At 72.8% G+C, this 114,464-nt stretch carries 104 protein-coding genes and 1 pseudogene (2 of these 105 only partly in view); 58 read left to right on the top strand and 47 right to left on the bottom strand.

Annotated features, from left to right (window positions below; all coding sequences use genetic code 11):
- The 8 genes from DEI99_RS13860 to DEI99_RS13825 all read right to left on the bottom strand — a co-directional run.
- Window positions 1-363: the 5' end (the start) of an Asp23/Gls24 family envelope stress response protein gene (locus DEI99_RS13860; protein WP_284180850.1), read on the bottom strand. Its footprint begins 705 nt before the window's first position; 363 of the gene's 1,068 nt are visible here — the first part of the coding sequence; the start codon lies at window positions 361-363; its stop codon lies beyond the left edge, outside the window.
- Window positions 364-439: 76 nt separating this feature from the next.
- Window positions 440-613, bottom strand: coding sequence for a CsbD family protein (locus DEI99_RS13855; RefSeq protein ID WP_071262688.1), 174 nt, complete (start codon window positions 611-613; stop codon window positions 440-442).
- Between the two features lie 90 nt (window positions 614-703).
- Window positions 704-1,267 carry a hypothetical protein gene (locus DEI99_RS13850; RefSeq protein ID WP_284180849.1) on the bottom strand — a complete coding sequence of 188 codons (564 nt, stop codon included), beginning with the start codon at window positions 1,265-1,267 and terminating at the stop codon, window positions 704-706.
- A complete protein-coding gene (locus tag DEI99_RS13845) occupies window positions 1,264-1,839 on the bottom strand; it encodes a DUF6286 domain-containing protein (RefSeq protein ID WP_284180848.1) in 576 nt (191 codons plus the stop codon). The genes DEI99_RS13850 and DEI99_RS13845 overlap by 4 nt, the downstream gene beginning before the upstream one ends.
- 9 nt (window positions 1,840-1,848) lie before the next feature.
- Window positions 1,849-2,163 carry an Asp23/Gls24 family envelope stress response protein gene (locus DEI99_RS13840; RefSeq protein WP_284180847.1) on the bottom strand — a complete coding sequence of 105 codons (315 nt, stop codon included), beginning with the start codon at window positions 2,161-2,163 and terminating at the stop codon, window positions 1,849-1,851.
- Complete coding sequence (locus tag DEI99_RS13835) at window positions 2,160-2,351, bottom strand: DUF2273 domain-containing protein (RefSeq protein ID WP_071262684.1); 192 nt, start codon at window positions 2,349-2,351, stop codon at window positions 2,160-2,162. Before DEI99_RS13835 ends, DEI99_RS13840 begins: the two co-directional genes overlap by 4 nt.
- Window positions 2,348-2,815 (bottom strand): Asp23/Gls24 family envelope stress response protein, encoded by a 468-nt coding sequence (locus tag DEI99_RS13830; RefSeq protein WP_284180846.1) that lies wholly within the window; start codon window positions 2,813-2,815, stop codon window positions 2,348-2,350. The genes DEI99_RS13835 and DEI99_RS13830 overlap by 4 nt, the downstream gene beginning before the upstream one ends.
- Before the next feature lie 161 nt (window positions 2,816-2,976).
- Window positions 2,977-4,191 (bottom strand): AraC family transcriptional regulator, encoded by a 1,215-nt coding sequence (locus DEI99_RS13825; protein ID WP_284180845.1) that lies wholly within the window; start codon window positions 4,189-4,191, stop codon window positions 2,977-2,979.
- Window positions 4,192-4,288: 97 nt separating this feature from the next.
- Here DEI99_RS13825 and DEI99_RS13820 point away from each other — a divergent pair, with 97 nt between their 5' ends.
- From DEI99_RS13820 to pgi, 4 genes are all read left to right on the top strand, one after another.
- Window positions 4,289-4,579 (top strand): metal-sensitive transcriptional regulator, encoded by a 291-nt coding sequence (locus DEI99_RS13820; protein ID WP_284180844.1) that lies wholly within the window; start codon window positions 4,289-4,291, stop codon window positions 4,577-4,579.
- A 26-nt stretch (window positions 4,580-4,605) separates the two neighbouring features.
- Window positions 4,606-4,824 carry a heavy-metal-associated domain-containing protein gene (locus DEI99_RS13815; protein ID WP_284180843.1) on the top strand — a complete coding sequence of 73 codons (219 nt, stop codon included), beginning with the start codon at window positions 4,606-4,608 and terminating at the stop codon, window positions 4,822-4,824.
- Complete coding sequence (locus DEI99_RS13810; RefSeq protein ID WP_284180842.1) at window positions 4,821-7,067, top strand: heavy metal translocating P-type ATPase; 2,247 nt, start codon at window positions 4,821-4,823, stop codon at window positions 7,065-7,067. Before DEI99_RS13815 ends, DEI99_RS13810 begins: the two co-directional genes overlap by 4 nt.
- 164 nt (window positions 7,068-7,231) lie before the next feature.
- Window positions 7,232-8,938, top strand: coding sequence for a glucose-6-phosphate isomerase (pgi, locus tag DEI99_RS13805; protein WP_284180841.1), 1,707 nt, complete (start codon window positions 7,232-7,234; stop codon window positions 8,936-8,938).
- Between the two features lie 113 nt (window positions 8,939-9,051).
- Here pgi and DEI99_RS13800 read toward each other — a convergent pair whose 3' ends face one another.
- Entirely contained in the window at window positions 9,052-9,960 is a 909-nt protein-coding gene (locus DEI99_RS13800; RefSeq protein WP_284180840.1) for a LysM peptidoglycan-binding domain-containing protein, read from the bottom strand.
- A 121-nt stretch (window positions 9,961-10,081) separates the two neighbouring features.
- Here DEI99_RS13800 and DEI99_RS13795 point away from each other — a divergent pair, with 121 nt between their 5' ends.
- From DEI99_RS13795 to DEI99_RS13785, 3 genes are all read left to right on the top strand, one after another.
- A complete protein-coding gene (locus DEI99_RS13795) occupies window positions 10,082-10,585 on the top strand; it encodes a hypothetical protein (protein ID WP_284180839.1) in 504 nt (167 codons plus the stop codon).
- A gap of 250 nt (window positions 10,586-10,835) precedes the next feature.
- Window positions 10,836-12,317: a sugar porter family MFS transporter gene (locus DEI99_RS13790; protein ID WP_284180838.1), complete on the top strand. Its 1,482-nt coding sequence runs from the start codon at window positions 10,836-10,838 to the stop codon at window positions 12,315-12,317.
- Window positions 12,318-12,432: 115 nt separating this feature from the next.
- Window positions 12,433-13,173 carry a ZIP family metal transporter gene (locus tag DEI99_RS13785; protein ID WP_284180837.1) on the top strand — a complete coding sequence of 247 codons (741 nt, stop codon included), beginning with the start codon at window positions 12,433-12,435 and terminating at the stop codon, window positions 13,171-13,173.
- A gap of 79 nt (window positions 13,174-13,252) precedes the next feature.
- On the opposite strand, the gene DEI99_RS13780 is transcribed toward DEI99_RS13785, so the two are convergent.
- The 3 genes from DEI99_RS13780 to DEI99_RS13770 form a co-directional block, all read right to left on the bottom strand.
- Entirely contained in the window at window positions 13,253-14,227 is a 975-nt protein-coding gene (locus tag DEI99_RS13780) for a zinc-binding dehydrogenase (RefSeq protein WP_284181000.1), read from the bottom strand.
- A 26-nt stretch (window positions 14,228-14,253) separates the two neighbouring features.
- On the bottom strand, window positions 14,254-14,676 hold the full coding sequence (locus tag DEI99_RS13775; protein ID WP_284180836.1) for an organic hydroperoxide resistance protein: 423 nt from the start codon (window positions 14,674-14,676) through the stop codon (window positions 14,254-14,256).
- A 109-nt stretch (window positions 14,677-14,785) separates the two neighbouring features.
- On the bottom strand, window positions 14,786-15,226 hold the full coding sequence (locus tag DEI99_RS13770) for a MarR family winged helix-turn-helix transcriptional regulator (RefSeq protein WP_284180999.1): 441 nt from the start codon (window positions 15,224-15,226) through the stop codon (window positions 14,786-14,788).
- 164 nt (window positions 15,227-15,390) lie between these two features.
- Between DEI99_RS13770 and mvk the strand changes: the two genes are divergently transcribed.
- From mvk to DEI99_RS13730, 8 genes are all read left to right on the top strand, one after another.
- Window positions 15,391-16,371, top strand: coding sequence for a mevalonate kinase (gene mvk, locus DEI99_RS13765; protein ID WP_083404895.1), 981 nt, complete (start codon window positions 15,391-15,393; stop codon window positions 16,369-16,371).
- Window positions 16,371-17,381 carry a diphosphomevalonate decarboxylase gene (gene mvaD, locus DEI99_RS13760; protein WP_284180835.1) on the top strand — a complete coding sequence of 337 codons (1,011 nt, stop codon included), beginning with the start codon at window positions 16,371-16,373 and terminating at the stop codon, window positions 17,379-17,381. Before mvk ends, mvaD begins: the two co-directional genes overlap by 1 nt.
- Window positions 17,378-18,460: a phosphomevalonate kinase gene (locus tag DEI99_RS13755; protein ID WP_284180834.1), complete on the top strand. Its 1,083-nt coding sequence runs from the start codon at window positions 17,378-17,380 to the stop codon at window positions 18,458-18,460. The genes mvaD and DEI99_RS13755 overlap by 4 nt, the downstream gene beginning before the upstream one ends.
- Window positions 18,453-19,517 (top strand): hydroxymethylglutaryl-coenzyme A reductase family protein, encoded by a 1,065-nt coding sequence (locus DEI99_RS13750; RefSeq protein ID WP_284180833.1) that lies wholly within the window; start codon window positions 18,453-18,455, stop codon window positions 19,515-19,517. The genes DEI99_RS13755 and DEI99_RS13750 overlap by 8 nt, the downstream gene beginning before the upstream one ends.
- Window positions 19,514-20,704 carry a hydroxymethylglutaryl-CoA synthase gene (locus DEI99_RS13745; RefSeq protein ID WP_284180832.1) on the top strand — a complete coding sequence of 397 codons (1,191 nt, stop codon included), beginning with the start codon at window positions 19,514-19,516 and terminating at the stop codon, window positions 20,702-20,704. The genes DEI99_RS13750 and DEI99_RS13745 overlap by 4 nt, the downstream gene beginning before the upstream one ends.
- Window positions 20,705-20,781: 77 nt before the next feature.
- Window positions 20,782-21,249 (top strand): hypothetical protein, encoded by a 468-nt coding sequence (locus tag DEI99_RS13740; RefSeq protein WP_284180831.1) that lies wholly within the window; start codon window positions 20,782-20,784, stop codon window positions 21,247-21,249.
- The gene (locus DEI99_RS13735; protein WP_071262667.1) at window positions 21,249-22,154 is read left to right on the top strand and encodes a hypothetical protein; all 906 of its coding nucleotides are present in this window, start codon (window positions 21,249-21,251) and stop codon (window positions 22,152-22,154) included. The genes DEI99_RS13740 and DEI99_RS13735 overlap by 1 nt, the downstream gene beginning before the upstream one ends.
- Window positions 22,155-22,255: 101 nt before the next feature.
- Entirely contained in the window at window positions 22,256-22,651 is a 396-nt protein-coding gene (locus tag DEI99_RS13730; protein ID WP_284180830.1) for a DUF7882 family protein, read from the top strand.
- A 389-nt stretch (window positions 22,652-23,040) separates the two neighbouring features.
- On the opposite strand, the gene DEI99_RS13725 is transcribed toward DEI99_RS13730, so the two are convergent.
- The 3 genes and pseudogenes from DEI99_RS13725 to DEI99_RS13715 all read right to left on the bottom strand — a co-directional run bounded on the left by DEI99_RS13725 (window position 23,041) and on the right by DEI99_RS13715 (window position 30,468).
- Window positions 23,041-24,114 (bottom strand): diflavin oxidoreductase, encoded by a 1,074-nt coding sequence (locus tag DEI99_RS13725; protein WP_284180829.1) that lies wholly within the window; start codon window positions 24,112-24,114, stop codon window positions 23,041-23,043.
- A gap of 256 nt (window positions 24,115-24,370) precedes the next feature.
- Window positions 24,371-24,682, bottom strand: a pseudogene (locus DEI99_RS13720) (flavodoxin domain-containing protein); the annotation flags it as partial.
- Between the two features lie 143 nt (window positions 24,683-24,825).
- A complete protein-coding gene (locus DEI99_RS13715) occupies window positions 24,826-30,468 on the bottom strand; it encodes a glutamate synthase-related protein (protein WP_111043164.1) in 5,643 nt (1,880 codons plus the stop codon).
- 310 nt (window positions 30,469-30,778) lie between these two features.
- Here DEI99_RS13715 and DEI99_RS13710 point away from each other — a divergent pair, with 310 nt between their 5' ends.
- On the top strand, window positions 30,779-31,597 hold the full coding sequence (locus DEI99_RS13710) for a helix-turn-helix transcriptional regulator (protein ID WP_111042544.1): 819 nt from the start codon (window positions 30,779-30,781) through the stop codon (window positions 31,595-31,597).
- Window positions 31,598-31,635: 38 nt separating this feature from the next.
- On the opposite strand, the gene DEI99_RS13705 is transcribed toward DEI99_RS13710, so the two are convergent.
- The 6 genes from DEI99_RS13705 to DEI99_RS13680 form a co-directional block, all read right to left on the bottom strand.
- Window positions 31,636-32,133, bottom strand: a complete 498-nt coding sequence (locus DEI99_RS13705) for a hypothetical protein (protein WP_071297838.1) — start codon at window positions 32,131-32,133, stop codon at window positions 31,636-31,638.
- A gap of 339 nt (window positions 32,134-32,472) precedes the next feature.
- The gene (locus tag DEI99_RS13700) at window positions 32,473-32,742 is read right to left on the bottom strand and encodes a hypothetical protein (RefSeq protein WP_111042545.1); all 270 of its coding nucleotides are present in this window, start codon (window positions 32,740-32,742) and stop codon (window positions 32,473-32,475) included.
- A 79-nt stretch (window positions 32,743-32,821) separates the two neighbouring features.
- On the bottom strand, window positions 32,822-33,634 hold the full coding sequence (locus DEI99_RS13695) for a fructosamine kinase family protein (RefSeq protein ID WP_284180828.1): 813 nt from the start codon (window positions 33,632-33,634) through the stop codon (window positions 32,822-32,824).
- Between the two features lie 45 nt (window positions 33,635-33,679).
- Window positions 33,680-34,375: a response regulator transcription factor gene (locus DEI99_RS13690; RefSeq protein WP_111042547.1), complete on the bottom strand. Its 696-nt coding sequence runs from the start codon at window positions 34,373-34,375 to the stop codon at window positions 33,680-33,682.
- Window positions 34,363-35,574: a sensor histidine kinase gene (locus tag DEI99_RS13685; RefSeq protein ID WP_258369530.1), complete on the bottom strand. Its 1,212-nt coding sequence runs from the start codon at window positions 35,572-35,574 to the stop codon at window positions 34,363-34,365. The genes DEI99_RS13690 and DEI99_RS13685 overlap by 13 nt, the downstream gene beginning before the upstream one ends.
- 55 nt (window positions 35,575-35,629) lie before the next feature.
- Entirely contained in the window at window positions 35,630-36,478 is an 849-nt protein-coding gene (locus DEI99_RS13680) for a LysR family transcriptional regulator (protein WP_284180827.1), read from the bottom strand.
- A 52-nt stretch (window positions 36,479-36,530) separates the two neighbouring features.
- Between DEI99_RS13680 and DEI99_RS13675 the strand changes: the two genes are divergently transcribed.
- A complete protein-coding gene (locus DEI99_RS13675) occupies window positions 36,531-37,454 on the top strand; it encodes a DMT family transporter (protein WP_258369532.1) in 924 nt (307 codons plus the stop codon).
- Between the two features lie 55 nt (window positions 37,455-37,509).
- Here the strand turns inward: DEI99_RS13675 and DEI99_RS13670 are convergent, their stop codons facing one another.
- Window positions 37,510-38,157, bottom strand: coding sequence for a TetR/AcrR family transcriptional regulator (locus DEI99_RS13670; RefSeq protein WP_111042550.1), 648 nt, complete (start codon window positions 38,155-38,157; stop codon window positions 37,510-37,512).
- 141 nt (window positions 38,158-38,298) lie between these two features.
- Between DEI99_RS13670 and DEI99_RS13665 the strand changes: the two genes are divergently transcribed.
- The 7 genes from DEI99_RS13665 (at window position 38,299) to DEI99_RS13635 (ending at window position 47,038) form a co-directional block, all read left to right on the top strand.
- Window positions 38,299-39,975, top strand: a complete 1,677-nt coding sequence (locus DEI99_RS13665) for an ABC transporter substrate-binding protein (protein WP_111042551.1) — start codon at window positions 38,299-38,301, stop codon at window positions 39,973-39,975.
- 85 nt (window positions 39,976-40,060) lie between these two features.
- Window positions 40,061-40,885, top strand: coding sequence for an ABC transporter ATP-binding protein (locus tag DEI99_RS13660; protein ID WP_111042552.1), 825 nt, complete (start codon window positions 40,061-40,063; stop codon window positions 40,883-40,885).
- Window positions 40,882-41,694, top strand: a complete 813-nt coding sequence (locus DEI99_RS13655) for an ABC transporter ATP-binding protein (RefSeq protein ID WP_071260470.1) — start codon at window positions 40,882-40,884, stop codon at window positions 41,692-41,694. The genes DEI99_RS13660 and DEI99_RS13655 overlap by 4 nt, the downstream gene beginning before the upstream one ends.
- Window positions 41,691-42,761, top strand: a complete 1,071-nt coding sequence (locus DEI99_RS13650; protein ID WP_111042553.1) for an ABC transporter permease — start codon at window positions 41,691-41,693, stop codon at window positions 42,759-42,761. Before DEI99_RS13655 ends, DEI99_RS13650 begins: the two co-directional genes overlap by 4 nt.
- Window positions 42,762-42,763: 2 nt before the next feature.
- A complete protein-coding gene (locus DEI99_RS13645) occupies window positions 42,764-43,852 on the top strand; it encodes an ABC transporter permease (protein ID WP_111042554.1) in 1,089 nt (362 codons plus the stop codon).
- Window positions 43,849-46,122, top strand: a complete 2,274-nt coding sequence (locus DEI99_RS13640) for an exo-beta-d-1,3/1,6-glucosidase (RefSeq protein ID WP_111042555.1) — start codon at window positions 43,849-43,851, stop codon at window positions 46,120-46,122. Before DEI99_RS13645 ends, DEI99_RS13640 begins: the two co-directional genes overlap by 4 nt.
- Window positions 46,123-46,168: 46 nt before the next feature.
- The gene (locus DEI99_RS13635) at window positions 46,169-47,038 is read left to right on the top strand and encodes a UbiA family prenyltransferase (protein ID WP_111042556.1); all 870 of its coding nucleotides are present in this window, start codon (window positions 46,169-46,171) and stop codon (window positions 47,036-47,038) included.
- A 146-nt stretch (window positions 47,039-47,184) separates the two neighbouring features.
- On the opposite strand, the gene DEI99_RS13630 is transcribed toward DEI99_RS13635, so the two are convergent.
- From DEI99_RS13630 to DEI99_RS13620, 3 genes are all read right to left on the bottom strand, one after another.
- Window positions 47,185-48,375 (bottom strand): FAD-dependent oxidoreductase, encoded by a 1,191-nt coding sequence (locus DEI99_RS13630; RefSeq protein ID WP_111042557.1) that lies wholly within the window; start codon window positions 48,373-48,375, stop codon window positions 47,185-47,187.
- 9 nt (window positions 48,376-48,384) lie between these two features.
- Window positions 48,385-49,599 (bottom strand): acyltransferase family protein, encoded by a 1,215-nt coding sequence (locus DEI99_RS13625; RefSeq protein ID WP_181434501.1) that lies wholly within the window; start codon window positions 49,597-49,599, stop codon window positions 48,385-48,387.
- Window positions 49,600-50,025: 426 nt separating this feature from the next.
- Window positions 50,026-50,598, bottom strand: a complete 573-nt coding sequence (locus tag DEI99_RS13620; protein ID WP_111042559.1) for a TetR/AcrR family transcriptional regulator — start codon at window positions 50,596-50,598, stop codon at window positions 50,026-50,028.
- Between the two features lie 96 nt (window positions 50,599-50,694).
- Between DEI99_RS13620 and DEI99_RS13615 the strand changes: the two genes are divergently transcribed.
- The gene (locus DEI99_RS13615) at window positions 50,695-51,600 is read left to right on the top strand and encodes an NAD-dependent epimerase/dehydratase family protein (RefSeq protein WP_111042560.1); all 906 of its coding nucleotides are present in this window, start codon (window positions 50,695-50,697) and stop codon (window positions 51,598-51,600) included.
- Between the two features lie 163 nt (window positions 51,601-51,763).
- On the opposite strand, the gene DEI99_RS13610 is transcribed toward DEI99_RS13615, so the two are convergent.
- Both DEI99_RS13610 and DEI99_RS13605 read right to left on the bottom strand, forming a co-directional pair.
- On the bottom strand, window positions 51,764-53,062 hold the full coding sequence (locus DEI99_RS13610; protein ID WP_111042561.1) for an NAD(P)/FAD-dependent oxidoreductase: 1,299 nt from the start codon (window positions 53,060-53,062) through the stop codon (window positions 51,764-51,766).
- A 100-nt stretch (window positions 53,063-53,162) separates the two neighbouring features.
- Window positions 53,163-53,711, bottom strand: coding sequence for a dihydrofolate reductase family protein (locus DEI99_RS13605; protein WP_111042562.1), 549 nt, complete (start codon window positions 53,709-53,711; stop codon window positions 53,163-53,165).
- Window positions 53,712-53,799: 88 nt separating this feature from the next.
- Between DEI99_RS13605 and DEI99_RS13600 the strand changes: the two genes are divergently transcribed.
- The gene (locus DEI99_RS13600; RefSeq protein WP_111042563.1) at window positions 53,800-54,573 is read left to right on the top strand and encodes an alpha/beta fold hydrolase; all 774 of its coding nucleotides are present in this window, start codon (window positions 53,800-53,802) and stop codon (window positions 54,571-54,573) included.
- Window positions 54,570-55,295, top strand: coding sequence for an esterase/lipase family protein (locus DEI99_RS13595; RefSeq protein WP_258369536.1), 726 nt, complete (start codon window positions 54,570-54,572; stop codon window positions 55,293-55,295). The genes DEI99_RS13600 and DEI99_RS13595 overlap by 4 nt, the downstream gene beginning before the upstream one ends.
- Before the next feature lie 81 nt (window positions 55,296-55,376).
- On the opposite strand, the gene DEI99_RS13590 is transcribed toward DEI99_RS13595, so the two are convergent.
- Window positions 55,377-55,763 (bottom strand): VOC family protein, encoded by a 387-nt coding sequence (locus DEI99_RS13590; protein WP_258369537.1) that lies wholly within the window; start codon window positions 55,761-55,763, stop codon window positions 55,377-55,379.
- A 36-nt stretch (window positions 55,764-55,799) separates the two neighbouring features.
- Window positions 55,800-56,807 carry a LacI family DNA-binding transcriptional regulator gene (locus tag DEI99_RS13585; RefSeq protein WP_071260501.1) on the bottom strand — a complete coding sequence of 336 codons (1,008 nt, stop codon included), beginning with the start codon at window positions 56,805-56,807 and terminating at the stop codon, window positions 55,800-55,802.
- A 268-nt stretch (window positions 56,808-57,075) separates the two neighbouring features.
- On the opposite strand from DEI99_RS13585, the gene DEI99_RS13580 reads away from it, so the two are divergent.
- From DEI99_RS13580 to DEI99_RS13570, 3 genes are read left to right on the top strand one after another with little or no spacing between them, the layout of a single operon-like run.
- Window positions 57,076-58,065, top strand: coding sequence for an ABC transporter permease (locus DEI99_RS13580; protein ID WP_258369538.1), 990 nt, complete (start codon window positions 57,076-57,078; stop codon window positions 58,063-58,065).
- Window positions 58,062-58,988: a carbohydrate ABC transporter permease gene (locus DEI99_RS13575; RefSeq protein ID WP_111042564.1), complete on the top strand. Its 927-nt coding sequence runs from the start codon at window positions 58,062-58,064 to the stop codon at window positions 58,986-58,988. Before DEI99_RS13580 ends, DEI99_RS13575 begins: the two co-directional genes overlap by 4 nt.
- Before the next feature lie 5 nt (window positions 58,989-58,993).
- Entirely contained in the window at window positions 58,994-60,616 is a 1,623-nt protein-coding gene (locus DEI99_RS13570) for a type 2 periplasmic-binding domain-containing protein (RefSeq protein ID WP_111042565.1), read from the top strand.
- 246 nt (window positions 60,617-60,862) lie between these two features.
- On the opposite strand, the gene DEI99_RS13565 is transcribed toward DEI99_RS13570, so the two are convergent.
- The 10 genes from DEI99_RS13565 to DEI99_RS13520 all read right to left on the bottom strand — a co-directional run bounded on the left by DEI99_RS13565 (window position 60,863) and on the right by DEI99_RS13520 (window position 73,613).
- Complete coding sequence (locus tag DEI99_RS13565; protein ID WP_146247127.1) at window positions 60,863-62,140, bottom strand: 3-keto-alpha-glucoside-1,2-lyase-like domain-containing protein; 1,278 nt, start codon at window positions 62,138-62,140, stop codon at window positions 60,863-60,865.
- Window positions 62,141-62,193: 53 nt separating this feature from the next.
- Window positions 62,194-63,132, bottom strand: a complete 939-nt coding sequence (locus tag DEI99_RS13560; RefSeq protein WP_146247128.1) for a S24/S26 family peptidase — start codon at window positions 63,130-63,132, stop codon at window positions 62,194-62,196.
- Between the two features lie 42 nt (window positions 63,133-63,174).
- The gene (locus DEI99_RS13555) at window positions 63,175-63,795 is read right to left on the bottom strand and encodes a hypothetical protein (protein ID WP_111042081.1); all 621 of its coding nucleotides are present in this window, start codon (window positions 63,793-63,795) and stop codon (window positions 63,175-63,177) included.
- Window positions 63,796-64,025: 230 nt separating this feature from the next.
- Window positions 64,026-64,694: a CatA-like O-acetyltransferase gene (locus DEI99_RS13550; RefSeq protein ID WP_111042082.1), complete on the bottom strand. Its 669-nt coding sequence runs from the start codon at window positions 64,692-64,694 to the stop codon at window positions 64,026-64,028.
- A gap of 33 nt (window positions 64,695-64,727) precedes the next feature.
- Complete coding sequence (locus tag DEI99_RS13545; protein ID WP_083420952.1) at window positions 64,728-65,096, bottom strand: VOC family protein; 369 nt, start codon at window positions 65,094-65,096, stop codon at window positions 64,728-64,730.
- A gap of 19 nt (window positions 65,097-65,115) precedes the next feature.
- Window positions 65,116-68,997: an ATP-dependent RNA helicase HrpA gene (hrpA, locus tag DEI99_RS13540; RefSeq protein WP_111042106.1), complete on the bottom strand. Its 3,882-nt coding sequence runs from the start codon at window positions 68,995-68,997 to the stop codon at window positions 65,116-65,118.
- A gap of 18 nt (window positions 68,998-69,015) precedes the next feature.
- A complete protein-coding gene (locus DEI99_RS13535) occupies window positions 69,016-70,848 on the bottom strand; it encodes a thioredoxin domain-containing protein (RefSeq protein ID WP_111042083.1) in 1,833 nt (610 codons plus the stop codon).
- A 90-nt stretch (window positions 70,849-70,938) separates the two neighbouring features.
- A complete protein-coding gene (locus tag DEI99_RS13530; RefSeq protein ID WP_111042084.1) occupies window positions 70,939-71,484 on the bottom strand; it encodes a nucleoside/nucleotide kinase family protein in 546 nt (181 codons plus the stop codon).
- A 2-nt stretch (window positions 71,485-71,486) separates the two neighbouring features.
- Window positions 71,487-72,554 (bottom strand): NAD-dependent epimerase/dehydratase family protein, encoded by a 1,068-nt coding sequence (locus DEI99_RS13525; RefSeq protein ID WP_111042085.1) that lies wholly within the window; start codon window positions 72,552-72,554, stop codon window positions 71,487-71,489.
- Between the two features lie 192 nt (window positions 72,555-72,746).
- On the bottom strand, window positions 72,747-73,613 hold the full coding sequence (locus DEI99_RS13520) for a sulfurtransferase (protein ID WP_181434474.1): 867 nt from the start codon (window positions 73,611-73,613) through the stop codon (window positions 72,747-72,749).
- Window positions 73,614-73,792: 179 nt separating this feature from the next.
- On the opposite strand from DEI99_RS13520, the gene DEI99_RS13515 reads away from it, so the two are divergent.
- From DEI99_RS13515 to DEI99_RS13495, 5 genes are all read left to right on the top strand, one after another.
- On the top strand, window positions 73,793-74,848 hold the full coding sequence (locus DEI99_RS13515) for a serine/threonine-protein kinase (RefSeq protein ID WP_146247130.1): 1,056 nt from the start codon (window positions 73,793-73,795) through the stop codon (window positions 74,846-74,848).
- Between the two features lie 81 nt (window positions 74,849-74,929).
- Window positions 74,930-75,106, top strand: coding sequence for a hypothetical protein (locus DEI99_RS13510; protein WP_181434475.1), 177 nt, complete (start codon window positions 74,930-74,932; stop codon window positions 75,104-75,106).
- 26 nt (window positions 75,107-75,132) lie between these two features.
- Window positions 75,133-76,536, top strand: coding sequence for a nuclease-related domain-containing protein (locus DEI99_RS13505; RefSeq protein WP_111042088.1), 1,404 nt, complete (start codon window positions 75,133-75,135; stop codon window positions 76,534-76,536).
- Window positions 76,533-77,243 (top strand): hypothetical protein, encoded by a 711-nt coding sequence (locus tag DEI99_RS13500; protein WP_146247131.1) that lies wholly within the window; start codon window positions 76,533-76,535, stop codon window positions 77,241-77,243. Before DEI99_RS13505 ends, DEI99_RS13500 begins: the two co-directional genes overlap by 4 nt.
- Window positions 77,240-80,770 (top strand): AAA family ATPase, encoded by a 3,531-nt coding sequence (locus DEI99_RS13495; RefSeq protein ID WP_111042090.1) that lies wholly within the window; start codon window positions 77,240-77,242, stop codon window positions 80,768-80,770. Before DEI99_RS13500 ends, DEI99_RS13495 begins: the two co-directional genes overlap by 4 nt.
- Window positions 80,771-81,095: 325 nt before the next feature.
- Here the strand turns inward: DEI99_RS13495 and DEI99_RS13490 are convergent, their stop codons facing one another.
- A complete protein-coding gene (locus DEI99_RS13490) occupies window positions 81,096-82,637 on the bottom strand; it encodes an MFS transporter (RefSeq protein ID WP_071261900.1) in 1,542 nt (513 codons plus the stop codon).
- 168 nt (window positions 82,638-82,805) lie between these two features.
- On the opposite strand from DEI99_RS13490, the gene DEI99_RS13485 reads away from it, so the two are divergent.
- A complete protein-coding gene (locus DEI99_RS13485; RefSeq protein ID WP_071260539.1) occupies window positions 82,806-83,474 on the top strand; it encodes a TetR/AcrR family transcriptional regulator in 669 nt (222 codons plus the stop codon).
- Window positions 83,475-83,733: 259 nt separating this feature from the next.
- Here the strand turns inward: DEI99_RS13485 and DEI99_RS13480 are convergent, their stop codons facing one another.
- Entirely contained in the window at window positions 83,734-85,365 is a 1,632-nt protein-coding gene (locus DEI99_RS13480) for a dolichyl-phosphate-mannose--protein mannosyltransferase (RefSeq protein WP_111042092.1), read from the bottom strand.
- Window positions 85,366-85,430: 65 nt separating this feature from the next.
- On the opposite strand from DEI99_RS13480, the gene rsmI reads away from it, so the two are divergent.
- The 5 genes from rsmI (at window position 85,431) to DEI99_RS13455 (ending at window position 90,626) form a co-directional block, all read left to right on the top strand.
- On the top strand, window positions 85,431-86,252 hold the full coding sequence (gene rsmI, locus DEI99_RS13475; RefSeq protein WP_071260544.1) for a 16S rRNA (cytidine(1402)-2'-O)-methyltransferase: 822 nt from the start codon (window positions 85,431-85,433) through the stop codon (window positions 86,250-86,252).
- A gap of 122 nt (window positions 86,253-86,374) precedes the next feature.
- Window positions 86,375-87,943: a methionine--tRNA ligase gene (gene metG / locus DEI99_RS13470; protein WP_111042107.1), complete on the top strand. Its 1,569-nt coding sequence runs from the start codon at window positions 86,375-86,377 to the stop codon at window positions 87,941-87,943.
- Window positions 87,940-88,872, top strand: coding sequence for a TatD family hydrolase (locus DEI99_RS13465; RefSeq protein ID WP_111042093.1), 933 nt, complete (start codon window positions 87,940-87,942; stop codon window positions 88,870-88,872). Before metG ends, DEI99_RS13465 begins: the two co-directional genes overlap by 4 nt.
- A 2-nt stretch (window positions 88,873-88,874) precedes the next feature.
- A complete protein-coding gene (gene rsmA, locus DEI99_RS13460) occupies window positions 88,875-89,726 on the top strand; it encodes a 16S rRNA (adenine(1518)-N(6)/adenine(1519)-N(6))-dimethyltransferase RsmA (RefSeq protein ID WP_111042094.1) in 852 nt (283 codons plus the stop codon).
- Window positions 89,727-90,281: 555 nt separating this feature from the next.
- Window positions 90,282-90,626, top strand: a complete 345-nt coding sequence (locus DEI99_RS13455) for a hypothetical protein (protein ID WP_111042095.1) — start codon at window positions 90,282-90,284, stop codon at window positions 90,624-90,626.
- A 147-nt stretch (window positions 90,627-90,773) separates the two neighbouring features.
- On the opposite strand, the gene DEI99_RS13450 is transcribed toward DEI99_RS13455, so the two are convergent.
- Complete coding sequence (locus DEI99_RS13450) at window positions 90,774-91,514, bottom strand: SDR family oxidoreductase (RefSeq protein ID WP_071261917.1); 741 nt, start codon at window positions 91,512-91,514, stop codon at window positions 90,774-90,776.
- 101 nt (window positions 91,515-91,615) lie between these two features.
- Between DEI99_RS13450 and DEI99_RS13445 the strand changes: the two genes are divergently transcribed.
- The 5 genes from DEI99_RS13445 (at window position 91,616) to DEI99_RS13425 (ending at window position 97,083) form a co-directional block, all read left to right on the top strand.
- Window positions 91,616-92,458: a helix-turn-helix transcriptional regulator gene (locus DEI99_RS13445; RefSeq protein WP_071260554.1), complete on the top strand. Its 843-nt coding sequence runs from the start codon at window positions 91,616-91,618 to the stop codon at window positions 92,456-92,458.
- A 258-nt stretch (window positions 92,459-92,716) separates the two neighbouring features.
- Window positions 92,717-93,715, top strand: coding sequence for an ATP-grasp domain-containing protein (locus tag DEI99_RS13440; protein WP_111042096.1), 999 nt, complete (start codon window positions 92,717-92,719; stop codon window positions 93,713-93,715).
- A gap of 84 nt (window positions 93,716-93,799) precedes the next feature.
- Window positions 93,800-94,840: an LLM class flavin-dependent oxidoreductase gene (locus DEI99_RS13435; RefSeq protein WP_111042097.1), complete on the top strand. Its 1,041-nt coding sequence runs from the start codon at window positions 93,800-93,802 to the stop codon at window positions 94,838-94,840.
- Window positions 94,837-96,141, top strand: a complete 1,305-nt coding sequence (locus tag DEI99_RS13430; protein WP_111042098.1) for an O-acetylhomoserine aminocarboxypropyltransferase/cysteine synthase family protein — start codon at window positions 94,837-94,839, stop codon at window positions 96,139-96,141. The genes DEI99_RS13435 and DEI99_RS13430 overlap by 4 nt, the downstream gene beginning before the upstream one ends.
- Before the next feature lie 9 nt (window positions 96,142-96,150).
- On the top strand, window positions 96,151-97,083 hold the full coding sequence (locus DEI99_RS13425; RefSeq protein WP_111042099.1) for a 4-(cytidine 5'-diphospho)-2-C-methyl-D-erythritol kinase: 933 nt from the start codon (window positions 96,151-96,153) through the stop codon (window positions 97,081-97,083).
- Window positions 97,084-97,098: 15 nt separating this feature from the next.
- Here the strand turns inward: DEI99_RS13425 and DEI99_RS13420 are convergent, their stop codons facing one another.
- Window positions 97,099-98,751, bottom strand: a complete 1,653-nt coding sequence (locus DEI99_RS13420; protein WP_111042100.1) for a glycosyltransferase family 39 protein — start codon at window positions 98,749-98,751, stop codon at window positions 97,099-97,101.
- A gap of 94 nt (window positions 98,752-98,845) precedes the next feature.
- Between DEI99_RS13420 and DEI99_RS13415 the strand changes: the two genes are divergently transcribed.
- The 6 genes from DEI99_RS13415 (at window position 98,846) to DEI99_RS13390 (ending at window position 104,121) form a co-directional block, all read left to right on the top strand.
- Entirely contained in the window at window positions 98,846-99,901 is a 1,056-nt protein-coding gene (locus DEI99_RS13415) for a HesA/MoeB/ThiF family protein (RefSeq protein ID WP_181434476.1), read from the top strand.
- 61 nt (window positions 99,902-99,962) lie between these two features.
- Complete coding sequence (locus DEI99_RS13410; protein WP_111042102.1) at window positions 99,963-100,379, top strand: TOBE domain-containing protein; 417 nt, start codon at window positions 99,963-99,965, stop codon at window positions 100,377-100,379.
- Window positions 100,376-101,182, top strand: coding sequence for a molybdate ABC transporter substrate-binding protein (modA, locus tag DEI99_RS13405; RefSeq protein WP_111042103.1), 807 nt, complete (start codon window positions 100,376-100,378; stop codon window positions 101,180-101,182). Before DEI99_RS13410 ends, modA begins: the two co-directional genes overlap by 4 nt.
- A gap of 3 nt (window positions 101,183-101,185) precedes the next feature.
- Complete coding sequence (locus DEI99_RS13400) at window positions 101,186-101,986, top strand: ABC transporter permease (RefSeq protein ID WP_111042104.1); 801 nt, start codon at window positions 101,186-101,188, stop codon at window positions 101,984-101,986.
- Entirely contained in the window at window positions 101,983-103,008 is a 1,026-nt protein-coding gene (locus DEI99_RS13395) for an ABC transporter ATP-binding protein (RefSeq protein ID WP_258369452.1), read from the top strand. The genes DEI99_RS13400 and DEI99_RS13395 overlap by 4 nt, the downstream gene beginning before the upstream one ends.
- Before the next feature lie 12 nt (window positions 103,009-103,020).
- Window positions 103,021-104,121: a calcium:cation antiporter gene (locus tag DEI99_RS13390; RefSeq protein WP_111042105.1), complete on the top strand. Its 1,101-nt coding sequence runs from the start codon at window positions 103,021-103,023 to the stop codon at window positions 104,119-104,121.
- A 764-nt stretch (window positions 104,122-104,885) separates the two neighbouring features.
- Here the strand turns inward: DEI99_RS13390 and DEI99_RS13385 are convergent.
- Genes DEI99_RS13385 through DEI99_RS13375 form a run of 3 tightly spaced genes read right to left on the bottom strand, consistent with a single transcriptional unit; the run spans window position 104,886 to window position 107,677 of the window.
- A complete protein-coding gene (locus DEI99_RS13385) occupies window positions 104,886-105,200 on the bottom strand; it encodes a MoaD/ThiS family protein (RefSeq protein WP_220037156.1) in 315 nt (104 codons plus the stop codon).
- A 3-nt stretch (window positions 105,201-105,203) separates the two neighbouring features.
- Window positions 105,204-106,232 carry a GTP 3',8-cyclase MoaA gene (moaA, locus tag DEI99_RS13380; protein WP_111041908.1) on the bottom strand — a complete coding sequence of 343 codons (1,029 nt, stop codon included), beginning with the start codon at window positions 106,230-106,232 and terminating at the stop codon, window positions 105,204-105,206.
- Window positions 106,233-106,237: 5 nt separating this feature from the next.
- Window positions 106,238-107,677, bottom strand: coding sequence for a glycosyltransferase 87 family protein (locus DEI99_RS13375; RefSeq protein ID WP_111041909.1), 1,440 nt, complete (start codon window positions 107,675-107,677; stop codon window positions 106,238-106,240).
- A 54-nt stretch (window positions 107,678-107,731) separates the two neighbouring features.
- Between DEI99_RS13375 and DEI99_RS13370 the strand changes: the two genes are divergently transcribed.
- From DEI99_RS13370 to pheA, 4 genes are all read left to right on the top strand, one after another.
- On the top strand, window positions 107,732-109,147 hold the full coding sequence (locus DEI99_RS13370) for a molybdopterin-dependent oxidoreductase (protein WP_181434452.1): 1,416 nt from the start codon (window positions 107,732-107,734) through the stop codon (window positions 109,145-109,147).
- Window positions 109,144-109,587 carry a hypothetical protein gene (locus tag DEI99_RS13365; protein ID WP_111041910.1) on the top strand — a complete coding sequence of 148 codons (444 nt, stop codon included), beginning with the start codon at window positions 109,144-109,146 and terminating at the stop codon, window positions 109,585-109,587. Before DEI99_RS13370 ends, DEI99_RS13365 begins: the two co-directional genes overlap by 4 nt.
- Window positions 109,588-109,615: 28 nt before the next feature.
- A complete protein-coding gene (locus DEI99_RS13360) occupies window positions 109,616-110,161 on the top strand; it encodes a MarR family winged helix-turn-helix transcriptional regulator (protein ID WP_111041911.1) in 546 nt (181 codons plus the stop codon).
- Between the two features lie 313 nt (window positions 110,162-110,474).
- Window positions 110,475-111,431, top strand: coding sequence for a prephenate dehydratase (gene pheA / locus DEI99_RS13355; RefSeq protein WP_111041912.1), 957 nt, complete (start codon window positions 110,475-110,477; stop codon window positions 111,429-111,431).
- Window positions 111,432-111,485: 54 nt separating this feature from the next.
- Here the strand turns inward: pheA and DEI99_RS13350 are convergent, their stop codons facing one another.
- Complete coding sequence (locus DEI99_RS13350) at window positions 111,486-112,556, bottom strand: diacylglycerol/lipid kinase family protein (protein WP_083404794.1); 1,071 nt, start codon at window positions 112,554-112,556, stop codon at window positions 111,486-111,488.
- 86 nt (window positions 112,557-112,642) lie between these two features.
- Between DEI99_RS13350 and serS the strand changes: the two genes are divergently transcribed.
- Together serS and DEI99_RS13340 are read left to right on the top strand one after the other, a co-directional pair.
- On the top strand, window positions 112,643-113,911 hold the full coding sequence (serS, locus tag DEI99_RS13345) for a serine--tRNA ligase (protein ID WP_071260594.1): 1,269 nt from the start codon (window positions 112,643-112,645) through the stop codon (window positions 113,909-113,911).
- Window positions 113,908-114,464 carry the 5' portion of an HAD family hydrolase gene (locus DEI99_RS13340; RefSeq protein ID WP_111041913.1) on the top strand. The gene runs 307 nt beyond the window's last position, so only the first 557 of its 864 coding nucleotides appear in the window; its start codon is at window positions 113,908-113,910; its stop codon lies beyond the right edge, outside the window. Before serS ends, DEI99_RS13340 begins: the two co-directional genes overlap by 4 nt.

The following is a 114,464-nucleotide window of genomic DNA, read 5'->3' as shown; positions in this document are numbered from 1 at the left end:
GGTCGGCAGCGTCGAGAGCTGTCGCACCGCGGCCGTGACCTGCCGACGGACCTCGTCGGCCACGGTCAGGACGGGCTGCGGGTAGCGGACGATGACGGAGACCTGCACGGCGAGTGCGTCGTCCTGTTCGTCGACCTGCACCCCGGCCGTCCCCGCGGAGCGGCCGAGCCGCTTGCGGAACTCGTCGGCGGCCCGGGACGCGATCCCGCCGAGGTGGTGCACGCCGGGCACGGCCAGCGCCGTCTCCGCCGCGGTGCGTGCGACGAGGGCCACGGTGCCCGCGTCGTCGGGCAGCGGCTCCGTGAGCTCTGCGGGCAGGGGCACCGTGGTGACCTGCGTGTGCGCGTCGGTGTCGTGCTGCATGGTTCCTCCTCGTTCGGGTCTGCGGGAACGCCACGGGGCACCCGTCTGCGCGGGTGCCCCGTGGTGGTCGTGCGACTCAGTGCTTGAAGACGTCCTTGACGTCTTCACCGGTCTGCTTCGCGCTCGCAGCCGTCTGGTCCTTCTTGCCCTCGGCGACCTTCGAGTCGTCGTTCGTCGCGTTCCCGAGGGCCTCCTTCGCCTTGCCGGCGAGGTCCTGGGCGGCGTTCTTGATCTTGTCGTCGAGTCCCATGAGGGTTCCTTCCTTCGGTCGGGCGCATGGCCCGGAGTGGTGGGTGGTGCTGGTGGGCCGGGAGGCCCGTGGTGCGTCGTCCGGTCGGCGTCAGTGGACGCGGGTCGGCTTCGCGAGCGCGGAGCGGGTCCCGCCGGTCAGGTGCACCAGGACGGGCACCTCGCGACCGAGGGTGCGGTCGAGCTCCGCGACGGCCCGGTCGACGGCGTCGAGCACCGTGACGGCGTCGCCGCCGCGTCGGACCGCGACCCGGATCCGTGCGGCGCGCTGCCGGCGGACGAGGTAGGTGTCGACGCGGGAGCCGACGACGTCGCGGACGCCGGACAGCTCGTGCTCGACGACGTCGCGGACGAGGGCGACGTTGACCGTGACGGCGTCGTCGCCCGAACGTTCGCGGACGGCGACGGCGGTGCCGCCCCCGCCGCGGGTGAACGCGTAGAGGAGTGCGAGCACGATCACGACGGCGCACACGGCAGCGACGATCCAGAGCGACGACGCGGGGACCGTCAGGCTGCTCGGCAGGTCGACGTACGGCGAGATCGCGTCCTGCACAGCCGGCAGCACGCCGGCGCCCATCGCCAGCCCGACGACCACGGCGACCAGGCCGAGGACGAACAGGATGATGCGGTTGAGGGTGCGGTTGCTCTTGGTCATGCGAGTGTGCCCTTCTCCTCGACGCGGACGCGGACGTTGCGGCCGAAGCGCTCGTCCAGACCCGACAGGCGGTCCCGGACGGCGTCGTGCACGGCCTGCTCGTCGACCGGGATGCCGGTGACGGGCACGATCCGGACGTCGGTGCGACGGCCGCGGGCGGTGGCGGAGGCATTGCCCTCCGGTACGCCCGCCGCGGTCCCGGCGGCGTTGGCCGCGGTCGAGGCCACGATGCGGGTGTCGATGACGACGGCGCCGCGGTCGTGCTCGACGATCGAGCGGTGCTGACGACCGGGCTTGAGGGCCAGGACGATCAGCACGATGCCGAGGACCACGAGCACCACGGCGACGACCTCGATGATCGTGACGAAGGTCGCGTCGGGCTGCAGCGCGGTGTCCACCGCGGTCTGCGGGTCGGCGAGGAGCGGACCCCGGCCGAGGGCGCGGAGCACCGACTCGGTGCCGATCCAGACGGCCACCAGGGCGAGCACCACGAGTGACACCGCCACGGCGGTGGAACGCGAACGGTGCACGCTCCGGCGACGGATGCGTCGTTCGACGGAACCGTTGCTCATGATGGCCTCCTAGTCGACCCGGGTCTCGTGCTCGCGCACGATCCCGGTCAGTTCGATGTGAGCGCTGCCGACCCGGCGGCCGGTGAGTTCGCTCACGCGGCTCTTGACCTCGTCGGCGACCCGGGTGGCACGCGTGACGAGGTCGTCACCCGCGGCGACCGGACCGGTGATGTCGAGCGCGATCGCGCCCTTGGCATCGCCGAGTCCGACCCGCACCCGCTTGGCGGGCGCGCCGAGCCGTTCGGCTGCGACGGCCCGGGCCAGCGAGGTCAGCGCGCGCGCTGTGATCTCGACGCGGCCCGGGACGTCCGGGCCGGCGGTCACCGGGAGCTCCGGCGCCCGGTGAGCACGTCGGTCAGGGCACCGCGGTCGATCTTGCCGGTCGCCAGTGCCGCGACGAGCGCACCCACGAGACCGAAGACCACGACGAGGACGAAGCCCCAGAACCCGAACTGCAGTGCGACGACTGCGAGGACGGCGCCGATGAGGGCGCCCATCAGTGTGTTGCTCATGCGACTCGCGCTTCCTTCTTCTCGTCGTCCTTGTCGTCGTCGTCGCCCGGGATGAAGACGTCCTGCACGGTGACGTTGACCTCGGCGACCTCCATGCCGACGATCTGCTCGAGCGCGCGGGCGACACCCTGGCGGACGCCGTCGGCGACCTGCTGCAGGGCCACCGGGTACTCGGCGACGATGATGATGTCCGCGGCGACCTGCTTCTCGCCGACCTCGACCTTGACGCCCTGGCCGAAGTCACGCTGGCCGATCGCGTCGCGGAGGGCACCGATCGCACGCGCTGCGCCGCCGCCGAGCGAGTGCACGCCGTTGACCTCGCGGGCGGCGATGCCGGCGACCTTCGAGACGACCGCGTCGTCGATGACGGTCTTGCCGGTGACACCGGAGCCGTTCGGCACCGTGCGGGCGGTCGTGGCCGCCACCGAGGTGGTCGCGGGGGTGGGGGTCGTGGTGTCTGCCATGGTGGTTCCTTCCGTGTGTCCCGCCGGGCGTTCCCAGCGGTTGCTGTTCACGGATGAGACGGGCTGCGATCGACCTTCGTCACACCGGGTCACGCGATCCCAGGGAACTGCCAGACAAGGGCTCGTGCGGGTGACGAACCGCCCCTGGGCGGGGGCAGACGTCAGCGGTCTCGTCGCAAATCGGCTGCCGTGCTGCGCGCTCGGGCCGCTCGGGCGGCACGCACGGACGCCATCGGCGTCTCACCGCGCTCGTCACGGAAGAGCTGCTGGAGGCGGCGGGGGAGCACCCCGGCCGCTGCCGCGACGTCGGCCAGCGACAGGTCGCCGTCGGCGTGCTGTTCGATGTACGCGAGGGCACGGCGGACCCGCCACGAGGGCCGCCCCGGTCGCGCGGCCAAGGCGCTCCGCAGGGTCGTCGCGGGGTCCTCGCCGAACCGTGCCCGGTAGGTCTCGGCGAAGCGACCCGGGTTCGTGAAGCCCCAGCGGCGTGCGACGGCCGTCACCCCGTCGGTGCCCGTCGTGTGCTCGGCCGTCGGCGACTCGTCGGCGCGCAGGAGCTCCGTGCGCACCTGGTCGAGTCGGTGGTCGCGCAGGAAGCGGTTCGGCGTGGAACCGAGCGTGCGTGCGAAGACGTCCTGCAGCCCGCGCTGGCTGAGGCCGCAGGCCGCCGCGATCTCCGGGACGGACGGCCGCGCGGCCGCGTGCGCCTCGATGAAGCGGATCGCGTCGCGGAGACGGTTCGCCACCGGCACGTCGTCGCCCCGGTTCCGGATCGGGAAGGTGTCGAGGACGACCACGGCCAGTCGACGGTTGAGCGCGGTGCGCATCGGGCCGAGCACGCGGTCGTCGACCAGGGCCGGGCCGATCTCGCCGATCAGGTGCCGGAGCGGCTCGCGTCGGGCGACGGTCTCGTCCTGCTGGTCGAACAGCAGGGGACCGGACGGCAGACGGTAGCCGAGGTCGCGGCCGACGGCCCGCAGGAACCGGTCGGCGATGTGCACCCCGTTGTAGACGGTCTCGGAGGACTCGAAGCGGTACTCCTCCGACGCCGAGGCGATGGAGGGGCTCCCGGGCAGGACGACGCGCGTGTGGTCGGTGAAGTGCATCTCGAGCCGACCCTTCGTCAGCCAGAACACGACGTGGTCGCTCCGGGGGCCGATCCGACCGCCGCGGCGACCGCCTTCGGCGCGCATGGTGCGCAGGGTGAGGTCGTCGTCGCCGACGACCGTGTACTCGTACCGGGCGTCGTGCGTCGCGAAGGTGTCGGTGGCGAACTCGGTGCCGTGGTACTCGGCCTCGAAGATGGCGGAGTAGTCCGAGCCCTCGCCGTCGACGAACCGCAGTCTGCGGAAGCCGTTCGTCGACGGGTCGGTCATGCGCCGATCATGCCAGGGGTTGCGCGCCGCGGTGATCGAGATACCCTAGGGGGGTACCGTGCCGGTCCGATCGGCACGACGAACGGCGGAGGACACCGTGCACGATCACGTCGGGTACATCGGCGACAAGGACGACCTGCTGAAGCGGCTCCGTCGCGCCGAGGGGCAGGTGCGCGGCATCGCCCGGATGGTCGAGGACGAGACGTACTGCATCGACGTCCTCACCCAGATCTCGGCGGCGAACCGCGCACTCGAACGGGTCGCGCTGTCCCTGCTCGAGGACCACCTCAGGCACTGCGTCGCCGAGGCCGTCGCCGAGGGCGGCGACGCCGCCGACGCGAAGGTGCGCGAGGCGAGCGACGCGATCGCCCGGCTCGTCCGCTCGTGACCACCCCGGATCCAGGAGGAGACACCATGACCACCGAGACCCTGCTCGTCGAGGGCATGACCTGCGAGCACTGCGTGATGAGCGTGACCGAGGAACTCACCGAACTCGACGGGGTGTCCGGCGTCGACGTCCGGCTCGTCGTGGGCGGCTCGTCCGAGGTCACCGTCACCTCGGCCGCCCCGATCGACGCGGACGCCCTCGACGGCGCCGTCACCGAGGCGGGGTACCAGGTCGTGCGGTCGTGACCGACCGCATCGTCGAGCTCGACATCACGGGGATGACCTGCGCCTCGTGCGCGAACCGCATCGAACGGAAGCTCGGCAAGCTGCCGGGCGTCACCGCCACGGTGAACTACGCCACCGAGAAGGCGCAGGTGCAGGTGGCCGACGACGGTGCGGCCGGTGCCGACGTGCTCATCGCCGCCGTGCAGGCCGCCGGCTACGGCGCCGCCGTCCCCGCACCACCGGCCGTCGACGACGCTCCCCGCGACGACGACGCGGCCGACCCACTGCGCCGACGCCTGGTCGTGTCCGCCGTGCTCGCCGTGCCCGTCGTGGTGCTCTCGATGGTGCCGGCCCTGCAGTTCCCCGACTGGCAGTGGCTCGCGCTGACGCTCGCTGCCCCCGTCGCGGTCTGGGGCGCGCTGCCCTTCCACCGCGCCGCGTGGGTGAACGCCCGGCACGGTGCCGCCACCATGGACACCCTGGTGAGCGTCGGCGTCCTCGCCGCCTTCGGCTGGTCGTTGTACGCCCTGTTCCTCGGCGACGCGGGCACGACCGGCATGCACATGACGTTCTCGTGGTTCGCGACCGACCCCGAGGCCACAGACCTGTACCTCGAGGTCGCGACGGCCGTGACGGTGTTCATCCTCGCCGGCCGGTACATGGAGGCCCGGGCGAAGACGCAGTCCGGCGCCGCCCTCCGTGCCCTGCTCGAACTCGGCGCGAAGGACGCCTCGCTCCTGCGCGACGGGGTGGAGCACCGCGTTCCCGCCTCGTCGCTCGCCGTCGGCGACGTCGTCGTGGTGCGACCCGGCGAACGGATCCCGGCCGACGGCCTCGTGCAGGACGGCTCCTCCGCCGTCGACCGCAGCATGCTCACCGGCGAGTCCGTGCCGGTCGAGGTCGGCTCGGGCGACCGGGTCACGGGCGCGACGATCAACGTCGGCGGTCGCCTCGTGGTCGAGGTCACGCGCGTCGGCGCCGACACCGAGCTCGCCCGGATGGGTCGGCTCGTCGAGGACGCGCAGACCGGCAAGGCCGAGGTGCAGCGCCTGGCCGACCGGGTCTCCGGGGTCTTCGTGCCGATCGTCATCGCGCTCGCCGTGCTGGCCTTCGTCGGCTGGCTCGTGTCCGGCGGCTCGGTCACCGCGGCGTTCACCGCGGCGGTCGCGACCCTGATCATCGCCTGCCCGTGCGCCCTCGGGCTCGCGACGCCGACCGCGCTGCTCGTCGGCACCGGCCGGGGGTCGCAGCTCGGCATCCTGATCGGCGGGCCGCAGGTGCTCGAACGCACCCGCGGGGTCGACACCGTCGTGCTCGACAAGACCGGCACCGTCACCACGGGGACGATGACCCTGCGGTCGGTGACCGCCGTCGCGGACCCCGGGGGCACCGAGACCGAGACCGAGGACGTCGTCCTGCGCCTCGCCGCCGCGGTCGAGGACGGCTCCGAACACCCCGTCGCCCGTGCCGTCACCACCGCGGCCCGTGCCCGAGGGGCGGACCTGCCGGTGGCCGAGCAGTTCACCGCGACCGCCGGGGCCGGCGTGCAGGCCGTCGTCGACGGCGCCGTGGTCCTGGTCGGCACGAGCCGCTGGCTCGCCGACTCGTGGTCGGTCACCCTGTCGCCGGCGCTGTCCGACACCGTCGAGCGCGCCGAGTCCGACGGGGCCACCGCGGTCGTCGTCGCCCGGGACGGCAGCGCCCTGGGCGTCGTCGTCGTCGGCGACACCGTGAAGCCCGAGGCCGCCGACGCCGTCGCACGCTTCCGGGCGCTCGGACTGCACCCGGTCCTGCTCACCGGCGACAACGACGGCGCGGCCCGCGCCGTCGCCGCCGCGGTCGGCATCGACGACGTGCACGCTCGGGCCACCCCGGCGACGAAGCTCGAGACCGTCCGCCGGCTGCAGGCCGAGGGCCGCAGCGTCGCCATGGTCGGCGACGGCGTGAACGACGCCGCGGCGCTCGCCGCGGCCGACCTCGGCATCGCGATGGGTGCCGGCACCGACACCGCCATCGCGGCGAGCGACATCACGGTGGTCAGCGGTCGGCTCACGGTGGTGGCGGACGCGGTCCGGTTGTCCCGCGCGACGCTCGGCGTCATCAAGGGCAACCTGTTCTGGGCGTTCGCGTACAACGTCGCAGCCATCCCGCTCGCGATGGCCGGCCTGCTCAACCCCGTCCTCGCCGGTGCGGCCATGGCGTTCTCGTCCGTGTTCGTCGTGACGAACAGCCTGCGGCTGCGTCGCTTCGCACCGCGGCCCTGAGACCGGCCACCCGCGTCCGGTGACGCGCGCAGCGAACGCGAGCCGCGCCTCCCGTCCAGCGGTGCGCACCCGCAGGCCAACAGCACTACGCTCGGAGACGGTCCGCGACGCAGCGCTGCGGTGACCCGCGGGCTTGTACGTCTTCAAGGTTCAGGAGGACCGAAGTGACCGAATCCGCTCCCGTCGACCCCACATCGACCGACGGCTGGAAGAAGCTGGACGGCATCGCCGCCGGCTTCACCCCGGACCTGCGAGGGTGGTTCGACAGCGACCCCGGTCGTGCCGAGCAGTACACGTTCCAGGCGGCCGACCTGACCGTCGACCTGTCGAAGGGCCTGGTGACCGACGAGATCCTCGCCGCGCTCCTGCAGGTCGCGAAGGACACCGGCGTCGCCGAGCGCTTCCAGGCGATGCTCGCCGGTGAGCACATCAACGTCACCGAGGACCGCGCCGTGCTGCACACCGCACTCCGCCGCCCGAAGGGTGCGACCCCGGCGCTCGTCGTCGACGGCCAGGACGTCGACGCCGACGTGCACGCCACGCTCGACAAGGTCTACGGCTTCGCCGAGCAGGTCCGCAGCGGCGCCTGGACCGGTGTCACCGGCAAGCGCATCGAGACCGTCGTCAACATCGGCATCGGTGGTTCTGACCTCGGCCCGGTCATGGTCTACGAAGCCCTGAAGCCGTACGTGCAGCCCGGGCTCGAGGCCCGCTTCGTGTCGAACATCGACCCGGCGGACATCTACGAGAAGACCGCGGACCTCGACCCCGAGACCACGCTCTTCATCGTCGCGTCGAAGACCTTCGGCACGCTCGAGACCCTGACGAACGCACGCCTGGCCCGCCAGTGGCTGTGGGAGGAGCTCGGCCTGACCGACGCCGCCGACGACGACAAGAAGAACGCCGTCGCCAAGCACTTCGTCGCCGTGTCCACCGCGCTCGACAAGGTCGAGGCGTTCGGCATCGACCCCGAGAACGCCTTCGGCTTCTGGGACTGGGTGGGCGGCCGGTACTCGGTCGACTCGGCCATCGGCACGAGCGTCGTCATCGCGATCGGCAAGGAGAACTGGGAGCAGTTCCTCGCCGGCTTCCACGCGATCGACGAGCACGTCCGCACCACGCCGCTCGAGCAGAACGTCCCCGTCCTGATGGGCCTGCTCAACGTCTGGTACACGAACTTCCTCGGCGCGCAGAGCCACGCGGTCCTGCCGTACACGCAGTACCTGCACCGCTTCGCCGCGTACCTGCAGCAGCTCACGATGGAGTCGAACGGCAAGCGCGTCCGCTGGGACGGCTCACCCGTCACCACCGAGACCGGCGAGGTCTTCTGGGGTGAGCCCGGCACGAACGGCCAGCACGCGTTCTACCAGCTCATCCACCAGGGCACCCGCCTGATCCCGGCCGACTTCATCACGGTCGCCAACCCGGCCCGTCCGCTGCAGGACGAGACCGGCGACGGCAAGGGCGTCGCGCCCGGCACCGACGTGCACACGCTGTTCCTGGCGAACTTCTTCGCGCAGACCAAGGCGCTCGCGTTCGGCAAGAGCGCCGACGAGGTCCGTGCCGAGGGCACCACCGACGAAGGCATCGTCGCGGCCCGCACGTTCCCCGGCAACAAGCCGACCACGTCGATCATCGCGCCGGAGCTCACCCCGAGCGTGCTCGGCCAGCTCATCGCCCTGTACGAGCACATCGTGTTCACCGAGGGCACCATCTGGGGCATCGACTCGTTCGACCAGTGGGGTGTGGAGCTCGGCAAGCAGCTGGCGCTGCAGGTCACGCCGGCCGTCGAGGGCGACCGGTCCGCGCTCGACGCGCAGGACCCGTCAACCAAGGCGCTCATCGCGAAGTACCTGGAGCTGCGCGGGTAGCGCACGCCCCCACCTGACGGACGGGAGGCCCGTGGCGGATCCGCCACGGGCCTCCCGTCCGTCGTGCGGTCGCGCTGGTCACGGCGCGGACGCGGGCTGGTCCCGCGCCGCGCTCAGCGGCCGAGCGGGTCCAGGTTCAGGGTGGTGCCCTCGTACAGGTGCTGGTCGTCGCCGAACACCTGCACGCCCTCGTTCAGCCAGACGAGCGCGCGCACGCTGATGCCGAAGCGGCGAGCGACGTCGCCGATGAGGTCGTCCGGCGCCACGGTGTAGGAACGCGGCGCCCCCGCGGCGGTCGTCGCGGCGACGGCGCCGGTCGCGTTGGGCCGGGACCCGGCGTCCACCGGGTGCACGTTCGTCTGCCGGGCGGGCACGGACCAGCGCACCGTCGTGACCGCGAGCACCTTGTCCGCGGCGATCTCCACCGGGACGTCCTGGCCGGGCTCCGCCGCCGAGTACGTGACGAGCGTGCCGAGGTGCGACGGGTCGACGCCGGAGCCGTCGAGCGGGACGTCCACCGAGGTCGGCGTCGTCGTCGCGCCGCCGAGGGTCCGGTCGCCGACGCCGTGGTAGGTCAGGCCGTCGCCGACCGCGCGGGGCAGGTCGAACAGGCCGACCCCGACCGGCACCGGCAGCGTCGAGGTGAAGCCGGAGTACTGCGCGGTGAAGGTGTCCTCACCCGTCGCGACGATCCGGAAGCGGAAGTGGACGCTGCCCTTCGGCGAGGCCACGTCGCCCTGCGCAAGCACGGTGCCGGCGGGGATCGGGGTCAGGGTCGGCGCGGGGGCCGCGCGTTCCGTGGGCTCCGGTGTCGGGGTGCGCGGATGTGCGGAGGACTCGAGGAGCTCGCCGTCGGTCTCGCCGTCCGGGGTGGGGGTCGGTGTCGCCTCGGCGGAGCGGCTCGGCGCGGTCGCCGGTCCGGACGGCGCGGGCAGCGCTCCGTCCGGTCCCCGCAGCAGCGAGCACCCCGCCAGGCCGGCCGTCGCCAGCAGCACGACCCCGATCGTCAGGCTCCGCTCCATGATCACCCCTCACGTCGATGCTAGACGTGCCCGGGCGCTCGAGCGAGGCGGTCGCCCGCTGCTGTGTCCCGGGACCCAGCGGTGGGCGTCCGGTGTCGGCCGGAGCGGCTACCGTCGAGGCATGGACCGTTCGGACATCCTCGCCGCCGCCGCTGCTGCCCACGCCGCCCGCATCGCCGAGGCCGGTGGCGACGACACCGCCGCCCGCGAGCGTGCCGCCGCCATGCACGGCCGCGACTCCCTGACCGACGAAGCGGTCCGCGCGGTCGACCGCCGGCGCGCCGGCGAGGCGGACCGTGCCGCCTCGCGCACCGAGGGCGTGCTGTCGGACTGGCACCGCATGGGCACCCGTCGTGGGGTGACACCCGATGCGCAGGTCCGCTCGGCGTGGTCCGTCGCCGGGGTGCCGGAGCGTGGCGACGCCCGCGCGCTCGCGAACGTGCTGCTCTCCGCCGCCGGGCACGCCGGTCGCGTGGCCGACGCCGCACGTCGGAACCCGGCGCTGTCCGGTGCGGCCAGCGCGGCCGCCCGACGGACCGTGCGACGCTCGACCGACCACGGCGCGGGCATGTCCTCGTTGGGGGACGTCCTCGGCGACGGTTCCGCCGACGGCGAGCGCCGGTGACGAACACCGACGACGAGCGCCGGTGACGAGCACCGACGACGAGCGCCGGTGACGAGCACTGACGACCGGGCCGGTGACGAACACCGACGACCGGGCCGGCGACGAGCGCTTCGCGGGCACCCGTCCTCACCAGGTCTTCTGTGGATCGGTCAGACACCGTGAAAGTAAGAATGTCCAATTGACAGGACATGTATCCGCGTTACCATCGGTCCACGCGCTGCGGCGCGATCACCGACGAAGGAGTCACCGAATGGTCGACATCGAACCGACGGCCCGGGCCGTCGCACTGCCCCCGATCGGCACCGGTCCACACCGCCGACGACTCGGCGTGCTGGCACTCGTCGCCACGTTCGGCGGCCTGCTGTTCGGCTACGACACCGGCGTCATCAACGGTGCCCTGAACCCGATGCGGGCCGAGCTCGGTCTCACCACCTTCACCGAGGGCGTGGTCACCAGCTCGCTGCTGTTCGGTGCCGCGATCGGTGCCGTGCTCGGCGGTCGCATCGCCGACGGATGGGGACGTCGCAGGGCGATCATCGGCCTCGCCGTCACGTTCTTCGTCGGCACGCTCATCTGCGTCGCCGCGCCGACGTTCGGCGTGATCGTCGTGGGCCGCGTGCTCCTCGGCCTCGCGGTGGGCGGCGCATCGACGGTGGTGCCGGTGTTCCTCGCCGAGCTCGCGCCCTACGAGATCCGCGGGTCGCTGTCGGGCCGCAACGAGCTCATGATCGTGATCGGGCAGCTCGCCGCCTACGTGGTCAACGCGGTCATCGGCAACCTGTGGGGCGAGGGCGACGGCGTCTGGCGCGTCATGCTGGCCGTCTGCGCGCTCCCCGCGATCGCGTTGTTCGTCGGGATGCTGCGGGTGCCGGAGTCGCCGCGCTGGCTCGCGTCGAAGGGCCGCACCGCCGAGGCGCTCTCGGTCCTCGAGCAGGTCCGGACCACCGAACGGGCCCGCGCCGAGCTCGACGACGTCACGCGGAGCAACGAGCTCGAGGCGAAGGCCGAGCGCGTCAGTGGATGGCAGACGCTGCGGGGCAACAAGTGGCTCGTCCGCATCGTGCTCATCGGTGCCGGACTCGGGGTCGCGCAGCAGCTCACCGGCATCAACTCGATCATGTACTACGGCCAGACCGTGCTCATCGAGTCCGGGTTCCAGGCGTCGGCCGCCCTCATCGCGAACATCGCCCCCGGCGTGATCGCCGTGGTCGGCGGCGTCATCGCGCTGTCCAACATGGAGAAGATCAACCGCCGCACGACGTTGCTCCTCGGGTTCACGCTGACGACGATCTGCCACTTCCTCATCGGCATCGCCTCGGTCGCCCTGCCCGAGGGCAACCCCGCCCGCCCCTGGGTCATCCTGTTCCTGGTGGTCGCGTTCGTCGGCTCGATGCAGACCTTCCTCAACATCGCGGTGTGGGTCGTCCTGTCCGAGATCTTCCCCACGCAGATCCGCGCGCTCGGCATGGGCATCTCGGTGTTCTGCCTCTGGACCGCGAACGCGTGCATCGGGCTGTACTTCCCGACGGTGGTCGCCGCCACCGGCATCACCGGGACCTTCTTCGGCTTCGGGGTCGTCGGGCTGCTCGCCCTGCTGTTCATCTGGAAGTTCGTGCCGGAGAGTCGCGGCCGCACCCTGGAAGAGGTCGAGGAGGGCGTCACGACCGGCAACATCTTCACGGTCCCGGTCACGGAGTCGCGCCGCTCGTCCGCACCACGCCGCACCGAGTGAGCAGAAGACGTCGGGTCGCCCCGGGGCACCCGACGTCTTCTGCTCACCATGGGCACGCAATGCGTGTCCGGGTGACCTCGGAGCGCACGCACCACCCGGTTCCTACACTCGACGCGTGCATCCCCTCCTCCTGGCGTCCGGGGCCGGTCTCGCGTCCGGTCTCGCCCTCGTCGTCGGCGCCGCGATCGCCTGGTTCGTCCGCGTGCCGCGCACCGTCGTCGCCACGATCACCGCCTTCGGCGCGGGCGTCCTCATCTCCGCGCTCTCCTTCGACCTGGTCGCCGAGGCCACCCGGTCCGGCACGTTCTGGACGGCGATGGCCGGGTTCCTCGGGGGCGCGGTGGTCTACGTCGGGCTCGACGTCCTGCTCGAACGCCGCGGGGCGCGCAAGAAACGCAGCGGGACCGGCTCGACGGGGTCCGGCACGGGGCTCGGCATCGCCCTCGGCGCACTGCTCGACGGGATCCCCGAGACGGCGGTGCAGGGCGTCGGACTCGCCGCCGGTGGGTCGCTGTCCATCGCGGTCGTCGCGGCCGTCATCATCTCGAACCTGCCGGAGGGGCTGTCGAGCACCTCGGACATGAAGGCGAACGGCCGCGGCGCCCGCTACGTCTTCACGGTGTGGGGGGCCATCGCCCTCGCCTGCGCCCTGTCGGCACTCGGCGGGTACGCGATCCTCGGGCAGGCCCCGGCCGGGGCGCAGAGCGCCGTGACCGCCGTCGCCGCCGGAGCGATCCTGGCGATGCTCGCCGACACGATGCTGCCGGAGGCGTTCCGGAAGACCGGACCCTGGACGGGCCTCATCGCCGTCCTCGGCTTCTTCGCCGCCTACGGCATCCACGTGATCGGCGGCTGACGCCGACGGACGCACCCCAGGACGGACGGGAGGCCCGTGGCGGATCCGCCACGGGCCTCCCGTCCGTCTGCTGGTCGCGCTACGGGCGCAGGAGCACCTTGCCGACGCGGCCGGCGGTGTCGCTGGCACGGACGGCGTCCTGGACGTCCTCGAAGGCGAACGTTTCCGCGACGGGGAGCGTCAGCGAGCCGTCGAGCACGCGGGTGATGAGCTCACCGAAGAGCTGCCCCTTCGTCTCGGCCGGCATGGTCCTGCTGACGACCGAACCCCAGAAGCCCTTCACCGTGAGCTGGCCGAAGATGACCTTCCCCGACGGGATCTCGAGCGTCGGCGACGCCATCGCGCCGAAGACGACGAGGGTGGCGTCCTCGCCGAGCACCGAGGCGATGTCGCCGGCGGCCTTGCCGCCCACCGACTCGACACCGGCGGTGACCGGGGCGCCACCGGTGATCGCGGCGACCTGGTCCTGCCAGTCGTCGGCGTCGGTGGCGACGATGCGCTCGATGCCCTGCTCGCGGAGCTCGTCGACGCCGGCGGCGCGGCGGACGAGTCCGATGACGTTGATGCCGCGGGCGGCGCCGAGCTGGGCGACCATGCGACCGACCGCGCCGTTGGCGGCGTTCTGGATGATCCAGTCGCCCTCGTGCAGGTCGAGCGAGTGCAGCAGGCTGATGGCGCTGAACGGCATCGACACGAGCTGGGCGGCGGCCTCGTCGGTCATCGCGTCCGGCACGGGGACGAGCCCGGCGGCGTTCGCGGTGTAGTACTCGGCCCAGACGCCGAAGGCGCCGCCGGCGACGCGCTGGCCGACCTGCAGGTTCGTGACGCCCTCGCCGAGCGCCTCGACGACGCCGAGCGCCTCGGTGCCGGACGCTGCGGGGAGCTCCGGCTTGAAGCCGTAGGTGCCGCGGACGGTCCACAGGTCGTGGTTGTGGATGGGGGAGAGGACCGTGCGCACGAGGACCTTGCCGGCGGCCGGGGTCGGCACGGGGCGCTGCTCGACGTGCAGCACGTCGGCGGGCTCGGCGAAGGTGTCGTGGACGACGGCGCGCATGGTGGTGGGGGTGGTGTCGGTCATGCTCAGTCCTCCGAGACGGTGATGGTGACCTCGATGTTGCCGCGGGTCGCGTTCGAGTACGGGCACACCTGGTGGGCGGCGTCGGCGAGGGCCTGGGCCTGGTCGTGCTCCATGCCGGGGATGACGACCTCGAGCATGACGGCGAGCTGGTAGCCGCCGTCGCCGTTCGGGCCGATCTGCACGCGTCCGCCGACCGACGAGTCGGTGATCCTGACCTTCTGGCTGCGGGCGACGCCCTGCAGCGCGGAGTGGAAGCACGCGGCGTAGCCGGCGGCGAACAGCTGCTCGGGGTTCGCGCCGTTGCCGGAGCCGCCCATCTCCTTCGGGATGGCGAGGTCGAATTCGACGGTGCCGTCGCTCGTGGCGACGTGGCCGTTCCGGCCTTCGCCGGTGGCGAGGGCCTCTGCGGTGTAGAGGACGTCCATGGTGTTCCTTCCTTCGGGGGGCAGTGCCTGCGTGGGGCGGTGGCCGAGCCCCGTCCCGGGGACCGGGTGGGGCGACGGGGCTCGGGGTCTGGGTGTCGACGCCGGTCGGTCAGGCGGGGTCGGCCGCGCCGGCCGGGTCCCTGGTGGCGGCGTGCATGGTCTCGGTCAGCCGGTGCAGCGTCGCGATGAGCTCCGCGGCGGCCTGCTCGTCGGGCAGGCCCATGCCGGCCGCGATCGACGCCGGGACGTGCCCGAGCTCGCCGCGGATCGAGCGGCCGCGGTCACCGAGGGTGACCGTGACGACGCGCTCGTCGGGGCTGCGGCGCTCGCGGCGGACCAGGTCGGACTGCTCCATCCGGCGGAGCAGGGGGGAGAGCGTGCCGGAGTCGAGCTGCAGGTGGTCGCCGAGACCCGAGACGGTCTGGTCGCCCTCGATCCACAGGGTCACGAGCACGAGGTACTGCGGGTACGTCAGGCCCCACGGCTCGAGCAGGGTGCGGTAGGCCTGCGTGGTCGCACGGCTCGCCGCGTAGAGGGAGAAGCACACCATCTCGTCGGTCACGGGCACGCCACAAGGATTGCACGCAACCGAGTTGTGCGCAACCTACCCGGCGCCGCGACTCGGCTCCGGGCCTCGGCGTCGGCGTCGGGTCAGTGCGGCCGGATCGCCGAGCACGCCCGACGGCCGGGACGGTTAGGCTGACGTGACCCACGATGACCAACAGCGACCTCGACAACACCACGACCCCCCGGACCGGAACGGCGTCGTCCCACGGCAAGACGATCCTGATCGGTGAGCACGCCGTGGTGTACGGCGCACCCGCACTCGTCCTGCCGGTGCTCGACGCGCGGGTCGTCGCGACCGTCACGCCGGTCGCCGCGGACGCCGCACGACCGGGGCATTCCCTCGAGTCGACGGTGCACACCGGGCCGCTCGACCTGGCACCGTCCGCCGTCATGCCGACCGTCACCGCCGTCACCGCCACCCTCGAGCACTTCGGGGTGACCGACCGCCACTTCCACGTCCGCGTCGACAGCGAGGTCCCGACCGCCCGCGGCATGGGGTCGAGCGCCGCCGTGGCCGCCGCCGTCACCGCTGCGGTCGCCGACGCCCTGGGCGAGACGCTCGACGTCGAGGCCCACCACGAACTCATCCAGACCTGCGAGCGGGTCGCGCACGGCCGGCCGTCCGGGCTCGACGCCCGCGGCGTCGTCGCGTCCGCCCCGGTCTGGTTCGAGGGCGGCCACATCGGACCCGTCGCCCTCGGCGCGCGCTTCACGTTCGTCGTCGCCGACACCGGCGTCCCCGGACACACCCGCGAGGCCGTCGCCGCGGTGCGCGCCCTGCACGACGCGGACCCGGCGCGCATCGGCGCCGTCGTCGACCGGATCGGCGACCTGGCGCGACGCGCGCGGGGGACACTCGAGGACGGCGACGCCCAGGCGCTCGGTGTCACCATGGACGCCGCGCACGGCCTGCTCGCCGCACTCGACGTGTCGAGTGACGACCTGGACCGGCTCGTCGACGCCGCTCGAGCAGCGGACGCCCTCGGCGCGAAGCTGACCGGCGGCGGCCGGGGCGGGTGCGTGCTGGCGCTCGCCACCGACGACGACCACGCGGACCGCATCGCGGCCGCACTCCGCGGCGCAGGGGCCGCAGCCACCTGGACCACCACGATCGGAGCCCGCGCTTGATGACCGCCACCGCCGTCGCGCACCCCAACATCGCCCTCGTCAAGTACTGGGGGAAGGCGGACGCGCGGCTCGCGCTGCCCGCCACGGGCAGCGTCTCGATGGGGCTCGACGTGTTCCCGACGACGACGACCGTCACGCTGGACGGCGGCGCGGGTGACGGCCAGGAGGCGCGTGACGCGTTCACGCTGAACGGCCAGGTCGTCGAGGACGGTGCGCTGGTGCGGGTGCAGCAGTTCCTCGACCTCGTGCGCGAGCTCGCCGGCTCGTCCGAGCGCGCCTCCGTCGTGTCCGAGAACACCGTGCCCACCGGTGCCGGACTCGCCTCGAGCGCGTCCGGGTTCGCAGCGCTCGCGACCGCGGCCTCGGTGGCGTACGGGCTCGACCTGTCGCCGCGCGACCTGTCCCGGCTCGCCCGCCGCGGCTCGGGGTCGGCCACCCGCTCGATCCCCGGGGGTGTCGCGGTGTGGCACGCCGGCGACGACCAGGGCTCGTTCGCCGAGCCGGTCCCGGCGCCGCCGATGGCCATGGTCGTCGTGACGATCGACGCCGGCCCGAAGCCGATCGGCTCGCGCGAGGCGATGCGCCGCACGATCGCGACGTCGCCCTTCTACCCGGCCTGGGTCACGTCGACCACCGAGACCGTCGGCGAGATGCTCGACGCCTGCGCGGCCGGCGACTTCACCCGCATCGGCGAGCTCACCGAGAGCAACGCCCTGCGCATGCACGCCACGATCGAGGGCGCCTTCCCGCCGATCCGCTACCTGAACGCCCGCAGCGTCGCGGTGTTCGACGCCGTCGCCGAACTGCGTGCCGTCGGCCTTCAGGCGTACGCCACGGCCGACGCCGGCCCGAACGTCGTCGTGCTGTGCCGGCCCGACGACCGCTCGGCCGTCGCGACCGCGCTCGCGTCCTTCGGCGACGTCATCGAGTCCGGCACCGGACCAGCCGCAAGGGTCCTCCGCTCCGAACAGTCCGGGAGCAGTCCCGACCAGAAGGAGTCCGCCGAGTGATCGAGTTCCGCGCCCACGGCAAGCTGTTCGTCGCCGGCGAGTACGCCGTCGTCGAGCCGGGCCAGCCGTCCGTCCTCATCGCCCTCGACCGCGCCATCACGGCGAAGGTGTCCGAGGGACACGGGTCGGGCAGCGTGCACTCCGAGGAGTACGGCCACCTGCCGCTGACGTGGACCCGCGGCGCCGACGGCCTCGCCCTGGACCGCGAGCGCCACCCGTACGACTACGTGATGGAGACGATCGACCTCGTCGAGAAGCTCCGTGCCGAACGCGGGATCGCCCCCCGGTTCCACGACCTGCGCATCGAGAGCCAGCTCGACGACGCGAGCGGCCGGAAGTTCGGCCTCGGGTCGTCGGCCGCGGTGACCGTCGCGACCGTGGGCGCCCTCGACCGCTTCTACGGCATCGGCCTGACGCAGCGGCAGCGCTTCCAGGTCGCCCTGCTCGCCACCATCCGGGTGAACCCCCGCGCCTCCGGCGGCGACCTCGCCGCGAGCACCTTCGGTGGCTGGCTGCGCTACAGCGCCCCGGACCGCGAACGCCTCGCCGCGATGCTCGACGACCACAGCGTGTCCGAGGTGCTCACCGACGCCGACGCCTGGCAGGGCTTCGACGTCGAGCGGCTCCCCGCTCCGGAGAACCTGCGGCTGCTCGTCGGCTGGACCGGTTCGCCGGCGTCGACCACGAAGCTCGTCGACGTCGTGCGTCGGCACCGCAACGGTGGGTACCAGGCGTTCCTCGACGAGAGCCGCAGCTGCGTCGACGACCTGACCGCGGGCCTCCAGACCGGCGACGCCGAGCGCACGCTCGACGCGCTCCGCCGTGCACGCGTCCTGCTGCAGCGACTCGGCGCGTCCGTCGGGTCGCAGATCGAGACCGAGCGTCTCGCCACCCTGTGCGACGTCGTCGAGGAGGCGGGTGGGGCGGCGAAGCCGTCCGGCGCCGGCGGCGGGGACTGCGGCATCGCCCTCGTCCCGCTCGACACCGACCCCGCCGGCATCCACCGCGCCTGGGAGGCGCACGACATCAGACACCTCAGCGTCGCGGTGCGAGCACCAGAAGGAGCCCTCGATGAGTGACCTGCTCACGCCGATCCCCACCAAGTGGGTCGGACCGATCCGCGTCAGCGGCAACGCCGTGCAGGGGGAGCACGAGGTGCCCCTCGCCACCTACGAGTCGCCGCTCTGGCCGTCCGTCGGCCGCGGCGCCCGCATCTCGCGCCTGGTCGAGGACGGCATCGTGGCGACCGTCGTCGACGAGCGGATGACCCGCTCGGTCGTCGTCCGTGCCGACAGCGCCGCCGCCGCCCACGTGGCCGCGGGGCAGATCCTCGCGCGCCAGGACGAGCTCGCCGCGATCGTGTCCGGGCAGAGCCGGTTCGCGAAGCTCATCGAGGTGCACCCGGAGATCGTCGGGGACCTGCTGTTCCTGCGCTTCGCGTTCACCACCGGCGACGCCTCCGGCCACAACATGGTCACGCAGGCGGCGGACAAGCTGCTGCCGGCGATCCTGGACTGGCAGCCGGGCCTGCGGTACGTCTCGGTGTCCGGCAACTTCTGCACCGACAAGAAGGCCACCGCGGTGAACGGCATCCGTGGCCGCGGCCGGAACACCATCGCCGAGATCGTGATCCCGGGCGAGGTCGTCGAGAAGCGCCTGCGCTCGAGCACCGCCCGCATCGTCGAGCTGAACATCGCGAAGAACCTCATCGGGTCGACCATCGCCGGGGCGCTGCGCTCGGCGAACGCGCACTACGCGAACATGCTGCTCGGCTTCTACCTGGCCACCGGGCAGGACGCCGCGAACATCGTCGAGGGCTCCCAGGGCATCACGAGCGCCGAGGACCGCGACGGCGACCTGTACTTCTCGACCTCGTTGCCGCACCTGATCGTCGGCACCGTCGGCAACGGCAAGGGCGGCGACCTGCCCGTCGTCGAGGACGCCCTGGTGCGCCTCGGCTGCCGACAGGAGCGGGAGCCCGGTGCGAACGCCCGACGCCTCGCCGCCCTGTGCGCCGCGACCGTCCTGTGCGGGGAGCTCTCGCTCCTCGCCGCCCAGACCAACCCGGGCGAGCTGATGGCCGCCCACGTCGCCATGGAACGCCGCGGCTCGCGCCCGGCCGGAGGTGCAGCATGACCGCCCAGCAGCCCGCACCGCAGCAGACCCTGAGCGTCGGCATCCACGACATCGCCGTCGCGACCGGGCACCACGTGCTCGACCTCGACGACCTCGCCGCGACGACCGGCGTCGACCCCGCGAAGTACCACGTCGGCATCGGGCAGGACGCCTTCAGCGTGCCCGCCCCGGACGAGGACATCGTCACGATGGGCGCCGCGGCCGCGAAGGAGATCATCGACCGCCACGGGGTGCAGGGCATCCGCACCGTGCTGTTCGCGACGGAGTCCGGCGTCGACCAGTCGAAGGCCGCCGGGGTCTTCGTGCACGGCCTGCTCGGCCTTCCGCAGAACGTCCGCGTCGTCGAGCTGAAGCAGGCCTGCTACGGCGGGACCGCCGCCGTGCAGCTCGCCCTCGGCATCGTGGCCCGGTCGCCGCACGAGCGCGTGCTCGTCATCGCGGCCGACGTGGCGCGGTACGACGTCGAGACCGCCGCCGAGCCGACCCAGGGTGCCGGCGCCGCCGCGATCCTGGTGTCCGCCGACCCGGACCTCGTCGAGCTCGAGCCGGCCGCCGGTGTCTTCACCGCCGACGTCGACGACTTCTGGCGGCCGAACGACCGGTCGACCGCGCTCGTCGACGGTCGCCTGTCGGTGAGCGCCTACGTCGACGCGTTCGTCGGCGCGTGGGACGACCTGGCGGCGCAGGGCGGTCCGGCGTACCAGGACATCGCCCGCTTCGTGCACCACCAGCCGTTCACGAAGATGGCGCTCAAGGCGCACCGCAAGCTCACCCAGCACGTCGGCGTGCCGTTCGACGAGACCGAGCTCGCCCTCGGCTTCACGTACAACCGGCAGACCGGCAACACGTACACGGCGTCGCTCTGGATCGGCCTCGCGGCACTGCTCGACCTCGACGACGACCTGGCCGGGGAGCGGATCGCGCTCTTCAGCTACGGGTCCGGCAGCGTCGGCGAGCTCATCACCGGCATCGTGCGCCCGTCGTACCGCGAGCACCGGCGCACCGGCCGCGTGCGGCAGCTGCTCGCGGCCCGCGTGCCGCTCACCGTCGACGCCTACCGCGAGCTGCACGCCTCCGGGGCCGCCACCAGCGTGGACACCGAGCGGCCGCGGGTCACGTCGGCGCCGTACCGGTTCGCCGGGGTGCGCGGCGGCGCACGGCACTACGAGGCCACCGCGACCGACTGACGACGGCAGGGCCGACGCCCGCCCACTCGCTCCGTGCGCCCGCTGCCGCTATCCTGGGCGCGGACGATGGAGGGGCGATGGCAGAGCAGCTCGGCGCGGGTGACGTGGTCGCCACGCTGGTCGACTCGCTGCCCCGTGCCCCGCGGCTGACCGACGTGGTCGACGGCGTCGGCCGGATGGTCGGCAAGCCCACCCGCGTGGTGGACGTCGACGGGCCGAGCTGGGGCCCGCTGACGGCCCTGGTGTCGCAGTTCGAGCACGAGAACCTGGTCCTCGTGCCGGCCGGTGCGCCCGCGCTCTACCGGATGCACTGCGTCCTGCACGAGCTCGGGCACCTCGCCAACGGCGACACCGGCGCCCCGACCACCTCGTCGATCGCCGCCTTCGCCTCGGGCGGGCACGTCTGCCGTCGGGCCCTCGACGGCGAGACCGGTCTGGTGAGCATCTCCGACGACGACGAGCACTTCGCCGAGCGGTTCGCGTACGAACTCGCGACCGTCCTGCTCGGCGGAGCCTCGGGTGCCGACGAGCGGGCCTACGGCTGATGACCCTGCTGTACGCCGCCGCCTTCTGGTGCGCGGCGCTGATCTTCCTCGCCCGCACCCCGTACGTGCTGCGCAACCCGCGGGGCCGCGCCGCCTGGGGCGCGACCGGCGTCGGGGCGCTCGGGCTGCTGACCCTGGGCAGCGTCGTGCCGCAGCCCACGCTCGACGGGTTCCTCGGCGGCACGAACGTCATCTACCTGGTGCAGAACGTCTGCGCGACCGCGGCGTTCTGGCTGATGCTCCGCGCGAGCACGTCCGACCTGCCGCGGCGCCCGCGCCTCGCGCACCCGCTGGCACTGCTGGCGATCGTCGTCGCGTTCACGGTGCCGTTCCTGCTGGTGCGCGACCGCGGCGGCACCGAGTTCCACTTCATCGTCGTCCAGATCCACCAGCCCGCCATGTGGGTCTGCGCCTCGGTCTACCTGCTCGGCATCGCGGCGATCGCGGCGACGACGCTGCGGTACGGTGTGCTGCAGGACCGGGTCGCGCTCGTCGTGTTCCGCGTGGGACTCGCCCTCGTCGTGGTCGCCTGCCTCGACGAGGTCGCGTCGCTCGCCCTCGACCACTTCGAGGTCGGCCCGACGGCGCTCCGCGACGGGTTGCGGCTGGGCTTCGACCCGCCGTTCTACCTCGGCGTGGTGCTCATGGTGCTCGCGATGGCCTCGCTGACGTTCCGCCGCTGGGGCCGTGACGTGCGGTGCCGCCGGCACAACCGACGGCTGCGGCGGATCACCCGTCGGCACGCCGTCCGCGCCGTCGAGCGCGGCGGTGACGCCCAGACCCGCACCTACGACCTCGTCATCGCGATCCGCGACGCCGAGGTGCAGGGCCGTGCGCTGGACGACGCCGAGCTCGCCCACGTCCGGTCGGCGGAGCGCACGCTGACCCGCAGTCTCGGCGGCTGAGCGCCACCCCTGGTGGCCGCGCCCCGCTCGGGTCCCGCACGGGTTCCACCCGGATCCTGCCCGGGTCCCGCCCGCACGGCTCCGAGGGAGTACAAGGAGCCATGGGCCAGCTCATCTACGACGGCGAACCGCTCGACCTCCGCATCGACGACCGCGCACTCACGCACCTGCAGATCGTCATCGTGAACATGCTGCGACGCGACCACCGCTTCGCGTTCTCGTGGCGCGACGACGTGGTGCACGGCGACGGGCGCAGCACGATCTGGTTGCACCCGAACGTCAGCCTGCACTTCAAGTTCACCGGCAGCCGCACGCCGTCGATCAACCGCAGCTGGCTCGAGGAGCTCTACGCGGCGGCCACCTCCGGCTCCGGCCTCGTGCTGACGCAGGAGCCGTCCGACACGAGCACCGCGGCGGACTCGGCGTGGTCGCGGGCGGTGGCGGCGGGCGACGCCGGCGACGCGTCGGACCGGACGACGGGGAGCACCGGCGGGTAGCACGGACGCGGTCCCCGGTCAACGGGTACCGGTCCCGGATCGGTCGACGTACGGTGACGTCACCGCGGTTCGCTGCCGTCCCAGTGCCGGCATCCAGGGAGTCGGTACGGGCACGATCCGCGGCAGGAGGGGACCCGAACGATGAACACGAGGCGGTGTGCGCCCGGAGCCGACCAACCACCGGCAACCGCGCGGCGCACACGGTGGGAGTCCTGGATCAGGGGACTCACCACCCGGCAGGCCGGGCTGCGACGCCCGGCCGACCGCTTCGTGATCACGGGCTCGTCGGCCGGACCGCACCGGCCGATGCCCTCCGTGGGGACCACCTCGGTCGTCGGATTCGGGTTCCGCGGCCGGGGTGGCTCCCGCACGACCTCCGGGGCGGCTGCTCAGTAGACGTCGCGGACGTACCGCTTCGCCCGGCGCAGGTCGGCCAGGTAGGCCTGGGCGTCGTCCTCGTCCCGACCCCGGCCGCGCCGGATGACGTCGAGCAGCGCCGCCTCGACGTCCTTCGCCATGCGCGAGGCGTCGCCGCACACGTACACCGAGGCGCCCTCCTCGAGCCAGGCGAACAGCTCGTCGGCCTGCTCGCGCATCCGGGTCTGCACGTAGACCTTCTCGGCCTGGTCGCGCGAGAACGCCAGGTCGAGCCGGGTGAGCACGCTCTGCTCGCGCAGGGCGGTGAGCTCGTCCTCGTAGACGAAGTCGGTCTCGCGGTGCTGGTCGCCGAAGAACAACCAGTTGCGTCCCGTGGCCCCGGCGGCGGCCCGCTCGTGCAGGAAGCCGCGGAACGGCGCGATGCCGGTGCCCGGACCGATCATGACCATCGGCGCGGACGGGTCCGCCGGCACCCCGAACGACGCGTTCGGCTGCAGGTACACGTCGACGGTGCCGCCCGGCGCGACCCGGTCGGCGAGGAACGTCGACGCGACACCGGCGTGCATCCGGTGCGGGTCGCCGTACCGGACGGAGGCCACGGTGAGGTGGACCCGACCCGGGTGCGCCAGCGGGCTCGACGAGATCGAGTACTGGCGCGCCTGCAGCGGCCGCAGGTTCGGCAGCAGTTCGTCGAGACCGGGTGCCGCCGACCCCGCGTCGCGGAGCAGGTCGAGCACGTCGCGTCCCCAGAGCCACCGGTCGAGCTCGTGCTTGTCGCCGTGTGCCACGACGGCCGCGAGCTCGCTCGACGGCGCGCGCTGCACCAGGTCGGCGATCAGGTCCTTCGACGGCGTCCGGACCTCGCGGTCCGTCCGCAGGACCTCGGCGACCGGGAGCCCGTCGACCGTCTCGCCACCGTTCGCACCGACCTGCTCGAGCAGTTCGGCGACGAACACGGCGTCGTTCACCGGGACGACCGCGAGCGCGTCGCCGGCCGCGTACTCGATGCCCGAGTCGCCGAGGTCGAACTCGTGGTGGCGGATCTCCTTCGCGCTGTGCGGCGCCGACAGTAGCCGGTTCTCCACCAGCGTCGCCGGGAACGGGTTGCGCTTGGTCCACTGCGACCCCGGTCGGGAGGCCCGCCCCCCCCGCCCCGCCGGTCGCGGTCGCGCCGTCGCCGGCCCCGCCGCCCGTGGTCGCTCCGGGCGTGCCCGTCACGCCGGCCTCGGCCGCCAGCCGGTCGAGCACCGCCGCGGACCACAGCGCGGCCGGGTCCTCGAAGTCGACGTCGCAGTCCACTCGGTCGTGGATGCGGGACGCGCCGAGCTGCTCGAGACGGGTGTCGAGGAGCTTGCCGGCCTGGCAGAACTCGTCGTAGCTCGTGTCGCCGAGCCCGAGGACCGCGTACTGCAGCCCCTCGAGCCGCGGTACGGTGCTCGCCTGGAACGCGTCCCAGAACAGCCCGGCGTTGTCGGGCATCTCGCCCTCGCCGTAGGTCGAGGTGACGACGAGCACGTGCGACATCCCGGCGAGCTGCTCGGGGGTGACGGCGTCGAGGGCGCTGGCCCGACCGCCGAGTCCGCGGGCCCGCGCGCCGGCGACGAGCTCGTCGGCCAGGAACTCCGCGTTGCCGGTCTGGGTGCCGAAGAGCACGTCGATCGTGGTCGTGGGCGCGCTCGCCGCGACCTTCTCGCCGGCAGCGGCGATGCCCGCGATGAACCCGGCGAGCCAGGACTCCTGGGCAGCCGAGAACGGTGCGTCGACCGGGATGAGCGACCCGGTCGGGGGCAGGGTGCTCACGCGGTCACCGCCTCGGTCGGCGCCTGCGGTGCGCGGCGGGCGATGTCCTCGAGCGCCGCGGTCGCGAGCAGCTCGTCGAAGCGCGCGGCACGCAGCCGGCCGGCGTTCTTCGCGTTCTGGTGCATGATCCAACCCGTCGTGCCGGGCGCGTCCATGCTGCGGTTGTTCCGCTGCGTGAGGGCGCGCTTGGAGTCGTCGAGCCGCTTGACCGCGATGAGCGTCGCGAGCTCGTCGTCGGCGAACCGGTCGAACGTGCCGCGCAGGTACTTCACGACGCGCTGCTTGACGGCGAAGTCCTCGGTCAGCACCAGGTTCCGCACCGCCTCGGTCACCCGCGGGTCACCGGCGCCGGCACCGGGTACGCGCTCTTGCGCCACGTCCTGGGCGACGCCGAGCACGGTGTACGACGCCAGGAGCGAGAACATGTCCTCGCCCTGGTCGCCGAGGGCGGGCGCGCGGCCGTCGAGCACGGTGCGCTGGTCGCGGTAGTCGACCTTGAAGGCGCCGAGCTTGTCCGTCGCGACGGAGGCCGCGAGTTCGTCGAGCAGCTCCGGTCGTGTCGCGCCGGCGAGGATCGCGTCGGCGTCCTGGCTGAGCAGGAGCGCCCGCGGCATGCCGACGTACACGTGCGCGCGGGTGGTCTCCCACGCGGCGAGCAGCCGCTCGGCGAGGGTCGAGCCGGTGGCCTCGAGGTGCCACTCGAGCAGCAGGCGGGCGGCGTCCTCGTGGAACGCACCGCGCTCGGTGTCGGTGACGGGGAACACCAGGAGCGAGTCCGTGCTGGCGCGCTCGGCGACCTGGCCGGTCGGGTCGTACTGGTACAGGAACCCACCGGACATGCCGTTGCCGAGGCCCTTGCCGAAGGCGCCGAGGTTGAACACGGCCCCGCCGGTCATGTACTCGCAGCCGAAGTCACCGACGCCCTCGACCACCGCGGTGGCCCCGGAGTTCCGGACGGCGAACCGGTCGCCGGCCTCGCCCTGCACGAAGGTGCGGCCGCCGGTCGCGCCGAACAGTGCGAAGTTGCCGACGAGCACGTTGCCGCCGCGCTCGGCGCTGCCGCCGCCGGGCGCCCGGACGACGATCCGGCCCCCGCTCTGGCTCTTGCCGACGCCGTCGTTGGCGGTGCCGGTGTGCTCGAGCACGATGCCGTCGTTGGTGAAGACGCCGTACGACTGCCCGGCCGAGCCGTGCGTGCGGATCGTGACCGCGCCGTCCACCAGCCGGCGGCGGCCGCGGTCGTCGGTGGCGACGGCGGGGTGTGCCGACAGGTCGGCGTCGCGCAGCTCGTGGTTGAGCAGGCGCTCGACGTCGATGCCGAGCTGGCCGCCGACCGACTTGTCCGCGTTGCCGAGGACCACGTCGTCGATCACCACGGCGTGCTCGTGCCCGTCGACCAGTGCCGCCCGGACGCGCTCGATGAGCGCGTCGTCGGTGCGGTAGTCCTTCTCCAGGTACTCCGGGTCGGTGACGACCTTCTCGGGCACCTGGGCGAGCAGGGCACGGGCGTCGAGCCGGCCGACGCTCGCCGGGTGGTCGAGGAGCTGCAGCAGGTCGGTCCGGCCGCGGGCTTCGCGCAGGGAGCGCAGGCCGAGACGGGCCAGGATCTGCCGCACGTCGTGGGCGATGTTGAGCAGGTACTGCGCGAGCGCGCGGGGGTCGCCCTCGAACGCCTCGGCGTTCGTGGTCAGGCCCGCCGGGCACTTCACGTTGCAGTTCTTCGCCATCACGCAGCCGAGCATCATGAGCGCGGTGGTGCCGAACTCGAACGAGTCCCCGCCGAGCAGGGCGCTCGTGACGACGTCGCTGCCGGTCTGGTGCGCACCCGAGCAGCGGAGCGTGACCTTCTGGCGCAGGCCGTTCGCGACGAGGGCCTGGTGCACCTCGGCGACGCCGATCTCCGCGGAGCGTCCGGCGTACTTCAGGCTCGTGACGGCCGCGGCGCCGGTGCCGCCGGTGTTGCCGGCGACGTTGATGACGTCGGCACCGGCCTTCGCGACACCGACCGCGATGGTGCCGATGCCCTCGGACGACACGAGCTTCACGATGACCCGGACGCGGGCGGCCTTGCAGTCGTGGATGAGCTGCGCGAGGTCCTCGATCGAGTACGTGTCGTGGTGCGGCGGCGGCGAGATGAGCTCGACGCCGGGCGTGCCACCGCGGGCCGCGGCGATGTCCACCGTGACCTTGGGTGCGGGCAGCTGCCCGCCCTCGCCGGGCTTCGCGCCCTGGCCGATCTTGATCTCGAGCTCCTCGAGCATCGGGTCGGCGAGGTAGCCGGCCCAGATGCCGAACCGGCCCGAGGCGAACTGCTTGATGCGCGAGCCGCGGATCGTGCCGTAGCGGGAGTGGTGCTCGCCGCCCTCACCGCTGTTCGACATGCCGCCGACCATGTTCGTGCCGTGCGCCACGGCCTCGTGCGCGGTGGCGACGAGGGCACCGTGGCTCATCGCGCCGGACGCCAGGGTCCGGGTGATCTCGTGGGCCGGCTGGACCTCGTCGAGCTCGACGCTCGCCGGGGCGCTCTGCAGCAACGCGAGCAGGGCGACGGCCGCACCGGTGGCGCGGAGCGTCACCTGGGTGTCGTCGACGGCGTCGACGTCGATCTGCCCCGGGTGGAGCAGCGCGAGGCCGTCCGCGAGGGCCTGGTGGCGCAGTGCGCCCGTGGGTCCCGTCGACGTGAGCTCCAGGCAGAACCGCTCCGTGCCTCTCCCCACCGGCACGGCCGACCCGCCGCTGGCGCGGCGGTCCGGAACCGGCGGCGTGGGCCCAGGGAGACCGTCGGGGGACGCCGGACGCGAGCCGGAGAGCCCGCGCACGGTGACGCTGGCGTTGCCGCTCGTCGAGAAGCGACCGAGCTCGCGGGCGAAGTCCTCTGCCGTGTCGATGCCGGTGACGTCCGCGGGCAGCGCGAGCACGTCGCGGAGCGCGGCGGGACGACGGGACCGCTCGTCGTGGGTCGTCTGCAGGAACGTGACGTAGCCCGGCGTGATGCGGTGCGCGTCGATCTCGGCGTCGCTCAGCCGGTCGTACCCGGTGTTCCGGTACGCGGCGTCGGTGATGCCGAACGAGTCGTCGAGCTGGCCGAGCGTGAGCAGGCGCAGCGCGTCCGAGTCGCCGGAGCGCTCGAAGGCCGGGCGCTCCTCGGTCATGCCGCCGAACGCGCGGACGCTCGCGACGCCGAACGAGTGGCCGGCGCCGTCGGAGCGTTCCTTGAACAGCCCGAGCAGCGGGACCTGGCCCTCGGACGCCACCGAGCGGGCACGCTCGTGCCAGTCCGTCGCCGCCTGGGCGATGCGCGCGAAGCCGACGCCGCCGACCGGTGCCTGCATGTGCGGGAAGATCCGCGCGAGCACGTCGTCGCCGGTGTCGAGGTAGTTCGGCTCGAAGAACTCGCCACCGATGTAGCTCTCGGCGGTGCACAGGCCGACACGGCCCATGGTCTTCGCCAGGGCCTTCTCGGCGGCCTTGCGGAACCGCTTGAGCGCCAGGTCGGTCGCGGTCAGCTCGCCGGCGGGCGCGGGTGCGGCGGGGTACTTCTCCTCCGCACGCAGGCGCGCGCTCAGGCTGTACACGGCGGCGGCACCGAAGCCGAGCGCGGTCGCGACGTGGTGTGACGACGGCAGCTGACCGCTCTCCGCCACGACCGACACCCGCAGGCGCAGACCGGTCTCGATGAGCCGCTGGTTGACGGCGGCCACGGCCAGGATCACGGGGAGGGGCGCACGGGTCGACGACACCGCGCGGTCGCTGACCACGGCGATGCCGCCGGTCGTCGCCGCGAAGGACGCGACCGCGTCGGCGAGCTGCTCGACCGCGGTCCGCACCGCGTCGGCGTTCGCCTGCTCGTCGTCGGGCACCGGCACGTAGAGCATGTCGAAGCGCTCGAGCGGCACGACGTCCTGCTCGCGCAGCCGCACCATGTCCAGGTGGCCGAGGATCGGGGACTGCACGACGAGCTGTCGGCTCGTCGAACCCGAGCCGTCCGGCGCGGTGCTGTCCAGCTTCGCGCCCAGTGCGACGCGCATCGACATGCCGTCGGCCTCGCGGATCGAGTCGAGCGGCGGGTTCGTCACCTGGGCGAAGCGCTGCGAGAAGTACTTCGCCATGCCGCCCTCGGTGTCGCTCAGGGCGTTGATCGCGTTGCCGTAGCCCATCGCCGAGATGCGCTCCGACCCGTTCTGCAGCATCGGGTCGAGCATGAACCGGAAGCTCTCCTGGTTCAGCGAGTACGCCACGTACCGGCCCGCGAGCGACAGGTCGCCGTCGTAGCCCAGGGTGGACGTCGTGCGCTCGTAGTCCGGAGCGGGCACGTCGTCCAGGTGCACGCGGGCGGCGTCGAGCAGGGCGCCGTAGTCACGGCGGGCCGCGAGCATGTGCAGCACCTCGCCCGTGCGCATGCGGGTGCCGGTGCGGTGGTCGACGACGAGCATGCCGCCGGCCTCGATGCGGCCGCGGTGCACGACCTCGTCGGCGTCGAACTCGACCTGGCCGGCCTCGGACGCCACCATCAGGTACTCGGCCGTCTCGGTGGTGCGCAGCGGGCGCAGCCCCAGGCGGTCCAGGCGCGCGCCGACGACGTCGCCGTCGCTGAAGATCACGGCCGCGGGGCCGTCGTTCTTCTCCTCGTACAGCGAGAAGTACTCGAGCATGTCCCGGACGTCCGGGGTCAGCGTGCGGTCGTTCTCCCACGCCGGCGGCATGAGCGACACCACGGCCTCGACGATCTCGAGCCCGTCGTCGAACACGCGGCTCTGCAGGGTCTGGTCGAGTCGGCTCGAGTCCGACTGCCCGGGCGGGCGCACGATGCTCCGGGTGCGGGCGCGCGCGAGCGCCTCGTCGGACAGGCGGTTCTTCCGGTCGGTGTTCAGCTCGCCGTTGTGCGCCATCAGGCGGAACGGCTGCGCCATCGTCGGGTGCGGCTCGGTGTTCGTCGAGAACCGGGTGTGGAAGTAGAGCGTCCGCACCGAGTGCCGGGGGTCGCGCAGGTCGGTGAAGTACCCGATCACCTCGCCGGAGTTCAGCCGGCCCTTCAGGATCTGTGTCCGCGCGCTGAGCGACAGCGGGTACAGGGCGGCGTGGTCGGCGTGCTCGGCTGCGGCCTCGCCGTACGACACCGCCTCGATCGCGAGCAGGGCGCGGTTCGCGGCGGCGTCGACCTCGGTGCGCTTCCACGACTCGGGCGCGCGGAAGACCCACTGCACGATCGGCAGCTGGTACTGCTCGGCCTCGGGCCGGGCGACCGAGTGGTCCACCGGCACGTCACGGACGAGCAGGAGCTCGAAGCCCTGCTGCTCGATGGCGTCCGTGACGGTCTGCTGCGCACGGGCGCGCTCGGCGTCCGCCGTCGCGCCTGCGCCGCTCGGCACGAAGCAGTTCGCGACGCCGAAGTGGCCCGCGCGCAGCTGCTCGCCGGTGATCGCGCTGAAGAACTCCACCGACAGGTCGATGCTGACGCCCGCGCCGTCGCCGACGCCCTCGGCGGACTTGCCGCCGCGGTGCGGGATGGAGCACAGCGCTTCGTCGCCCTTGCGGATGACGTCGTGGCTCGGCGTCCCGTCGAGACGGGTGATGAAACCGACGCCGCAGTCGCTCGACTCGCGGGCAGGGTCGTAGAGACCGAAGGAGGTGGGGTTCACGGGAGGGTCCAGAGGGGCGTTGCCGGCAGCGGACGGCGCGGGCTGCATCGGTGGAGCGCTCGCCGCGGGCAGACCGGTGGTGGCAGTCGGGCCCTGTGGGGTGGTGGTGCGGTAGGGCGATGCTACGGCTTGGTATACCGCGGCCGCAACAGACCGGCCGGACGGGTGGCGTGCGGGGCGCGTGCGGGTGGCGTGCGGGGCGTGGGTGGGGTGCGTCGCGGGCTGTGCGCGCCGGGCGGCACCCCGCCGCGGCGAACTCCTGGTGAACGAGCGAACACGACACGTGTTGCACGGATACGTTCGACGCACGATGACGACCGAGCGCGATGACGCACACCGATCGGCAGTGCTGCTCCCGGGGGAACTGCTGGGGCTGTCGCTCGACGAGCGGTGCGCCGAGTTCGAGGCGCTCCTGCTCGCACCACCGCTGCACGGCATCCGGCCGGACGGCCACGACTGGCTCCGGCAGCGCTACGCCGAGATCGTCCCGATCGTGCTGCCTGCGGCGCTGCGGGCCGTCGAGCGCGGTGAGCCCGTCGACCGCGACTGCCTGGCACGGCTGCGCGAGGTCGCCGCCGCACGGGCCGAGGACCCGCGGGTGGACGTCTCGGTGGTGCTCCGCGGGGCGCTGCCCGCGATCCGGGTCTTCGCCCTCGTCATGCACACGGCGACGCGCGACCACGCGGCCACGGCGGACCGTGCCGCGCGGACCATGCTCGCGATGAGCCGGGCGTCGCTGGTGGCCCACGAGCTCGGCTCGTGCTGGGCCGAGTCCTGGTCGCACCAGCGTCGGCGGGCCGCGGCCGACGCGTCGGCGACGGTGACGACGGGGGAGATCGACCTGGTCGCCGAGGCGCCCGGTCTCGACGACACCGAGGAGCGGATGCTGGCGCTCGCGGCCCACGGTCTGTCGAACGACGCGATCGCGCGCGAGACCTCGTACAGCCGGCAGGCGGTGGCGTGGCACCTCGGACGGCTCATGCGGACGTGGAAGGCGCCGAACCGGACCGCGCTGGTGTCGATCGCCTTCGTGAAGGGGTGGATCCGCGCGCGGTGCTCGGAGCGTCCGGACGCCGTCTGGCCGCCGGCGCTCGGCCCGGGGACGGACGCGCACGACGACGGCCCCTGAGACCGAGGTCCCAGGGGCCGGACGTCGTGCGCGACGGGTCAGCCGCCGTTGACGCTGATGACGTTGTCGATGCGCTCGATGTTGCCGAACGCACCCCAGTTCAGCCAGCCGCCGTCACCGTTGTTGGTGATCCGGCCGGCTCCCTTGAACCAGTAGATGACGTAGTTGCCGCCCTTGATGTCGATCGACTGGGCGTCGGCGACGTCGCCCTCGACCGTGATGTCCTGGTTCTTGTTGACCACCGCGACGGTGAGGCGGTCCGGGTTGCCGGCGTTCCAGTAGCCGACGTCGAGTGCGGCCTGCACGGCACCGCCCCGGTCGCCCTGGTCGTTGACCGCGTCCTTGATGGCGTTGACGAGCGCCACCGGGTCGAGGTTGACGTTGACGTTCCCGCCGAGGTCTGCGGTGGAGGAGCTCGGCGCCGGTGCCGGCTCCGCGGCCTGGGCGGGAGCGGCGACGAGGGCGCCTGCGATGACCGCGCCGCTGAGGGCGGTGCCGGCGAAGAGCTTGACGGACTTGGACTTGAACGAGTTCATGATCGTGTTCCCATCTCTGCATCGGTGACCCGTGTGGGTCGTGTTGCTCGGACAGGAACCAGCCTGCGTCGGCTCCGGCCGGGATGCACGTGATCCGGCCCGACGTTGGACGATCGTCTGACGACCCGACCGCGGCGCCGCGCACGTGGCATGCTCCGCTCGCGAGACCGCCCGGGCGCGGGCCGCCCGGACCGGCACCCGGCGCGAGAGCCGCTCGCACGACCGGAACGATCCCGCGCCGCGCGATCCCGCGGTTCGGGGTGACATCGGTTGTGCGAACGGCGCCGCCGCCGCGCGCCGCGCCGCCGCGGACGCAGCGCGCCCGCGCCGCGCCCACGGTCAGCGCGGCAGCAACACCTGCACGACGGCGACGACGACGAGCGCGGCGATCGGCACGCCCGCGATCCACAGGCCCGCCCGCACCTGCGTGCGTCGGATCGTCGGTGGGGCGTGCGAGGACCGGGCGAACTCGGTGGCCGCCACGAGCTCGGGCGCGGCGGCCGGGGGAGCCGGTTCCGGCTGCGGGCGGTCGTCCTCGAAGGCCGGGACCTCGACGACCAGGTCGGCCGGGTCCGGTCGGTCGGGCAGCTCGTCGTACCGGTTCGTCATGCGGGCCTCCTCGTCGTGACCGTCCGCCCAGTATCGCGCTCCGCCCCCCGGCCGCGCACGGCCCTCCGGCCCGCCGCGGTCAGGCGTACCGCTGTGCCGCTCGCAGCGCCGACCCGGTGTACGACCCGCCGAACAGGAACACGTGCAGCAGCAGCGGCGCGAGCTGGTGCAGTTCGACGCGCTCCTGCCAGCCGTCGGCGAGCCGGGACTCCCGGTCGTAGGCGGCGAGCACCGTCTCGAGCCGGGGCAGCCCGAACAGCCCGAGCAGCGCCAGGTCCGTCTCGGCGTGCCCGCCGTGCGCGATCGGGTCGATGAGCACCGCCCCGGTCGGCTCCGACGAGTCGGTGGGCCAGAGCACGTTGCCCGCCCACAGGTCGCCGTGCAGTCGCGCCGGCCGGTCGCCGACGAGCGCCGGCTGCGGTGATCCGAGGGTGCCGTCCTGCACCCGGTCGGCGACCCGGTCGAACACGGCGGCCTGGTCGTGGTCGAACCCGCCGGCGTCGACGATGCGGCGGACGAAGTCCCGGATGCGGTACTCGGCGAAGAACTCGCCCCACGTGGCCGGCGCGCGCTCGGCGCTGACGAACGGGGTGCGCGAGCGCCCCATGCGCAGCGGTGACCCGGCCGGCCAGCCCGCGGGCGGGGCGCCCCAGTGGTCCGCCCCGGCGGCGTGGGTGTGCGCGAGGGAGCGTCCGAAGCGCTCCGCCTGCGCGGCGGTGGGGGAGCCGTCGGAGATCAGTTCGAGGTCGAGCACCGTCCGGCTCGGCCGCCCGAGCACCCGAGCCGTCCTGGTGCCGCCGGCCGGCTCGGCGGCCGCGAGCCACTCGAGTCCGGCCGCCTCGGCGGCTGCCTCGTCGGGGGTGGTGAAGGTCTTCACGTGCGTCTCGGCCATCGCCCCATCCTGCCGACGACCCCGACGTGCCCGTTCAGCGCCCGGTCACCCGGACGTCCGCCCGCGCCGGGCCGCGTGCACGACCAGCGCGAGCTGCACCCGGTTCTCGACGCCGAACTTCTCGTAGACGTGGCCGATGTGCGTCTTCACCGTGGCGAGCCCGACGAACAGGTCGGCGGCGATCTGCGCGTTCGACGCCCCGTTCGCGACGGCGAGGGCGACCTCGGTCTCGCGCTCGGTGAGCAGCGCGAGCAGCCGCCGCTCCGCCGCCCCGTCGGTGTCGGGGCGCACCGGCCCGGCGTCCGGTGCCGCGGCGAACGCGATGACCCGGTCGAGCACGGACGGCGACAGGATCGAGCGGCCGGCGGCGACGGTGCGCACGGCCTCGACGAGTTCGTGCGGCGGGGTGTCCTTGAGCAGGAACCCGCGGGCGCCGCTCCGGAGGGCGCCGAGCACGAGGTCGTCCCCCTCGAACGTCGTCAGGACGAGCACGGCGAGTTCCGGCCGACGCCGCAGTTCGCGTGCGGTCGCGACCAGGCCGTCGCAGCGCGGCATCCGGATGTCCATGAGCACGACGTCGGGGTCGGCCGTCGCGATGACGCCCTCGGCCTCGAGCCCGTCACCGGCCTCGCCGACGACGTCGATGCCGTCGTCGCCGCTCAGCAGCAGCCGGAGGCCGGCGCGCACGAGCTGGTCGTCGTCGACCAGGACGACCCGGACCGGTGCGGTCACGCCGTCCACGGCAGCACCGCCTCGACGGTCCAGACGCCCTCGGCACCGACCCCGGCGCGGAACGTGCCGCCGACGAGCCGGGCGCGCTCGGCGAGGCCGCGCAGCCCGTGCCCGACGTCGATCGCGCCGGCGTCGGCGGCGTCGTCGGTCGACGCGACCGGGTTCGTCACGACGACGCGCAGGGCCGGGGTGGGGAGCAGGTCGAGCACCACGTCGACCGGCCGCCCGGGGGCGTGGCGGCGGGCGTTCGTCAGGGCCTCCTGCACGATGCGGTACGCGTGGCGACCGACGACGGGCGGCACCGGGTCGAGGTCACCGAGCGTGGCCCGGACCGTCGTCCCCGCGGCGCGCGCCTGGTCGAGGAGCGCGGGCAGGTCGCAGAGCGTCGGCTGCGGAGGCGCGGTGCCGGTGACCTCGTCGCCCCCGGTGGACGCGGGGTCGCGCAGGACCCCGAGCACGTCGCGCAGGTCGGTGAGCGCGGCGTGCGCCTCGGCGCGGACCACCCCGGCCGCGGCCGCCGTCTCGTCGGGGGAGAGCGCGGGACCGCGGTACTCGAGCGCCCCGGCGTGCAGCGCGACGAGGGACAGCCGGTGTCCGAGCACGTCGTGCATCTCGCGGGCGATGTGTGCGCGTTCCTGCTCGCGGGCGCGGTCCTCGCGGAGCTGCTGGTCGCGTTCGAGCAGGGCCGCGCGTTCGCGGAGCGACACGACGAGGGCGCGGCGCTGGCCGATGCCGATGCCGATGGCCGCCAGCAGGGCGACGACGACGGCGGCGGCGGCCACGACCTGCCACAGCGGTGTGGCGTCGTCCGGCACGAGCACGCCCTCGTACACGATCGTGGCGACGACCATCACGGCGCTCGTGACGGCGATCTCGACGACGCGACGACGGGTGGCGATCGAGACCACCGCGAGTGCCGCCGCCCCGATCCCCAGCGTCGAGACCGTGCTCAGCGCGACGACCACGATCGTCACCGGCAGGGGTGCCCGGTGCCGGAACGGCACGAGCAGCAGGGCGAGGACGCCGCACAGCAGGTCGGCGACGAGCAGACCGCCGACGCGGGCGTCGCTCCACCCAGCGGTGTCGAGCGACGACCAGACCAGGGCGAAGGCGATCACGCCGGCCAGCGCGGCGACGGCCAGCCGCCAGGTCTCCGCCCAGATGCGTCGACCGACGGGGACGGCGGGCAGGGTGGCGGTCGTGGTCATGCTCCGAGCCTAGGAAACCGGGGCGGTCGGCGGATCCACCGAAGGTCGTACGCGCTCAGACCGCGTCGACGAGCGCCCGGGCCAGCGGGTGCCACTCGCGCGACGCCGGCCCGCTCAGCACGAGCGTCCGTTCCAGTCGTCGGGCCATCGGCACCATGACGAGGTCCGGCGGCAGCATCACGCGCCCGAGCGTCGGCACGATCGAGACGCCCTCGCCGCGTTCGATCATGCCGAACATGGTGCTCATCTCCCGCACGCGGTGGGCGTAGCGGAAGGGGCGCCCCTCGAGCTCGTGCAGCTTCTGGATCTGGTACTCGCAGCCGCCACCCCCGGCGACGAGGCCGTCCTCGTGCAGGTCGTCGAGCGAGAGTGCGGGCAGCTCGGCGAGCGGGTGGTCCCGTCGTACGACTGCTGCCATCTCGTCCTGGGCGACGACGACCCCGCCGACGGGGACCGGCGAGGGGTCGACGAGCACGGCGGCGTCGACGGTGCCGGCCTCGAGCCACTCGGGCATCTCGTCGTCGTCCCCCTCGTAGACCTGGACGTCGACGTCAGGCAGGGTCACCGCCCAGAGTTCGCGGAGCCGCGGCAGCAGGCCCTGGCAGACGGTGGGGACGGCCGCGAGCCGCACGGTGCCGCGGGCCGTGGCGGGCCGGACCACCGCCTCCAGGGCGTCGACGGAGGCGAGCACGCTGCGGGCGTGGGCCAGCAGGCGCTCGCCGAGGGGTGTCGGGGTCGCGACGCCGCCGCGCCGGACCACCGGTCCGCCCACCTCGCGCTCGAAGCCGGCGACGGCGTGCGACACAGCGGACTGCCCGACGCCGAGCTCGGCGGCGGCCGCCGTGAACGAGCCGGTGTCGAGCGTGGCGACGAACGCCCGCAGCTGCGGGACGGAGACGGTCATGCGTGCTCCTCATGTCGGTATGAGCGACATGCGTTCGCGACATGCCGCCAGGATGTCGAGACTGTACCTCGTGAACGCCGCCCTCTACGTCCTCGTCGCCCTCACCTGGGGTTCGAGCTTCCTCTTCGCGAAGATCGGACTCGACGGCCTCGCGCCCCAGCAGGTCGCCACCGTGCGGACCGTGCTCGGCGCCGTCACGCTCGTCGTGGTGCTGCTCGCGACCCGGCGGCGCTGGCCGCGGGAACCGCGGGTGTGGGCGCACCTGGCCGTCGTCGCGGTGTTCCTCAACGCGCTGCCGTCGTCGCTCATGGCGTGGGCCGAGCAGACGGTGCCGTCCGGGCTCGCGAGCATCTACAACGCGACGACCCCGATCATGACGCTGGCCGCCCTCGCGGTGCTCGTGCCGTCCGAGCGGCTGCGCGGCCGGCATTTGCTCGGGATCGTGCTCGGCATCGTCGGGGTGCTCGTGCTCGTCGGTCCGTGGGACGTCCTCACCGACCCCGAGGTCCTGGCGAGCGTGCCGGGACAGGTCGCACTGCTCGGCATGACGGCGTCCTACGGCGTCGGGCTCGCCTACCTGCGCCGGGTCGCGGTGGCGAGCGCGTACGACCCGGTCACCTTGGCGACGGTCCAGCTGACGCTGGCCTCGGGGATGCTCCTGGTGGTCGCGCCCGTCATCGCGACCGGTCCGGTGCAGCTGGACGGGAGGATCGTGGCCGCGATGGTCGCGCTCGGTTGCGTCGGGACGGGGCTGGCCTACGCCTGGAACACGCGCCTGGTGCAGGCGTGGGGCGCGGGTCGCGCGTCCACCGTGACCTACCTGACGCCGGTGGTCGGGGTGGCGCTCGGCGTGCTCGTGCTCGGCGAGCGGGTGCGGTGGAACGAGCCGGTCGGCGGCCTGGTCGTGCTGCTCGGCATCGCGCTCGCGTCCGGGGTGCTCGGGCGTCGCCGGACGGCGGTGCGGCCCGCGGTCTGACGGCGGCCTGACCGGCCGGGTCCCGTGGCGTGCGGCGCCGTCGTCCGGTGCCGGGTCAGTCCTCGTCGAGGTACGCCGACAGCGGCGGACCCGGGTGCAGCACGCCGTTCACGATCGCCTGGATCGCGAACTCGCTCGCCGCGGCGAGGTCGACGGCCGACGGGTCGAGCAGCCACTGCAGCTGCAGGCCGTCCATCACCGCGAGGACCGCCGCCGAGGCGTGGTCGACGGTGCGCAGGTCGGTCACGCCCTCGGTCGCGCAGAGCGCGCGGAACGCCTGGTCGACGTCGGACCGCAGGGTCCGGTACCGCTGCTCGAAGTAGGCGCGCGCCGGGTGGTCGTCGGTCACGGACTCGGACGACAGGACCGTGTAGACCTGCACGATGCCGGGCCGGAGGCTGTTCCGCAGCACGGTCGACACGAAGTGCACGAACAGGCCGGCGCCGCCCGGCATCTGCTTGCCGTCGAGGTCGGCGACGTCGTCGCGGTCGCGGAACTCGATCACCTCGAGCAGCAGGGCCTGCTTCGAGCCGAAGTGGTGCAGGACGCCCGCGCGGGTGATGCCGACCTGGTCCGCGATGTCGGCCAGGGTGCCGTTCGTCGAGCCCTTCGCGCCGAACGTGTCGACCGCCGCCCGGAGGATGTCCTGCCGCTTGCGTTCGGTCTCGGGTCGTGGCGTGGCACTGCTGGCAGTCGTGGTCATCGCACCGGTCTCCCGCCTTCGAGTCACTCGTCACACTACACCGGATCGTTACTTGCTTTCTGGTCAGTAAGTGCGTTACGTTCTGCCGCAGTCGCCTGTTCAGCAGGCCACGGAAACGACGAAGTTCCCGAGGGAGAAGCAATGAGGCTCAAGAAACACCTGATCACGGCGACCGCCGTCGCCGCGCTGGGCGCCATGGTGCTCACCGGATGCTCGAGCGGCAGCCAGGGCGGCTCCGGCGGCTCGGGCTCGTCGACCCTGACGATCGCCAAGCCGGACGGCGCTGCCGTCCTCGCGACGCAGATCAACAACCCGTTCATCAGCACCGGCTCCGGCATGTCCCTCGGGTACGACCGGATGATCTTCGAGCCGCTCGCGATGGTCAACCCGGTGGGCGACAACCAGACCACCCCGTGGCTCGCCTCGAAGGTCACCTGGAACGACGACTACACGAAGCTCACCGTCACGCCCCGCGAGGGCGTCAAGTGGAGCGACGGCGAGCCGTTCACGGCGGACGACATCGTCTTCACGTACTCGCTCATCAAGGACAACCCCGCGCTCGACCTCGGCGGCCTGAAGCTGACCAGCATCGAGAAGGACGGCGGCGACGTCGTCATGGACTTCAGCGAGTCGAAGTTCGTGAAGCAGGGCGACGTGCTGCACGTCAGCATCGTCCCCGAGCACCAGTGGAAGGACATCGCGGACCCGACGAAGGACGCCGTCAAGGACGCCGTCGGCACCGGTCCGTACACGATCTCGACCTTCTCGTCGCAGGGCGTCGTGCTCAAGGCCCGCTCGGACTACTGGGGCGGCAAGGTCCCCGTCGCGCAGCTGAAGTACCTCGAGTACAACGACAACACCGGCCTGCTGCGCGGTCTGCAGAACCGCGAGACCGACTGGGCGCAGATCTTCATCACCGACTTCGAGAAGAACTACGTGCAGAAGGACCCGGAGCACAACGTGTTCTGGGGCGCCAACATCCTCAGCCCCGACATGATCGTCGTGAACACCACGAAGGCACCGTTCAACGACGTCGCGCTCCGCAAGGCCGTCAACATGGTCGTCGACCGCAAGGCGCACGCCGAGAAGGCCCGCAGCAACGCCGGGCCCGAGCTGAAGAACGTCACCGGCATCCCGCAGCCGACCGGCGACCAGTACATCGCGGACGAGTACAAGGACCAGGAGTTCTCGATCGACGTCGACGGCGCCAAGAAGGTGCTCACCGACGCCGGCTACACGTGGAAGAGCGGCGCACTGACCGACCCGTCCGGCAAGGCGGTCTCCTTCACGCTGCAGAACCCGCAGGGCTGGAACGACTACGTCACCGGCATCCAGCTCATCGCCACCCAGGTGGAGAAGACGCTCGGCGCCGACGTCAAGGTCGCGACCCCCGACGCCGACACCTGGACCTCGAACGTCGCCACCGGCAACTTCGACGCCGTCCTGCACTGGAGCGGCTCCGGATCGAACCCGTGGCACATCTACGACGACACGATGAACGGCGCCTACCTGGAGCAGGAGTCCGGCGGCAAGGTCGCCGACAACTTCGGCCGCTACGACAACCCGGAGGCGACCAAGCTGCTCAAGGAGTACGCCGCGGCCTCGGACGACGCGACGCGCAAGGCGGCGCTCGACGAGGTGCAGAAGATCTTCGTCGAGGACGTCCCGGCGATCCCGATCGGCACCCACCCGCAGCTCGGCGAGTACAACACCCGGAACTTCACCGGGTGGCCGAGCGAGGAGGACCAGTACGCCACAGCCGACCCGACGCAGCCGTGGGCCGTCCAGGTCCTCATGCAGCTGCAGCCCGCGAAGTAGCACCCCCACCACACCCGTCCGGGGCGGGGCACGGACCACCGCGTCCCGCCCCGGACGTCGCGGTCAGCAGGAAGGCGACGAGCACATGACCGACACACTCCTCTCCGTGCGCGACTTCTCGGTCGTGTACGACGTCGACCCGCCGGTGCGCGCGGTCAAGGGCGTCACCCTCGACATCCAGCGCGGCGAGATCGTCGGTCTCGCCGGCGAGAGCGGATGCGGCAAGACCACCCTGGCGTACGGGGTCCAGCGACTCCTGCGGCCGCCGGCCGTCATCACCGACGGCAGCGTCGTGTTCCACGACCGCTCCGGCGAGGACGTCGACGTCAACGCGCTCGACGTCGAGGCCATGCGCCGCTTCCGCTGGGACAAGATCTCGATGGTCTTCCAGGGCGCGATGAACGCGCTCAACCCGGTGGCGACGATCGGCGCTCAGCTCGACGACGTGTTCGTCGTGCACCGCCCCGACCTGGACCGCAAGCAGCGGCGTCGTGCCGTCGTCGAGCTGCTCGACATCGTGAAGGTCGGCGCGCAGCGCTTCCGGTCGTACCCGCACGAGCTGTCCGGCGGCATGCGGCAGCGCGTCATGATCGCGATGGCGCTCGCGCTCCGTCCGCAGCTCATGATCATGGACGAGCCGACCACCGCGCTCGACGTGCTCGTCCAGCGCGAGATCCTCAGCCAGATCTCGCAGCTCCGGCACGAGTTCGGGTTCTCGGTCGTCTTCATCACCCACGACCTGCCGCTCCTGCTCGAGATCAGCGACCGCATCGCGATCATGCGCGAGGGCGAGATCGTCGAGCTGGCGACCGCCGAGCGCATCTGGAACGCCCCGCAGCACGACTACACCCGCAAGCTCCTCGCATCGTTCCCGCGTCTGACCGGGGAGAAAGGGGTGGTCGTACGATGACGACCCTCGAGTTCACCAACGTCACGAAGGTCTACAACGTCCGGGGCTCCGGACAGCTCAAGGCCCTCGACGACGTCAGCTTCACGCTGTCCTCCGGGCAGACCATCGGCCTCGTCGGCCAGTCCGGCAGCGGCAAGTCGACCATCGCGAAGATCCTCACCCAGCTGGAGCGGCCGACGTCCGGGCAGGTCCTGCTCGACGGGTCGCCGATCCCGACCTCGGGCAAGGGGCTGCGGAAGTACCGGCAGCAGCTGCGCATGGTCTTCCAGGACCCCTTCGCGTCGCTCAACCCGTACCACTCGATCCGCCACCACGTCGAGCGGCCGCTGCGGCTCGACCGGGTCGTCCCGCGCGACCAGGTCGACGACGAGGTCCGTCGGCTGTTGGAACGGGTGCGCCTGGACGCCGACGCGGTGATCGACCGCCGACCGCACGAGCTCTCCGGCGGCCAGCGGCAGCGCGTGGCGATCGCCCGTGCCCTGGCGTCGCGTCCCTCGCTGCTCGTCGCCGACGAACCGGTGTCGATGCTCGACGTCTCGATCCGCCTCGGCGTGCTCAGCCTGCTCGCCGAACTGCAGCGCGAGGAGGGGCTCGGCGTCCTCTACATCACGCACGACCTCGCCACCGCGCGGCACTTCAGCGACGAGATCATGGTCCTCAACCAGGGCCGCGTCGTCGAGAGCGGCCCCGCCGACGACGTCATCCTGCGCCCGCAGGACCCCTACACGCGCGAGTTGCGCTCCGCTTCGCCCGACCCCGAGAAGCACTTCCGGGACCTGTCGGCACAGTCATCAGGAGGTGCGCGGTGAGCGCCGAACTGCAGACCCCGGTCGACCCGACGCTCGTCGGCACGACCGCCACCGGCACGGACGGGCAGCGCAGCCGCGTCCCGTGGCGGTTCATCGGCGGCCGCGTGCTCTTCTACGCGTTCACCCTCTGGGCCGCGATCACGATCAACTTCTTCCTGCCGCGCATGCTCAAGGGCGACGCGGTCGACGCGTTCATGGCCCGCAGCCAGGGGCAGCTGACGCCGGACGCCGAGAAGTCCCTGCGGGCACTGTTCGGTCTGGACACCTCGGTGCCGCTCTGGCAGCAGTACCTCGACTACTGGAACATGCTGCTGCACGGCAACCTCGGCATCTCGATCTCGACGGGCCTCGCACCGGTCGGTGAGGCCATCGCCTCGGCGCTGCCGTGGACGCTCGGCCTCGTCGGCTTCGCCACGATCATCTCGTTCCTCATCGGCACGGCCGTCGGCGCGGTCATCGGCTGGCGACGCGGCAGCAGCCTGGACGCACTCGTCCCGATCACGACGTTCCTCGGCACCGTGCCGTACTTCTGGCTCGGCCTCATCTTCATCGCCGTGTTCTCCACCGCCCTCGGCTGGTTCCCGGCCGGCCACGCCTACGAGATCGGCGTCGAGCCCGGGTGGAACGGCCCCTTCGTCCAGGAGGTCGCGTCGCACGCGGTCCTGCCGGTCGTGACGATCGTCATCGTCTCGCTCGGCGGCTGGGTGCTCGGCATGCGCAACATGATGCTCACCGTCCTCGACGAGGACTACATCACGGTCGCGCAGGCGAAGGGCATGCCGAACCGTCGCGTGCTGTGGAAGTACGCGGCACGCAACGCGGTGCTGCCGCAGATCCAGAGCTTCGCGCTCGCGATCGGGTTCATCGTCGGCGGCACGCTCGTCATGGAGATGGTGTTCTCCTACCCGGGCATCGGGCTCCTGCTGCTCAACGCCACCAACGCCAAGGACTACGCGCTCATGCAGGGCATCTTCCTCGTCCTCGTCCTGGCGGTCCTCGTGGCGAACGTCATCGCCGACATCGCCTACGCCGTCCTCGATCCCCGTACCCGTCAGACGGAGGCCTGATCATGAACAGTCCAGCCGAGAAGACCCCCGTCCTCGTGCAGCCGGTGGGTGCCGGCGCCCCCGAGACCGCGGCCGTCCTGACCACCGAGCCGGGGGACCACCGCCGCGGCGGCGACAAGACCTTCTGGTCGCAGCTGCGGGCGTCGACCGCGATGTTCGCCAACCCGAAGTCCGCCACCGGGCTCGTCATCCTCGGGGTGTTCGTGCTCGTCGCGGTCTTCGCCCCGCTCATCGCCCCGGCCGACCCGCAGGCGCAGAACCTCGACGCGACGCTCGAGCGGCCGTCGTTCCGGCACCTGCTCGGCACCACGCACATCGGGCAGGACGTCTTCAGCCAGCTCGTCTACGGCACGCGCGGCGTGCTGGTCGTCGGCTTCCTCGCGACCATCATGGCGACCGTGGTGGCGATCGCCGTCGGCGTCACCGCCGGGTACCTGCGCGGGTGGAAGAGCGAGTCGCTGTCCGCGTTGTCGAACGTGTTCCTGGTCATCCCCGGGCTCCCGCTGATGATCATCGTCGCCTCGCAGTTCCAGGACCCGCCGCTCTGGGTCGTGGCCGCCGTGCTCGGCTTCACCGGCTGGGCGTGGGGCGCCCGGGTGCTCCGCGCGCAGACCATGTCGCTCCGCAACCGCGACTTCATCCAGGCGGCCCGCGCGAACGGCGAGCCGCTGCACCGGATCATCCTGGTCGAGATGCTGCCGAACCTCATGGCGATCATCGCCTCGAGCTTCGTCGGCACGATGACCGCGGCCGTCCTCGGCCTGACGACGCTCGCGTTCATCGGCGTCATCCCGGTGTCGAACCTGAACTGGGGCACGATCCTGTTCTGGGCCCAGCAGAACAACGCGTTCCCGGACTACTGGTGGTGGTACATCCCGGCCGGGCTCTGCATCGCCCTGCTCGGTGTGGCGCTCTCGCTCATCAACTTCGGCATCGACGAGTACGTCAACCCGCGTCTGCGCTCCGCCGGCGAGCGTGCCCGTGCCATGAAGCGCAAGGGCATGAACGTCAACGCCGCCGTGACCCAGGTCCGTCCGGTCCGCACGGCCGCCGACCCGGACGACCGAGACCCGTCAGGGGACCGCGCATGAGCACCACCGCACCCACCGCCGCGACCGACGGGCGGCCGGACGGCGCGCCGGCCTACACCGACCCGTCCCTGCCGACCGCCGACCGCGTCGCCGACCTGCTCGCCCGGATGACCGTGGAGGAGAAGGTCGGGCAGATGCTGCAGCTCGACGCCCGCGACGACCTGCGCGACCACGTCCTGCGGCGGAACGTCGGCTCCGTCCTGCACACCTCGCCGGAACGCATCCTCGAGGCCAACCGGCTCACCGCCGAGACGCGCCTGCGGATCCCGCTGCTCGTCGGCGAGGACTGCATCCACGGGCACTCGTTCTGGCCGGGCGCGACGATCTACCCGACCCAGCTCGGCATGGCCGCGTCGTGGGACACGGAGCTCGTCGAGCGGGTGGCGCGTGCCACCGCCCGCGAGGTCGCCGCCACCGGCGTGCACTGGACCTTCTCGCCGGTGCTCTGCATCGCCCGGGACCTGCGGTGGGGGCGCATCAGCGAGACCTTCGGCGAGGACCCGTTCCTGATCGGCGAGCTCGCCAGCGCGATGGTGCGCGGGTACCAGGGCGACGGTCTCGACGACCCGACCGCGATCCTCGCCACGGCGAAGCACTTCGCCGGCTACTCGGAGACGCAGGGCGGCCGGGACGCCAGCGAGGCCGACATCTCGCGCCGCAAGCTCCGCAGCTGGTTCCTGCCGCCGTTCGAACGCGTCGCCCGCGAGGGCTGCCGGACGTTCATGCTCGGGTACCAGAGCACCGACGGCGTCCCGATCACCGTGAACGACTGGCTGCTCAACGAGGTGCTGCGCGGGGAGTGGGGCTGGACGGGCACCCTGATCACCGACTGGGACAACGTCGGCCGCATGGTCTGGGAGCAGCAGGTCCAGCCGGACCACGCCCACGCAGCCGCCGCCGCGGTGCGCGCCGGCAACGACATGGTGATGACCACGCCCGCGTTCTTCGAGGGAGCCCTCGAGGCGGTCGAGCGCGGCATGCTCGACACCGACGCGTTCGACGCCGCCGTGGCGCGCATCCTCACCCTCAAGTTCGACCTGGGCCTGTTCGAGGACCCGCGGCTGCCCGCCGCCGACCTCGACGATCGCATCGGGACCGACGAGCACGCGGCCCTCAACCTCGACGTCGCGCGCCGGTCGATCGTGCTGCTCGAGAACGACGGCACGCTGCCCCTGGACGGGTCGGCGCCGCTCCGGGTCGCGGTCGTCGGACCGCTCGCCGACGACGCGCAGACGCAGCTCGGCGACTGGGCCGGCGGGTCCGGTCAGGCGGGCTGGCTCGACGGCCAGCCGCGGTCGATGATCACCACGGTGCTCGACGGTCTGCGCGGGATCGGGACGTGGGACGTCCGCCACGCGGTCGGTGCCGAGATCCTGAGCCTCGAGCAGGATCCGCAGGGGGCGACGTTCCCGGACGGGCAGCCCCGGCCGCCGGTCGTCGTGCCGGCTCCGTCCGACCCGGCGCTGCTCGCCGAGGCCGTCCGCGCCGCCGAGGACTCGGACGTCGTCGTCGCCGTGGTCGGCGACCGCATCGAGCTCGTCGGCGAGGGGCGCTCCACCGCCACGCTCGACCTGATCGGCGGCCAGGTCGCGCTCCTGGACGCCCTCATCGCGACGGGGAAGCCCGTCGTGGTGGTGCTGCTCGCCTCGAAGCCGCTCGTGCTGCCGCCGTCGGTGGCGGACGCCGCCGCGGTCGTCTGGGCGGCGAACCCCGGCATGCTCGGTGGCCGGGCGCTCGCCGAGCTGCTGGCCGGCCGGGTCGAGCCCTCGGGGCGCCTGCCGATCTCGTTCGCCCGGCACGTCGGGCAGCAGCCGACGTACTACAACCAGATCCGCGGGCAGCACGGCGACCGGTACGCCGACCTGACCCAGGAGCCGGCGTGGGTCTTCGGCGAGGGCCGTTCGTACACCACCGTCGAGTACACCGACCTGGCCGTCGTCGACCCCGAGCTCGGTCCGGACGACACCGTCGTGGCCGAGGTCACCGTCCGGAACACCGGCGCGCGGCCGACCCGCGAGACGGTCCAGCTCTACGTCCGCGACGCGGTCACGAGCGTCAGCTGGGCGGACCGCGAGCTCAAGGCGTTCCGGCAGGTGGACGTCGCCCCCGGCGCCGAGGTGCGGGTGCGGCTCGAGCTGCCGGTCGCGGACTGCTCGATCGTCGACGCCGCGGGCGTTCGCCGGGTCGAGCCCGGTGCCTTCGAGGTGCTGGTCGGACCGTCCTCGCGGCCGTCGGCGCTGCAGGCCGCGCGCTTCACGGTGACGGGCTGAACCGGTCACGCGGTCGGCGTCGGTCCCGCGACCGTACGCTGGCCGTGTGACCGACTCCGGCAGACCCTCGACCGCCCGGCTGCTGTTCGCCTCGTCCCACCCCGGGCCGACGGTGACCGTGACGGTCCTGGCCACCGTGCTCGCCGCGGCCGTCGGGCACCCGGTCTGGCTCGTGGTGCTGGTCGCCGCGGCGGTCGTGGCCGGGCAGCTCTCGATCGGCCTGGCGAACGACTGGATCGACGCCGACCGCGACCGTGCCGTCGGACGGAGCGACAAGCCCGTCGCGCGCGGACTCATCGACGTCCGCACCGTCCGCACGGCGGCGTTCGTCACCGCGGCCGTCGCCGTGCTGCTGTCGATCGGCCTCGGTCCGGTCGCCGCGGTCGCGCACCTCGTGCTCGTGGCCGCGGGCTGGGCCTACGACGCCGGGCTGAAGCGCACGGCGTGGTCGGTGGCGCCGTTCGTGGTCGCGTTCGGCGCGCTGCCCGTCGTCGCCGTCGCCGCCGGACCGACCGGGCAGTGGCCGGCGACGTGGGCGATCGCCACCGGCGCGGTGTTCGGCATCGCGATCCACTGCACCAACGTGCTGCCGGACCTGGTCGACGACGCAGCGACCGGGGTCCGCGGCTTCCCGCACCGGCTCGGGCTGCGCGGCGCGGGCGTGACGGCGTTCGGTGCCCTCGTCGTGGCGGCGTTCCTGGTGCTCGGGGGGCAGCTGGCCGGCGACGACCCGGTGCGCGGCGTCGGGGTCGTGCTCGCGGTGGGCGGCACCGCCGTGGTCGTCGTCCTGGCAGTGGTGGGCGTCCGGCTCGTGGTCGACGGTCGGGCCTCGCGGACGCTCTTCCGGCTCGTCATCGCGTCGTCGCTCGTCCTCGTGGTCGAGCTCGGGTTGGCCGGGGCGCGCCTGGTCGGTTGACGCCGGCCGTGACCCGGCGTGCCGAGCGCGGCGCGGCCCGGCCCTGCCCGCACGGCAGCCCGGCACGGCAGCCCGGCCCGGCACGGCAGCCCGGCACGGCCTGGCCCGCCACGCACGGGGAGCCGCCAGACGACCGTCGTGCGCCGTCAGGCCCAGCGCATGGCGTAGAGCCGGGCCAGGCCGTGCGCGGTCGGGAGTGCCAGGGCGGACCGGAGCAGGGCCTCCCGGCCGACCGCCGCGACCGGGCCGAGCGGACGCCCCGTCGCCATGTTCGCCTCGGCCTGGCGGGCGGCCCGGCGGGCCGACGCCTGTCGCCGGGCGGCGTACCGCGGCCACGGGCCGCCGGCACCGGAGGCGACCGCACCGGCGAGCAGGGGTGCGAGGTCGACGGCGTCGAGCCAGCCGAGGTTCATGCCCTGGCCGCCGATCGGGCTGATCTCGTGCGCCGCGTCGCCGACCAGGACGACGCGGCCGACCCCGACGCGGTCGGCGGTCCGCCGTCGGACGCCGAACGTGCTCGTCATGGTGCAGCTGGCGGGGTCGGGGTCGGCGCCCGTGCGGGCGCGGACGAGCGCGGCCAGGCGGGCGGCGGCCTCGGGGTCGGGCGTGCCGCGATCGACCGCGCCGGACGGTGTCGGGGCGTCGGCGGGTAGCAGGGCGACGTACCGACGGCGTCCACCGGGCAGCGGGAACGACTCCGTCACGCCGTCCGGTCCGACGTCGACGAGCGCTGCGGTGCGGGCCGAGGGGTCCTCGGGGTCGGCGAAGTCGCCCATCAGGTACCGCTCCGGGTAGTCGCGGCCGGTCGTGCGGATGCCGAGCAGGGCGCGGACCGCGCTCCTGCCGCCGTCCGCGCCGACGACGAACGACGCGTGGACGGTGGTCGTCGTGCCGTCGGGGCCGCTGCCCGAGGCGACGACGTGGTCCGGGTGCCGGTCCAGCCCGGAGACGGTCGTGCCGGTGGTCAGCGCTCCCGGCGCGAGTGCCTCGAGGCGCTCGCGGAGCAGGGACTCGGTGCGGTGCTGGTCGAGCGTCGCGACGTAGGGGTGGGTGGTCGAGGCACGTGCGAACGACAGCGTGCCGAGCGTGCGGCCCCGGCTGCGTGCGACGCCCCGGCGGACGAGGACGGCCTCGGCGAGCACGGCGTCGGCCAGCCCGACGGCCGCGAAGGCGTCGAGCGAGGGCGGGTGGATGCCGATCGCGCGCGAGCCCACGGGTGGTTCCGTCCGGCGTTCCCACACGCGGACGTCGAGCCCTCGGGCGGCGAGCAGCACGGCCGTGAAGAGGCCGACGGGTCCGCCGCCGACGACGAGGACGTCGGTGCGGTCACTGGTCACGGGCCGAGCCTACGGCTCGACCGGGCCCTGCGCGGGAGCGGCGGTGGCGCGGGCAACAGCAGACCGCGCCTCGAGCCGCTTGCGGAAGCGTTCGACGGGCACCTCGACCGCGTAGGCGGCGCCGATCGACACGACCAGGACGGCGGCGACCAACCCGATCGTCCCCCAGACCCCGATCGCGAAGGTGCCGAGCAGGGCGATCACGAGCGGGTGCCAGAGGTACGCCGAGTACGAGACCCGTCGGCCGAACCAGGAGACCGGGGTCCACGCGAGTGCGGCGGAGACGGGGGAGCGCACCGAGACGAGGCCGCCGATGAGCAGCGCCGACACGAGTGCGGTCGCGGGCAGCACCACGCCGAAGGTCCAGGCGTGCTGGGTCCAGTCGTCGTCGATCCAGACGAGTACCCCCACCAGGAGCGCGAACCCGAGCCAGGTCGCCACGGTGCCGGCCAGGCCGGCCGCGAGCACGCGGACCCGGGCGTCGTCGAGCAGCAGGGCGAGCGCGCAGCCGACCGCGAGCGGCACGACGCCGAGCACCGGCGAGAAGTAGACGTCCGGCGTGGCCCCGCCGCTCGGCGTGCGGTAGCTCAGCCACGACGTGACCGAGCCTCCGACGACGAGTGCGCCGAGTCCGGTGAGCAGCCAGCGTCGGCGGGTCCGCAGCGTGGCGAGCAGCACCAGGACGGGCGGCCACACCAGGTAGAACTGCTCCTCCATCGACAGGCTCCACGTGTGCGCGAAGACCCCCTGCGTGGTGTCCCAGAACGCCCGGAACAGGTTGCCGGTGTAGGTGAGGGCGATGAAGGCGGCCTCTCCCGCCGAGAACGTCGCGCCCTTGTAGTCGCCGACCCAGTTCCAGAGCAGGAGCCCGACGACGACGAACGCGAGCAGCGCCGGGTAGAGCCGGAGCAGTCGCTTGCCCCAGAACGTCCCGAGTCGGACCCGACCGGTCCGACGCCGCTCGCCGAGCAGCAGCGTGGTGATGAGGAAGCCGGAGAGCACGAAGAACACGGTGACGCCGATGAAGCCGCCCTCGAACTGCGGCACGTGCAGGTGGTACAGGATGACGACGAGGATCGCGAGGGTGCGCAGGCCGTCGAGGGCCGGCGCGCGGTGCGTCAGCGGCGGCGGCGGTGCGGTCGGTGACCCGGCAGCTCGGGCGTCCGCAGCGCGCGCGGGAGCACCGACCCGCGATCGCGCGGGGGTGAGCGTGTCGGTCGTCACGGTCCTCCTGTGCGGGGTCGGGCGGCCGGTCGGCCGCGCCCGGAGCTGCCTGCCGGGTCGATCCCAGGGTGCTCCGCCCGCCCTTGAGGAACCTCTGAGTGCCCGCGCCTGCCGTCCGGCACCGGTTGCGAGTGCCGCGTCCGGTGAGCAGAAGACGTCGGGTGCCGTGGTCGGACGCGGCGTGTCCTGCTCACTCGGCAAGTACGCGTGCCCTGCGGCGCCCGCGCGCCGGCCGCCGGACGGGAGGCCCGTGGCGGCGCCGCCACGCGCCTCCCCTCCGTCGTCGGTCCGGACCAGCGTGGATGGTGAGTAGAAGAGGTCGGGTGCCGTGGTCGGACCCGACCGTTCCTGCTCACGGAGCGTCCGCGCCGGGCGCGCCCGCTCGCGCTCCCGGCGCCGCGCGCCGCGAGCCCGCGCCGCGCGGCCTCAGCCCGCCGACTGCACCATGGCGGTCAGCGCGTCGAGCCGTTCGTGCACGAGCGTGCGGAACGGCCGGGCCTCGTCCGGGGCGATCCACTGCGCGAACGACAGGTGGAAGACGGTGACGGCGGTCTCCGCGGCCATCGTGGCGGTCGGCTCGGCCACGCCGCGTTCCCGCAGGAGCTCGCCCAACCGGGTCGTCAGGGTCGCGAGCTTGCCGAGTTCGCGCTCGCCGAGGGCGGGGGTCGCGTCGATGACGACCTGCCGTGCCCGCGACCAGGCCCGACGCTCCTCGGGGAAGAAGCCGACGGAGCCCTCGAGGGCCAGGCGGACCAGGGCGAACGGTGCCGTGCCGTCCGGCGCCGCGCGGACGGCGTCGCTGAACATGCCGAGGAAGCCCTCCTGTCCGGCGAAGAGCACCTCGGGCTTGTCGGCGAAGTGCCGGAAGAACGTGCGCTCCGTGACCTCGGCCTCGGCGGCGATCCGGGCGACGGTGGTCGCGTCGTAGCCCTCGCTCGTGAAGAGCTGCAGCGCGACGGCCTGCAGTCGTTCGCGCGTTCCGGGTTGCCACCTGACCATGGCGAGAGTCTACTGATGACAGCGGCTGACATGGAGTGCTACGGTGACGTCAGTTCATGACATCACCGTTGTGGACACCTGTGAAGGGAAGCACTCATGCACGTGTTCGTCACCGGGGCCTCCGGCTGGATCGGCTCGCACACCGTCGACGACCTGCTCGCCGCCGGCCACACCGCCAGCGGCCTCGCCCGATCCGACGCCTCGGCCTCCGCGCTCGAGGCGAAGGGCGTCACGGTCGTGCGGGGCGGCCTCGACGACCTCGACGTCCTCGCCGGGGCCGCCGCAGCCGCCGACGGCGTCCTGCACCTCGCCAACAAGCACGACTGGTCGGACCCGGTCGGCACGAACGCCGCCGAACGCGCGGCCGTCGAGGCCCTCGCCGGCGCCCTCGTCGGCACCGACCGGCCGCTGGTCGTGGCGTCGGGCGTCGCGGGGCTCGCCCAGGGGCGTCCGTCGACCGAGGCGGACGCCAACCCGTTCGTCGGGCCGGACACCATGCGCGGCGGCAGCGAGAACCGCGGGTTCGACTTCGTCGACCAGGGCGTCCGCTCGATCGCGGCACGCTTCAGCCCGACCACGCACGGCACCGGCGACCACGGCTTCATCGCCGAGATCGTCGCGGCGGCACGGCGCTCCGGCGTGTCCGGGTACATCGGCGACGGCACGAACGAGTGGGCCGCCGTGCACGTCACGGACGCCGCACGGGTCGTCCGTCTCGGCCTCGAGCAGGCGCCGGCCGGCACGCGCCTGCACGCCGTCGCCGAGACCGCGATCCCGACCCGGCAGATCGCCGAGGCCGTCGGCGAGGCGCTCGGCTTGCCGGTCACCTCGATCGACCCGGCGGACGCGGACGCGCACTTCGGGTTCATCGCGCGGTTCTTCGGCATGGAGATGTCCGCGACGTCCGAGGCCACCCGTGCGCTCCTCGGTTGGGAGCCGACGGGGCCCGGCCTGCTCGAGGACATCGCCGCCGGGGCCTACTCCGCCGCGCCGGTCGCGTAGCCGGGGCGACCAGCCGACGGACGGGAGGCCCGTGGCGGCGCCGTCACGGGCCTCCCGTCCGTCGCCGGTCCGGACCGACGCGCATGGTGAGCAGGAACGGTCGGGTGCCGTCGTCGGACCCGACCGTTCCTGCTCACCGAGCGAGCAGGCGGAGCGCGCCCTGCTACTCGGCCTTCTGCATCTGCCAGGGCTCGGGCTCGCGGTCGCCGTTCGGACGCACCGGGCGGACGTCGCCGACGATCGGGATCGCCCGCTTCCGCATGAACCACAGGTAGCGGACGAAGAAGTGCGACAGCGTCGACAGCCGGTTGCCGTTGCCGAGCAGCGAGGCGATGTGCACCGCCACCCAGGCGAGCCACGCGACCGGCCCGACCATCGTGATGCCGCCACGGAGCTGGGCGACCGCGGCGTTCGTGCCGATCGTCGCCATCGTGCCCTTGTCGAAGTAGGTGAAGTGCTCGGTGGGCTTGCCCTCGAGCAGGCGCTTGATCTGCTTCGCGACGTGCTTGCCGCCCTGCAGCGCGGGCTGGGCCAGCTGGGCGAGCGCGTCGTCCTGCGCGGCGATGTCCCCGGCGGAGAACACCCGGTCGACGCCCTGCACCGCGAGGTCGTCGCCCACCTTGATGCGGCCGCCGTGGGTCTGGGGCATGCCCCAGCCGGAGACCTCCTTGTGGGCGGCGACGCCGGTCGCCCAGATCACCTGCGAAGCGGGGATGAACTCGCCGTCGGCGGTGGTCACGCCGTCGCGCTGGACCTCGGCGACGCCGGTGTCCAGCCGGAGCACGACACCGCGCTTCCGCAGGACCTTCGCCGCGTACCGGCGCAGGCGCGGAGCGAACGGCTTGAGGAGCTCGCCACCACGGTGCACGAGGGTGATCGAGATGTTGCCGCGTTCGATCTCCGGGTACGCGCCGACCAGCGCCTGGTCGCGGAGCTCGGCGAGGGCGCCGGCCATCTCGACGCCGGTGGCACCGCCGCCGACGATGACGATGCGGATCTCGTCCGGGCCCTGGTTCGCCGCTGCCTCTTCGAGGCGGGTGAACAGCTCGTCGCGGATCCGGAGCGCCTGCGAGCGGGAGTACATCGAGTAGGCGTACTCGTACGCGCCGGGGGTGCCAAAGTAGCTCGTGTTCACCCCGTTCGCGAGCACCAGGTAGTCGTACTGCAGGTGCTCGCCGTCGGACATCTCGGCGATGCGCTCCTCGGCGCGGATGCCGGTGAGCAGACCGTGGCGGAACTCCGCGTTGGCCTGTCGGGCACGCAGGCTCCGCAGGAAGTACGTCACGTCACCGGCGTTCAGCCCGCCCGTCGCCACCTGGTACATGAGGGGCTGGAACATGTTGTAGACGTGCCGGTCGACGAGCGTCACCCGGACCGGTGCGTCGGCGAGCTCCCGCATGGCGGCGACACCGGCGAATCCTCCGCCGACGATGACGACGTGCGGGCGGGTGTCCTGGGGCATGCTGGTTCCGGCTTTCCTCGGCGAGTGGGTCACCCACGAGGGTACGCGGGCTGCGGCGCGCTCCGGTCCACCCCCGACCGGGAGGCACGGGTCGGCTCCGTCAGGCGTCGCGCCTGGCGTAGGTGCTCACGACGTTCCCCTTGCTCGTCACGGTGCTGTCGACCAGCCGCAGCCGCGTGGGCGGGTCGGTCGGCTCGAACAGCCGGCGCCCGGCACCGGCGACCGCGGGGTGCACCATCAGCTGCAGCTCGTCCAGCAGGCCGGCGAACAGCAGGTGCCGCACCACCGTGACGCTGCCGCACACCGCGACGTCGGCGCCGTCGCGCTGCCGGAGGTCGCGGACGAACGTGTCGAGGTCACCCGGGATCCTGGTGGCGTTCTGCCACGTCAGGTCGTCGCCCAGCGTCGTGGACGCCACGTGCTTCTCGATCGGGTTGATCCACTGCCCGAACGGGACGTCCGGGTGCGCCGGCCACCACTCGGCCCACTCGAGGTAGCTGTTCCTGCCGAGCAGGACGGTGTCGGTACGAGCCATGAAGGCGCCCATGCCCGCACCGAGCTCGTCGTCGAAGCTGTCGTACTGGAACCGGAACGGGTCCTGCACGACCCCGTCGACCGAGGTGAAGAGTCCCGCGGTGACCGTGCGCATGGTGCGGATCGTACGCCCGGTCCTCCCGGTCGTCCCGGTCCGCGAGGACGCTGACCAGGTGCTGCGGACGGTCGCGTAGCCTCGGTCCGTGCGCGCCAAGGTGGAGACCGTCCGGATCGACGGCCTCGCCGTGCGCCTGCACACCGCGGCTCCCGCCGGTCGGGTCCGGGCCGACCTGGCCCCCACCGTCGTGCTCGTGCACGGCATCGGGATGTCGCACCGGTCCTTCGGGCGGTCGCAGCGCGCACTCGCCGCGACCCACCGCACCGTGAGCGTCGACCTGCCCGGCTTCGGCGGGGTGCCCGGCGCCGGTCGGGCGCTGTCGGCCGCGGAACTCGCCGACCTCGTCGTCGCCGCCGTCCGGTCGCGCGGCGCGGACGACCTCGTGGTCGTCGGGCAGTCCCTGGGGACGCAGATCGCGGTCGAGGCCGCCCGCCGGCACCCCGACGCCGTCGGTTCGATCGTGCTCGTCAGCCCCGTGGTGGCGTCCGACCGGCGGTCGCTGCTGCTGCAGGCGCTCGACCTGGCCCGTGACTCGCTCGTCGAGGGGCCGCGGATGAACGCCGTGCTGACCACCGACTACCTGCGGAGCGTGCGCCAGTACGTGCCCGAGCTCGCGCCGATGCTGCGCTACCGGATGGAGGACACCATCACCGAGGTCCGCCAGCCGGTCCTGGTCGTCCGCGGCTCGCTCGACCCGATCGCTCGGCACGGCTGGTCCGCCGGCATCGCCGCGGCAGCGCCCGTCGGCGCGTTCGTCGAGCTCGCCGGCGCCCACCACGTGCAGGAGCGACAGCCCGTCGCCTTCGCCCGGCTGCTCGGCGAGTTCCGACGCGCCCAGGCCCGCGAGGGTCTGCGGTGACCGAGGTGCTCCGCTCCGCCGACCGTGTGCCGCTGCTGCGACGCGCACGGTGGGCGGTGCTCGACTGGTGGTACGCGGTCGTCTGGCAGGTCCGGAGCCTCGGGCCGACCACGACCGACGACTACCGGACCGGTGACGGCCAGCCCGTCGTCGTGATCCCGGGCGTCTACGAGACCTGGCACTTCATGCGGCCGCTCATGGACGCCCTGCACGACCGCGGGCACCCGGTGCACGTGCTGCCCGTGCTGCGGCACAACCTGCGCCCCGTGCCCGAGTCGTCGGACGAGGTCATGGGGTACCTGCGCGAGCACGACCTGCGGGAGGTGCTCGTCCTCGCGCACAGCAAGGGCGGCCTCATCGGCAAGTACGCGATGACGCGACTCGACGACCACGCCCGCATCGACCGCATGGTCGCGGTCTCGACACCGTTCGGCGGGTCGGGCTGGGCCCGCCTCGCGCCGGTGCGGCACCTGCGGGCGTTCCGGGCGACGGACCCCGTGCTCGCCGCCCTGGCCCGGGAGCTCGACGCGAACGCGCGGATCACCTCGGTCTACGGGGTCTTCGACACGCTCATCCCGGAGGGCAGCGAGCTCGCGGGCGCGACGAACGTGCGGCTGCCGGTCGGCGGCCACTTCCGGATCCTCGGCGACGCGCGGACGCGGTCCGCGGTGCTGTCGGCTGCCGACCCGGGCGTCGCGGCACCGGACCGGGACCCGGCCTGAACGACCGGCCCTGCGCCGGCGGGTCCGCGGACCGTCGCCGACGCCGGCCCCGGGGCGTCGCGTGCCCAGGTCTGGCCCAGGTCAGGCCCCGGGCAGGAACAGGCAGAACGGGTGCCCGTCGGGATCGAGCGGCACCCGGACGTCGTCCTGCGGCTGGAACGCGGCCTGCGTCGCACCGAGCTCCTCGGCGCGCGCGACGGCTGCCGGCAGGTCCTCGACCTGGAAGTCGAGGTGCAGTTGCATACCGGGGGCACCGGGCGTACCGGGCCAGGTCGGGGCGACGTACCCGGACTCGTACTGCACGGAGAGACCGGGGCCCTCGGCGGGGCGGATGCGGGCCCAGGTGGGGCCGTCCTCGTGGACGGTCCACCCGGTCAGGGCGCCGTAGAACCGGGCGAGGGCGATCGGCTCCGGGGACTGCAGGACGGTCGCGGCGAGCGTCGGCATCGAGGCGTCTTCGCTGGTCATGCCGCGGAGCGTACGCCGATCAGCGGCCGGAGCCGTTCACCGGGCCGCGACGCTCGCGCGCTCGACGATGCGGTGCGGCACCACCACGGTCTCGGGCGGCCGGCCCCGGTCCTCGATGCGTCGGGTCAGCAGGTCGAGGGCCGCGGTCGCGAACGCCCGCCGGTCGAACGACACCGTGCTCAGCGCCGGGATCGCGTACGCCGCGCCGTCGATGTCGTCGAACCCGATGACGCTGACGTCCTCGGGTACGCGGACGCCCCGCGCCGCGAGCACGTGCAGCACCCCGAACGCGATCGAGTCCGTGAACGCGAAGACGGCGTCGGGGAGCGGGTGCGCGTCGAGCCAGGACGCGAAGGCCGTCGCCGCCGCGCTGGTCGTCCACGCCGGCAGCGGCACGCGGAGCGACGGGTCGGGGTCGACGCCGGCGGCGCGCAGGGCCTCGAGGTGGCCCTGCTCCCGCAGTTCCCCGGTGGCGGTCGGTGCGGACGCCCGGGGCGCCCCGACGATCGCGATGCGGCGGTGGCCCGCGGCGAGCAGGTGCTCGGTGACCTGTGCGGCGGCCGCTCGGCTGTCGACGTGCACCTGGTCGACGTGTTCGGGTTCGACCTCGCCGATGACGACGGTCGGAGGGAGCCCCTCGGTCGAGGCGAGCACGCTGCCGCTCAACGACACCGGGTTGAGCACGAGCCCGTCGACCAGGTGGGCGCGGGCCCGGGACACCAGGTCGCGCTCACGGGCCGGGTCGTTGCCGGTCTGGTCGAGCTGCACGACCCACCCGCGGTCCCGGGCGAGCTCGACGAACAGCTGGGCGAGTTCGGCGGAGTAGGCGCTGCCCATCTCCGGCAGGGTCAGGGCGATGGCACCCGAGCGGCCGTTGCGCAGACCGCGGGCGGACAGGTTCGGGACGTAGTCGAGTTGGGCGAGTGCCTGCTCGACGCGCTCCCGGGTCTCCGGGCGCACCGCGACCCCGCCGTTGATGACGTTGGAGACGGTCTTCGGCGACACCCCGGCGAGGGCGGCCACGTCCCGCACGGTTGCGCGCATCGGGTCGAGCGTAGCGCCGCTGCCGGTCGCGGGTGCAGCGGGTGCGCTCCGCGCGGTTCGTGAGCAGCAACGGTCGAGTCCCCTCGGACGACCCGACCGTTGCTGCTCACGAAGCGCGCAGCGACGGTCGCCGCGCACCCGGACCGCCCTGCGGAGCAGGTGTGCGCTCACTGGAGCGTGACAACCATGGAAACAGTTGGCAACGGATTGCCACGTTGTAACCGGGTCCGCCAGGGTCGCTCCAGGAATCCAACGGAGGAGGCCCCGAGTGACGATACTCGACGACCGCGCGACCACCACCGCGCAGACCGCACCACCCCCGGACCCCGGGCTCCGCCGCCGCACCACGTGGCAGCGGATCCGACGCGACCGGGTCCTGCTGTTGATGGGGCTGCCCGGCCTCGCGCTGCTGCTCGGCTTCCACTACCTGCCACTGCTCGGCAACCTCATCGCGTTCCAGGAGTACCTGCCGTTCGTCCCGCTCGGCCGCAGCCCCTGGGTCGGGTTCGAGAACTTCTCGGTGGTGTTCGACGGCGACGCCGAGTTCCTCGGGGCGCTGCGGAACACGCTCGTCATCACCCTCGTGCAGGTCGTCTTCGTGTTCCCGGCACCGATCGTCCTGGCGCTCATGCTCAACTCGCTGCTGTCCGAGCGGGTCAAGGGCGTCGTGCAGTCGATCCTGTACCTGCCGCACTTCCTGTCCTGGGTGATCGTCGTCGCGGTGTTCCAGCAGATCCTCGGCGGTTCCGGCCTCGTGAACAACGCGATCCGGGCGGCCGGCGGCGACGCGATCGACTTCCTCGGCAACCCCGACGGGTTCATCGCCCTGCTCACGAGCCAGGTGATCTGGAAGGACACCGGCTGGGCGACGATCCTGTTCCTCGCCGTCCTCAGCTCGATCGACGCGAGCCTGTACGAGGCGGCGAAGGTGGACGGCGCGAGCCGCTGGCGGCAGCTCTGGCACGTCACGCTGCCGGGCATGCGCGGGATCATCGTCCTGCTGCTCATCCTGCGCCTCGGGGACTCGCTCACGGTGGGTTTCGAGCAGATCATCCTGCAGCAGCAGGCCGTCGGCCGTGCCGCCAGCGAGGTCCTCGACACCTACGTCTACAACAACGGCGTGCTCGGCGGCCAGTGGGGCGTCGCCGCCGCCGTCGGACTCGTCAAGGGCGTCGTGGGCGTGCTGCTCGTGCTCGGCGCCAACAAGCTGGCGCACGTCTTCGGCGAAGCGGGCGTCTACCGGAAGGAAACGCGATGACCGCCACGCACACGGTGACCGTCCCCGGGCAGCGGAAGCGGAAGCGCGGCGGGCCGGACGCCGCACCGCTGCCCGGCCGCCTGCTCACCGGCACCGTCCTGTTCGTCATCTGCCTCGTCGTCATCCTGCCGTTCGTCGGCATCGTCTCGACGAGCCTGGCCCCGACCGCGCAGGTGAACGACGCCGGCGGCTTCGTGATGTGGCCGGAGGGCCTCGACCTCGGTGCCTACGAGAGCATCTTCGCCGGCGGGGTCGTCACCCGCGCACTGGTCGTGAGCATCGGCATCACGACGGTCGGCACGCTGGTCAGCCTGTTCGTCACCGCGATGCTCGCCTACGCGCTCAGCCGCCCCGGCTCGTACGGCTCGGGCGTCGTGCTCGGCCTGGTGCTCGTCAGCCTGCTGTTCGCACCGGGGCTCATCCCGAACTACCTCGTCGTCAAGCAGTTCGGCCTGCTCGACTCGTACTGGGCGCTCATCCTGCCGACGGCCCTCAGCGCGTTCAACGTCATCGTGATGCGGTCCTTCTTCATGGCGATCCCGCAGGAGCTGCTCGAGTCGGCCCGCATCGACGGCGCCGGCGACTTCGCGGTGTTCTGGCGCATCGTGCTGCCGTTGTCGAAGGCCGTGCTCGCGGTCATCGGCCTGTTCTACGCGGTCGGGTACTGGAACGCGTTCTTCAACGCCCTGCTCTACATCAACGACACCGCGAAGTGGCCCCTGCAGCTCGTGCTCCGGACCTACGTCATCAACAACGCGCAGCTCGGCGGCTCCGACCTCGGCGCCTCCTCCGACGCGTTGCCCCCGCAGGCGTCGATCCAGATGGCGATCCTCGTCGTCTCGATCGTGCCCATCCTCATCGTCTACCCGTTCCTGCAGCGGCACTTCGCCAAGGGTGTCCTGACCGGCGCGGTGAAGGGCTGACCGACGTGACCACCAACGGCATCACCCGCCGCGCGCTCATCGCAGGCGGTCTCGGGGTCGCGGCCACGGGCCTCCTGGCCGGCTGCTCCACCGTGACCCGCTCGACCGACGTCACCGCCATCAACCGCGCGGTCACCCTGCCGGACCACGTGCCGTGGACCGGCGGTCCGCGACCGGCGCTGCCGCAGACCAGCCCGCTCATGCCGAGCGCGTTCCGGCGGATCCCGGCGACGCTCGTGCCCACCGACGGCGTGCCCGGGGACGGATCGACCGTGCACGGCAGCGTCCCCACGAACTCGCCCGTGCCGCCGTCGAAGGGCTCGAACCCGTACTGGCAGGGCCTCGACGAGCGGATGGGGATCGACCTCGACCTCACCATCACCCCGAACGCCGACTTCGGCAACAAGTTCGCCACCCAGGTCGCCGGCGACACCCTCGGCGACGTCTTCACCGTGTTCGGGTCGTTCCCGTACCTGCCGCAGTTCCTCGAGGCGAAGGCGGCGGACCTCAGCCCGTACCTGTCGGGCAGCGGGGTGCGCGACTACCCGTACCTGGCGAACCTGCCGACGGCGTCGTGGCGGGGCACGGTGTTCTCCGGCGGCATCTACGGCGTCCCGGTCCCGCGCGGACCGCTCGCGTCGCAGGCGCTGTCCCGCCGCCAGGACCTGTTCGCGCAGCTCGGCGTCGACCCGTCGTTCTCGTCCGTCGACGAGTTCGTGCAGCTCTGCCGCGAGGTCTCCGACCCGCACCGCAACCGCTGGGCGCTGGCCTCCGTCCCGACCAACGCCCTCGCGCCGATGTTCGGCCTGCCGAACCAGTGGCGGCAGGAGGGCGGGCGCTTCACCCACATGTACGAGCTCGACGAGTACCAGGACCTGCTCGAGGTGTCGCGGAAGCTCGTCGCCGAGGACCTCGTCCACCCGGACAGCATCACGGCCTACAACGGCAAGGTCTGGTTCGTGCAGGGCTCGGCGCTCATGCTCTGCGACACCTACACCGCCATCCCGGGGCTGCTGCAGCAGGCGACGCCCGGCAGCGGCTTCGAGCTGACGATCGCGCCGTTCGTCGGTCCGGCCGGATCCGAGCCGGAGCCGTGGCTCGGCGACCCGAACAACACCATCAGCGCCGTCGCCGCCGGCTCCGAGGAACGCGTGCGGATGCTGCTCGAGGTGCTCGACTGGTGCGCGTCGCCCTTCGGCACCGAGGCTTGGACCTACCGCAAGTTCGGCATCGAGGGTCGCGACTTCGAGTACCGGGACGGCGCCCCCGTCCTGACGAAGACCGGCAACAGCGAGACCGCGCTCGGTGAGTTCCCGCTGCAGTACTTCACCGAGTGCCCGCTGCCGCTGTTCTACGCGGGGCACCCGGAGATGACCGACACCGTGCACGACTCGCTCGCGTCGTGGGTGGACCGGGGGCTCGCCAACCCCGCGTACGGCCTGTACTCGCCGACGAACTCGACGAAGGGTCCGGCACTCGGCACCTTCGCGACGAACGCGATCAACGACGTGCTGCTCGGGAGGGCGAAAGTGTCGTCGTGGCGGTCCGTCGTGCGCGAGTGGCGTCGCCGGGGCGGCGACGCCGTCCGCCGGGAGTACCAGCAGGCGCTGGCGGCGCGCTCCTCCTGACCGAGCACGGGCGGCCGTGGATCCTTTCTGCGAAAGCGACAGATTCCTGTGGATCGTCGGCGGCAGACTGTCGCTTTCGCGACCTGCTTCCGGTCGGGAGGCACGGGGCGGGCCGGTCACGTGCCTCCCGTCCGTCTGCCGGTCACCACCCGACGCTGCGGTGCGGGCCCAGGAGCGTCAGCGGCGGGCGGGCGGGCGGGCGAGCGCGTCGGCGGCGGGCGAGCGCGTCAGCGGCGGGCGAGCGCGTCAGCGCGGGGTGACCGCCAGGTTGCGCCACTGCGCCTCGACGGCGTGCTCGCGGACGCCGACCGCGCCGCTCGTCGTGCTGCAGGAGCCGAAGTCGGCGCTCGCCTGCACGACGGTGCCACCGGCCGACGGCGATGCGGTGGCGGTGACCACGCAGCCGACGACCGCCACCGTCACGTGCCACCACTCGCCGAGCCGGGCCGGACGGGGCAGGGCCGTCGACGCCCCGGGCACCCAGCGACCGGCGTCGTGCTGCCCGACGACGAGGCTCGTGCCGCTGATGCCGGCGGAGAACCCGCGGAACGCGTCCGTGCCCGCTCCGGCGTCGTTCACCCGCGTGATGAACCCGGCGTCGGTGGCGGCGGTCGGTTCCCGCATCAGGCGCACGTCGCCGGTCAGCGTCATGTCGCCCCACGAGCGGTTCAGCACCTGCTTGTCGCCGACGTTCTGGTCGGCGGTGTCGAGGATCGTCTCCTGCTGCTGGTCGAAGGTCCACGAGCCGCCGTACGTCGCGGCCGCCGAACCGTCGTTGAACGAGGCGGTCGCGAAGGTCGAGTTGTACGGGGAGGGGGTCACCGACGGCTTCGGAGCCCCCTGGGTCGCGGTCACGAACCGGTAGCCCGCCTTGCTGTCCTGGTTCCGCAAGCCGATCGCACCGGCGGTCAGGCACGTGTCCGAGGAGTCCGTGTAGGTGGCGCGGGTCCAGTCGTTCGCGCCGACGGTGGTCTGCCAGGCCATGATCGTGCACCCGGACGCCTGGACGACCAGGTGGTAGAACTGCCCGCGCCGCAGGTCGCCGGGGATCGTGGTGCGCGCCAGCGACGGCGAGTAGCTGCCGTTGCGCATCCGACCGATGAACAGTGCGTTCGTCGACAGGTCGATCGCGGCGTAGTACGCGTTCATCGCGTCGGTGCCGGCAGCGGGCGACGTCACCCGGACGAGCAGACCGGCCTGGTTGCCCTCGTTCACCTGCACGTCGCCCTGCATCGTGTAGTCCGTCCACTCCGGGTTGCCCGTCACGGCCTTCGGGCCGTCGGTGCCGCCGCAGGACTCGATGAACTTGCCGTACCCGAAGGTCGTCGTGGTCGCCCAGCAGCCGTTGTAGGTGGTCCAACCGGCCTGGCCGCCGGCGAACGAGTCGCGGTACGGGAACGTGGTGCGGTTGTAGCTCGACGCGCTCGCCACGGAGTTCGTCGGGTGCGCGAAGGTCGCCGTGTAGGCACCGTCGGTGGTCGGGAACAGACCGGCGACGACGACCCCGACAGCGATCAGGGCCACGACCAGGGACCGCCACGGACGCCGCGTCCCCGCGGGTCGCGGGACCGTCGCGCTCACCGTGCGTCCTCCGCGGCCGGGGCGGCGGACGCGCCGGCGTCGACCAGCGGCGCGGTCGTCCGGCCGACGACGAACGCGACGACGACCGGGACGGCGCAGACGAGCCCGAGGACGGCCCACCCGGTCACGGACAGGTCGAGCCGCGACGCGACGTGGAAGACGCCGTCCGTGTCGCCCGGCACGGCGAGCTCGGCGGTCCCGCCGCTCAGCAGGTGTGCGGACCCGCCGTCGGTGACCGTTACACGGATCGGGAGCACACCCGTCGACACGACCCGTGCGACGCCGTCGCCCGCGTCGGCCGAGGTGCCGAGCAGCTGGAGCGCCACGAACGGCCGCAGGACCGCGCCCACCACCGCGACCGACAGCGCGGCACCGAACAGCCGCAGCGCCGACCGGAGGTCGCCCGGGGCGAGGAAACCGGTGGCGAACCACACGAGGGCCACCGCGGCGACGATCCAGGGGAGCGCACGGCCCGCCCACCCGACGACCGGCAGGACGGCGACGACCCGGCCGACGGTGTCGGAGGGGTCGAGGAGCCAGGCGTCGGGCGAGCCGTTCACGTCGCCCTTGGTCCGGATGCCCGACGGCCCCGACGCGTCGATCCGGTGCGTGTACCGGTCGCCGCCCGCTCCCGGACGGAAGGTGATGACCTCGCCCACCGCGAGGTCGCCCGCCGTCGCCGGCCGGGTGACGACGAGGCTGCCGACGGGCGCCGCGGTGCCCATCGACGGCGTGCGGACGTCGAACACCCGCACACCCGACAGGGCTGCGATCGTCAGGGCGCCCACCACGAGCGCGACGAGCAGCAGGACCACCCCGACCCGGACCGAGACGCCGGTGCCCCGCCCACGGCGACGACCGCGCGCGGGCAGCACGGCGACCCCGGGGCCGTCGACGACGACGGTCCCGGGGCTCTGGAGGCTGCTCGTGCTCATCGGCTGTCAGGGATCGACGACGCCGGTCGCCGACCGTCCCGCTCAGGCGGTGAAGGTCCAGGTGAGGGGCTGGGAGAGCGAGAGGCCGGCGGTGTTGTTGGCCGAGTTCGCCGGCAGTGTGACGGTGATCTTCGCGGTCCGCACCTCGGACGGCTGCAGCGGGTACGGGATGGTGGTCGACGTACCGGCGAGGCTCGCCGGGGTCGTCGCGTCGGGCAGCACGTCGGCGTCCAACCACTTCATGGTCACGATCACCTTCTGGCACAGGTCGACGCTGTTCCCCGACGGGGTGGTGGCGCAGGAGCCGCCGGTCAGCGTCATCTGCTTCGGCTCCGCCTTGCCGCTGTTCTTGAAGGTCACGTTCGTGGTCTTGCTGTCGCCGGGGCGCAGGGTCTGCCCGCTGTACAGGTTGGGCGTCGAGCACGTGGCGGAACCGGAGGCATCGGTGGTGCAGGTGGTGCTCGACCCGGCCTCGTTCGTCTCGGCGACGTCGATCGACGCGGTCGAGACGGTGTTGTTCGGGTGCAGGAAGCTCGCGGTGTACGCCGAGAGGGTGCCCGAGAAGGACATGGACAGGGCGATGGCAGCTGCGATCCCCGCGCCGATGACGAGCGGGCTGAACCGCTTGCGACCAGCGGTGGTCGCGACGACGTGCTTGGACATGGCTGTGCTGTACCTCCGAGAGGCCCGGGTCGGGTCAGGGGCACCGCGCGCCACCCACTGGCCGGCGCACGGAGCAGCGCCCCCGGGGATGGGCGCTGCGTACTGAGTGGTATTCAGTCCTGCACGCGACTGTAGGCACGCTCAGGCCACGCCGTGTCCCCCAGAGCGCGGGCAGACAGGTCCGTGCATCCCTCGGCCGAGGGGTGTCCGGGGCCGGTCGTGCCCCCGGATCAGGGGGCGATCCAGCCCGGCTCCCCGAGGAGTTCCTCGACCTCGCGCACGAGACGGGCCGCGTGGAAGCCGTCGGCGGCGGCGTGGTTGACCTGCAGGGCCATCGGCAGCAGGACCCGGTCGTCGACGGTGCGGTACCGACCGAGCGTGATGATCGGCAGCAGGTGGTCCCACCCGTCGGCGATGTGCAGGGCGAAGCCGGTGAACGCCGTCCAGGGCAGGCTCGACACGTCGAACACGTTCCGCGGGCGGTCCTGCTGCGGGAACATGCGGGTGTCGTGCCGGTGCTCGGCGATGGTCGCGACGGCGTCGTCGTGGAACCGGCGGAAGTCGGCGTCGTGGCGGACCACCAACCCCGAGAACGTCTCGGGCTCCGGGTGGAACACGGTGAACTCCGGGTGGACCACGTCCCACACCGCGGGGGACCCGTCCGGCAGGAGCTGCATCCGGAACTCCGGGTGCCGGTTCACGACGGTGCTGATCGCCCAGAGCTGCGCGGGGTAGGTCCGCACACCGGCACGACGGACCGCCTCGACGAACCGGGTGGCGTCGAGATCGACCGTCATCTCGTACGAGCAGGGCACGCGCCGCCGGTAGTGCTCGAAGTGCTCACGCCGGGCCCAGCGGTCCGTGTCGATCGGTTCGAGGTGTGCGTCGGACGGGGTCATCGGACCAGCATGGCCGCCCGGTGCCGCAGCCGCTCAGTCCGTCGGGTGCACGAGGCAGAACGGGTGACCGGCCGGGTCGAGGTACACCCGGAACGTCGCCGTCCCGGAGCCCGTCGCCGTCGCCCCGATCGCCAGGACCGCGGTCTCGCCCGCGTCGAGGTCGTCGACCTTCACGTCGAGGTGGCTCTGCTGCGGGACCGCCTGGCCCGGCCACTCGGGCGCGCGGTACTCGTCGACCCGTTGGAACGCGAGGATCGGACGGTGGTCGGTGAAGGGGAGCGCGACCTCTGCCCAGTCCTCCTCGAACTCGACGATCTCCCCGCCGAGCAGCTCGGCGTAGAAGCGGGCGAGGGCGCGGGTGTCGGAGCAGTCCAGGACGACGACGTCGAGTGTGCCGATCATGGCCGACACGCTAGCCTCGTCAGCGCGCCGCTGCCAGGGCCTTCGTGATCCGCTGCAACGAGACCGTCTCGGCGGTGCCGAGCTCCTGCGCGAACAGGCTCAGCCGGAACTCCTCGAGCATCCACCGGGCGTGCACGAGCTCCGGGTGGGCTCCGACGGCGGGTGGGAAGCTCCCACCGGCGTCGACGTACCGGTCGGTCGCGACGGTGACCTCGCGCATCCACGTCGCGTCGCGACCGGGGTTCTGCAGGAGCTTCTGGACGCGTGCCTCGACGCCCTGCAGGTACACCCGGACCCGCCGGAGCCGGTCGAGCCCCGCGTCCGAGACGAAGCCCGGGTACACGAGGCGTTCCACCTGCTGGCGCATGTCCGTCAGGGCGCCGAGCAGCGACATCGAGTTCGCCTGCTTGAGCGCGCGCTCCGCGGACCGCTGCGCGGCGAACACGGCGGCGAGCTCGGAGACGGCCGCGAACATCGTGTCGACGACCGTGGCGGACACGGCGTCACGGACGGCCTCGAACCCCGCCTTCGTGAACACCAGGCCGTCCGGGTGCGCGCGACGGATGCCGGCGTCCACCACGGCCGCGAGCACGTCGTCGAACAGCGCCGCCGTCGACGGGTACGGGCTCGCGGCGAGCGCGAGCTTCTCCTGCGCGGTCAGGTGCGACTGGATGTACGACACCGGCGAGGGCACCGCGAGCATCACGAGCCGCCGCACCCCGGCGGGCATCCGGACCTGGCGGTCCGCCGGGGTCGCGAGCAGCTGCACGCCGACCGTCGCCTTCGGCCCCGAGCCCTCCTCCACCAGCGCCGGGTAGGCGCGGATCACGCCGCCCGCCTGCTTCGTGTCGAGGGTCTGCGGCAGGTCGTCCGTCGGCCACGTGGTGAGACCGGAACGCTCCACCGTCCGACCGGCGGTGGCGTCGGCGACCTGCGCCGGGCCTCCCGATCGGTTCCGCCCACGTTCCTGCGTCGCCCGGGCGACGCTCTCCTGGGTGCGGTCCTTCAGCTTGGTCTGCAGTGCCGACAGGTCCTTGCCGGCCTCGACCCGACGGCCGCGTTCGTCGACGACCGCCCACGTGGGCAGCAGGTGTGCGGGGACCCGGCTCAGGTCGAAGTCCGACTCGGACACCGGCACGTAGGTCATCCGCTGGATGGCCTTGGCGAGGGTGGCGCGGAAGGACTCCGTCGGCTCGGTGGGGGCGTCGTCGGGCAGCTCGGCCACGATCTTCTCGGCCCAGTCCGCCGCGGGCACGACGTTCTTGCGGATCTGCTTCGGCAGCGACTTGATGAGCGCGGTGACGAGCTCCTTGCGCAGGCCGCGCACCTGCCAGTCGAAGCCCTCCTCGCGCATCCGGGGGAGCAGCGCGAGCGGCACCTGGACGCTGACCCCGTCGTCCTGGGCTCCCGGCTCGAAGCGGTACCGGATGGCGAGCCGCTGGTCGCCGCTCCGCCACTGGGTCGGGTACTCCTGCTGGTCCTGCGCGGCCTCGGCGGCGTCCTCGTCGAGCAGGTCGGACCGCTGCATCGTGAGCAGGTCCGGCTGGTCGCGTCGCGCCTGACGCCACCAGCCCTCGAAGGCGCGGGTGGTCGCGACGTCGGCGGGGACGCGGGCGTCGTAGAACTCGTAGACGTTCTCGTCGTCGAGCAGGATGTCGCGGCGCCGGGTGCGCTCCTCGAGCTGCTCGAGTTCCTTGCGGAGCTTCCGGTTGGCGCGGTCGAACGCCTGCTGGGAGTCCCACTCGCCCTCGACCAGGGCGTGCCGGATGAAGAGCTCGCGGGAGTGCTCCGGGTCGATGCGGGCGTACTGCACCCGACGACGCTGCACGATGGGGACGCCGAACAGCGTCACCCGTTCGTACGCGACCGCGGCGCCCTGCTTCTTCTCCCAGTGGGGTTCGCCGTACGTGCGCTTCAGCAGGTCGCCGGCGAGGGGCTCGACCCACGCGGGGTCGATCCGACCGACGGTGCGGGCGAACAGCCGGCTGGTCTCGACGAGCTCGGCGGCCATCACGGCGTCCGGCTGCTTCTTCGCCAGCACGCTGCCCGGGAAGACCACGAAGCGGGTGTTCCGGGACCCGAGGTAGTCGCGCTTCTCACGGTCGCGCAGACCGATCTGGCTGAGCAGGCCGGACAACAGCGAACGGTGCACCGCATCGCCGTCGTCGGAGCGGGACTGCCCGACCCGGACGTCGACCTGCTTCGCGGCGCGGGAGAGCTGCCGGTACAGGTCCTGCCACTCGCGGATGCGCAGGTGGTTGAGGAACTCGGCCTTGCACAGGCGGCGGAAGGCGCTCGACGAGAGCTCCTCCTGCTTGTCCTCGATGTGGTTCCACAGGTTGAGCAGCGTGAGGAAGTCGCTGGTGGGGTCGGCGAAGCGGGCGTGCAGCTGGTCGGCGTGCGCACGCTTCTCGAGGGGACGCTCGCGCGGGTCCTGGATGCTCAGGGCACTGACGACCGCGATGACCTCGCGGCCGACCCCCTGGCGCCCGGCCTCGAGCACCATCCGTCCGAGCCGGGGGTCGATCGGCAGACGTGTCAGCTGCCGGCCGGACTTCGTGATCCGACCGTCGGTGTCGACGGCGCGGAGCTCGCGGAGCAGGTCGAGGCCGTCCTTCACACCGCGGGAGTCCGGCGGCTGCAGGAAGGGGAACGACTCGATGTCGCCGAAGCCCAGGGAGATCATCTGCAGGATCACCGCGGCGAGGTTCGTGCGGAGGATCTCCGGGTCCGTGTACTCGGGCCGGCGGCCGAAGTCGTCCTCGGAGTAGAGCCGGATCGCGATGCCGTCGCTCGTGCGCCCGGCACGCCCGGACCGCTGGTTCGCGCTCGCCTGGCTGATCGCCTCGATCGGCAGCCGCTGCACCTTCGCCCGCGGCGAGTACCGCGAGATGCGGGCCGTGCCGGTGTCGACGACGTACTTGATGCCGGGGACCGTCAGGCTCGTCTCCGCCACGTTGGTCGCCAGGACGACCCGACGGCGGACGCCCGGGGTGCTGCGGCGCTCGAACACCCGGTGCTGGTCGGCGGCGGACAGCCGGCCGTAGAGCGGCAGGACCTCGGTGCCCGGGTAGCGCTTGCCCTCGATGGCGTCCTGCGCGTCGCGGATCTCGTTCTCGCCGGACAGGAACACCAGGACGTCGCCGGGGGCCTCGCGATCCAGCTCGTCGAGCGCGTCCGTGATGCCCTGCATGACGTCGCGGTCGTCGGGCGTCCGGCCGCCGCCGCTGTCGTCGGTGCGGGGGTCGTCCTCGTCGTCGGAGCCACCGGAGCCACCGGAGCCGTCGGCGTCCTTCGGGTCCTCGGCGACGAGCGGCCGGTAGCGGACCTCGACCGGGTAGGTGCGGCCGGAGACCTCGATGATCGGGGCGCCGCCGAAGTGCTCCGAGAAGGACTGCGGGTCGATCGTCGCACTCGTGATGATGAGCTTGAGGTCAGGACGGCGGGGGAGCAGGCGCTTCAGGTACCCGAGCAGGAAGTCGATCGTCAGCGAGCGCTCGTGGGCCTCGTCGATGATGATCGTGTCGTAGCGCTCCAGGTCGCGGTCGAAGTGGATCTCGTTGAGCAGGATGCCGTCGGTCATCAGCTTCACCCGGGTGTTCGACGACACCTTGTCGGTGAACCGCACCTGGTAGCCCACGAGGTCGCCCAGCTCGCCGCCGAGCTCCTCGGACACCCGCTCGGCGATGGTGCGTGCGGCGATCCGGCGGGGCTGTGTGTGGCCGATGTGCTCGCGTCCGAGCTCGAGGCAGATCTTCGGCAGCTGGGTCGTCTTGCCGGACCCGGTGGCCCCGGCGACGATGACCACCTGGTTGTCGCGGATGGCGGCCGCGATGTCGTCCCGTCGCTGCGAGACCGGCAGCTCCGGCGGGTAGGTGATGACGAGCGGCGAGGAAGACATGAGCATTCCAGGATACCGTCACACGGTCTGCGCGGCGAGTTCCGTGACCGACCGGGCGGGCAGCGCGCACACGCGGTCGTGGCAGACGAAGGCCGCGGGGTCGAGCGACGCCCGCTCGTCGAACAGTGCGAAGCCCGCCGCCGACCAGTCGCTCGCCTGCTCCGGGGTCACCCGTGCGACGACGGTCCCCGGCCGGAGAGCGCCCCGGACGGCGTCGCGCAGCGGGTCGTGCGGGTCGGACGCGACGACGACGACCTCGCGCGACGGCCGCTGCAGCGCGAGGGCGACGCCGAGGGCATCGGCGTGGCCGAGTGGCCGTTCGGTCCCGGTCACGGCACGGTCGGCGACGAGACGGGTCGCGGCGACGCGGTACCCGTCGTCGCCGGTCAGTGCCGCGAGGGTCGCCGCAGCGGCGGCCAACGCCACCGTGCCGGACCGCACCGCGGTCTGCGGCTGCTCGCCGGTCGCGGTGCCCGCGGCCGCCAGGACGGGGTCCACGTCGAAGCGCCCCGCGACGCCGTCGTCCACCAGTGACCTCGCCGCGACGGCGAGTCCGGCGTCCCCGGTGACGAGGGCGAGTTCGAGCAGCCCCTCGGCCAGGAGCCCGACGTCCTCGACGGTCGGCGGCGCGACCGACGCCCCCCGCGAGGTGCTCGACCGGACGACGACGTGGCCGTCGCGGACGTGGGCCCGCAGGACGGCGTCGGCGGCACCGCGGGCGAGGTCGACCATCTCGTCGTCGCCGTGGCGGGCGCCGGCGATCGCGAGCCCCCGGATCGCCAGGCCGTTCCACCCGGTCAGGACCTGGTCGTCGAGGGGTGGGGGATCGAGCAGCGCGCGTTCGGCGAGCGGACGTCGGTACCACTCGCCCTCGACCCGCCGTCCGTCGATCGTCGACTCGCTGTCCTGCGCCGCGACGAACGCCCCGTCCTCGCGGCGCAGCGTGTCGCGGAGGAAGTCCGCGATGCCCCGGGCCTGCTCGGCACCGGCGACCGCGAGCAGCCCCGCGTTGTCGTACAGCATCCGCTCGTAGTGCGGCACGCTCCAGTCACGCCGGGTCGCGTACCGGAAGACACCGCCGTCGGCGTCGGTGAGCTCGGAACCGCGGATCGCCGCCAGCGACCGGTCGAGCAGCCCGGCGGCCTGGGCGTCGCCGTCGGCTGCCGCGTCGCCGAGGAACTCGAGCAGCGGTGCCCCGGGGAACTTCGGCGCGCCGCCGAAACCGCCGTACGTGGTGTCCTCGGAACGCAGGAGCTGGCCGGTGACGGCGCGGACCCGGTCGACGGACGGGAGGCGCGGGTCGCCCCCGGTGGGTCCGTCGCCGACCAGGGCGGCTGCGTCCGACTCGGCTCCCTGCCGGATCGCGGTCGCGATCGCCGCCGCGTTCGCGTCGACCTCGTGCCGGCGCTCCGTCCACGCGTCGAGCACCGCCGCCAGGATCTGCCGGAACGCCGGGACCTGGCCGACGGGGGTGGGCGGGTAGTAGGTGCCGGCGAAGAACACGTGCCCGTCGGGCGTCAGGAACGTGGTCAGCGGCCACCCGAGTTGCTGGGTGAACGCGCTCGCCGCGGCCATCAGGCTGGCGTCGACGTCGGGGTTCTCCTGCCGGTCGACCTTGACGGCGACGAAGTCGCGGCGGAGCAGCTCGCCGACCTCGGGGTCGGCGAAGCTCTCGCGAGCCATGACGTGGCACCAGTGGCAGGTGGCGTACCCGACGGAGACCAGGACGGGGACGTCGCGGCGGCGGGCCTCGGCGAAGGCGTCCGGCCCCCACTCGCGCCAGTCCACCGGGTTGTCGGCGTGCATCCGCAGGTACGGGCTGACCGAGGTGCCGAGTCGGTTGTCGTTCATGGCTCCCAGCGTGCCCCGTCCCGACTGGGTGGGTCGCCGTCTCGGAGGATCTGTGGACGGTTGCCGCCCGTCCACAGGGACCAGCGGGGATCAGGCGGGTAGCCACCCCGTGAGCGACGCGAGGTGCCGCGCGACCTGCTCGGGCGTCCGGCCGTCCGTGTCCACCCGGGTGACGGCGTCCGGGGTGGCCGTGTCGAGCCTCCTGGCCGTCCGCGTGCTGTGCGCGAGCTGCGCCGACGGGACCACGCCGCCGGACCGACGGCCCAGCCGCTCGGCGGCGACGTCGTCACCTGCCCGGAGCAGGACGGCGGTGACCACGGGGTCGTCGCCGACGGCGGCGGCCAGCCGGTCCTGTTCGAGCACGGACACCGTGTTCGTGAACACCAACCGGTGGTGCCCGAGGTCCCGGTACGCCGACCAGAGCAGGGCGAGGTTCCGCTCGGCGAGGCGGACCTCGGGGTGTGCGACGTGCGGCGCCGGGTGGGCGAGGTCGAGGACGTCGCCCTCGATCACCGCGTGGTGCACGTCGGCGCCGACGAGCAGGTCGTGCAGGGCCTCGGCCGCCGCCGACTTGCCGACACCCGAGCGCCCGCCGATGAACAGGACCTCGGGGCGGCCGGGCGCGACGTCGGCCACGGTCAGCCCAGGCCGAGGGAGAGCAGTGCGAGCGCGGCGTCCTCGGGGCCGTAGTCGAACATGCGGTCCCAGAACGGGTCGGCGGCCCACGGCACGTCGCTGCCCGCCGGGACCGCGTGGGCGGTCTCGACGAGCCAGTCGAGCTCCGGCAGGACGGCGGACGCGAACGTCGGCGGCTGCCACCCCGTGGCCCGGGCGGCGGTGGTGTCCAGGACGAACGGCGACGGCGACGACCACGGCGTGGTGCCGACGAACGCCGGCGCGTCCTGGTCGAGCAGGACCTCGTCGAACCGGTGGTCCAGGTGTGCGGCGATCGTCCGGACGATCTCGAGCGCGTTCGGGGCGGTGTCGTCCGCCACGTTGAGGATGCGGCGGTCCGGCGCGTCGGCGACCAGGCGGACGAGCGAGCCGATGCCGCTCGCGGCGGTCGTGTGGTCGACGCTGCGGCCGGCGTCGGCGAGCAGGACGCGCTCGCGGCCGTCGAGGACCCGGCGGACGACGAACCACTCCCGCGGTCGGCCGATGCCCACGCCGTACACCTTCGACGGACGCAGCACCGTCACCGGGGCGCCGTGGTCGAGCAGGACCTGCTCCGCGGCGACCTTCGCCGCACCGTAGCCGTCACGACTCGTCGGGTCGCCGTCACCCGCGGTCACCGTGGGCTGGAGCTCGGTGACGGCCCCGCCGAACACCGGCTTGTCGAGGGAGTTCGCGTGCCGGCCCTGCTCGTCGACGTAGACGGAGCGCGACGAGACGAACACCGAGGACCCGACGTCGTCGAGGAACGGCAGGAGCTGCACGGCGTCGTCACGGGTCAGGCCGACCGTGTCGACCACCAGGTCCGCTCCCGGGCGCAGCAGGTCGCGCAGGGTGCTCGTGTCGCGCCGGTCGCCCGCGGTGAAGGTCACGCCGCGTGCGGTCAGGGCGTCGGCGGCGGGGCCACCGCGTCGGGCGAGGACGTCGACCTGCCAGTCGTCACCGCCGCGGCCGGAGACGTCGAGGAGCTCACGCGCGACGGCCGAACCGATCCCGCCGGTACCGCCGAGGACGACCGCGCGTCTGCTGCTCATGTGCCCACGCTAGCCGTGCCGGGGCGGTCGCACGTGCCGGGTCTGCCGGGGCGGTCTCGTCGGGCGCCGGGCAGCGGTCGGCCGGGTCGGCCGGGTAGTCGCTCGGACGGGGCCGCCGTCGGCCCGGTCGGCTGCCGGGTCGGTCGGTCGGCCCGGTCGGCCGCCGGCCCGGTCGGCCCGCTCGCCGCCGGGTCAGGACGCGAGCGCCTCGGGCTCGTGCCGCCACCAGTCGGCCAGCGACCCGTCGTACACCCGCACCCGGTCGTGCCCCAGCACCGTCAGCGCGAGCGCGTCGACGCACGCGGCGCTGCCGACCCCGCAGTAGGTGACGATCTCGTCGTCGCCGATCACGTCGGCGAACGCTCGCGCCAGGGCGGACCCGCGCAGGTACGTGCCGGTGTCCGGGTCGAGCAGCGAGTCCGCCGCCACCGAGGTGCTGCCCGGCACGAGCGGCGGGTGGTCGTCGCCGAGCGCCGACGCGGGCGCCGCCAGGACCAGTGACGCGGGCTCGTCGCCGGACACGGCCCGCAGGACCCGGTCGCGGTCTGCCCAGAGCGGACGCTCCTGGCCCGCCAGGAACGCGCGGTGCGGCAGGGCGGAGTCCTCCGGGGAGGCGTGGAGGGCACCGACCCGCACCGGACGCCCCTCGTCACGCCACTTGGCGAACCCGCCGTCGAGGACCGCGACGGCGTCGAAGCCGAACGAGCGGAAGATCCACCAGAGCCGTGCGGACCACTCACCGCTCCCGTCGTCGTAGACCACGACGGTGGCGGTGTCGGTCACGCCGAGGGCTGCGGCCGCGGCCTCGAACCGGTCGGCGTCGGGTCGGGTGAAGGGGAGGTCGGCGTCCGGCGTCGAGAACGCCCGGATGAGGTCGGCGTACCGCGCTCCCGGTACGTGGCCACGCTGCTCGTGGGCGTCCCGCGCGCTGTGCCAGGTCGTCCCACGCCCGGCACCGTCCGTGTGCACCGAGGCGTCGAGCACGATGAGCTCGTCAGCACCGAGGTGGTCTGCGAGCCACTGCGTCGACACGAGCGGCGAGGTCAGGACGGGGGCCATGCCGCACACCATAACTCCGACCCCTGACGGCTGCGAGGGGAACGGACACACGGCGCAACGGTCGGGCCCCGACGAACCCGACGGCGTCGAGCACCGTCGTGGTCCCCCCTTCGGGTGCCAGCCGGACCGAGTCCGCCTCGGTATGTTGGTTCCCCGGATCACCGGGGGAGAGTCAGTACGTGAGCACGCGGGAACAGCAGGTCGGACCGGCGACCACGGAGGCGTTCGCAGACCGCCTGCAGCGGTTGCGACACACCGCCGGCGATCCCTCGTACGGCGACATCGCCGCACGGATCACCGCTCGCCGGCTCGCCGCCGGTACGCAGGAGGGGGCAGCGCGGATCGCGCGGTCCACGGTCTACGACGTCTTCCGCCCGGGACGCACCCGGCTGAACGCCGTGCTCGTCGGTGAGGTCGTCCGTGTCCTCGGCGTCGCGGACGGTGACGTCGAGGCGTGGGAGCGCGCGGCGCGCTCGCCGGTGGTCGCGGCAGACGGGGCGGCTCCGGCGACGTGGACCGCCGGACCCACGGTCGGTTCGGCTCCGGCCGCCCGTCCGGAGACCGACGAGCGGCCGATCGGGAGGCCCGGGGCGGCTCCGCGGACCGGCTCGGTCCCCACGGCGGTCGCGTCGGTCCGCCGCTGGTGGCCGACCGGGGCCGGTCACCGTCCCGACGCCGGTTCCCTCGCGCTGCTCGTCGCCGCTGCCGTCGGAATCGACCTCTTCGGTGCCAGCGTCTCGGGACAGTTCCACCTGCCGATCTGGCTCGACACGATCGGCACCGCCGTCGTCGCCCTCCGACTCGGCCCGTGGATCGGTGCCGGGGTCGGTGCCGGAGCGGTGCTCCTCAACCAGCTCGCGCACGGGCCCACCTCGTTCTGGTTCGCGCTCGTCGGCGCCGTGGCCGGGGTGCTCTGGGGAGTGGGCGTCCGGCAGTGGAGCCTGCAGCGGTCGCCGTGGCGGCTGCTCGTGCTCGGCCTCGTGGTGGCCGTCGGGTGCACCGCCGTGGCGACTCCGGTGACGGTGCTCGCGTACCAGGCCACCGTGACGCACGGCACCCAGGCGTACATCGACGTGTTGTCGGCGGCCGGGGACGGACCGTGGGCGGCGGTCGCCCTGGCGAACCTCGGGGCGTCCGTCGTCGACAAGGTCCTGACCACCTTCGCGGCGTTCGGGCTCCTCGTGCTGCTCGAGCGGCGGTCGGCGACCTCGACCGGGGCGCCCCTCACCGACTGACCGGTCGACCGCTGTCCGGGGTTGTCCGGAGAGCGGTCCGGACACCCGTCCGGACACGTCCGCACACCTACGGTCGGCGATGTGAACCAGCTCCTCTCCACGACGGCCTCGGTGGTCGCGCTCGTCGGCGGCATCGTGCTCTTCGTCGCGCTCTTCACGCCGCGGCGGTTCCGGGCACGACGGCCGGCACGCTTCGGGATCGGCTTCGGCCTGCTCGGGCTCTCCGCCGTCCTCTGGACCGTGGCGGGGCGGAGCTGACCGTGCGCTCGACGAGAGGAACGAAGATGAGCGGTCCGTTGGAGACCCGGCGGCGGAGGTACGCGCGCACCGCGGACGTCCTGGTCGCGGTGCTGACCATCCTGAACGGTCTGAGCTGGCTGGTCGGCGGTCTGACCTCGCCCGCGTGGTTCGCCGTGATCGTCGGCCTGGCGCTCGCGGGTCGGGTGGCGCGGGACTACTTCCGTCCCCGGTCGGGTGTGCTCGGCACCATCGTGTCGATCGCAGCGCTCGCGACCGCGGTGCTGGGTGGCATCGTCACAGCGTCGTCGGCACCGGTTGCCGGCCACGTGCTCCCGGTGCACCTGCTGTGGTCGCTCGCGGTCGTCGCCGCGACCATCGCCCGCCCTGCCCTCGCGTCGAGCATCCGTACCGGCGCAGCGGTGGACGCGGCCGACCTCGTGCGCGCCGCCGAGGAGCAACGGATCCGGTCCAACCGCGAACGCGAGCTCGACCACGTCGCCCGCGTGGAGCGCGACCGGAAGTGGGCGGCGCGGCCGTCGGGGGACGGCGAGCGCACCGGGTACGAACCGAGTGAGCTGGTGGACGTCGAGATCGGACCGAACCCGTGGATGTACGGAGACCCCGGTGCCGGTCTCGGCGGATCGGGGTTCGACGAGCGCGCGATCGAGCGCGGCAGGGAGGGCGAGGTCAACTTCGCCAGGGTCCTCGAGCAGCGCGGGCTGCTCGGACGCTTCGCCACGTTCTGGTCCGTGCACATGCCGGACGAGGGTGTCGGAGCGAGCAAGCAGCTCCAGACGGACATCGACTGCGTCGTGGTCACCGGGTCCTCGATCTGGCTCGTCGACGTGAAGAACTACGACCAGGGCGGCGTCCGGTGGACCGTCGAGCGCGAGGACGCGCAGGGCCGGTCCTCGGTACCGACGCTCATCGCGATCGACCTGCAGACCGAGGGGGCGGTCGGACACCCGCGCAAGATGTCGGGGAACATGAAGCTCGCCCGTGAGCGGTTCGACCGCAAGATGCGGAACCTCGGCATCCGGACGGCGTTGAAGCCGGTCGTCGTGATGATGCCACGGGACAACGGTCTCGGCCGGGTCCAGGACGTCTCGTGGCCGGGGGACGTCCCGGCGGCGGGGCTGCCGGACCTCCTGCGCTGGCTCGAGGACGAGCCGGACTTCGTCCCCTCGGACGAGAACGCGGAGCTCCTCGTCCCGATCCTGTCGGCGCTGCTCAAGGACGAGAGCGGCTCCGCGCCGACCCTCGGTGAGCGCCGCCTCCCGACGGCCACGGCCACACCGGCACGGGCGGTCGCGACCGCCCGTGCCACGGCCACGCAGCCGGCGACGGAGCCGAGCACGGCCGAGGACGACGGGTCGCGTCCCTGCTCCTCGTGCGGCGCGACCGTCACCGCGGACATCGGCTTCTGCGTGGCGTGCGGAGCGGCGTGACGACCTGGCTGCTCGAGGTCGAGGTCGACGACCTCCGGACCGCCCTCGCCCACGTCGCCCCGTTCGCATCGGCTGCGAACCCGTCACCGTGGGACCGCATCCGCCTGCACGTGCTGTTCGAGGGCGGCACGGCGGACCTGCACCTGCTCGCCGGATCGGACCGGGGCCTCGCCCACGGGGCGATCGCGCACGTGAGCGGACGGACACTCCGCCGACAGGACGACCGGGTGTTCTTCGGGACCGACCTGGCCCGTTCGGTCGGTGCGTCGTTGCCCGCGAGCGGTCTCGTGCAGATCGGGGTCGACCCGGGCGCGGTGTCCGTCCGCCACGTCGCGGGTGGAGCGACGGTCAGCACGTCGGCCGTCGCCGCGAACACCAGCGTCGGGTGCTTCCCGACAGGAGCGGGATGGACGACCGTCGTCCCGGCCGCACGCTGGACGAGGGGCCGTCGAGACGAGGTGTTCGAGGTGTTCGAGGACGACTACAGCACCGAGCTGGCCGACGCGGCTCCGGCCACGGTGGCGGTGCCGCCGGCGACCGTCCCGTCCACGGCGGCCACCGCGCCCGGAGCGCCGGCGCCGACGCCCGCCAAGGCCAGGCCCGTCGTCATGCCGTCCCTCCCCACGCCCGCGACCGACCCCGCACCGCGGCGGACGACCCTGCCGGGTCACCGGACGGGTCACCTGCGAGCGGACGGTCGACGGTGAGCGCCGGACGGCTCAGGGACGTCGAGCAGGTCCTGCGGCTGACGGTCGGTGCCCTCCGCCGCGCTGCCACCAGGACCGACGGGTTCCGCACCGCCGACGGCTCGGGCGTGCTGGACGGGCTGGGGCTGTGGGTCGACGAGGACACCCGTGTCCAGCTGATCGCGTCCGACGGCGTGCACGTCGCCCTCGAACCGGTCCTCGAGGCGGTCCCGCTCGTGACGACCTGGCTGACGTTGCCGCCGAGCTTCGTGCTCGAGCTCGCCGAGCACTTCGACGACGACGACGAGGTGTCCATCGGCCTCGGCTGGATCGACGACCGGCAACAGGTCGTCGTCACGGGACCCGGAGGCGAGCCGGTACTGCACCAGACGATGTGGACGTCGCCGCGTCTGCTGGAGCACCTCAAGGGCTCGTACGGGAGCTGGGGCGACGTCGACGGGCAGACGAGTCTCGCGACGGTCGACCGGAACACGTTCATGAAGACCCTCGTGACCGCGGAGGCCGTCGAGCCGTCCCCGATCGTCACCCTCGCCCTCGCGCCCGAACGCGTCCTCGTCCGGGGAGCCGCCGGCTTGCTCGGCGATCCCGTGGCGGGGGTCCTGGACGGCCGGCCCCGACGGCTGCACGTGCCCGTCGAACGGCTCCGTGCGGCGGTGCGTTTCGTCTGTTGGACCGCGGAGCACCGCTACGAGTCCGTGGCACTGCACGTCTCCGCCGACGGATCACAGGTGCGACTCTGGGGCACTGGTGCCGACGGTTCCTCGGACGGTCCCGAGTGCTTCGTGCGGACGAGCCCCGACGAGTCGGGAGCGTCGCTGCGTCGGTCCGCTCGCGACGAACAGGCAGCCGCCCGGGACGAGGCGGAGCCGGACGACGGGCTCGAGCTGCTCCCGCCGCTCCCGCCGGCACAGGGGCCCGAAGCCGTGGCCGCCGTGCTCGCAGAACTGGACGCGGTCGTCGGGCAGGCCCAGCTCAAGGCGCAGGTGCGCAACGTCGTGGCACAGGCGGAGCTCGTGCAGCTCCGCAGGGACAAGGGCCTGCACGGCGAGCTGACCGCGGGGCACCTGCTGTTCGTCGGGCCTCCGGGCACCGGGAAGACCACGATCGGTCGGCTCGTCGCGCGGCTCTACCACGCGCTCGGGTTCCTGCCCTCGGACACCCTCGTCGAGGTGGACCGTGCGGCGCTCGTCGCGGCGCACGTCGGTGGCACCGAGGAGCGGACGACCGCCGCGGTGGAGCGGGCGATGGGTGGCGTCCTGCTCGTGGACGAGGCGTACGCCCTCACCAGCGGCGGCGAGAACGACTTCGGCCGACAGGCGCTGGACACCCTGCTCAAGGCGCTCGAGGACCGCCGCGGGTCGTTCGTCTGCATCGCCGCTGGCTACCCGACCGAGATGGACGCCTTCACCGCGGCGAACCCGGGCATCGCCTCACGGTTCCCGCAGCGCATCGAGTTCACGCCGTACTCCGCGGACGAGCTCGTCGCGATCGCCGTGCAGATGGCGTCGGACTCCGGCGCCGTCCTGACCAGCGAGGCGGTCGACCGGCTCGGGCTCCGGCTCCGCGAAGCCGAGGTCTCCGGTCGCTTCGCAGAGCGCACGTGGGGCAACGCGAGGACGGTGCGGACCGTGGTCGACCGGGCGGCCACCGCTCGGGACGCCCGACTCAGCGCGCTGCTCGCCGGTGCGCCCGGACTCGGTGGCGACACCATCGACGGGGACGCCCTCGTCGAGATCCGGGAAGAGGACGTCGTCGTCGCGTGCGACGACCAGGGTGTCGGCCGTCTGTCGGCACCGACCGAGGACGTCGAGACCGTGCTCGCGGAACTGCGCGCCCAGATCGGGCAGGACCAGGTCGCGCGGCAGGTCGAGTCCCTCGTCGCGAACGCACGTGCCGCTCGAGCGGCTGCCGATCGCGACGGACGCGCGGCGGTGCCGGACATCCCCCACCTGCTCTTCACCGGTCCGCCCGGCACCGGCAAGACCACGATCGCCCGGCTCATCGCGCGCCTGTACCGGGCGCTGGGACTCCTGCCGGGCGGCACGGTCGTCGAGGTGGACCGCGGTGACCTCGTCGCCGGCTACGTGGGCCAGACCGCGACGAAGACGACCGAACGGATCGACGAGGCGATGGGCGGCGTCCTCTTCGTGGACGAGGCCTACGCGCTCACCGCCGGCGGCGACGCGTTCGGGCGTGAGGCGGTCGACACGCTGCTCAAGCGCATGGAGGACGACCGCGGTCGGTTCCTCGTCATCGCCGCCGGGTACCCGGAGCCGATGGCGGACTTCCTGCGGTCGAACCCCGGACTCGCCCGGCGCTTCCCGACCACGATCGAGTTCCGGTCGTACTCGGCCGAGCAACTCGCCGAGATCGCGACCTCGATGGCGGCGGCGAGGAACGAACGGTTCACGGAGGACGCCGCGCGAGCGCTCCGCGCGCGGCTGTCGGCTGCGGAACGCTCCGGTCTGTTCGCCCGTGCGGACTGGGGGAACGCCGGAGCCGTCCGCAACCTCGTCGACGAGGCGGTCCGCGTCCGCAACACCCGGGTGTTTGCCGACGGGACAGCCCCGACGGACGGCGTCGACCTCGACCAGATCGACGTGGCGGACGTCGAGGCGGCCTGCCGGTCGGTCCTGGCGGACGACGGTCCGGCCGTCGAGGCGGTGGAGGACGTCCTGGCGGAACTCGAGGCGCAGATAGGGCAGCCCGGGGTCAAGCGGCAGGTCGAGTCGCTCATGGCGGGCGTCCGCGCGCAGCAGGCTCGCACGGCTCGGGGCATGTCGACCGGGCAGGTCCTGGTCGAGCACCTCGTGTTCACCGGTCCGCCGGGGACCGGCAAGACCACGATCGCCCGGCTCCTCGCGCGGCTCTACCGTGCCCTCGGCGTGCTGCCGTCCGGTCACGTCGTCGAGGTCGACGCGGCGGGGCTGGTCGCCGGCTACGTCGGCCAGACGGCGACGAAGACCGAGGAACGCATCACCGAGGCGCGGGGCGGCGTGCTGTTCATCGACGAGGCCTACACGCTCGCCACCGACCGCGACCGGAGCTTCGGGCAGGAGGCGATCGACACGCTGCTCGCCCGCATGGAGAACGACCGCGGGGCCTTCATGGTGATCGTCGCCGGGTACCCGGACGAGATGGCAGGCTTCCTGCGCTCGAACCCCGGCTTGCCGTCACGGTTCACGCAGACCATCGCGTTCCGCCCGTACTCGGCGGCGGACCTCGTCGGGATCGCGGAGCACATGGCGGTCGCGGCGCACGAACAGTTCACCGAGGACGCTCGCGAGCTGCTGGTGCGCCGTCTGACGGCGGCGGAGGACACCGGCCGGTTCTCGGACCGGGAGTGGGGCAACGGTCGAGCGGTGCGGAACATCCTCGACGACGCCGTCCGTGCCCGGGACCTGCGGTTGTTCGCGGACCCGTCGTCCGAGCCGTCGGCAGAGGAGATGGTGATCATCGAGGCCGTGGACGTGACGGTCGCCGCCGACGCTGCTGCGCTGCCCGCCGGGGTGTCAGCAGTGTCCTGACCGAGCGGGCGAGCGGGCGAGCGGGCGAGCGGGGGAGCGGGCAGCGTCCTGCGCTGGCCTCGGGGCGCGCGGCGCGGGTCCGCGACACGACACGAGTCGATCGACACGTGGTTCGTCGGAACGTGCACACACAGAGGTTGCGTGCGCACAGTCCGTCGGACCACGCGTCGTTCGACAGGTGCTTCGTCGCACCATGCGCACGCATGCGCTTGCCGCCCCGCCGCCCCGGCCGCACGATCAGCTGTCCGCCGCCTCGCCGCACGCACGACGGCCCGCCCCGGTCTCCCGGGACGGGCCGTCGCCGTCGTGTCGCCGCGGACCGGCGTCAGTGCGCCGCGGCGGGGATGCTCCCGGTCGTCGCGGACCCGGCGCGGGCGAGCCGCTCGAGTCGCACGGACTGGCGGTTGATGAGCAGGCCACCCGCGAGGGCGACGAGCACCAGCACACCGGCCGAGATCCCGAAGGCCACGTGGTAGCCGTCGAGCACGGCCTGGGCCTGCTGCAGCTTCGTCGGGGCGGCGTTCAGCCCGGACAGGCTGTTCGCGACGACGTCGGCGAAGATCGTCGAGAGCAGCGCCGTGCCGATCGAGCCGCCGATCTGCTGCATCGTGTTGACCGTGGCGGACGCGACGCCGGCGTCGGCGCGGGCGACCCCCGTCGTCGCGGTGTTCATCGCGGACGAGAAGATCGTGCCCATGCCGAGGCCGATCACGATGAGCGCCGGCAGGACGGTGCCCGCGTAGGAGCTGTCGAGGTCGGTGCGCAGCAGCAGGAGCAGCCCCGTCGCGGCGACCAGGCCGCCGGCGAAGATGAGCACCTTCGGCCCGACGCGCGGCAGCAGGCGGCCGCCGATCTGCGTCGCCGAGATCATGATCGACGCGGGCATCGGCAGGAACGCGAGACCGGTCTGCAGCGAGCTGAACCCGAGGGTCTGCTCCAGGTAGTAGGTCAGGAACAGGAAGATGCCGAACATGCCGATCGCGACGAGGCCGATGGCGATGAACGAGCCGCCGCGGTCGCGGTCGAGCACGACGCGCAGGGGGAGCAGCGGGTGGGCGACCCGGGTCTCGATGAGCACGAAGGCTGCGATCAGCAGGACACCGCCGGCGAGCATGACGATGGTGAGCGGGGCGTCCCAGCCGTTGGTCTCGGCGTTCGAGAAGCCGTAGACGACGCCGACCAGGCCGAGGGTGATGGTGAAGACGCCGGCGACGTCGATGCGGGGACGCTCGACCTTCGGCGGGCGCTCCATGAAGACGAGGGCGCCGATCACGCCGAGGACGGCGAAGACGACGTTGACGTAGAGGCACCAGCGCCACGACGCGTACTCGGTCAGGACGCCGCCGAGCAGCAGGCCGATGGCCGCACCCGAACCCGCGATCGAGCCGAAGATGCCGAACGCGCGGCCGCGTTCCTTCGGGTCGCGGAACGTCGTGGTGAGCATGCCGAGCGCCGACGGGGCGAGCAGCGCGCCGAACACGCCCTGCAGCGCGCGGGCGGCGACGAGCAGGCCGAACGAGTCGGCGAGGCCGCCGAGCACGGAGGCGAGTGCGAACCCGACGAGGCCGATGATGAACGTGTTCTTGCGCCCGAACAGGTCGCCGAGGCGTCCGCCGAGCAGCAGGAGCGACCCGAAGGCCAGTGAGTAGGCGGTGACGATCCACTGCCGCTGGTCGGTGCCGAAGTCGAGGTCGGCCTGGGCCGAGGGGAGCGCGATGTTCACGATCGTCGCGTCGAGCACGACCATGAGCTGGGCCAGGGCGATGACCGCCAGGGCGATCCAGCGGCGGCTGCTCTTGGCGGGGGTGGTGCCCGGAGTCGTGGGTGCTGCCCCGGTGGGGGTCGGCACGGTCTGTTCTGCCGTCACGGCAGCCTCCTTCATGAAGGTTGGAGGGGGACTCGGAGCGCGCACCGTCGGGCACTCCGAAAGGAGAAGGGTCGAACCGGATGCACTGCATCCGCTTGTGGCCAGTGTAGACCGAAACGGAGGGACCGCATCCACTTGTTCCCAGATAGTTCAACTAGGTTCGTCGTCGTGAGCACCACCGAGTCCGCGTCCGACCTCGAGCGACCGCTGCGCGCCGACGCCGCGCGCAACCGCGAGCTCATCCTGCAGACCGCGCGGAAGTGCTTCGCCGAGCGCGGGCTCTCGGTCACGCTGAACGACATCGCGCACGAGGCCGGCGTCGGCGTCGGGACGGTCTACCGCCGGTTCGCCGACAAGGACTCCCTGATCGAGGCGCTGCTCGCCACCAAGTTCGAGGCCATGAACGAGGCCGCCGCACGCGCCGCCGACGTCACCGACCCGCGCGAGGCACTCCGCGTGTACCTGATGGGCGTGTTCGAGTTCCGTGCGCGGGACCGAGCCCTCGCCGACGCCATCGTCCGCGCCGGCAAGGCCCGTCCGTCGATCGTGCTCGAGCGCGACCGGCTCGAGCGTCAGGTGGCGACGATCATCGGCCGCGCCGAGACCGCGGGCGTCGTCCGTGCCGGCTTCGACTACCGCGACCTGCCGATGCTCACGACGATGGTCGGCTCCGTCGCCGACGCGACCCGCGCCCACGACCCGAACGCCTGGCGACGGTACGCCGAGGTCATCATCGAGGGCGTGCTGCCCCGCGGCGGCACCGGTGCTGCCGAGCCGATGCTCGGTGCGCCCCTCGACCGCGAGTCGATCGAGCGCGCCCTGCACGCCCAGCCCTGACGCGACGACGCGACCGGGACGCGAGCGCGCAGACGCGCGAGCGCGCATCGCGGCGCGAGCACGGCCCTCGTGCCCTCGTGCCCTCCTGCCCGAACGAACGAACGGACGAACGGACGGGCAGGCGGACGGACCGGCAGGCGGACGGACGGATGGCCGGACGGACGGGAGGCACGTGCCGGCGCCGACCCGCGCCTCCCGTCCGACGGTCCGACGGTCCGACGGCCAGGGCGCGACCGGCGCGCCGGTCAGGACCCGCGCGCTACAGCCAGCTCGGCACCCAGTAGTGCGACCGGACGAAGTCCCACGGCACCTGCATCGCCGTCCACATCGGGTACCAGTAGACCGACGCCAGCACGACGATGCCCAGGTACACGCCCACCCACACGACCGCCCGGGTGCGTCGGCGTCGTGGATCGTCCCGCGAACCGAGGACCAGCGCGATCGCGGCGGCGAGCGCCGTCACCATGAAGGGCTCGAAGGCGATCGTGTAGAACTGGAAGACCGTCCGGTTCACGTACGCGAGCCACGGCAGGTAGCCGGCCGCGACCCCGAGCAGGACGAAGCCGTACTCCCAGCGGCGGCGCAGGACCCAGAGCACGAGCAGGGCCACCGTCGCGACGACCGACGCGTACCAGATGAACGGGTTCGCGATGCCGGTGATCGCCGCCCCGCACCGATCGACGACGCAGCCGTCCTGGCCGGCGGCCGTGCCGAGGTAGTACATCGAGGTGGGGCGCTGCATGACGAGCCAGAGCAGCGGGTTCGCCTGGTACGAGTGCGGGGTGTGCAGCCCGATGTTGAAGCCGTAGATCTCGGTCTGGTAGTGCCACCAGTTCTGCAGGCTGTCCGGCACCCAGGCGAGCACGCCGGTCCACCGCTCGCCGCCGCCGGCGATCCAGTTGCGGTCCCAGCCGTCCTTCGACAGGAACCAGCCGGTCCACGACGCCAGGTACGTCACCGCGGCGACCGGGACCGTGAGCAGGAACGACACCGGTGCCTGCTGCAGCAGCGCGCTGGACGACCAGAACGCCACCCCGGCACGACGTCGGGCCATCACGTCGCTCAGCACGGAGTACACGGCGAAGAACGCCAGGAAGTACAGACCGGACCACTTCGTGGCCGAGGCCAGCCCGAGCGCGAGTCCCATCGCGAACAGCCACGGTCGCCACCAGAGCACCGGGCCCCACAGGGTGTCGCGGCCGGCCGCGGCCCGCCGGGCGACCCACGCGTCGAGCTGCCGCTGGCTGCGCCGTCGGTCGAGCAGGAGCGCACCGAAACCCAGCACGACGAAGAACGTCACGATGCCGTCGAGCAGCGTGACCCGGGACATCACGATCGCCTGGCCGTCGATCGCGAGCAGGCCGCCGGCGAGCGTGCCGACCAGGGTCGAGCGGAACAGCGAGCGCGCGATCACCGCCGTGAGGAACACCGTCGCGATGCCGAGCACGGCGACGGCGAAGCGCCAGCCGAAGGCGTTGTCCGGGCCGAACAGCAGCATGCCGAGGCCGATGAGGTACTTGCCGAGCGGCGGGTGCGCGATGAACTCGGCGGCACTCGTGAAGATGTCCGTCTCGCCCCGGACGAACCGGTCGTCGGTCGTCGGGGCGTCGTCACCGGTCGGGTTCGCCGGCCAGGTGCCCTCGTAGCCGAGGTGCACGATCGACCAGCCGTCCTTGACGTAGTACGTCTCGTCGAACACCAGCGCGTGCGGGTTGCCGAGGTTCACCAGCCGCAGGAGGGCGGCGAGCAGCGTCACCGCGAGCGGCCCGGCCCAGCGCCACACGGCGATGCGCTGCGTGGTGGACAGCACCCGCCCCCACCAGTCGTCGAGGCGCGAGCCGACCGGCCCGTCGGGCACGGCCGTGCGGTCGTCGGTCAGCTCGCTGGTCATCGGAGAGCATCCTACGGAGCGACCGCGTGTCCCCGCTCGGACGGCCGTGCACCCACAATGGGTGGGTGATCGTCCTCGCAGCAACGCCCATCGGCAACCTCGGGGACGCCTCGCGCCGTCTCGTCGAGGCCCTCTCCAACGCCACGGTCGTCGCGGCGGAGGACACGAGGACCGCCATCCACCTCATGCGTGCCCTCGGCATCGAGAACCGTCCGCGGCTCATCGCCCTGCACGAGCACAACGAGCGGGCGAAGGCGTCCGAGGTCGTCGAGCTCGCGCGTGACGAGGACGTCGTGGTCCTCACCGACGCCGGCATGCCCGCGATCAGCGACCCCGGCTTCCCGCTCGTCGAGGCGGCAGCAGCGGCCGGGGTCACCGTCACGGCGCTGCCCGGGCCGTCGGCCGTGCTCATGGCGCTCGCCGTGTCCGGACTGCCCACCGACCGCTTCACGTTCGAGGGGTTCCCGACCCGCAAGGCCGGGGAGCGTCGCCGGGCGTTCCAGGCGCTCGCGGGGGAGCAGCGGACGATGGTGTTCTTCGAGTCGCCGCACCGGCTGGCGGAGACGCTGGCCGACATGGCCGTCGGGTTCGGCGGCGACCGCCGCGCCGCGGTCTGCCGTGAGCTCACGAAGCTCTACGAGGAGGTCCGTCGCGGCTCGCTCGACGAGCTCACCGCGTGGGCGTCCGACGGGGTCAAGGGCGAGATCTGCATCGTCGTCGCCGGAGCGGCCGAGGCCACCGAGGAAGCGACGCTCGACGACGGCGTGCGGCTCGTGCTCGAACGGGTGGCCGCCGGCATGCGCATGAAGGAGGCCGCGGCGGCGGTCGCGGACGCGACCGGGCTGTCGAAACGCGACCTGTACGAAGGTGCGCTGGCGGCGCGGTAGACGGCTGGGTCGTCCCGGACAGGAGGCGCGGGTCGGGCCCGCCACGGGCCTCCCGTCCGGTTCTCCACAGGTCGGGCGCGGGGCGCGTCATGCGGCTCGTGTGCGCCCGTAGGATGGTCGGCATGTCCGACGGGTCCTCGTTCAGCATCACCACGCCGATCTTCTACGTGAACGACGTGCCCCACATCGGGCACGCGTACACCGAGGTCGCCGCGGACGTCCTCGCACGCTGGCACCGGCAGCGCGGTGACGACACCTGGCTGCTCACCGGCACCGACGAGCACGGGCAGAAGATCCTGCGCACCGCCTCGGCGAACGACGTCACGCCGAAGGAGTGGGCGGACCGCCTGGTCAACGACGCCTGGAAGCCCCTGCTCGACACCGTCGACGTCGCGAACGACGACTTCATCCGCACCACCGACGAGCGGCACGAGCGCGGGGTGACGGCGTTCCTGCAGAAGCTGTACGACGACGGCTTCATCTACGCCGGCGAGTTCGAGGGCTTCTACTGCGTGGGCTGCGAGGAGTACAAGCAGCCGGGCGACCTCGTCGCCGGCACCGGCGCGTACGAGGGCCAGCAGGTCTGCGCGATCCACTCGATCCCGGTCGAGGTGCTGTCCGAGCGCAACTACTTCTTCCGGATGTCCGACTTCGAGCAGCGCCTGCTCGACCTGTACGAGTCGAACCCGCTGTTCATCCAGCCCGAGAGCGTCCGCAACGAGATCGTCTCGTTCGTCAAGCAGGGCCTGCGCGACCTGTCGATCTCGCGGTCGAGCTTCGACTGGGGCATCCAGATCCCGTGGGACAGCGACCACGTGCTGTACGTCTGGTTCGACGCCCTGCTCAACTACGTCACGGCGCTCGGCTACGGCACCGACGACGACGAGGCCTTCCGCCGCCTCTGGCCGAGCGTGCACATCGTGGGCAAGGACATCGCCCGCTTCCATGCCGTCATCTGGCCGGCGATGCTCATGGCCGCCGGTCTGCCGGTGCCGGAGCGCGTCTTCGGCCACGGCTGGCTGCTCGTCGGCGGCGAGAAGATGTCGAAGTCGAAGCTCACCGGCATCGCGCCGTCCGAGATCACCGACACGTTCGGCTCCGACGCGTTCCGCTACTACTTCCTGCGCGCCATCACCTTCGGGCAGGACGGCAACTTCAGCTGGGAGGACATCTCCGCCCGCTACCAGGCAGAGCTCGCCAACGGCTACGGCAACCTGGCGTCCCGACTCGTCGCGATGCTGCAGAAGTACCGCGACGGCGAGGTCCCGGCCCGCGGCGACCTGACCGGGTCCGACCAGGCGATCGACAGCGTGGCCGTGTCGGTCACGGAGCGTGCCGACGCCGCGATCGCCGCCTTCGCCCCGCACGAGGCGATCGCCGCCGTGTGGGAGCTCGTCGACGCCCTGAACGGGTACATCACCGAGCAGGCGCCGTGGGCCCTCGCCAAGGACGACGCGAACCGCGAGCGCCTCGACACCGTCCTGACGACCGCGCTCCGCGGCCTCGGCACCGTGACCGTCCTGCTGTCGCCGGTGATGCCGAAGGCCACCGAGAAGCTCTGGGCCGCGATCGGAGCCGGTGGATCCGTCGCCGAGCAGCGCGTCGACCGCGCCTACGAGTGGCAGGGTGCCTCGCACGTGGTGCCGCTCGAGAGCGGGCTGTTCCCGCGCATCGAGCAGGTCTCCCCGTGACCGACGCCGAGTCGCACGTCCGGTCCCGCGGCGACGGGTCGTCCGGTGGCTCGAAGCGCGACCTGACGTACCCGCCGCTGCCGCAGGCGCTCGTCGTGCCGGTGTACGACAACCACACCCACATGGAGATCGCCGACGGTGTCGGCGACGGCGGCGACGGTCCGCTCGACTACCGCGAGCACCTCGACCGCGCGTCGAGCGTCGGCGTCCGCGGTGTCGTGCAGGTCGGCACCGACCTCGCCACCTCGGAGTGGTCCGCGTCGATCGCCGCCCGTGAGCCCCGGGTCCTCGCAGCCGTGGCGCTGCACCCGAACGAAGCGCCGGTGCTGCAGGAACAGGGGCTGCTCGACGAGCACCTCGCCGGCATCGAACGGCTCGCGGCGCTGCCGCGGGTCAGGGCGATCGGTGAGACCGGCCTCGACTTCTTCCGCACCGGCGAGGACGGCCGCGACGCCCAGGTCCGCTCGTTCGAGGAGCACATCCGCATCGCGAAGGAGCACGACCTCGCGCTCACCATCCACGACCGCGACGCGCACGACGCCGTGGTCGAGGTCCTCGACCGGGTGGGTGCGCCCGAGCGCACCGTCTTCCACTGCTTCTCCGGCGGTCCCGACCTCGCCCGGCTCTGCGCCGAGCGCGGCTGGTACATGTCCTTCGCCGGCACCGTGACGTTCAAGAACGCGGCGCCGCTGCGCGAGGCCCTGCTGGCCGCACCGCGGCACCTGGTCATGATCGAGACGGACGCTCCGTTCCTGACGCCCACGCCGTACCGCGGTCGGCCGAACGCGCCGTACCTCGTCCCGCTCACCCTGCGGTCGATGGCGGAGACCCTCGGCACCGACGCCTCGATGCTCGCGGCGCAGATCGCCTCGAACACCGAGCTCGTCTACGGCGCGTGGGACGCCGAGCCCGTCACGGTGGACGAGTAGCCGTGGGCGCACTGCTCGGCCCGGCGGAGATCCGGGACCTCGCGGCCGAACTCGACGTCACCCCGACGAAGAAGCTCGGCCAGAACTTCGTGCACGACGCCAACACCGTCCGACGCATCGTGTCCGTCGCCGGCGTGACGCCGTCGGCCCGGGTGCTCGAGATCGGGCCGGGGCTCGGGTCGCTCACCCTCGGACTCACCGAGACCGGCGCACCCGTCACCGCCGTCGAGATCGACAAGCGCCTGGCCGCCAAGCTCCCCGCGACCGTCGCCGCCATGCAGCCGGACGCCACGCTGACCGTCGTCCAGCAGGACGCCATGACCGTCGCCGCGTCGGACCTCGACGTCGAGCCGACGCACCTGGTCGCGAACCTGCCCTACAACATCTCGGTCCCGGTGCTGCTGCACCTGCTCGCGACCTTCCCGTCGATCGAGCGGTCGCTCGTCATGGTGCAGGCCGAGGTCGGGTACCGGCTGGCAGCCGGCCCCGGCAGCAAGGTCTACGGGTCACCGAGCGTCAAGGCCGCCTGGTACGGCTCGTGGAGCACGGCCGGACTCGTCAGCCGCCAGGTCTTCTGGCCGGTGCCGAACGTCGACAGCGTCCTCGTCGCGTTCGACCGGCACGAGCCCCCGGGCGACGAGACCCTGCGGTCGCGGGTGTTCACGCTGGTGGACGCCGCGTTCCAGCAGCGACGCAAGATGCTGCGGCAGAGCCTGTCCGGCGTGCTCGGCGGCAGCGGTCCTGCCTCCGAGGTCCTGACGGCCGCGGGCATCGACCCGACCGCCAGGGGTGAGGCGATCGGGGTGGACGACTTCGTGCGGCTCGGGCGGACGGTCCTCGAGGCGGCAGAGTAGTCCGTCCCTCTTCCAGTCCGGCGACATACGGAATGTTTGGGCACGGCCGTTCGACCTCCTTACCGTTGAGCGCATCAACGGAGGAGACATCATGCGGCCCACTGACTTGCCTCGCCCCTCTCGAAGTGCCCTGACCGAGGAACAGATCGTCGAAGGTCGTCTCCGCGCGCTCCGGCGAGCGGAACCCGACGGAGTGCGTTCGTCGAGCGCGACCACAGCAGCCGAGCGCCAGGCGCTCTTCGCACGGACGCCACGGCCTGAAGGAACGTTCGAAGAGCGCCGCGAGCGTCGGCGGCGTGCGATGGAAGCGATCGATCCGGACTGCCGGGTCGTACCGATCGAGCGGTTGCACTGGGTGTCTTGACCGTGTTCGCGTCTCTCGGACCCGCTGACTTCGCCGAGCACCGGGTCTTGGAGTTCGACCGATGCTCTGGGCGACCCGCTGCAGTCCTCGTGGAGACGAGTTTCATCGAGTGCGTTCTCCACCGCGCGTAGCCACAACATGCCCGAGCCGCGGCGTTCTGGGACCATCTCGACCTGGCCGACACGAGCATCGTGTACAGCGGGTTCGCCGAGTTCGAGATCTTCGAATCAGCGCAACGCGAGGGACCGCAGGCGACACATCAGCACGGCACGGCCTGGCGGGACCTGCTGAGTTCGACCCAGATGCACTGGGCCAGTGTCGATGCGGTCGCCGATGATGTCCCGGACCTCATGGAAGCGTTCGGTCTGACCGCTGCGGGTGCCGTGCACGTCGCCACGGCCGAACACTGGGAGGTCGACGGCTTCGTGACCGTCGACCCCTCGTTCGCTGTGGTGGACAAGGCGCGCCTCCCGCTCATGATCGACGCTGCGGGAGCACAGCACGCGCGACAGCTGCGCATCGGTCGCGGCTCGTGACTCTCCGACAGCCGCACCGCCATCGACGCGAACCGGCCGGGCCCTGCACGACCACAGTGCGATCGAACCGCGTCGGTGCGCGGCGCCGGTGCACTCCGGTTGTGCGGGGCGACGCACGCGACGCGAGCGCCGCCCCGGGAACCCGAGTCAGTGCTCGCGGGACGCCATCATCTCGAGGATCTGCTGGTGGTTCCCGTTGCGCTCGGCGAAGCGCAGCGGCTGCACGTTCTGCACGAGGACCTCGGTCGCGTCGCCCGCGCGCAGGATCGCCATCACCTCGTCCGCGAACTCGTCGAGCGGCATGCCGCCGAAGTCCGCGCCGCCCATCAGGTCGGTCCGGACGGCGGGCGGTGCGAGCTCGAGCACCTCGACCGACGACCCGACGAGCTGCTGGCGGAGCGTCTGCGTGTAGGAGTGCACGGCGGCCTTCGTGGCGCTGTAGGTCGGGGTCGCGGTGAGCGGCACGAACGCCAGGCCCGACGAGACGGTCATGACGGTGGCGGTCGGCTGCTCGAGCAGGTGCGGCAGGAAGGCGTCGATGAGGCGGATGGTCCCGACCAGGTTGGTCTGGATCGTCTCGAGCGCGTCGCCGATGTGATCGGGGGAGCGCAGGTCCTCGTTGCGCATGATCCCCGACATGGTGACGAGCGCGTCCAACGACGGGTGGTCCGCGAGCACCGCAGCGGCAGCGGCCTCGATCGACGACGCGTCGGCGACGTCGATCTGGACGGTGCCGAAGCCGTGCTCGGCGGCGAGGGAGTCGAGGAGTTCCTGTCGGCGACCGCCGATGACGACGGTGCTGCCGTCGGCCTGCAGTCGCTGGGCGAGGGCGAGGCCGATGCCCGAGGTCGCGCCGGGGATGAAGACGGTGGAGTTCGTGGTGTCCATGACGACCACGATGCTCCGCGGCCGCTGCGCCATCCAGAGCGGGGTCATCGGGGGATCCGCGATCCCTGGCACGGCACGCGGTGCCGGACCATGATCGAGGCATGGACCGTGCCGCGCTCGCAGACTTCCTCCGCCGTCGCCGCGAGCTGCTGCGCCCGGAGGACGTCGGCCTCGGGCAGGGGCCGCGCCGTCGGACGCCGGGGCTCCGCCGCGAGGAGGTCGCCGCGCTCGCCGGCATGTCCGTCGACTACTACACGCGCCTCGAGCAGCAGCGCGGTCCGCAGCCCTCCGAGCAGATGATCGCGGCGATCGCGCGGGCGCTGCGCTGCAGCCTGGACGAGCGCGACCACCTGTTCCACCTGGCGGGGCAGAACGCACCGACCCGGATGCGCCGCGCCGACCACGTCGACCCGGCGATCCTGCGGGTGCTCGACCGGCTCGAGGACACCCCGGCGATCGTCGTGAGCCACCTCGGCGAGACCCTGGTGGAGAACCGGCTCGCGGCGGCGCTCCTCGGCACCTCGGTCGGACTACTGGGCAACGAGCGGTACCAGGCGTGGCGGTGGTTCGTGTCCGGCGGGGAGCGTGCGAAGTACGCACCGGAGCAGCACGAGCGGCTCGGACGGGTGGTGGTCGCCTCGTTGCGGGCCTCGGTCGGGCTCGCGGGGCCGGGCGACCGTCGGGCGACCGAGCTCATCGCGGAGCTGCAGGCCCGCAGTCCCGAGTTCCAGGAGATCTGGGCCATGCACGAGGTGGCGACGCGCTGGTCGGACAACAAGACGATCGTGCAGCCCGAACTCGGTCGGATCACCGTCGACTGCCAGGTGTTGCACACCGACGACCAGGCCCAGGCGCTCCTGCTGTTCACCGCGCCGCCCGGCACCGAGGACGCGCAGAAGCTCGAGCTCCTCGGTGTCGTCGGACAGCAGACCTTCGCCGGCTGACGGCGCGTCCACGGTGCTCGGCCGTACCGACGGCCCCCACGGCACCGGCAGAGCGACAGGCCTGCCGGAAGCTGCGCCGTCCGTACTGCGGAAGCGACAGTCTGCCGCGAACAGTCGGCGGCAGACTGTCGCTTTCGCGAACGGCGCCAGCGCCAGCTCAGCGCCAGCGCCACCCACGACCAGCACCACCGCACCCCGCACCGCAACGCCGCGTCACACACCTGGCAGCGTGCGGGTGACCGTGCCTAGGGTGGGGCCGTGAGCACTCCGCGCGTGTACGTCATCCACGAGAACCCCGAGTGGTTCCCGCCGCTCGCCGCCGCCTTCGAGGCCGAGGGCGTGCCGGTCGAGGAGATCCTGCTGACCGAGGGGCAGATCGACCTCGCAGCCGAGCCGGAGCCGGGCGTCTACTGGTCCCGCATGTCCGCGAGCTCCCACACCCGCGGCCACGAGCACAGCAAGGAGTACACCCGGGCGATCCTCGGCTGGCTCGAGCGCGCCGGCCGCCAGGTCGTGGGCGGCAGCCACGTGCTCGAGCTCGAGGTGTCGAAGGTCGCCCAGCACGGGCTCCTGCAGCAGGCCGGGTTCGACGTGCCCCGCACCACCGCCGTGTTCGGCACGACGACGCTCAAGAACGCCGCCCGCACCTTCACCGACGGGCAGGACGTCCCCTTCATCACGAAGCACAACCAGGGCGGCAAGGGCTTGGGCGTGCGGCGGTTCGACTCGCTCGCCGAGTTCGACGCCTACGTCGACAGCCCCGAGTTCGAGGCCCCGGTCGACGGCATCACCCTGCTGCAGGAGTACCTGACGGCTCGCGAGCCCTTCATCACCCGCGTCGAGTTCGTCGGCGGCGAGTTCGTGTACGCCGTCCGCGTCGACACGAGCGCCGGCAGCTTCGAGCTCTGCCCCGCCGACGCGTGCGAGGTGCCCCAGGTCATCGCCGGGGCCGTCTGCGACGTCCCCGGCACCGAGACCGCCGGGGCGCCCCCGGCGTTCAGCGTCCGCACCGAGGTCACCGCCGAGCACCCGCTGGTCCAGCAGCTCCGCACGTTCCTCGCCGACCAGCGCATCACCATCGCGGGCGTCGAGTTCATGGAGACGACGGACGGCCGCACCGTGGTCTACGACATCAACACGAACACGAACTACAACCCCGCGGTCGAGGAGTCCGCGCCGGCCTCCGGCCCGCGCTCCATCGCGCGGTACCTCGGTGGCCTGCTGGAGACGCAGTACGCGGCGCAGCTCACGGCCTGAGAACGCAAGACCCACCGGACCGGAGGCCCGTGGCGGGCCCGCCACGGGCCTCCAGTCCGCCTTCCCACACCCCAAGGAACCAACGTGCGATTCGGATACTGGACCCCGCTCTTCGGCGGCTGGCTGCGCAACGTCGACAACGAGAACATGCCGGTCACCTTCGACTACGTGAAGCGCCTGGCGCAGCGCGCCGAGCGGATCGGCTTCGACCTGACGCTCGTGCCGGAGCTCAACCTCAACGACATCAAGGGCACGGCGGCGCCCTCGCTCGAAGCATGGTCGCTCGCGGCGGCGATCGCGGCGACGACCGAGCGCCTCGAGATCATGGCGGCGATGCGTCCCGGGTACCACCTGCCCGCGGTGACGGCGAAGCAGGCGGCGACGATCGACGACATCTCGTGCGGCCGGTTCACCTTCAACGTCGTGAGCGCCTGGTGGGCGGAGGAGGCGAAGCAGTACGGCGGGATCTTCTCGGAGCACGACGACCGGTACAAGCGCACCGCGGAGTTCGTCGAGGTCATGAAGGGCCTGTGGCGCGAGACCCCGTACTCGTTCTCGGGCGAGTACTACGACATCGAGAACGCGCACCTCGAGCCGAAGCCCCGCGTGACGCCGCGCATCTACGCCGGTGGGGAGAGCGAGGCCGGCAAGGCCGCGATCACCGGGTACGCCGACGCCTACGTCACGCACGGAGGCACGGTCGAGGAGCTCCGCGCGAAGATCGCCGAGATGAAGCAGCGCCGCGTCGACGCCGACCTGCCGCCGTTCGAGGCGTTCGGCATGGCCGCGTACGTCATCGTGCGCGAGACCGAGGAAGAGGCGCAGGCCGAACTCGCCCGGATCACCGACGTGCAGCACGGCAGGGCGTACGAGTCGTACCAGGACTTCATCTCGAAGTCGCAGCTCGAGCACGTGCCCTCGCTCGAGGACTACTCGGTGTCGAACCGCGGCCTGCGCCCCGGGTTCGTCGGCACGCCGGCGCAGGTGGCGGCCCGCATCCGGGAGTTCGAGGACGCCGGGGTCGACACGCTCCTGCTGCAGTTCTCGCCGCAGCTCGAGGAGATGGACCGGTTCGGCGAGCAGGTCATCCCGCTCGTGCGTCAGACCGCCGGCGCCACGGCATGAGCACCGAGGACGACTGGGCGTTCGAGACCCGCCAGATCCGCGCCGGCTTCAAGGCCGACCCGGGCTGGGGCGCGAACGTGCCGCCGATCGCGCAGAGCGCCGCGTACGTGTACCCGTCGGGCGAGGACGCCGCGGCGCGCTTCATGCTCGACGCCCCGGGGCACACGTACTCGCGCGTGAACAACCCGTCGGCGGCGGCGCTCGAGCGTCGGATCGCCGACCTCGAGGGCGGGATCGGCGCGCTGGCGCTGGCGTCCGGACAGGCGGCGACGACGCTCGCGGTGCTCGGTGTCGCCCGCGCGGGCGACCACGTCGTGTCGAGCGCCTCGCTCTACGGCGCGACCTACACGCTGTTCGCGTCGACCCTGCGCGACCTCGGCATCACGTTCACGTTCGTGCAGGACCCGACCGACCTGTCCGAGTGGGCGGCGGCGGTCCGACCGGAGACGAAGGCCTTCTACGGCGAGTCGATCCCGAACCCCCGCGGTGACGTCCTGGACTTCGTCGGGGTGGCCGGGGTCGCGCACGAGGCCGGTGTGCCGCTCGTCGTCGACAACACCATCGCGACGCCGTACCTGGTACGCCCGATCGAGCACGGTGCCGACATCGTCGTGCACTCGGCGACGAAGTACCTGGCCGGGCACGGCAGTGCGATCGCCGGGCTCATCGTCGACAGCGGGAACTTCGACTGGGCGGCGCACGCCGAGCAGTACCCGCAGCTGGCCACGACCGAGCAGTCCGGGTTCGCGAACACGAACTTCGCCGACAAGTTCGGGCGACGGGCGTTCATCCAGCGCACCCGGTCGAAGCTCTCCGCCGACCTCGGGCCGGCCATCGCCCCGTTCAACGCGTTCCTGGTGCTGCAGGGCATCCAGACGCTGTCGCTCCGCATGGACCGGCACGTGTCGAACGCCGCCACGGTTGCGTCCTGGCTCGACGCGCACGACCAGGTCGAGCACGTGCACTACGCCGGACTGCCGGACTCGCCGTGGCACCACCTGCAGCAGCGGTACGTGCCGAAGGGGCCGTCGGCGGTCCTGGCGTTCGACCTGGCCGGTGGGGTCGCCGCCGGCCGGCGGTTCGTGGCGGCGCTCGAGCTGTTCGACCACGTGTCGAACCTCGGTGACGTCCGGTCGCTCGTCGTGCACCCGGCGTCGACGACGCACGTGCAGATGACGTCGGCGGAACGGGCCGCGGCCGGGGTGGGGGACGGGCTCATCCGCCTGTCGATCGGCCTCGAGCACATCGACGACATCACCGCCGACCTGGCCCGGGGCTTCACGGCAGCCGCAGCGGGATAGGTTGGGGGCATGACCACGTTGGCCGCCCCGACCCGCGTGCGGACGCGCGCCCCCGGCAAGATCAACGTGTTCCTGTCCGTCGGTGCGCTGCAGGACGACGGGTACCACGACGTCGCCACGGCGTACCAGGCGGTGTCCCTGTACGAGGACGTCACCGCCGAGCCCGCCGACGACTTCTCGGTCACCTTCACGGGGCCGATCGACACGAGCACCGTGCCGGTCGACGAGTCGAACCTGGCGATCCGCGCCGCCCGGCTCGTGGCCGACGCGGCCGGGCACCGCGGCGGCGTCCGGCTCACGATCGACAAGCAGGTGCCGGTCGCCGGCGGCATGGGCGGTGGCTCGGCGGACGCCGCGGCGACGCTGCTCGCCGTCGACACGCTCTGGGGCACCGCGCTCGGGCGCGAGGAGCTGCTCCGGCTCGCCGCGCAGCTCGGCGCCGACGTGCCCTTCGCCTTCGCCGGGGGCACCGCCGTCGGCACCGGCCGTGGTGACGAGCTGAGTCCGGCGCTGGCCAAGGGGGAGTTCCAGTGGGTCCTCGCCCTGAGCGACGACGGCCTGAGCACCCCGGCCGTCTACCGCGCGCTCGACGAACACCGGGAGCGGTACCGCGCGGACATCTCCCCGGCGCCGTCGCACCCCGTGGTCGAGGCGAACGTGCTGCAGGCCCTGCGCGCCGGCGACCCCGACCTGCTGGCCGACTGCGTGCACAACGACCTGCAGGCCCCGGCCATGCGGCTGCAGCCCCGGCTCGCGGCGACGCTCGAGCTCGGTGAGCGGTCCGGCGCGCTGGCGGGTCTGGTGTCGGGCAGCGGACCGACCGTGGCGTTCCTGGTCGGCGACCGCGACGCCGCCCTCGAGCTGCAGGTCGAGCTCAGCGCTGCCGGGCTCGTCGCCCTGCGTGCCACGGGCCCGGTGCACGGCGCCCGCGTCGTGCACTGACGACCGGCAGCAGCGTCAGCGGCTGTACTTCCAGATGATGACCGTGCCGGTGTGCCACCAGCGCACGACGTGGAAGCCCTGACCCTCGAGCGTCTCGGTCACCTGCGGGCGGATGTTGCGTGACTTGCCGCCGACGAAGAAGACCTCGTCGACGTCGTCGAGCCGCGCCGGGACGGTCGTCGCGACGTCGCCGTTGACGTCCCAGAGCTGGCCGCGCTCGGCGCCGGTCTGCGTCACGGCGAGGTCGCGCATGCCGGTGAACGCGTCGGGGTAGGTGTCGGAGATCACCTGCGTGGTCGTCGTCGGGTGGCCCCAGACGCTGCCGTGGATGATGCCGACGTCGCCGTCGGTGCCCCAGTTGCGCTCGCGGTCGACGATGGCGGCGGCGGTCGCCCAGTGCGAGTCCTGCTTGGCGTGCGGCAGGCGGACCTTCGTGCTCGTCGGCACGGAGACGAGCACCATCGCGACGACGGCGAGCGCGAGCCAGCGACGGGGCCGGATCGCGGTGATCGCGAGGCCGATGAGCAGGGCGACGAACGGCAGGCTCAGGCTCGCGTACTTCGGCGTGTACAGGTGCTCGCCCGCGGCGGTCGCCCCGACGAGCAGCGCGGTCGGCACGACGGTCAGCGGCACCGCGACACGGACCGCCTGCATGCGGAGCACATCGCGGGTGTCCGGGTGGGCAGCACGCACGGCCCGTGCGGCCATGACGACGCCGACGGTCATGAGCACCCAGGCGAGGGCCGCGTACGGCCACACCGTGCCGAACCAGGCGGTGGCCAGGACCTGCCGCGCGGTGGCCCAGCCGATGCCGGTGATCCAGCCGACCTGCTTCGTCTGCCCGGCGGCGAGCAACACGAAGGGCGAGACGGCGGCGGCGGCCGCGACCGAGGCGACGGCCCAGCGCACGACGACCCGTCGGTCGACCATGGCCGGTGCCACGCGACCGGTGCGCGCGGTCACCGCGGCGGTGCGGCGGGCGTCCCGGTCGGCGATCCCGGTCCACAGGAGCACGACGCCGTGCGCGACGACGGCGAGCGCGAGGTAGACGTTGAACAGCACGGACACGGCGGCGACCGCGCCGTAGGCGACCCACCACCGGGTGGCGTGCCGGCCGGAGCGGGTGCGCCGCACCGCGGTCAGCCCGACCAGGGTCAGCAGCACGGAGAGGGTCGTGACCGTGGCGTAGGGCCGACCCTCGGTGCCCGCCCACGCGACGCGGGGGAGTACGAGGAACACGAGCCCGGAGACGACGCCGAGCCGGACACCGCCGAGGCGACGGCCGAGGGCGACGACGAGTCCGGCGGCGACGCCGATCGCCAGCGCGCTCGGCAGCCGGAGCGTGAAGGGGGTGTAGCCGACGAGGGCGAACCACACGTGCACGAGCGCGTAGTACAGGCCGTGCACCGCGTCGACGTTCTGCAGCTCGGCCCAGAGCGCGGGCCAGCTGCGTTGCGCGCTCGTGACGGTGGCGGCCTCGTCGTACCAGACGGACGGCACCCAGGCGAAGGCCGCGGCCACCACGACACCGACGGCGCCGACGGTGAGCTCGGGGGTGCGCACGACGGCGTCGCGCCCTGCCAGGGCGAGGTCCCGCAGCCGTGCGCGCAGCGTCCGGGCCGACGACGTGTGTCGGACCGTGATGCTGCCGGTACGGGGGGAACTCACGACCGCGACGGTACCGACCTGCACTGGGCAACAGCAGAGTCCCGGACGAGGATGCTCACATGCGTCGGGGCGCCCGACGGGCGAGAATGACGGGATGGACCCCCTCGTCGAGCCCGCCGCCCCGCTGTCGCCGTGGCGCACCCGGCTCGGGTCGCGGACGGCCGCCCTCGCCGACGTCGGCACGACCGGCCTCCGACGCCTGGCCGCTTCACGCGTCCTGGTGGTCGGGGCCGGGGGACTCGGGGCACCGGTGGTCGCCTACCTGGCGGGCGTCGGGCGGCTCACGGTCGTCGACCCGGACGTCGTGGACGCCTCGAACCTGGCGCGGCAGACGCTGTTCACGGCGGCCGACGTCGGGTCGCCGAAGGCCGAGGTCGCCGTCGCCCGTGCCCGTGCCGTCGACCCGGAGGTCGAGGCCGTCGCGGTGGTGGGACGGTTCACCGCCGACCTCGTCGCCGGCCACGACGTCGTGGTCGACGCCGCCGACTCCGTCCTGGTCACCCGGGCCGTGTCCGACGCCTGCTCGGCCGCCGGGGTGCCGTTCGTCTGGGGCACGGTGCTCGGGCAGGACGGCCAGGTCAGCGTCTTCCACGACGCCGGACCGGACGCCGTGGACTTCCACGACCTGCACCCGGACGCCCTGCCCGACGAGGGCTCCTGCGCGCTCGACGGCGTCGTCCCGGCGCTCTGCGGAGCGGTCGGTTCGGTGATGGCGGGGCAGGTCACGGCACTCGTCACGGGGTCCGGGGACCCGCTGCTCGGCCGGGTCCTGACCGTCGACGCCCGGCGCTGGCACTGGACCGAGAGCCCCGTCCGGCGCGGGCCCGCGTCGCGCCGCGCCGCTCCTGCGACGGAGCCGTCCGTGTCCCGGATCGCGCCGGCCGCGCTCGCCGCGCGGCTCGCCGACCCGCAGGACGGCGTCGTCGTCGTCGACGTCCGCACCGCCGCCGAGCGCGCCGAGGGCGTCGTCGCCGGTGCCGTCACCGACGACACCGACGCGACGGACGTGGTCGTGTACTGCGCCCGGGGTCCGCGTGCGGTCGCGTGGGCTGCGGCGCAGCCGGCCTGGAGGCACGTGGCGGTCCTCGACGGCGGGTTCGAGGCCTGGCGTCGCGAGGGGCAGCACGTGGCGCACGAGCACACGCCCTGACCCAGGGCGGTCGCCATCACCACACCTGATCATCCGCAGGTGCGGCTATGATCGGGGCATCATGACGCAACTGCGGATCAGGGATGCGGCCGTCTTCCTCGGGGTGAGCGACGACACCGTCCGGCGGCTCGTCGACGGTGGGACCCTCACCCGTGCGGTCGACGACGCCGGACGTGCGGTCGTCGACGGTCGCGAGGTCGCCGAGCACGCCCGCGCCCGGAGCACCGAGCTCGCCGACCCGGCCACCGGTGTGCGGAGCTCGGCGCGCAACCGCTTCGTCGGTATCGTCACCGACCTGGTCGTCGACACGGTGATGGCGCAGGTCGAGCTGCAGTGCGGTCCGCACCGCGTCGTCTCGCTCATGAGCGCCGAGGCGGTGCGCGACCTCGGGCTCGAGGTCGGGTCCGTCGCCGTGGCGTCCGTCAAGGCCACGATGGTCGCCGTCGAGGCACCCACCGCCCAGGAGGACCCCCGATGACCGTTCGTCGTTCCGTGGTGGCCGCACTCGTCGCGGTCGCCGCCCTCGCACTGACCGCCTGCTCCGGCACGGACGCGCCGGTCGGCTCGTCGTCGCAGTCCGGTTCGTCGGACCCCGAGCCGGACGTGTCCGGGTCGATCACCGTCTTCGCGGCGGCGTCGCTCCAGCAGACCTTCACCACGCTCGGCGAGCAGTTCGAGACCGCGCACCCCGGTGCGTCCGTCGAGTTCTCGTTCGCCGGGTCGAGCGACCTCGTCACCCAGATCGAGAACGGCGCCCCGGCCGACGTGTTCGCCGCCGCGGACGAGGCGAACATGGCGAAGCTGTCGGCGACCGACCTGGCGAGCGGCTGGCCGCGCGACTTCGCCACGAACACGCTCGAGATCGCGGTGGCCCCGGGCAACCCGGAGGGCATCACGAGCCTCGACGACCTGACCGGCTCCGACGTGCAGCTCGTCACCTGCGCTGCCCCGGTGCCGTGCGGTGCCGCGACGGCGAAGGTGGAGTCCGCCGCGGGCGTCGACCTGCACCCCGTCAGCGAGGAGCAGTCCGTCACCGACGTGCTCGGCAAGGTCGAGTCCGGGCAGGCCGACGCCGGACTCGTCTACGTCACCGACGTGCAGGGCGCCGGCGGGAAGGTGGACGGCGTGCCGTTCGACGAGTCGAGCGAGGCCGTCAACACGTACCCGATCGGCGTGCTCCGCGAGTCCGAGGACCCGGAGCTCGCGCAGGCGTTCGCCGAGTACGTCCGCTCCGCGGCCGGCCAGCAGGTGCTCACCGCCGCCGGCTTCGGGAAGCCGTGAGCCGTGGCCTCGCGGGCTGACGGACGGCCGCCGATCGCGTGGTGGCTGCCGCTGCCCGCGGTGCTCGGCGGCCTGTTCGTCGTCGTGCCCGTGCTCGCGATGGCCGGACGGGTCGACTGGGCCGCGTTCCCGGCGCTCGTGACGGCTCCGGCGTCGCGCACCGCGCTCGGCCTGAGCCTCGGCACCGCGTTCGCCGCCACCGGGGTCGCGTTCGTGCTCGGCTACCCGCTCGCCGTGCTCTTCGCACGGTCCCGCTCGCGGTGGGTGGGCGTCGCCCGTGCGGTCGTCCTGCTGCCCCTCGTGCTGCCGCCCGTGGTCGGGGGGCTCGCGCTCCTGGCGGCGTTCGGGCGGCTCGGGGTGCTCGGGGCGTTCCTCGACGACCACGGGCTGCACATCGCGTTCACCACCACGGCCGTCGTCATCGCGCAGACCTTCGTCGCGATGCCGTTCCTGGTGTCCTCGGTCGAGGGTGCCCTGCGGGTCGAGGGCGACCGGTACGAGCGGGTCGCCGCGACCCTCGGCGCCGGACCGACCCGGGTGCTCCTGACGGTCACGACGCCGCGGGTGCTGCCCGGCATCCTGTCCGGACTGGTGCTCTGCTTCGCCCGCGCACTCGGCGAGTTCGGCGCGACCCTGACCTTCGCCGGCAGCCTGCAGGGCGTCACGAGGACCCTGCCCCTGGAGATCTACCTGCAGCGCGAGGTCGGCCCGGACACCGCCGTGGCCCTGGCGATCGTGCTCGTCGTGGTCGCCGTCGTGGTCATCGGCGCGTCGTCGCTCCGCACCCGGGCGGTGGCGGCGTGACCGGGCTGCGGGCGCGGGTGGTGGTCCGGCGGCGCGACGTCGACGTCACGCTCGAGGTCGGCGCGGACGAGTGCGTCGCGGTGATCGGGCCGAACGGCTCGGGCAAGTCGACCGTCGTCGAGGCCCTGGCCGGACTGCTGCCGATCGACGACGGCCACGTCGAGCTCGGCGGCGCCCGGGTGTCCGACGGCCGCCGCACCGTGCCGCCGCACCGCCGCCGGGTCGGCCTCGTCGCCCAGCGGCCGGACCTGTTCCCGTTCCTCGACGTGCTCCGGAACGTCGCCTTCGGACCTCGCGCCACCGGTGCCGGTCGGGCCGCCGCCGACGACCGAGCACGACGGGCCCTCGCCGCGGTCGGCGCCGAGGCACTGGGCGACCGGGCACCGGGCACGCTGTCCGGCGGGCAGGCGCAGCGGGTCGCCGTCGCGCGGGCCCTCGCCACCGACCCGGCCGTGCTGCTGCTCGACGAACCGACCTCCGCCCTCGACGTCGCCGCGCGCGACGAGGTCCGGTCGGCCGTCCGGACCGCCGTCGCCGGTCGGTCGAGCGTGCTCGTGACGCACGACCCCGTCGAGGTCGTCGCCCTGGCCGACCGCGTCGTCGTGCTCGAGCACGGTCGGGTCGTGGAACAGGGCGACCCGACCGCCGTCCTCGGCCGGCCGACGAGCGCGTTCGCGGCGGCGTTCTCCGGGCTCGCGCTCGTGCGCGGGATCGCCACCGGGGGTGGGATCGCACCCGACGGCGGTGGCGAGCTGGCGTCGGCGACGCACGCCGTGCCTCCCGGCCGGCCCGCCCTGGCCGCGTACCACCCGACGGCCGCCGTCCTGACGCGGGACGGCGCCGGAGCGGTGCGTACCGTGACGGCGCTCGAACCGCGCGACGGCCTGGTGCGGGTGCGGGCCGGCGACCTGCTCGCCGACCTGACCCTGGCGCGGGTCTCGGCGCTCGGACTGCGCGTCGGCGACCCGGTCCGCCTCGAGGTGCCCGCCGCCGAACTGACCGTGTACCCGCCGGGCCGTTGAGACAATGGTCCGATGACCTCCTGGTTCCCCAGGGTGTGGCCCGTGGCCACCCCGCTGCTCGCCGCCGTCGTGCTCGCGTTCTCGTACGGGCGCTACGGGCTCGGCACCGCGGTGGTCGTCGTCGTGGCCGTCGTCCTGGCGGCCACGATCCTGGCGGCCGTGCACCACGCCGAGGTCGTCGCCCACCGGGTCGGGGAGCCGTTCGGCTCGCTCGTGCTCGCCGTCGCGGTGACCGTCATCGAGGTCGCGCTCATCATCTCGCTGTCGAGCTCCGGCGGGGCGCAGGCCGAGACGCTCGCGCGGGACACGGTGTTCTCGGCGGTGATGATCACGATGAACGGCCTGGTCGGGCTCGCGATCCTGATCGGGACCCTGCGGCACAACACCGTCCGGTTCAACCAGGAGGGCGCGAGCGCCGCGACCATGACCGTCGCCGCGCTGGCCGTGCTGACCCTCGTGCTGCCGACGTTCACCACCGGCACCGACGACGCGTCGTTCACCGGCACGCAGCTGGTCTTCGTGGCCGTGGCGTCGCTCGTGCTCTACGGGCTGTTCGTCGTGACGCAGACGGTGGCCCACCGGGACTTCTTCCTGCCGGTGAACCGTGCCGGCGGGGTCCTGGAGGAGTCCGAGGACGCCCATGCCGCACGACCCACGGGTCGGGCCACCCTGGTGTCGCTCGGGCTGCTCGTCGTCGCGCTCGTCGCCGTGGTCGGGCTCGCCAAGGTGGAGTCGCCCGCGATCGAGGCCGGCGTCGCCGCGGTCGGGTTCCCGCCGTCGTTCGTCGGCGTCGTGATCGCGCTGCTCATCCTGCTGCCCGAGGGCATCGCCGCGTCGAAGGCCGCCGCCCGCAACCGGATCCAGACGAGCCTGAACCTGGCGATGGGGTCCGCGATGGCCTCGATCGGTCTGACGATCCCCTCGATCGCGGTCGCCTCGCTGTTCATGCCGGGGACGCTGCTGCTCGGCCTCGGCTCGTCGCAGATCGTGCTCCTGGCGCTGACGATCATCGCCGCGGTGCTCACCGTGCTCCCCGGCCGCGCGACCCGCCTGCAGGGCGGCGTGCACCTGGTGATCTTCGCGGCGTTCATCGTGCTGTCGGTGTCGCCGTAGGGGGCGGTGGGGCTGGGGCTGGGGGCTGTTTCGCGCGTAGGGGGTCGTTCCGCGCGTGGTGAGCAGGTTCGCGCGTAGGAGGGAGTTCTTTCCTGCCGACGACGCGCGGAACTGCTTCCCATTCCAGGCGCGATGGGTTGAAGCGCGCGGGGGTCATCGGCGGCGGGCTGCTCCGCGGGTGCGGGGGCTGGGTGCTGTTTCGCGCGTGGGAGGTCGTTCCGCGCGTGGGAGGTCGTTCCGCGCGTGGTGAGCAGGTTCGCGCCTAGGAGGGAGTTCTTTCCTGCCGACGACGCGCGAAACTGCTTCCCATTCCAGGCGCGATGGGTTGAAGCGTCGGGTACCGCGGCGCGCGCTGCTCGGCGCGTCGGACGTTCCGCGGGAGGGCCGTTCCGTTCCGACCCCCTTCGCTCGGAACCATCCACATCCCACGAGCGGCGCACTTCGGGACCGCCAGGGCTCCGTGACGGTCCTGGTTTCCGGAGACCGGATTCCACGAACCAGAACCGTCAGCAACCCGCGCCGGACGGCCCACCCGAGCCCCGAGCCCCGAGCCCCGAGCCCCGAGCCCCGAGCCCCGAGCCCCGGCCCCGACCAGGTCTCGTCCCCGTCCGCCCGCACAGCGACGACGGAGCTCCACCGCAGCACCGCCAGGCGTCCTGCGTGTGGGAAGACGTACTTCGTTCCTGCCGACCACGCGCGGAACTGCTTCCCACACCGGGAGCGAGGGGAAGGACCGCGCGGGACGGCGCGACAAGCCCCGCCCCTCACCCCCCGGCGAACGGGGGCATGACGTCCACGAGCGCGACGCCCTGCAGCGAGGTCGCACGGTCGCGGGTGGTGACGCCGTCGACCAGGTACGAGCACCGCTCCTGCAGCGCTGCCCAGCGCTCCGGGTCGGCGGCCTCGACCGCGTCGAGCGCCTCGCCGAGCGTCGTCGCCGACGCCGACGCCGACGCCGACGCCGACGCCGACGCCGACGCCGACGCCGACGCCGCTGCCGAGCCCGTCACCGCAGGAGCCTCGGCCGAATCCATCCCCACGGCGGCCCGGGCGGCGGCGAAGAACCGGATGGTGGTCACGTCTCAGCCGCCGATCGCGCTCATGCCGCGGGTCGGGTGCACGAGGTCGTCGGTGTCGTCGCCGTGGTCGCGCGGCTTCGCCCACATCGCCCGCTGCCAGAGCTCGGCGACCTCGTCGTCCGGGGCGCCGGAGCGCATCGGGCCGAGGACGTCGGTCTCCTCGTCGGAGAACAGGCAGCTCCGCACGTGGCCGTCGGCCGTCAGGCGGGTGCGGGTGCAGTCGGCGCAGAAGGACTCGGTGATGCTCGCGATGATGCCGACGGTGCCGAGCGGTGCGCCGGTGCCGGCGTCCTGCACCCGGTAGCGCTCGGCGGGGGCGCCGTCGCGGGGCGCCTCGTCGGGGGTGAGCACGAACGACGTGGCGAGCAGCGCGCGGATCTCGTCCGCGGTGATCATCTCGGTGCGGTCCCAGGCATGGTCGGGGTCGAGCGGCATCTGCTCGATGAAGCGGAGTTCGTAGCCGCGGTCCAGGCACCAGCGGAGCAGCTCGGGGGCGGCGTCGTCGTTGACCCCGCGGAGCAGCACCGCGTTCACCTTGATGTCGAGCCCGGCATCGTGGGCGGCCGACAGCCCGGCGATGACCTTGTCGAGGAAGGGGCGGCGGGTCACGGTCGTGAAGGTGTCGGGGTCGACGGTGTCGAGCGACACGTTCACCCGGCGGAGCCCGGCGGCGTACAGGGCCGCGGCCCGGTGGGCGAGGCCGATCGCGTTCGTGGTGAGGGACAGCTCCGGGGCGTCGGGCAGCGCGGCGCACCGGGCGATGACGTCGACCAGGTCGTGCCGGAGCATCGGCTCGCCCCCGGTGAACCGGACCTTGCGGACACCGAAGCGCGACGAGCCAATCCGGACGAGCCGCTCGATCTCGGCGGCGGTCATCAGGGCGTCGTCGGGGGCGAAGGGCAGCCCGGCGGCGGGCATGCAGTACGTGCAGCGCAGGTTGCAGCGCTCGGTCAGCGAGACCCGCAGGTCGATCGCACGCCGTCCGAAGCGGTCCACGAGCCCGGACGAGCCGAGCAGTCGCGCAGGAGCCATGAGCGTCAGCGTACGTGCTCCGGCGACCGGAACGTCAACCGCGCCCACCAGCGCTGCCAGTCCGTTCGGCTCGTGCGGACGAGCGTGACGGCGAGCACGACGGCGACGGCGGCGAGCAGCCACCACCGGTAGGCGTCGGTCGACGGCCACACGCCGCGCAGCGCGATCGCCAGGGCCACCGCCGACCACTCCCACCGGCCGGACAGCACGACGAAGGGGATGAGCAGCAGGGCGTACCAGGGGTACCGGGGAGTGACGGCGAGGAAGGTGACGCCGATGAGCAGGACCTCGCCGGACCACGGCCGGGACGGGTCGGACAGCCGCCACGCGACGAACGCGGCGGCGAGCACCAGCAACCCGACGACGACGGTGGCGGCGTCGCCGTGGAACACGAGCGAGACGAGGGCGAACCGCGACCCGTCCTCGTAGCCCTCCTCGCTCAGGTAACCCGGCAGGTAGCCGAGCACGGCGGGCCCGGTCGAGATGACGTAGGGGACGTAGAGCAACCCGAACACGGCGATGCCGACCGGGATCGCCCACCAGTGCCGCCACCGGCCGAGCAGCGGTGGGTAGACGAGCGCGGGGATGAGCTTCGTCGCGGTCGCCGCGCCCAGGGTGATCCCGCCCCAGATCGGCCGGCCGAACACGACGAGCACGGCGCCTGCCGTCGCGAGCGCCGCGCCGAGGGCGTCGACGTGCGAGTTCGTGACGGCCTCGGCGGCGACGAGGGGCGACCAGGCCCAGAGCGCGGCCCACCACGTCGGTCGGCCGGTGCGGCGGAGCACCGCGAGCAGGCCGAGGGTCACACCGAGCGAGAGCAGCAGCCCGGCGACCTGGAAGGGCATGTACTGCGCGGTGGCCGGCACGAACGCGCGGACCCCGGCGAACCACAGCTGCGCCATCGGCGGGTAGATCGTCGTCACGTCCGGCCGGTTGATCGCGACGCAGTGGCCGTCGGCGCCGTCGCCGAGTCCGCGGTAGCGCGGCTTCAGTGGTTCGCACGTGCCGTCGACCTTGTCCGGGAAGAGCCAGTCGGGTCGCAGGCCGGTCAGCGCGGTCGACTGGGGCGTGTGGGCGTACGGTGAGACACCGGCCTTCTGCACGATGCCGTCCCAGGCGTAGCGCGCCGAGTCGGTGCTCGTGTTCGGCGGGCCGGCGAGTGCTGCGACGCCGACCACCACGGCTCCGAGGACGACCACGGCGGTCGTCCACCGGGCCGGCACGAACCGCAGTGCGAGCACGGCGACCACGAACACCGTCCAAGCGATCAGCGTCCACGCTACGAATGAGGAACGATGGCCAGCCCGGAGGAACCCCAGATGCGTGATGCCGTAGGCGATCGCGCCCGCCAGGGCGACCACCGCGACGACGGCCACGACGGTGGCGACGAGGTCGGCCGGCCGGAGGGCGAGGGGCGGTCGGACGGCACGCTGTCGGTCGCTCATGGTCCGTCGAGGGTATCCGTCGTCGGCCGTGCCCTGTTCGACGCACGCGCCGCGTTGGCCTCGCCGAACCGGAACGCGCGTTCCGCGGTGGTGCTCGGCCGCCTGCTCGGCATCGCGTTCCTCGTCTGCTTCGGCACCGGCATCTACAGCCACCTGCTGCAGGAGCCGCTCGGCTGGATGCGGTTCCCGACCCGTCCGACGCAGCTCTACCAGTTCACCCAGGGTCTGCACATCACGACCGGCATCGCGATCATCCCGCTGCTGCTGGCGAAGCTCAACACGGTGATGCCCGCCCTGGTGCAGGTCCCACCGGTGCGCGGGGTGCTGCACCTGCTCGAGCGCGTGTCGATCGCCGTGCTCGTGTCGGCGTCGATCCTGCAGGTCGGGACCGGCCTGCTGAACACCTACCAGTGGTACCCGTGGCCGTTCCCGTTCCGCCAGGTGCACAACGCGATGGCCTACGTGATCATCGGGTCGCTCGTCGTCCACGTGGCCGCGAAGCTGCCGGTCATCGCCCGGTACTGGCGGAAGCGCGACTCCTACGACGAGCACGGCCGGTTCATCGCGGACCCCGCGTCCGGCAGTGAGCTGCTCCCTCCCGCTCAGGAGGCCCGGGTGCAGTCCGCCGCGCCGGCTCCGGCCGCGCCGACGGCCGGTCCCACCGCACGCGGCCTGACCGGACGGCTGTTCCGGTGGATCGACGGCACCGACGCCGCAGCCGCCGGCGGCGGCTCCCGTCCCACCGGGCGGCACGCGGTCCCGGAGGCCCGCGTGGGGTCCGAGGAACCGACCACCGACGGGCCGGAGGCCGACACGGCGGAGGCGAGCCGGGCCTCCCGGCCGGTGCCGGAGGTCGCACAGGGCCGACGTGAGCGGATCGCGCGTCGCGGGTTCTTCGCCGGCGTGACGGCCGCGGCCGTCGGCGTCGTCGCCCTGACGGCGGGGCAGTCGTCGAAGCTCGCCGAGCCGTTCAACGTGTTCGGCGCCCGCGGGCGGGGACTCGGCGCGAACGGCCTGCCGGTGAACCGCACGGCGCGTGCAGCGGGGGTGCTTGCGACCGCGACGGCCGCCGACTGGACGCTCACCGTCGTCGGACGGGACGTGACCCAGACCTTCGTGCGGGCCGAGCTCGTCGCGCTCGGCACGGCGCAGGCCGACCTGCCGATCTCGTGCGTGGAGGGGTGGAGCCAGATGGCGAGTTGGAAGGGCGTGCGGATGCGCGACCTGCTCCGCGCCGTGCAGGCGGAGCCCGGGTCGCACGTGCGGGTGACGAGCCTGGAACGCCACGGCGGGTACCGGATCATGGACATGGGGCCGGAGTACGCCGAGGACCCGACCACCCTGGTCGCCCTCGAGCTGAACGGGGCGACGCTCGACCTGGACCACGGGTTCCCGGCGCGGATCATCGCTCCCGGACGGCCCGGCGTGCTGCAGACCAAGTGGATCGAGAAGATCGAGGTGCTGCGATGAGGGCCGCGCGGACCGTGCTCGTCGTCGTCGGCGTGCTCGTGATGGCCTTCGGCGGGTACGTGCTCGTCACGTCCGTCTCCCCGCAGCGCATCGGCGGCCTGGCGACCTGGCTGCTCGGGGCCGTCATCCTGCACGACGCGATCCTGTCGCCGTTCGTCGTCGTGGCCGGGCTGCTGTTGCGCCGGGCCGGTCGGTCGCTCCGCGCCTGGGTGCTCGTCGTCGTGCAGGCGGCCATCGTGGCCGGCAGCGTGCTCGCGCTCGTGGTGCTGCCGGAGATCGCGGCGCAGCGGCACGGGCAGAAGAACCCCACGGTGCTGCCGTTCGACTACGGCACGCGGCTGCTGCTGGTCGAGGGAGCGCTGCTCCTGGTGGTCGTGGCGGTGCTCGTCGTCGGGGTGGTCCGGGCCCGGCGGGGGACGGTCGCACGGACCTCTGGTTGAAGCGACAACCTTTCGGTAGGATGCACCCATGACCGACGAGACCCCGTGGCTCACCCGCGAGCAGCTGCGCGCGTGGATGAAGCTCGTGGCCGTCATGGAGCTCCTGCCGGCGACGCTCGACCAGCAGCTGCAGCGCGACGCCGACCTGACGCACTTCGACTACATGGTCATCGCGATGCTCTCGGAGACGGACACCCGCACGCTGCGGATGTCCGCGCTGGCCTCGGCCACGAACGCCTCGCTGCCGCGGCTGTCCCACGTGGTGTCCCGGCTCGAGAAGCGCGGGCTCGTCGCACGCTGCCCGTCCACCTCGGACCGCCGGGCCACCGACGTGCGGCTGACCGACGACGGGTACGCCGCCATCGTCCGCGCGGCCCCGGACCACGTCCGGACCGCCCGCCGCGTGGTGATCGACGCGCTGACCGACGAACAGGTCGCGCAGCTCGACGGCATCGCGGTCGCGCTGCTCTCGCGGCTCGACCCCGAGGGACGGTTCGCCGCCCTGACCTACCCGCGTGGCGAGGACGACACCGCGATCTGCGAGGAACGGCTGACGGGCGCCGCGAGCGACTGAGCGCCTTGCCGGTGTTGCCGCCCGGGCCGCGCTGCCGGGTGCGCTGCGCTGCCGGCCGTCTGGTGGCGTGCCGTTGGGCGGGTGGTGCGTGCCGCTCGGCGGGTGGTGCGTGCCGCCGGCCAGGTGGTGCCGCGCGGCCGGCCGGTGGTGCCGCGCGGCCGGCCGGTGGTGCCGTGCGGCCGGCCGGTGGTGCCGTGCGGCCGGGCGGGTGGTGCCGTCTCGCCGGCCGGCCGGCCGGCCGGGTGGTGCCGCGCCGCCGGTCGGGCGGTGCCGTGCTGCCGGTCGGGTGGTGCCGTTGCAATAGGCTCGCGGCATGACCGACCCCGCCGCGCCGTCCGACACGTACTCCTACCTCGGACCGGCCGGCACCTTCACCGAGGCGGCCCTCAAGCTCGTCGAGGCGGCGGCCGGCAAGCCCTGGCGCAGCGTCAACAACGTCGGCGAGGCCCTCGACGACGTCGTGACCGGCCGCTCGGTCGGCGCGGTCATCGCGATCGAGAACAGCGTCGACGGCGGGGTGAGCGCCACCCAGGACGCCCTGGCCCGCATCCCCGGCGTGCGGATCACGGGGGAGTACCTGGTCCCCGTCGACTTCGTCCTCGTCGCCCGACCCGGCACCACGCTCGCCGACGTCCGCACCGTCAACGCCCACCCGGTGGCCTACGCGCAGACCCACCACTGGCTCGAGGCGAACCTGCCCGGCCACGGCCACATCCCGGCGTCGTCGAACGTCGCCGCCGCGACCGCGCTCCTCGACGCGCAGCCGACGGCGGACGCCGCGGTCGCCCCACCCGGCATCACCGAGCACCACGACGTCGTCGTGCTCGCGTCGTCGATCGGCGACAACGCGTCGGCCGTCACCCGCTTCGTGCTCGTGTCGAAGACCCTCGCCCTGCCGGAGCCGACCGGCGCCGACAAGACGAGCGTCATCGTCGAGCTGCCCGCCGACCACCCCGGCGCCCTGGTCGACATGCTCGAACAGTTCGCGACGCGGGGCATCAACATGGGCCTGCTGTCGTCACGGCCGATCGGCGACGAACTCGGCCGCTACCGCTTCAACATCGACCTGGACGGCCACGTCCGTGACGAACGCGTGGCCGACGCACTGCTCGGCCTGCGCCGTTTCAGCCCCCGGGTGACGTTCCTCGGGTCGTACCCCCGCGCCGACGGCGAACGACCCGAGGTGCCGGCCCGCTACTCGGACGCCGCGTTCGTCGAGGCGCGGGACTGGCTGCGCGGGATCGTGTCGGGCGAGCCCGACGCGGACTGACGCCGCCGGGTCAGTCCGTTCCCGGGGAGCCCGACGCGGACTGACGCCGCCGGCTCAGGGCACCTGACGCGAGCCGTGGCGGTCGTCCGCCGGGTCCGGCACGCGCACGGAGAGCCCCATCGGGTCGATGCGCGAGCGGAAGGCGATGACCTCGCCCACGGGGTCGCCGTCGATCTCGAACTCGTCGGGCCGCTCGAGCCGGGCGGTGAACTCCTGCCCGCGCAGGTAGCGCAGCGGCCGTTCCTCGCGTGACTTCGACACGATCCGCTGCCCGACGACGGTGTTGCTGAGCTTCGAGCGGCGGAACGCCCGCAGGATCCCGTTCTCGTAGAACACCCGGGCGCCGATCCGGACCCAGCCGAAGAAGCCGCGGGGTCGCATCACCGCGATGTCGAAGACCCCGTCGTCGATCTCGGCGTCCGGCAGCAGGATCGCACCGGCCTGCAGCATGCCGCAGTTGCCGACGATCAGGGAGTGCGCACGGAGCGAACGGTTGCCGTCGTCGTCCAGCTGGTAGCGGAACTCGAAGGCGTCTGCGTCGCGCACGGAGCGGAACAGCGAGTCGACGTAGGCGAGCCAGCCGACCTTCTTCTTCAGTTCGGGGCGGGTGTTCACGAGCATCCGAGCGTCGAGGCCCAGACCCGCCATCACCAGGAAGCCGTAGCGCTCGCGCTCGCCGCCGGGCCGCTCGATCCGGAGCATCCCGAAGTCGATCTTGCGGTCGTCGCCGTGGAAGATCGACCGGACGCTGGCGGTCAGGTCGTCGAGCGGCAGCTTCATGTTGCGCGCGAGCAGGTTGCCGGTGCCGCTCGGCAGCAGGGCGAGGGTCGAGCCGGACTCGTGCACGACCTCGGCGACCGCACGGACCGTGCCGTCACCACCCGCCGCCGCGATGACGTCGGCACCGGCCTCGACCGCGGCGCGGGCCATGCCGCCGCCCGGGTCCTCCTCCGACGTCTCGAACCACAGGGTCTCGGCCCAACCGGCCTGTTCCTGGTGTTCCTGGACCGTGCGCTTGAGGGTCGGCAGGTGGACCTTGACCGGGTTGTAGACCACCGCGGCCGTCCGCTGCTCGGTGGGGAGGGCGTCCTGATCCGCGGGCGCGGTCTCCGAAGGGGTCGACATACGTCCACGCTACCGATCCGCGCTGCGTGCCGTCCGCCCCGGGCGGAGAAGGGTCGCGTGCGGCCAGCCCTGTCTAGGATGGTGCGGTGATCGACCCACAGCTGCTCCGCGACAACCCGGACGTCATCAAGGCTTCACAGCAGGCACGTGGTGCCTCCGAGACCGTCGTGGACGAGGCCGTCGCCGCCGACTCCGCACGTCGCAGCGCGATCACCTCGTTCGAGTCGCTCCGCGCCGAGCAGAACGCCTTCGGCAAGACCGTCGCGAAGGCCCCGAAGGACGAGAAGGCCGCGCTCGTGCAGCAGGCCCAGGCCCTCGCCGGTCGGGTGAAGCAGGCACAGGCCACCGTCACCGAGGCCGAGGCGGCCTTCGACTCGGTCGTCCGCGGCATCCCGAACGTCGTCCTGCCCGGGGTCCCGGCCGGCGGCGAGGACGACTTCGTCACGCTGCGCACCGTCGGCACGAAGCCCGAGTTCGACTTCGAGCCGAAGGACCACGCCGACCTCGGCGAGCACCTCGGCATCATCGACATCCCGCGCGGCGTGAAGGTCTCCGGCTCGCGCTTCTACTTCCTGCGCGGCATGGGCGCCCGGCTCGAGATCGCGCTCATGTCGCTCGGTCTCGACCGTGCGGTCGCGGCCGGGTTCGAACCGCTCATCACCCCGACGCTCGTGCGCCCCGAGACGATGGCCGGCACCGGCTTCCTCGGCGAGCACGCCGCCGAGGTCTACCGCCTCGAGGCGGACGACCTCTACCTGACCGGCACGAGCGAGGTCGCCCTCGCCGGCTTCCACGCCGACGAGATCCTGTCCTTCGACGAGTCGACCGACGCCCACCGCTACGCCGGCTGGTCGACCTGCTACCGCCGCGAGGCAGGGTCCGCGGGCAAGGACAACCGTGGCATCCTGCGCGTCCACCAGTTCAACAAGCTCGAGATGTTCGCCTACGTCCACCCGGACCAGGCCGAGGCCGAGCACGAGAAGCTCGTCGCCCACCAGGAGCAGATGCTCCAGGACCTCGGGCTGCACTACCGCGTCATCGACGTGGCCGCGGGCGACCTCGGCACGAGCGCCGCGAAGAAGTACGACATCGAGGCCTGGGTGCCGACGCAGGGCACCTTCCGCGAGCTCACCTCGACGTCCAACTGCACGACGTTCCAGGCCCGCCGCCTCGACATCCGCTACCGCACGGAGAGCGGCAAGACCGCCCCCGTCGCGACGCTGAACGGCACGCTCGCCACCACCCGGTGGATCGTCGCGATCCTCGAGACCCACCAGCAGGCCGACGGCTCCGTCGTCGTGCCGGAGGTCCTGCGCCCCTACCTGGGCGGCGTCGAGGTGATCGAGCCCCGATGAGCACCCACGGACGGTTCGTCGACGGCACCTCGCAGGACGCGGGTGGCGCTGCGCCCGCCCGCACGAAGCGCTGGCTGGTCGCGCTCGACGTCGACGGCACCACCATGCGCGAGGACGGCGTCGTCACCGAGGCCGTGGTCGCCGCACTCCGCGACGCAGAGGCCGCCGGCCACGAGGTGATGCTCTCCACCGGGCGCAGCGAGGGCATGACCGTGCCCCTGCTCGACACGCTCGGCATCCGACCGAAGTACCTGGTGTGCGCGAACGGGGCGCTGACCCTGGCGCGCCGGCCCGACGGGTCCTACGAGCGCGTCCACGTCGAGCGGTTCGACCCCTCCGAGGTCCTGCGGACCATCCACGGCGCGCTCGAGAACGCCGCGTTCGGCGTCGAGGACGAGACCGGGCACTTCCTGCTCTCGGGCAACTTCCCCGACGACACCATGACGGTCGCCGGCGAGCACGTGCCCTTCGAACGGCTGCTCGGGGTGGAGGCCACACGCGTCGTCGTCATCTCGCCCGGGCACGACACCGAGGACTTCCTGCAGGTCGTCGA

Source organism: Curtobacterium sp. MCLR17_036, assembly GCF_003234445.2.
Taxonomy (GTDB): Bacteria; Actinomycetota; Actinomycetes; order Actinomycetales; family Microbacteriaceae; genus Curtobacterium.
Note: the sequence above shows the minus strand (reverse complement) of the source record. Positions and strands in the feature narration are given on the sequence as shown.

Bases quoted from the DNA above. Each gene is read 5' to 3' on its own strand.
- DEI99_RS13855 (WP_071262688.1), bottom strand. From the start codon at position 613: ATGGGACTCGACGACAAGATCAAGAACGCCGCCCAGGACCTCGCCGGC.
- DEI99_RS13850 (WP_284180849.1), bottom strand. From the start codon at position 1,267: ATGACCAAGAGCAACCGCACCCTCAACCGCATCATCCTGTTCGTCCTC.
- DEI99_RS13845 (WP_284180848.1), bottom strand. From the start codon at position 1,839: ATGAGCAACGGTTCCGTCGAACGACGCATCCGTCGCCGGAGCGTGCAC.
- DEI99_RS13835 (WP_071262684.1), bottom strand. From the start codon at position 2,351: ATGAGCAACACACTGATGGGCGCCCTCATCGGCGCCGTCCTCGCAGTC.
- DEI99_RS13830 (WP_284180846.1), bottom strand. From the start codon at position 2,815: ATGGCAGACACCACGACCCCCACCCCCGCGACCACCTCGGTGGCGGCC.
- DEI99_RS13825 (WP_284180845.1), bottom strand. From the start codon at position 4,191: ATGACCGACCCGTCGACGAACGGCTTCCGCAGACTGCGGTTCGTCGAC.
- DEI99_RS13815 (WP_284180843.1), top strand. From the start codon at position 4,606: ATGACCACCGAGACCCTGCTCGTCGAGGGCATGACCTGCGAGCACTGC.
- DEI99_RS13800 (WP_284180840.1), bottom strand. From the start codon at position 9,960: ATGGAGCGGAGCCTGACGATCGGGGTCGTGCTGCTGGCGACGGCCGGC.
- DEI99_RS13795 (WP_284180839.1), top strand. From the start codon at position 10,082: ATGGACCGTTCGGACATCCTCGCCGCCGCCGCTGCTGCCCACGCCGCC.
- DEI99_RS13790 (WP_284180838.1), top strand. From the start codon at position 10,836: ATGGTCGACATCGAACCGACGGCCCGGGCCGTCGCACTGCCCCCGATC.
- DEI99_RS13780 (WP_284181000.1), bottom strand. From the start codon at position 14,227: ATGCGCGCCGTCGTCCACGACACCTTCGCCGAGCCCGCCGACGTGCTG.
- DEI99_RS13775 (WP_284180836.1), bottom strand. From the start codon at position 14,676: ATGGACGTCCTCTACACCGCAGAGGCCCTCGCCACCGGCGAAGGCCGG.
- DEI99_RS13770 (WP_284180999.1), bottom strand. From the start codon at position 15,226: ATGGTGTGCTTCTCCCTCTACGCGGCGAGCCGTGCGACCACGCAGGCC.
- mvk (WP_083404895.1), top strand. From the start codon at position 15,391: ATGACCAACAGCGACCTCGACAACACCACGACCCCCCGGACCGGAACG.
- mvaD (WP_284180835.1), top strand. From the start codon at position 16,371: ATGACCGCCACCGCCGTCGCGCACCCCAACATCGCCCTCGTCAAGTAC.
- DEI99_RS13750 (WP_284180833.1), top strand. From the start codon at position 18,453: ATGAGTGACCTGCTCACGCCGATCCCCACCAAGTGGGTCGGACCGATC.
- DEI99_RS13745 (WP_284180832.1), top strand. From the start codon at position 19,514: ATGACCGCCCAGCAGCCCGCACCGCAGCAGACCCTGAGCGTCGGCATC.
- DEI99_RS13740 (WP_284180831.1), top strand. From the start codon at position 20,782: ATGGCAGAGCAGCTCGGCGCGGGTGACGTGGTCGCCACGCTGGTCGAC.
- DEI99_RS13735 (WP_071262667.1), top strand. From the start codon at position 21,249: ATGACCCTGCTGTACGCCGCCGCCTTCTGGTGCGCGGCGCTGATCTTC.
- DEI99_RS13730 (WP_284180830.1), top strand. From the start codon at position 22,256: ATGGGCCAGCTCATCTACGACGGCGAACCGCTCGACCTCCGCATCGAC.
- DEI99_RS13710 (WP_111042544.1), top strand. From the start codon at position 30,779: ATGACGACCGAGCGCGATGACGCACACCGATCGGCAGTGCTGCTCCCG.
- DEI99_RS13705 (WP_071297838.1), bottom strand. From the start codon at position 32,133: ATGAACTCGTTCAAGTCCAAGTCCGTCAAGCTCTTCGCCGGCACCGCC.
- DEI99_RS13700 (WP_111042545.1), bottom strand. From the start codon at position 32,742: ATGACGAACCGGTACGACGAGCTGCCCGACCGACCGGACCCGGCCGAC.
- DEI99_RS13695 (WP_284180828.1), bottom strand. From the start codon at position 33,634: ATGGCCGAGACGCACGTGAAGACCTTCACCACCCCCGACGAGGCAGCC.
- DEI99_RS13685 (WP_258369530.1), bottom strand. From the start codon at position 35,574: ATGACCACGACCGCCACCCTGCCCGCCGTCCCCGTCGGTCGACGCATC.
- DEI99_RS13680 (WP_284180827.1), bottom strand. From the start codon at position 36,478: ATGACCGTCTCCGTCCCGCAGCTGCGGGCGTTCGTCGCCACGCTCGAC.
- DEI99_RS13675 (WP_258369532.1), top strand. From the start codon at position 36,531: ATGTCGAGACTGTACCTCGTGAACGCCGCCCTCTACGTCCTCGTCGCC.
- DEI99_RS13670 (WP_111042550.1), bottom strand. From the start codon at position 38,157: ATGACCACGACTGCCAGCAGTGCCACGCCACGACCCGAGACCGAACGC.
- DEI99_RS13665 (WP_111042551.1), top strand. From the start codon at position 38,299: ATGAGGCTCAAGAAACACCTGATCACGGCGACCGCCGTCGCCGCGCTG.
- DEI99_RS13660 (WP_111042552.1), top strand. From the start codon at position 40,061: ATGACCGACACACTCCTCTCCGTGCGCGACTTCTCGGTCGTGTACGAC.
- DEI99_RS13655 (WP_071260470.1), top strand. From the start codon at position 40,882: ATGACGACCCTCGAGTTCACCAACGTCACGAAGGTCTACAACGTCCGG.
- DEI99_RS13645 (WP_111042554.1), top strand. From the start codon at position 42,764: ATGAACAGTCCAGCCGAGAAGACCCCCGTCCTCGTGCAGCCGGTGGGT.
- DEI99_RS13640 (WP_111042555.1), top strand. From the start codon at position 43,849: ATGAGCACCACCGCACCCACCGCCGCGACCGACGGGCGGCCGGACGGC.
- DEI99_RS13620 (WP_111042559.1), bottom strand. From the start codon at position 50,598: ATGGTCAGGTGGCAACCCGGAACGCGCGAACGACTGCAGGCCGTCGCG.
- DEI99_RS13615 (WP_111042560.1), top strand. From the start codon at position 50,695: ATGCACGTGTTCGTCACCGGGGCCTCCGGCTGGATCGGCTCGCACACC.
- DEI99_RS13610 (WP_111042561.1), bottom strand. From the start codon at position 53,062: ATGCCCCAGGACACCCGCCCGCACGTCGTCATCGTCGGCGGAGGATTC.
- DEI99_RS13605 (WP_111042562.1), bottom strand. From the start codon at position 53,711: ATGCGCACGGTCACCGCGGGACTCTTCACCTCGGTCGACGGGGTCGTG.
- DEI99_RS13590 (WP_258369537.1), bottom strand. From the start codon at position 55,763: ATGACCAGCGAAGACGCCTCGATGCCGACGCTCGCCGCGACCGTCCTG.
- DEI99_RS13585 (WP_071260501.1), bottom strand. From the start codon at position 56,807: ATGCGCGCAACCGTGCGGGACGTGGCCGCCCTCGCCGGGGTGTCGCCG.
- DEI99_RS13575 (WP_111042564.1), top strand. From the start codon at position 58,062: ATGACCGCCACGCACACGGTGACCGTCCCCGGGCAGCGGAAGCGGAAG.
- DEI99_RS13560 (WP_146247128.1), bottom strand. From the start codon at position 63,132: ATGAGCACGAGCAGCCTCCAGAGCCCCGGGACCGTCGTCGTCGACGGC.
- DEI99_RS13555 (WP_111042081.1), bottom strand. From the start codon at position 63,795: ATGTCCAAGCACGTCGTCGCGACCACCGCTGGTCGCAAGCGGTTCAGC.
- DEI99_RS13550 (WP_111042082.1), bottom strand. From the start codon at position 64,694: ATGACCCCGTCCGACGCACACCTCGAACCGATCGACACGGACCGCTGG.
- DEI99_RS13545 (WP_083420952.1), bottom strand. From the start codon at position 65,096: ATGATCGGCACACTCGACGTCGTCGTCCTGGACTGCTCCGACACCCGC.
- hrpA (WP_111042106.1), bottom strand. From the start codon at position 68,997: ATGTCTTCCTCGCCGCTCGTCATCACCTACCCGCCGGAGCTGCCGGTC.
- DEI99_RS13535 (WP_111042083.1), bottom strand. From the start codon at position 70,848: ATGAACGACAACCGACTCGGCACCTCGGTCAGCCCGTACCTGCGGATG.
- DEI99_RS13525 (WP_111042085.1), bottom strand. From the start codon at position 72,554: ATGAGCAGCAGACGCGCGGTCGTCCTCGGCGGTACCGGCGGGATCGGT.
- DEI99_RS13520 (WP_181434474.1), bottom strand. From the start codon at position 73,613: ATGGCCCCCGTCCTGACCTCGCCGCTCGTGTCGACGCAGTGGCTCGCA.
- DEI99_RS13505 (WP_111042088.1), top strand. From the start codon at position 75,133: ATGAGCGGTCCGTTGGAGACCCGGCGGCGGAGGTACGCGCGCACCGCG.
- DEI99_RS13480 (WP_111042092.1), bottom strand. From the start codon at position 85,365: ATGACCAGCGAGCTGACCGACGACCGCACGGCCGTGCCCGACGGGCCG.
- metG (WP_111042107.1), top strand. From the start codon at position 86,375: ATGTCCGACGGGTCCTCGTTCAGCATCACCACGCCGATCTTCTACGTG.
- DEI99_RS13450 (WP_071261917.1), bottom strand. From the start codon at position 91,514: ATGGACACCACGAACTCCACCGTCTTCATCCCCGGCGCGACCTCGGGC.
- DEI99_RS13445 (WP_071260554.1), top strand. From the start codon at position 91,616: ATGGACCGTGCCGCGCTCGCAGACTTCCTCCGCCGTCGCCGCGAGCTG.
- DEI99_RS13430 (WP_111042098.1), top strand. From the start codon at position 94,837: ATGAGCACCGAGGACGACTGGGCGTTCGAGACCCGCCAGATCCGCGCC.
- DEI99_RS13425 (WP_111042099.1), top strand. From the start codon at position 96,151: ATGACCACGTTGGCCGCCCCGACCCGCGTGCGGACGCGCGCCCCCGGC.
- DEI99_RS13415 (WP_181434476.1), top strand. From the start codon at position 98,846: ATGGACCCCCTCGTCGAGCCCGCCGCCCCGCTGTCGCCGTGGCGCACC.
- DEI99_RS13410 (WP_111042102.1), top strand. From the start codon at position 99,963: ATGACGCAACTGCGGATCAGGGATGCGGCCGTCTTCCTCGGGGTGAGC.
- modA (WP_111042103.1), top strand. From the start codon at position 100,376: ATGACCGTTCGTCGTTCCGTGGTGGCCGCACTCGTCGCGGTCGCCGCC.
- DEI99_RS13390 (WP_111042105.1), top strand. From the start codon at position 103,021: ATGACCTCCTGGTTCCCCAGGGTGTGGCCCGTGGCCACCCCGCTGCTC.
- moaA (WP_111041908.1), bottom strand. From the start codon at position 106,232: ATGGCTCCTGCGCGACTGCTCGGCTCGTCCGGGCTCGTGGACCGCTTC.
- DEI99_RS13375 (WP_111041909.1), bottom strand. From the start codon at position 107,677: ATGAGCGACCGACAGCGTGCCGTCCGACCGCCCCTCGCCCTCCGGCCG.
- DEI99_RS13365 (WP_111041910.1), top strand. From the start codon at position 109,144: ATGAGGGCCGCGCGGACCGTGCTCGTCGTCGTCGGCGTGCTCGTGATG.
- DEI99_RS13360 (WP_111041911.1), top strand. From the start codon at position 109,616: ATGACCGACGAGACCCCGTGGCTCACCCGCGAGCAGCTGCGCGCGTGG.
- pheA (WP_111041912.1), top strand. From the start codon at position 110,475: ATGACCGACCCCGCCGCGCCGTCCGACACGTACTCCTACCTCGGACCG.
- DEI99_RS13350 (WP_083404794.1), bottom strand. From the start codon at position 112,556: ATGTCGACCCCTTCGGAGACCGCGCCCGCGGATCAGGACGCCCTCCCC.